Origin of the sequence: Actinoplanes sp. GCM10030250, from assembly GCF_042666575.1 — a bacterium.
GTDB lineage: Bacteria > Actinomycetota > Actinomycetes > Mycobacteriales > Micromonosporaceae > Actinoplanes.
The window spans coordinates 1-112,610 of sequence record NZ_JBHTDO010000025.1; the positions used below are offsets into that span (position 1 = coordinate 1).

Annotated in this window: 99 protein-coding genes, 4 tRNA genes and 2 pseudogenes (1 of these 105 running past the window's edge); 57 read left to right on the forward strand and 48 right to left on the reverse strand. The window is 69.9% G+C overall.

The annotated features are described in order from the left end of the window. Window positions 1-237: pseudogene (locus ACFQV6_RS27905) on the forward strand (cytochrome ubiquinol oxidase subunit I); the annotation flags it as partial. A 292-nt stretch (window positions 238-529) separates the two neighbouring features. After that, window positions 530-1,957 carry an MFS transporter gene (locus tag ACFQV6_RS27910; protein ID WP_378030571.1) on the forward strand — a complete coding sequence of 476 codons (1,428 nt, stop codon included), beginning with the start codon at window positions 530-532 and terminating at the stop codon, window positions 1,955-1,957. Between the two features lie 833 nt (window positions 1,958-2,790). On the opposite strand, the gene ACFQV6_RS27915 is transcribed toward ACFQV6_RS27910, so the two are convergent. Beyond that, complete coding sequence (locus ACFQV6_RS27915; protein WP_378030572.1) at window positions 2,791-3,369, reverse strand: nicotinamidase; 579 nt, start codon at window positions 3,367-3,369, stop codon at window positions 2,791-2,793. A gap of 14 nt (window positions 3,370-3,383) precedes the next feature. Next, entirely contained in the window at window positions 3,384-4,670 is a 1,287-nt protein-coding gene (locus ACFQV6_RS27920; RefSeq protein WP_378030573.1) for a nicotinate phosphoribosyltransferase, read from the reverse strand. Between the two features lie 120 nt (window positions 4,671-4,790). Here ACFQV6_RS27920 and clpS point away from each other — a divergent pair, with 120 nt between their 5' ends. The 5 genes and pseudogenes from clpS (at window position 4,791) to ACFQV6_RS27945 (ending at window position 7,509) form a co-directional block, all read left to right on the forward strand. Further along, window positions 4,791-5,081, forward strand: a complete 291-nt coding sequence (gene clpS, locus ACFQV6_RS27925) for an ATP-dependent Clp protease adapter ClpS (RefSeq protein ID WP_378030574.1) — start codon at window positions 4,791-4,793, stop codon at window positions 5,079-5,081. A 20-nt stretch (window positions 5,082-5,101) separates the two neighbouring features. Continuing rightward, window positions 5,102-5,602, forward strand: a complete 501-nt coding sequence (locus ACFQV6_RS27930; protein WP_378030575.1) for a DUF2017 domain-containing protein — start codon at window positions 5,102-5,104, stop codon at window positions 5,600-5,602. Between the two features lie 59 nt (window positions 5,603-5,661). Next, window positions 5,662-6,158: pseudogene (locus ACFQV6_RS27935) on the forward strand (Mov34/MPN/PAD-1 family protein). A 65-nt stretch (window positions 6,159-6,223) separates the two neighbouring features. Next, window positions 6,224-6,538: a MoaD family protein gene (locus ACFQV6_RS27940; protein WP_378030576.1), complete on the forward strand. Its 315-nt coding sequence runs from the start codon at window positions 6,224-6,226 to the stop codon at window positions 6,536-6,538. A 5-nt stretch (window positions 6,539-6,543) separates the two neighbouring features. Next, window positions 6,544-7,509 (forward strand): PLP-dependent cysteine synthase family protein, encoded by a 966-nt coding sequence (locus ACFQV6_RS27945; RefSeq protein ID WP_378030577.1) that lies wholly within the window; start codon window positions 6,544-6,546, stop codon window positions 7,507-7,509. Between the two features lie 99 nt (window positions 7,510-7,608). On the opposite strand, the gene ACFQV6_RS27950 is transcribed toward ACFQV6_RS27945, so the two are convergent. Next, entirely contained in the window at window positions 7,609-7,995 is a 387-nt protein-coding gene (locus ACFQV6_RS27950) for a hypothetical protein (protein ID WP_378030578.1), read from the reverse strand. 318 nt (window positions 7,996-8,313) lie between these two features. Between ACFQV6_RS27950 and ACFQV6_RS27955 the strand changes: the two genes are divergently transcribed. The 5 genes from ACFQV6_RS27955 to ACFQV6_RS27975 all read left to right on the forward strand — a co-directional run bounded on the left by ACFQV6_RS27955 (window position 8,314) and on the right by ACFQV6_RS27975 (window position 13,055). Then, window positions 8,314-9,060, forward strand: coding sequence for an MBL fold metallo-hydrolase (locus ACFQV6_RS27955; protein WP_378030579.1), 747 nt, complete (start codon window positions 8,314-8,316; stop codon window positions 9,058-9,060). 66 nt (window positions 9,061-9,126) lie between these two features. Then, a complete protein-coding gene (locus ACFQV6_RS27960) occupies window positions 9,127-10,317 on the forward strand; it encodes a glycosyltransferase (protein WP_378030580.1) in 1,191 nt (396 codons plus the stop codon). Between the two features lie 10 nt (window positions 10,318-10,327). Beyond that, window positions 10,328-11,056, forward strand: coding sequence for a ribonuclease PH (gene rph, locus ACFQV6_RS27965; RefSeq protein ID WP_378030581.1), 729 nt, complete (start codon window positions 10,328-10,330; stop codon window positions 11,054-11,056). Beyond that, entirely contained in the window at window positions 11,053-11,667 is a 615-nt protein-coding gene (gene rdgB, locus ACFQV6_RS27970; RefSeq protein ID WP_378030582.1) for an RdgB/HAM1 family non-canonical purine NTP pyrophosphatase, read from the forward strand. The genes rph and rdgB overlap by 4 nt, the downstream gene beginning before the upstream one ends. Before the next feature lie 176 nt (window positions 11,668-11,843). Further along, complete coding sequence (locus tag ACFQV6_RS27975; RefSeq protein WP_378030714.1) at window positions 11,844-13,055, forward strand: ATP-binding protein; 1,212 nt, start codon at window positions 11,844-11,846, stop codon at window positions 13,053-13,055. 76 nt (window positions 13,056-13,131) lie between these two features. Here ACFQV6_RS27975 and hutH read toward each other — a convergent pair whose 3' ends face one another. The 6 genes from hutH to ACFQV6_RS28005 form a co-directional block, all read right to left on the reverse strand. Further along, window positions 13,132-14,667 carry a histidine ammonia-lyase gene (gene hutH / locus ACFQV6_RS27980; RefSeq protein ID WP_378030583.1) on the reverse strand — a complete coding sequence of 512 codons (1,536 nt, stop codon included), beginning with the start codon at window positions 14,665-14,667 and terminating at the stop codon, window positions 13,132-13,134. Next, the gene (hutI, locus tag ACFQV6_RS27985; RefSeq protein ID WP_378030584.1) at window positions 14,664-15,812 is read right to left on the reverse strand and encodes an imidazolonepropionase; all 1,149 of its coding nucleotides are present in this window, start codon (window positions 15,810-15,812) and stop codon (window positions 14,664-14,666) included. Before hutI ends, hutH begins: the two co-directional genes overlap by 4 nt. Further along, window positions 15,809-17,095 (reverse strand): formimidoylglutamate deiminase, encoded by a 1,287-nt coding sequence (locus tag ACFQV6_RS27990; protein ID WP_378030585.1) that lies wholly within the window; start codon window positions 17,093-17,095, stop codon window positions 15,809-15,811. The genes hutI and ACFQV6_RS27990 overlap by 4 nt, the downstream gene beginning before the upstream one ends. Then, window positions 17,092-18,246: an allantoate amidohydrolase gene (locus tag ACFQV6_RS27995; protein WP_378030586.1), complete on the reverse strand. Its 1,155-nt coding sequence runs from the start codon at window positions 18,244-18,246 to the stop codon at window positions 17,092-17,094. Before ACFQV6_RS27995 ends, ACFQV6_RS27990 begins: the two co-directional genes overlap by 4 nt. Continuing rightward, window positions 18,243-19,877 (reverse strand): urocanate hydratase, encoded by a 1,635-nt coding sequence (hutU, locus tag ACFQV6_RS28000; RefSeq protein WP_378030587.1) that lies wholly within the window; start codon window positions 19,875-19,877, stop codon window positions 18,243-18,245. Before hutU ends, ACFQV6_RS27995 begins: the two co-directional genes overlap by 4 nt. 187 nt (window positions 19,878-20,064) lie before the next feature. Beyond that, window positions 20,065-20,910 carry a MurR/RpiR family transcriptional regulator gene (locus ACFQV6_RS28005; RefSeq protein WP_378030588.1) on the reverse strand — a complete coding sequence of 282 codons (846 nt, stop codon included), beginning with the start codon at window positions 20,908-20,910 and terminating at the stop codon, window positions 20,065-20,067. Window positions 20,911-21,907: 997 nt separating this feature from the next. Between ACFQV6_RS28005 and ACFQV6_RS28010 the strand changes: the two genes are divergently transcribed. Together ACFQV6_RS28010 and ACFQV6_RS28015 are read left to right on the forward strand one after the other, a co-directional pair. Further along, window positions 21,908-22,723 carry an MOSC domain-containing protein gene (locus tag ACFQV6_RS28010; protein WP_378030589.1) on the forward strand — a complete coding sequence of 272 codons (816 nt, stop codon included), beginning with the start codon at window positions 21,908-21,910 and terminating at the stop codon, window positions 22,721-22,723. 44 nt (window positions 22,724-22,767) lie between these two features. After that, window positions 22,768-23,712: an expansin EXLX1 family cellulose-binding protein gene (locus ACFQV6_RS28015; protein ID WP_378030590.1), complete on the forward strand. Its 945-nt coding sequence runs from the start codon at window positions 22,768-22,770 to the stop codon at window positions 23,710-23,712. Between the two features lie 72 nt (window positions 23,713-23,784). On the opposite strand, the gene ACFQV6_RS28020 is transcribed toward ACFQV6_RS28015, so the two are convergent. The 3 genes from ACFQV6_RS28020 to ACFQV6_RS28030 form a co-directional block, all read right to left on the reverse strand. After that, window positions 23,785-23,859: transfer RNA gene (locus tag ACFQV6_RS28020), tRNA-Leu, on the reverse strand. A 946-nt stretch (window positions 23,860-24,805) separates the two neighbouring features. Further along, window positions 24,806-25,282, reverse strand: coding sequence for a thioredoxin-dependent thiol peroxidase (gene bcp, locus ACFQV6_RS28025; protein ID WP_378030591.1), 477 nt, complete (start codon window positions 25,280-25,282; stop codon window positions 24,806-24,808). Continuing rightward, on the reverse strand, window positions 25,279-25,728 hold the full coding sequence (locus ACFQV6_RS28030; RefSeq protein WP_378030592.1) for an S-adenosylmethionine decarboxylase family protein: 450 nt from the start codon (window positions 25,726-25,728) through the stop codon (window positions 25,279-25,281). Before ACFQV6_RS28030 ends, bcp begins: the two co-directional genes overlap by 4 nt. Before the next feature lie 221 nt (window positions 25,729-25,949). On the opposite strand from ACFQV6_RS28030, the gene ACFQV6_RS28035 reads away from it, so the two are divergent. Continuing rightward, window positions 25,950-26,306: an Asp23/Gls24 family envelope stress response protein gene (locus ACFQV6_RS28035; protein ID WP_378030593.1), complete on the forward strand. Its 357-nt coding sequence runs from the start codon at window positions 25,950-25,952 to the stop codon at window positions 26,304-26,306. Here the strand turns inward: ACFQV6_RS28035 and ACFQV6_RS28040 are convergent. The 8 genes from ACFQV6_RS28040 to ACFQV6_RS28075 all read right to left on the reverse strand — a co-directional run bounded on the left by ACFQV6_RS28040 (window position 26,293) and on the right by ACFQV6_RS28075 (window position 32,722). Further along, window positions 26,293-26,955 carry a response regulator gene (locus tag ACFQV6_RS28040; RefSeq protein WP_378030594.1) on the reverse strand — a complete coding sequence of 221 codons (663 nt, stop codon included), beginning with the start codon at window positions 26,953-26,955 and terminating at the stop codon, window positions 26,293-26,295. The two genes, ACFQV6_RS28035 and ACFQV6_RS28040, sit on opposite strands and share 14 nt — an antisense overlap. Further along, entirely contained in the window at window positions 26,955-28,127 is a 1,173-nt protein-coding gene (locus tag ACFQV6_RS28045) for a sensor histidine kinase (RefSeq protein ID WP_378030595.1), read from the reverse strand. Before ACFQV6_RS28045 ends, ACFQV6_RS28040 begins: the two co-directional genes overlap by 1 nt. A gap of 38 nt (window positions 28,128-28,165) precedes the next feature. Further along, complete coding sequence (locus tag ACFQV6_RS28050) at window positions 28,166-28,936, reverse strand: ABC transporter permease subunit (protein WP_378030596.1); 771 nt, start codon at window positions 28,934-28,936, stop codon at window positions 28,166-28,168. Further along, a complete protein-coding gene (locus tag ACFQV6_RS28055) occupies window positions 28,933-29,814 on the reverse strand; it encodes an ATP-binding cassette domain-containing protein (protein ID WP_378030597.1) in 882 nt (293 codons plus the stop codon). The genes ACFQV6_RS28050 and ACFQV6_RS28055 overlap by 4 nt, the downstream gene beginning before the upstream one ends. Before the next feature lie 66 nt (window positions 29,815-29,880). Next, entirely contained in the window at window positions 29,881-30,867 is a 987-nt protein-coding gene (locus ACFQV6_RS28060; protein WP_378030598.1) for a hypothetical protein, read from the reverse strand. Continuing rightward, window positions 30,864-31,604, reverse strand: coding sequence for a DsbA family protein (locus ACFQV6_RS28065; protein WP_378030599.1), 741 nt, complete (start codon window positions 31,602-31,604; stop codon window positions 30,864-30,866). The genes ACFQV6_RS28060 and ACFQV6_RS28065 overlap by 4 nt, the downstream gene beginning before the upstream one ends. Beyond that, window positions 31,601-32,080, reverse strand: coding sequence for a MauE/DoxX family redox-associated membrane protein (locus ACFQV6_RS28070; protein WP_378030600.1), 480 nt, complete (start codon window positions 32,078-32,080; stop codon window positions 31,601-31,603). The genes ACFQV6_RS28065 and ACFQV6_RS28070 overlap by 4 nt, the downstream gene beginning before the upstream one ends. Before the next feature lie 93 nt (window positions 32,081-32,173). Further along, window positions 32,174-32,722 carry a sigma-70 family RNA polymerase sigma factor gene (locus ACFQV6_RS28075; RefSeq protein ID WP_378030601.1) on the reverse strand — a complete coding sequence of 183 codons (549 nt, stop codon included), beginning with the start codon at window positions 32,720-32,722 and terminating at the stop codon, window positions 32,174-32,176. A 102-nt stretch (window positions 32,723-32,824) separates the two neighbouring features. On the opposite strand from ACFQV6_RS28075, the gene ACFQV6_RS28080 reads away from it, so the two are divergent. The 7 genes from ACFQV6_RS28080 (at window position 32,825) to ACFQV6_RS28110 (ending at window position 41,541) form a co-directional block, all read left to right on the forward strand. Further along, on the forward strand, window positions 32,825-34,474 hold the full coding sequence (locus ACFQV6_RS28080) for a copper resistance protein CopC (RefSeq protein WP_378030602.1): 1,650 nt from the start codon (window positions 32,825-32,827) through the stop codon (window positions 34,472-34,474). Window positions 34,475-34,614: 140 nt separating this feature from the next. Beyond that, window positions 34,615-37,560, forward strand: coding sequence for a hypothetical protein (locus ACFQV6_RS28085; protein ID WP_378030603.1), 2,946 nt, complete (start codon window positions 34,615-34,617; stop codon window positions 37,558-37,560). Window positions 37,561-37,652: 92 nt separating this feature from the next. After that, entirely contained in the window at window positions 37,653-38,765 is a 1,113-nt protein-coding gene (locus tag ACFQV6_RS28090; protein WP_378030604.1) for a winged helix DNA-binding domain-containing protein, read from the forward strand. A gap of 319 nt (window positions 38,766-39,084) precedes the next feature. Then, complete coding sequence (orn, locus tag ACFQV6_RS28095; RefSeq protein ID WP_378030605.1) at window positions 39,085-39,681, forward strand: oligoribonuclease; 597 nt, start codon at window positions 39,085-39,087, stop codon at window positions 39,679-39,681. Window positions 39,682-39,866: 185 nt separating this feature from the next. Next, window positions 39,867-39,942: transfer RNA gene (locus ACFQV6_RS28100), tRNA-His, on the forward strand. A gap of 311 nt (window positions 39,943-40,253) precedes the next feature. Next, entirely contained in the window at window positions 40,254-40,772 is a 519-nt protein-coding gene (locus tag ACFQV6_RS28105; protein ID WP_378030606.1) for a SigE family RNA polymerase sigma factor, read from the forward strand. Further along, a complete protein-coding gene (locus ACFQV6_RS28110; RefSeq protein WP_378030607.1) occupies window positions 40,765-41,541 on the forward strand; it encodes a hypothetical protein in 777 nt (258 codons plus the stop codon). Before ACFQV6_RS28105 ends, ACFQV6_RS28110 begins: the two co-directional genes overlap by 8 nt. Before the next feature lie 68 nt (window positions 41,542-41,609). Here ACFQV6_RS28110 and ACFQV6_RS28115 read toward each other — a convergent pair whose 3' ends face one another. Beyond that, window positions 41,610-42,062 carry a hypothetical protein gene (locus tag ACFQV6_RS28115; protein WP_378030608.1) on the reverse strand — a complete coding sequence of 151 codons (453 nt, stop codon included), beginning with the start codon at window positions 42,060-42,062 and terminating at the stop codon, window positions 41,610-41,612. 101 nt (window positions 42,063-42,163) lie between these two features. Here ACFQV6_RS28115 and ACFQV6_RS28120 point away from each other — a divergent pair, with 101 nt between their 5' ends. Next, window positions 42,164-43,060 carry a DUF6461 domain-containing protein gene (locus tag ACFQV6_RS28120; RefSeq protein ID WP_378030609.1) on the forward strand — a complete coding sequence of 299 codons (897 nt, stop codon included), beginning with the start codon at window positions 42,164-42,166 and terminating at the stop codon, window positions 43,058-43,060. 140 nt (window positions 43,061-43,200) lie between these two features. Here ACFQV6_RS28120 and ACFQV6_RS28125 read toward each other — a convergent pair whose 3' ends face one another. Both ACFQV6_RS28125 and ACFQV6_RS28130 read right to left on the reverse strand, forming a co-directional pair. Beyond that, a complete protein-coding gene (locus ACFQV6_RS28125; RefSeq protein WP_378030610.1) occupies window positions 43,201-44,385 on the reverse strand; it encodes an Ig-like domain-containing protein in 1,185 nt (394 codons plus the stop codon). A gap of 198 nt (window positions 44,386-44,583) precedes the next feature. After that, a complete protein-coding gene (locus ACFQV6_RS28130; protein WP_378030611.1) occupies window positions 44,584-45,828 on the reverse strand; it encodes an Ig-like domain-containing protein in 1,245 nt (414 codons plus the stop codon). Window positions 45,829-45,966: 138 nt separating this feature from the next. On the opposite strand from ACFQV6_RS28130, the gene ACFQV6_RS28135 reads away from it, so the two are divergent. Continuing rightward, window positions 45,967-46,039, forward strand: a tRNA-Lys gene (locus tag ACFQV6_RS28135). Window positions 46,040-46,127: 88 nt separating this feature from the next. On the opposite strand, the gene ACFQV6_RS28140 is transcribed toward ACFQV6_RS28135, so the two are convergent. Both ACFQV6_RS28140 and ACFQV6_RS28145 read right to left on the reverse strand, forming a co-directional pair. Beyond that, window positions 46,128-46,619, reverse strand: coding sequence for a GNAT family N-acetyltransferase (locus ACFQV6_RS28140; RefSeq protein ID WP_378030612.1), 492 nt, complete (start codon window positions 46,617-46,619; stop codon window positions 46,128-46,130). Window positions 46,620-46,714: 95 nt separating this feature from the next. Beyond that, window positions 46,715-46,984: a hypothetical protein gene (locus tag ACFQV6_RS28145; protein ID WP_378030613.1), complete on the reverse strand. Its 270-nt coding sequence runs from the start codon at window positions 46,982-46,984 to the stop codon at window positions 46,715-46,717. A gap of 354 nt (window positions 46,985-47,338) precedes the next feature. Between ACFQV6_RS28145 and ACFQV6_RS28150 the strand changes: the two genes are divergently transcribed. The 5 genes from ACFQV6_RS28150 (at window position 47,339) to ACFQV6_RS28170 (ending at window position 52,831) form a co-directional block, all read left to right on the forward strand. Beyond that, the gene (locus ACFQV6_RS28150; protein WP_378030614.1) at window positions 47,339-48,358 is read left to right on the forward strand and encodes a helix-turn-helix domain-containing protein; all 1,020 of its coding nucleotides are present in this window, start codon (window positions 47,339-47,341) and stop codon (window positions 48,356-48,358) included. Next, complete coding sequence (locus tag ACFQV6_RS28155) at window positions 48,355-49,506, forward strand: hypothetical protein (protein ID WP_378030615.1); 1,152 nt, start codon at window positions 48,355-48,357, stop codon at window positions 49,504-49,506. Before ACFQV6_RS28150 ends, ACFQV6_RS28155 begins: the two co-directional genes overlap by 4 nt. 169 nt (window positions 49,507-49,675) lie before the next feature. Beyond that, window positions 49,676-51,613, forward strand: coding sequence for an endo-1,4-beta-xylanase (locus ACFQV6_RS28160; protein WP_378030616.1), 1,938 nt, complete (start codon window positions 49,676-49,678; stop codon window positions 51,611-51,613). Window positions 51,614-51,712: 99 nt separating this feature from the next. Continuing rightward, a complete protein-coding gene (locus ACFQV6_RS28165; protein WP_378030617.1) occupies window positions 51,713-52,699 on the forward strand; it encodes an SEC-C metal-binding domain-containing protein in 987 nt (328 codons plus the stop codon). 59 nt (window positions 52,700-52,758) lie between these two features. After that, window positions 52,759-52,831 (forward strand) — tRNA-Lys (locus ACFQV6_RS28170). A gap of 70 nt (window positions 52,832-52,901) precedes the next feature. Here the strand turns inward: ACFQV6_RS28170 and ACFQV6_RS28175 are convergent. Then, entirely contained in the window at window positions 52,902-53,645 is a 744-nt protein-coding gene (locus ACFQV6_RS28175; RefSeq protein ID WP_378030618.1) for a DUF4190 domain-containing protein, read from the reverse strand. 208 nt (window positions 53,646-53,853) lie between these two features. Between ACFQV6_RS28175 and ACFQV6_RS28180 the strand changes: the two genes are divergently transcribed. Then, complete coding sequence (locus tag ACFQV6_RS28180; RefSeq protein WP_378030619.1) at window positions 53,854-54,501, forward strand: NADPH-dependent FMN reductase; 648 nt, start codon at window positions 53,854-53,856, stop codon at window positions 54,499-54,501. Here ACFQV6_RS28180 and ACFQV6_RS28185 read toward each other — a convergent pair. Next, the gene (locus ACFQV6_RS28185) at window positions 54,494-56,014 is read right to left on the reverse strand and encodes a sulfatase (protein WP_378030620.1); all 1,521 of its coding nucleotides are present in this window, start codon (window positions 56,012-56,014) and stop codon (window positions 54,494-54,496) included. The genes ACFQV6_RS28180 and ACFQV6_RS28185 overlap by 8 nt on opposite strands. Window positions 56,015-56,370: 356 nt before the next feature. On the opposite strand from ACFQV6_RS28185, the gene ACFQV6_RS28190 reads away from it, so the two are divergent. The 4 genes from ACFQV6_RS28190 (at window position 56,371) to ACFQV6_RS28205 (ending at window position 59,859) form a co-directional block, all read left to right on the forward strand. Beyond that, window positions 56,371-57,570 carry a cytochrome P450 gene (locus ACFQV6_RS28190; protein WP_378030621.1) on the forward strand — a complete coding sequence of 400 codons (1,200 nt, stop codon included), beginning with the start codon at window positions 56,371-56,373 and terminating at the stop codon, window positions 57,568-57,570. 162 nt (window positions 57,571-57,732) lie between these two features. After that, window positions 57,733-58,167, forward strand: coding sequence for an FIMAH domain-containing protein (locus tag ACFQV6_RS28195; RefSeq protein WP_378030622.1), 435 nt, complete (start codon window positions 57,733-57,735; stop codon window positions 58,165-58,167). Between the two features lie 115 nt (window positions 58,168-58,282). Beyond that, window positions 58,283-59,101, forward strand: a complete 819-nt coding sequence (locus tag ACFQV6_RS28200; protein WP_378030715.1) for a helix-turn-helix transcriptional regulator — start codon at window positions 58,283-58,285, stop codon at window positions 59,099-59,101. Window positions 59,102-59,133: 32 nt separating this feature from the next. Then, window positions 59,134-59,859, forward strand: coding sequence for an SDR family NAD(P)-dependent oxidoreductase (locus ACFQV6_RS28205; protein ID WP_378030623.1), 726 nt, complete (start codon window positions 59,134-59,136; stop codon window positions 59,857-59,859). 16 nt (window positions 59,860-59,875) lie between these two features. Here ACFQV6_RS28205 and ACFQV6_RS28210 read toward each other — a convergent pair whose 3' ends face one another. Then, entirely contained in the window at window positions 59,876-61,063 is a 1,188-nt protein-coding gene (locus ACFQV6_RS28210; protein WP_378030624.1) for a helix-turn-helix domain-containing protein, read from the reverse strand. A gap of 38 nt (window positions 61,064-61,101) precedes the next feature. After that, window positions 61,102-62,934 (reverse strand): diguanylate cyclase domain-containing protein, encoded by a 1,833-nt coding sequence (locus ACFQV6_RS28215; protein WP_378030625.1) that lies wholly within the window; start codon window positions 62,932-62,934, stop codon window positions 61,102-61,104. A gap of 215 nt (window positions 62,935-63,149) precedes the next feature. Here ACFQV6_RS28215 and ACFQV6_RS28220 point away from each other — a divergent pair, with 215 nt between their 5' ends. Further along, the gene (locus ACFQV6_RS28220) at window positions 63,150-63,458 is read left to right on the forward strand and encodes a hypothetical protein (protein ID WP_378030626.1); all 309 of its coding nucleotides are present in this window, start codon (window positions 63,150-63,152) and stop codon (window positions 63,456-63,458) included. 84 nt (window positions 63,459-63,542) lie between these two features. After that, window positions 63,543-64,340 (forward strand): hypothetical protein, encoded by a 798-nt coding sequence (locus ACFQV6_RS28225; RefSeq protein ID WP_378030627.1) that lies wholly within the window; start codon window positions 63,543-63,545, stop codon window positions 64,338-64,340. A 305-nt stretch (window positions 64,341-64,645) separates the two neighbouring features. Here the strand turns inward: ACFQV6_RS28225 and ACFQV6_RS28230 are convergent, their stop codons facing one another. Together ACFQV6_RS28230 and ACFQV6_RS28235 are read right to left on the reverse strand one after the other, a co-directional pair. Then, complete coding sequence (locus ACFQV6_RS28230; protein WP_378030716.1) at window positions 64,646-64,861, reverse strand: DUF397 domain-containing protein; 216 nt, start codon at window positions 64,859-64,861, stop codon at window positions 64,646-64,648. A 40-nt stretch (window positions 64,862-64,901) separates the two neighbouring features. Continuing rightward, entirely contained in the window at window positions 64,902-65,750 is an 849-nt protein-coding gene (locus tag ACFQV6_RS28235) for a helix-turn-helix domain-containing protein (RefSeq protein WP_378030628.1), read from the reverse strand. A gap of 257 nt (window positions 65,751-66,007) precedes the next feature. Here ACFQV6_RS28235 and ACFQV6_RS28240 point away from each other — a divergent pair, with 257 nt between their 5' ends. The 3 genes from ACFQV6_RS28240 to ACFQV6_RS28250 are packed head-to-tail and all read left to right on the forward strand — an operon-like array spanning window position 66,008 to window position 68,875. Continuing rightward, the gene (locus tag ACFQV6_RS28240) at window positions 66,008-66,649 is read left to right on the forward strand and encodes a GPP34 family phosphoprotein (protein WP_378030629.1); all 642 of its coding nucleotides are present in this window, start codon (window positions 66,008-66,010) and stop codon (window positions 66,647-66,649) included. Continuing rightward, entirely contained in the window at window positions 66,646-68,253 is a 1,608-nt protein-coding gene (locus ACFQV6_RS28245; protein WP_378030630.1) for an APC family permease, read from the forward strand. The genes ACFQV6_RS28240 and ACFQV6_RS28245 overlap by 4 nt, the downstream gene beginning before the upstream one ends. A gap of 10 nt (window positions 68,254-68,263) precedes the next feature. After that, window positions 68,264-68,875: a GNAT family N-acetyltransferase gene (locus ACFQV6_RS28250; protein ID WP_378030631.1), complete on the forward strand. Its 612-nt coding sequence runs from the start codon at window positions 68,264-68,266 to the stop codon at window positions 68,873-68,875. A 5-nt stretch (window positions 68,876-68,880) separates the two neighbouring features. On the opposite strand, the gene ACFQV6_RS28255 is transcribed toward ACFQV6_RS28250, so the two are convergent. Next, window positions 68,881-69,435 (reverse strand): hypothetical protein, encoded by a 555-nt coding sequence (locus tag ACFQV6_RS28255; protein ID WP_378030632.1) that lies wholly within the window; start codon window positions 69,433-69,435, stop codon window positions 68,881-68,883. A 702-nt stretch (window positions 69,436-70,137) separates the two neighbouring features. Here ACFQV6_RS28255 and ACFQV6_RS28260 point away from each other — a divergent pair. Further along, window positions 70,138-71,871 (forward strand): cellulase family glycosylhydrolase, encoded by a 1,734-nt coding sequence (locus tag ACFQV6_RS28260; protein WP_378030633.1) that lies wholly within the window; start codon window positions 70,138-70,140, stop codon window positions 71,869-71,871. Between the two features lie 51 nt (window positions 71,872-71,922). Here the strand turns inward: ACFQV6_RS28260 and ACFQV6_RS28265 are convergent, their stop codons facing one another. Next, window positions 71,923-74,772: a glycoside hydrolase family 3 C-terminal domain-containing protein gene (locus ACFQV6_RS28265; RefSeq protein WP_378030634.1), complete on the reverse strand. Its 2,850-nt coding sequence runs from the start codon at window positions 74,770-74,772 to the stop codon at window positions 71,923-71,925. A gap of 365 nt (window positions 74,773-75,137) precedes the next feature. Then, the gene (locus tag ACFQV6_RS28270; RefSeq protein WP_378030635.1) at window positions 75,138-76,340 is read right to left on the reverse strand and encodes an ROK family protein; all 1,203 of its coding nucleotides are present in this window, start codon (window positions 76,338-76,340) and stop codon (window positions 75,138-75,140) included. A 211-nt stretch (window positions 76,341-76,551) separates the two neighbouring features. On the opposite strand from ACFQV6_RS28270, the gene ACFQV6_RS28275 reads away from it, so the two are divergent. Genes ACFQV6_RS28275 through ACFQV6_RS28285 form a run of 3 tightly spaced genes read left to right on the forward strand, consistent with a single transcriptional unit; the run spans window position 76,552 to window position 80,167 of the window. Beyond that, window positions 76,552-78,225: an extracellular solute-binding protein gene (locus ACFQV6_RS28275; RefSeq protein WP_378030636.1), complete on the forward strand. Its 1,674-nt coding sequence runs from the start codon at window positions 76,552-76,554 to the stop codon at window positions 78,223-78,225. Then, complete coding sequence (locus ACFQV6_RS28280) at window positions 78,222-79,235, forward strand: ABC transporter permease (RefSeq protein WP_378030637.1); 1,014 nt, start codon at window positions 78,222-78,224, stop codon at window positions 79,233-79,235. The genes ACFQV6_RS28275 and ACFQV6_RS28280 overlap by 4 nt, the downstream gene beginning before the upstream one ends. Further along, on the forward strand, window positions 79,232-80,167 hold the full coding sequence (locus ACFQV6_RS28285) for a carbohydrate ABC transporter permease (protein ID WP_378030638.1): 936 nt from the start codon (window positions 79,232-79,234) through the stop codon (window positions 80,165-80,167). The genes ACFQV6_RS28280 and ACFQV6_RS28285 overlap by 4 nt, the downstream gene beginning before the upstream one ends. 236 nt (window positions 80,168-80,403) lie before the next feature. Here the strand turns inward: ACFQV6_RS28285 and ACFQV6_RS28290 are convergent, their stop codons facing one another. Continuing rightward, the gene (locus tag ACFQV6_RS28290; protein WP_378030639.1) at window positions 80,404-82,533 is read right to left on the reverse strand and encodes a glycoside hydrolase N-terminal domain-containing protein; all 2,130 of its coding nucleotides are present in this window, start codon (window positions 82,531-82,533) and stop codon (window positions 80,404-80,406) included. Between the two features lie 45 nt (window positions 82,534-82,578). Here ACFQV6_RS28290 and ACFQV6_RS28295 point away from each other — a divergent pair, with 45 nt between their 5' ends. Further along, window positions 82,579-84,537: a beta-galactosidase gene (locus tag ACFQV6_RS28295; protein ID WP_378030640.1), complete on the forward strand. Its 1,959-nt coding sequence runs from the start codon at window positions 82,579-82,581 to the stop codon at window positions 84,535-84,537. On the opposite strand, the gene ftrA is transcribed toward ACFQV6_RS28295, so the two are convergent. Then, window positions 84,534-85,505: a transcriptional regulator FtrA gene (gene ftrA, locus ACFQV6_RS28300; protein WP_378030641.1), complete on the reverse strand. Its 972-nt coding sequence runs from the start codon at window positions 85,503-85,505 to the stop codon at window positions 84,534-84,536. The two genes, ACFQV6_RS28295 and ftrA, sit on opposite strands and share 4 nt — an antisense overlap. A 70-nt stretch (window positions 85,506-85,575) precedes the next feature. Here ftrA and ACFQV6_RS28305 point away from each other — a divergent pair, with 70 nt between their 5' ends. Then, complete coding sequence (locus tag ACFQV6_RS28305; protein ID WP_378030642.1) at window positions 85,576-85,998, forward strand: rhodanese-like domain-containing protein; 423 nt, start codon at window positions 85,576-85,578, stop codon at window positions 85,996-85,998. A 7-nt stretch (window positions 85,999-86,005) separates the two neighbouring features. Here ACFQV6_RS28305 and ACFQV6_RS28310 read toward each other — a convergent pair whose 3' ends face one another. After that, complete coding sequence (locus ACFQV6_RS28310) at window positions 86,006-87,247, reverse strand: FAD-binding protein (RefSeq protein WP_378030643.1); 1,242 nt, start codon at window positions 87,245-87,247, stop codon at window positions 86,006-86,008. A gap of 153 nt (window positions 87,248-87,400) precedes the next feature. Here ACFQV6_RS28310 and ACFQV6_RS28315 point away from each other — a divergent pair, with 153 nt between their 5' ends. The 3 genes from ACFQV6_RS28315 to ACFQV6_RS28325 all read left to right on the forward strand — a co-directional run bounded on the left by ACFQV6_RS28315 (window position 87,401) and on the right by ACFQV6_RS28325 (window position 90,709). Beyond that, a complete protein-coding gene (locus tag ACFQV6_RS28315) occupies window positions 87,401-88,267 on the forward strand; it encodes a response regulator (RefSeq protein WP_378030644.1) in 867 nt (288 codons plus the stop codon). 360 nt (window positions 88,268-88,627) lie between these two features. Further along, window positions 88,628-89,581 carry an MHYT domain-containing protein gene (locus ACFQV6_RS28320; protein WP_378030645.1) on the forward strand — a complete coding sequence of 318 codons (954 nt, stop codon included), beginning with the start codon at window positions 88,628-88,630 and terminating at the stop codon, window positions 89,579-89,581. Between the two features lie 141 nt (window positions 89,582-89,722). Beyond that, window positions 89,723-90,709, forward strand: a complete 987-nt coding sequence (locus tag ACFQV6_RS28325; protein ID WP_378030646.1) for a 3-oxoacyl-ACP synthase III family protein — start codon at window positions 89,723-89,725, stop codon at window positions 90,707-90,709. An 18-nt stretch (window positions 90,710-90,727) separates the two neighbouring features. On the opposite strand, the gene ACFQV6_RS28330 is transcribed toward ACFQV6_RS28325, so the two are convergent. Continuing rightward, window positions 90,728-91,078 (reverse strand): PRC-barrel domain-containing protein, encoded by a 351-nt coding sequence (locus ACFQV6_RS28330; RefSeq protein ID WP_378030647.1) that lies wholly within the window; start codon window positions 91,076-91,078, stop codon window positions 90,728-90,730. Between the two features lie 212 nt (window positions 91,079-91,290). Between ACFQV6_RS28330 and ACFQV6_RS28335 the strand changes: the two genes are divergently transcribed. After that, window positions 91,291-92,115 carry a hypothetical protein gene (locus ACFQV6_RS28335; RefSeq protein WP_378030648.1) on the forward strand — a complete coding sequence of 275 codons (825 nt, stop codon included), beginning with the start codon at window positions 91,291-91,293 and terminating at the stop codon, window positions 92,113-92,115. 108 nt (window positions 92,116-92,223) lie between these two features. Here ACFQV6_RS28335 and ACFQV6_RS28340 read toward each other — a convergent pair whose 3' ends face one another. The 4 genes from ACFQV6_RS28340 to ACFQV6_RS28355 all read right to left on the reverse strand — a co-directional run bounded on the left by ACFQV6_RS28340 (window position 92,224) and on the right by ACFQV6_RS28355 (window position 97,777). Then, entirely contained in the window at window positions 92,224-94,815 is a 2,592-nt protein-coding gene (locus tag ACFQV6_RS28340) for a lipopolysaccharide biosynthesis protein (protein ID WP_378030649.1), read from the reverse strand. Window positions 94,816-94,955: 140 nt separating this feature from the next. Next, a complete protein-coding gene (locus tag ACFQV6_RS28345; RefSeq protein ID WP_378030650.1) occupies window positions 94,956-96,035 on the reverse strand; it encodes a magnesium and cobalt transport protein CorA in 1,080 nt (359 codons plus the stop codon). 24 nt (window positions 96,036-96,059) lie between these two features. Continuing rightward, on the reverse strand, window positions 96,060-96,797 hold the full coding sequence (locus tag ACFQV6_RS28350) for an ABC transporter permease (RefSeq protein WP_378030651.1): 738 nt from the start codon (window positions 96,795-96,797) through the stop codon (window positions 96,060-96,062). Between the two features lie 2 nt (window positions 96,798-96,799). After that, window positions 96,800-97,777 carry an ATP-binding cassette domain-containing protein gene (locus ACFQV6_RS28355; RefSeq protein ID WP_378030717.1) on the reverse strand — a complete coding sequence of 326 codons (978 nt, stop codon included), beginning with the start codon at window positions 97,775-97,777 and terminating at the stop codon, window positions 96,800-96,802. A 65-nt stretch (window positions 97,778-97,842) separates the two neighbouring features. Here ACFQV6_RS28355 and ACFQV6_RS28360 point away from each other — a divergent pair, with 65 nt between their 5' ends. After that, window positions 97,843-98,796 carry a helix-turn-helix transcriptional regulator gene (locus ACFQV6_RS28360; protein ID WP_378030652.1) on the forward strand — a complete coding sequence of 318 codons (954 nt, stop codon included), beginning with the start codon at window positions 97,843-97,845 and terminating at the stop codon, window positions 98,794-98,796. A gap of 153 nt (window positions 98,797-98,949) precedes the next feature. Here ACFQV6_RS28360 and ACFQV6_RS28365 read toward each other — a convergent pair whose 3' ends face one another. Together ACFQV6_RS28365 and ACFQV6_RS28370 are read right to left on the reverse strand one after the other, a co-directional pair. Then, complete coding sequence (locus ACFQV6_RS28365; RefSeq protein ID WP_378030653.1) at window positions 98,950-99,519, reverse strand: GNAT family N-acetyltransferase; 570 nt, start codon at window positions 99,517-99,519, stop codon at window positions 98,950-98,952. Further along, window positions 99,512-100,057 (reverse strand): GNAT family N-acetyltransferase, encoded by a 546-nt coding sequence (locus tag ACFQV6_RS28370; protein ID WP_378030654.1) that lies wholly within the window; start codon window positions 100,055-100,057, stop codon window positions 99,512-99,514. Before ACFQV6_RS28370 ends, ACFQV6_RS28365 begins: the two co-directional genes overlap by 8 nt. 25 nt (window positions 100,058-100,082) lie before the next feature. Here ACFQV6_RS28370 and ACFQV6_RS28375 point away from each other — a divergent pair, with 25 nt between their 5' ends. From ACFQV6_RS28375 to ACFQV6_RS28385, 3 genes are all read left to right on the forward strand, one after another. Then, window positions 100,083-101,501 carry a beta-N-acetylhexosaminidase gene (locus ACFQV6_RS28375; protein WP_378030655.1) on the forward strand — a complete coding sequence of 473 codons (1,419 nt, stop codon included), beginning with the start codon at window positions 100,083-100,085 and terminating at the stop codon, window positions 101,499-101,501. A gap of 368 nt (window positions 101,502-101,869) precedes the next feature. Further along, the gene (locus ACFQV6_RS28380; protein WP_378030656.1) at window positions 101,870-103,993 is read left to right on the forward strand and encodes a M48 family metalloprotease; all 2,124 of its coding nucleotides are present in this window, start codon (window positions 101,870-101,872) and stop codon (window positions 103,991-103,993) included. A gap of 181 nt (window positions 103,994-104,174) precedes the next feature. Next, window positions 104,175-104,672, forward strand: coding sequence for a hypothetical protein (locus ACFQV6_RS28385; RefSeq protein WP_378030657.1), 498 nt, complete (start codon window positions 104,175-104,177; stop codon window positions 104,670-104,672). Window positions 104,673-104,863: 191 nt separating this feature from the next. Here the strand turns inward: ACFQV6_RS28385 and ACFQV6_RS28390 are convergent, their stop codons facing one another. Both ACFQV6_RS28390 and ACFQV6_RS28395 read right to left on the reverse strand, forming a co-directional pair. Continuing rightward, window positions 104,864-105,934, reverse strand: coding sequence for a hypothetical protein (locus tag ACFQV6_RS28390; RefSeq protein WP_378030658.1), 1,071 nt, complete (start codon window positions 105,932-105,934; stop codon window positions 104,864-104,866). An 11-nt stretch (window positions 105,935-105,945) separates the two neighbouring features. After that, window positions 105,946-106,746 (reverse strand): hypothetical protein, encoded by an 801-nt coding sequence (locus ACFQV6_RS28395; protein ID WP_378030659.1) that lies wholly within the window; start codon window positions 106,744-106,746, stop codon window positions 105,946-105,948. 391 nt (window positions 106,747-107,137) lie between these two features. Between ACFQV6_RS28395 and ACFQV6_RS28400 the strand changes: the two genes are divergently transcribed. Genes ACFQV6_RS28400 through ACFQV6_RS28415 form a run of 4 tightly spaced genes read left to right on the forward strand, consistent with a single transcriptional unit; the run spans window position 107,138 to window position 111,374 of the window. Continuing rightward, entirely contained in the window at window positions 107,138-109,996 is a 2,859-nt protein-coding gene (locus ACFQV6_RS28400; RefSeq protein WP_378030660.1) for a nitrate- and nitrite sensing domain-containing protein, read from the forward strand. After that, the gene (locus ACFQV6_RS28405) at window positions 109,993-110,415 is read left to right on the forward strand and encodes a roadblock/LC7 domain-containing protein (RefSeq protein WP_378030718.1); all 423 of its coding nucleotides are present in this window, start codon (window positions 109,993-109,995) and stop codon (window positions 110,413-110,415) included. Before ACFQV6_RS28400 ends, ACFQV6_RS28405 begins: the two co-directional genes overlap by 4 nt. Further along, window positions 110,405-110,794 (forward strand): DUF742 domain-containing protein, encoded by a 390-nt coding sequence (locus tag ACFQV6_RS28410; protein WP_378030661.1) that lies wholly within the window; start codon window positions 110,405-110,407, stop codon window positions 110,792-110,794. Before ACFQV6_RS28405 ends, ACFQV6_RS28410 begins: the two co-directional genes overlap by 11 nt. Continuing rightward, a complete protein-coding gene (locus ACFQV6_RS28415; RefSeq protein WP_378030662.1) occupies window positions 110,775-111,374 on the forward strand; it encodes an ATP/GTP-binding protein in 600 nt (199 codons plus the stop codon). The genes ACFQV6_RS28410 and ACFQV6_RS28415 overlap by 20 nt, the downstream gene beginning before the upstream one ends. Before the next feature lie 19 nt (window positions 111,375-111,393). Here ACFQV6_RS28415 and ACFQV6_RS28420 read toward each other — a convergent pair whose 3' ends face one another. Further along, complete coding sequence (locus ACFQV6_RS28420; protein WP_378030663.1) at window positions 111,394-112,443, reverse strand: LacI family DNA-binding transcriptional regulator; 1,050 nt, start codon at window positions 112,441-112,443, stop codon at window positions 111,394-111,396. Window positions 112,444-112,557: 114 nt separating this feature from the next. Then, window positions 112,558-112,610, reverse strand: the 3' end of a protein-coding gene (locus ACFQV6_RS28425; protein ID WP_378030664.1) for a hypothetical protein. Its footprint extends 139 nt past the window's final position; only the last 53 of its 192 coding nucleotides appear in the window; its start codon lies off the right edge, out of view; the stop codon is at window positions 112,558-112,560.

A 112,610-nucleotide genomic window follows, 5' to 3' on the forward strand; every position in this document is an offset into this window, starting at 1 on the left:
CCGTGGGGCCACGGCAACTCGCTCGAGTGGGCCACGTCCAGCCCGCCCCCGCTCCGCAACTTCGACCGCATGCCCCGGATCCGCTCCGAGCGGCCGGCATTCGACGAGAAGTTCCCGGAGTTGGCGGCCGGCCACTCGCTCGCGGGCCCGCCGGAGGGTGGCGCTCGCCCCCTCAGCGCGGAATCCGACGGCGGTGCGACCTACCAGGAAGACGTCGCGTCTGATCGCGATCGCTGACCGTACTACCTGATCGGCCCGCACTCCTGTGGAGTGCGGGCCGTTTGGTTTTCCTCCTCACCGTGCGGACCGTCTCGTTCTCCTCACCGTGCGGGCCGTCTCGTTTTCCGCACCGTGCGGGCCGTCTCGTTTTCCCTTCACCGTGCGGGCCGTCTCGTTTTCCCTTCACCGTGCGGGCCGTCTCGTTTTCCCTTCACCGTGCGGGGCGTCCGGTTCGCGTTCGGGGTGGTGGAACTCATTCGCTTTATGTCGTACCCCCACGGCAGGATGAGTCGCGGAGGTCAGGATCGACATGTTGCTCACGCCTTACCGCGAAACACTCGCGTTGCCGAAGATTCCCTCGTTGCTGGTGGTCGCCACGCTGGCCCGCATCCCCATCGCGGCCGCGACTGTTGTGCTCACCCTGCACGTGGTCACCGACCTCGGCCGGGGCTATGGCGCCGCCGGTCTGGTCGGCGCCGCGGCGACGATCGGCGGTTCCTTCGGTGCTCCGGTGATGGGCCGCCTCGTCGACCGCCGCGGCCTGCGCCCGGTGCTGGTGCTGACCACCGTCGCCGAGGTCATCTACTGGCTGGTGGCGCAGTCCCTGCCCTATTGGGCCCTGCTCCCGGTCGCCGCGATCGGCGGCTTCCTGGCCCTTCCCGCTTTCTCGGTGGCCCGCCAGTCGATCGCCGCACTGACCCCCGAGTCCCATCGGCTGCCCGCCTTCGCCCTCGACTCGATCACCACCGAGATGTCGTTCATGGCCGGGCCCGCACTCGGTGTGATCATCGCCACCACCGCGGGCACCCGCACCGCCATGGTCGCGCTGGCCGCCGGCATCTTCCTCGCCGGTCTCGGCCTGTGGCTGCTCAACCCGCCGACCCGCGCCGCCCACGAGGCCCCGGTCAGCAGCGGCGAGCGGGTGCCACGAAGCAGCTGGCTCAAGCCCCGCTTCGTCGCCATCCTCGCCGTGACGATGGCCGCCACCCTGGTCCTCTCCGGCACCGACGTCGCCGTGGTCGCCGTGCTGCGCGACTCCGGCCAGGTCGCCTGGACCGGCGCCGTGCTCTCGCTCTGGGCCCTGTTCTCGCTCATCGGCGGCTTCGCCTACGGCACGGTCCGCCGCGGCGTCCCCGCCCTGGCCCTCTTCGCCCCCATGGCCCTGCTCACCATCCCGGTCGGCCTCGGCGGCAACCACTGGTGGCTGCTCGCCCTGCTCCTCATCCCGGCCGGCGCCCTCTGCGCCCCCACCATCACCGCCAGCTCCGACGCCATCAGCCGCATGATCCCCGCCGCAGCCCGCGGCGAAGCCATGGGCCTGCACAACTCAGCCCTGACCGTCGGCGTAGCCCTGGGCGGCCCGATAGCCGGCCTAGCCATCGACACGTTCGGCCCAGCCTGGGGCTTCACCGCCGTCGGCACCGTAGGCCTCCTCGTAGCCCTCCTGGTCCTCCCCGCCGAACTCCGCCGCCGCCGCGACACCCCACCCCTCCCTCCCACTTCCCCGCTCTCTCCCACTTCCCCGCTCTCTCCCACTCCCGCCGCCGCCTCCCTGTCCTCTCCCACTCCCGCCGCCACCTCGCTGTCCGCCGCCGAGCCTTCCCCCTCCGCCGCTGCACCGGTCACCCCACCGGCACCGCCCGCCGCCGACGAGGCGCCGCCCACTGCACCCGCCGACGAGGCGCCGCCCACTGCACCCGCCGACCCGGCTCGCGCGGACGTGCGCCTTCCGTCCTGACCTCCGACGCTCGACGGCCCGGCCCATGCTGGCCAGCCCATCCGGCTGGCTGTCAGTGCCGTCTCGCGCGCTCTGAAGCAGCACCCACAGCCAGCCGGATCTTCGCGGCTGGTCCCCAGTGCTGTGTGCGCAGGGCGGAGGGAGCACTCACGGCCAGCTGGATGCTCGGCTGGTGTTCAGGGGGCCTTTTTGTGGTCCGAGGCACCGCTGACGGCCAGCTGAGTGATTCGGCTGGTGTTCAGGGGGCTTTTTCGCGGCCCGAGGCACCGCTGACGGCCAGCTGAGTGATTCGGCTGGTGCTCAGGGGGCTTTTTCGCGGCCCGAGGCACCGCTGACGGCCAGCTGGGTGGTTGGGCTGGTGCTCAGAGGGGTCGCGGGCCAACAGGGCGACCATGCCGAGCGGTTCGCCGTCGTGGAAGACGCCGAGGGCCAGCTGCCAGTTGGTGGCGCTCCACTCGGACAGGGCGTGCCAGTGGCCGCGGAGCACGAAGCGCGCCCGGTCGGTGGGGGAGACGGAGTTCGAGTCGGGGGGTGCGGATGGTGAGACCGTACGGTGGCCAGAGGTCGACGAGTCGGGACATCCGGTCAGAATTGCAGAAATATCAAGTGCGCGCGGACCCGGCGCCGTGAGACTGATCAGCGCGCAGAGATCGATTCCCGCGCGGTAGGGATGCCCGCGCGGCGCGGCCAATCCCCGCGCGGCGCGATCGATCCCCGCGCGGCGCGATCGGTCCCCGGGCGGCGCGATCGGTCCCCGGGCGGCGCGATCAGTCCCCGGGCGGCGCGATCAGTCCCCGCGCGGGGGGAGGGGCGGTGGCCCGCCAAGGGAGGGATCAGGCGTCGACGACCGGCTCGCCGGTTGTGGTGACTGAGGCGGCGTGGAGTTGTTCGAGGGCGGCGTCCGTTGTTGCCCGGGCCACACCTGCGGTGAGCTCCAGCAGGACCGTTGTGGCGAAGCCGTTCGACGCGGCGTCGAGCGCAGTAGCCCGTACGCAATGGTCTGTCGCTATGCCCACGACCTCGACCTCGGTCACTCCCCGGCCCCGCAACCAGCCGGCGAGGGTTTCGCCTGCCTCGGTGTGGCCCTCGAAGCCGGAGTAGGCGGCCTGATGAGCGCCCTTGTGGAAGATCGCCTCGATGCGGTCGGTGACCAGTTCGGGGTGGAAGTCGGCGCCCGTGGAACCGACCACGCAGTGCGCCGGCCAGGAGTTGACGAAGTCGGGGTGGGCGCTGAAGTGCGCGCCCGGGTCCACGTGATAGTCCTTCGTGGCGACGACGTGGTCCCACCGCTCGCCCGCTTTGTCCAGTACCAGGGAGATGCCCTTGGCGACGGCGGCACCACCGGCGACCGGCAGGGAGCCCCCTTCGCAGAAGTCGTTCTGTACGTCGACGATGATCAGCGCGCGGGTCATGGGAACGGAACCCCTCAGGCGGTGGGAACGATGACGACGGGGATGGCGGGATCGCCCGCGGAGAGCTTGAGCCCCTCCCACGGGATGGAGATCAGGCACTGCCGCAGGTGGTCGCGGGACTCGGCGAGGGTGGGCCCGGCCAGCACCTCGCCGTCGGCCACGTAACCGTGCTGCAGCATGCGGTCGTTGGGCTGGTGGTCGGGGACGCCCTGGGAGTAGATGATCTCCTCGGTGGCGGTGCCGGTGGGCTTGTGCCGGCGGACCGCGGTCTTGCGGCCGCCGACGGTGGCCTTGTTCTCGGAGCGCTTGACGACCGGGCGCCCGTCGACCTCGACCAGCTTGTAGACCAGGCCCGCGGTGGGCGCTCCGGAGCCGGTGACCACGGCGGTGCCGGCGCCGTACATGTCGACGGGCTCGGCGGCGAGGGTGGCGATCGAGTACTCGTCCATGTCGCCGGAGACGATGATCTTGGTTTCGGTGGCGCCGAGGGAGTCGAGCAGCTCCCGGGACTGCTGGGCCAGGACGGACAGGTCGCCGGAGTCGATGCGCACGGCGCGCAGGTCCGGGCCGGCGACGGCGATGGCGTTGCGGATGCCCTGACTGATGTCGTACGTGTCGACGAGCAGGGTGGTGTTCTTGCCGAGCGCGGCCACCTGGGAGCCGAAGGCGGTCGGCTCGTCGTCGTGCAGCAGCGTGAACGCGTGCGCCGACGTGCCGGTGGTCGGAATCCCGAAGGCGCGCCCGGCCGCGAGGTTCGACGTCGAGGCGAAACCGGCCAGGTACGCGGCGCGGGCGGCGGCGACCGCGGCGTGCTCGTGGGTGCGCCGGGAGCCCATCTCGATGATCGGCCGGCCGCGGGCGGCGGTCACCATCCGGGCGGCCGCCGCGGCGATGGCGCTGTCGTGGTTGAGCACCGACAGGATCAGCGTCTCCAGCACCACGCACTCGGCGAACCCGCCGGAGATGGTCAGGATCGGCGACCCGGGGAAGAACAGCTCACCCTCGAGGTAACCCTCGACGTCACCGGTGAAACGGTAGTTGACCAGCCAATTCGCGGTGGTCTCGTCGACCACGCCGGCCGAGCGCAGGTGATCGACCTCGGCCTGCTCGAACCGGAAGTTGCGGATCAGCTCGATCAGGCGGCCGGTGCCGGCGACCACGCCGTAGCGCCGGCCGGTAGGCAGCCTGCGGGTGAAGACCTCGAAGACGCAGCGCCGGTCGGCGGTGCCGTCCTTCAGCGCGGCGCTGATCATGGTCAGCTCGTAGTGGTCCGTCATCAGGGCCGGCGCGATGGTCTCCACAGACCTACCCTATTGCGCCCGGCGCCAAGGTGCGGCCTCCGGCCTGGAGGAAGTGGTCTTGACCTGCGGTTCGGTGCTCCGGTTCACCGGTTCGCCGAAACCGGTGGCACCATGGGGGGCATGGCGTTGCCTCAGGTTGCTCCCGTCGAGACGCCGGAGATCGAGGAAGTACCGGCCGAGGACCGGCCGTGGGTGACCATCGTCTGGGACGACCCGGTCAACCTCATGTCGTATGTGACGTGGGTCTTCCAGAAGCTCTTCGGATACAGCAAGGAAAAAGCCGAACTGCTGATGATGGATGTGCACACCAAAGGCAAAGCGGTGGTCTCCTCCGGTGCCCGCGAGCGCATGGAGATGGACGCCAACCAACTGCACGGATACGGTCTCTGGGCGACTGTGGACCGAGCCTGACTTAGCGGGTGGGGAATAGCATGTTCCGACGCAGCGGCGGCCATTGTGTGGCCACCTTCGCGTACGACGAGGTGCGTGTTCTGCGCAAGGTGGCCGCTGAGGTGGTCGGTTTGCTGACCGACGGCATGGACCACACCGATCCGGTGGTGTCCCGCCTGTTTCCGGACACCTATCCGGATTGCCCGGAGGACTCGGCGGAGTTTCGGCTCTACACCGAGGGCGACCTCATGACCAGCAAGATCGATCAGGCGGGCGCGATCCTCGCGGCCCTGCCCGACGAGGGCGAGGGTGAGGTACGCCTGGACGGTGAGGCCGCCGAGGCCTGGCTCCGGGCGATCAACGACGCCCGCCTCGCGATGGGCACCCGCCTCGACATCCAGGCTGACACCGACCTGGCCGACGAGCTGGACGAGGCGGTTCTCGAGGATCCCGGGTCGAGCCGGGTCTTCCAGCTCTCGGTCTACGCGTATCTGGGGTATCTCCAGGAGTCGCTGCTCAATGCACTGCCCGAGATCAAGTAACCGGCGGTGTGGGCACTGCCACGCCCGGGTAGCGGAAATCTCACGGTAATGTGAACGACGTGCTGACCATCGACCGCACGATCGTCGACGCGATCGTCGCCCACGCCCGCCGGGATCACCCGGACGAGGCCTGCGGCGTCGTCGCCGGCCCGATCGGCAGTGACGTGCCGGCCCGGCACATCCCGATGGACAACGCCGCGCGCTCGATGACCTTCTACGAGTTCGACTCGATGGAGCACCTGAGGGTCTGGCGCGAGATGGACGACCTCGACGAGGAGCCGGTGGTCATCTACCACTCGCACACCGCGACCGAGGCGTATCCGTCCCGGACGGACATCTCGTTCGCCGGCGAGCCGAACGCGCACTACCTGCTCGTCTCGACCCGCGAGCCGGATTCCGACGAGATCCGGTCGTTCCGTATCGTGGACGGTGTGGTGACCGAAGAAGAGGTCAACATCGTGGATGCGACCGTGAAGGCGTGAGTATGAGTGCCGTGCAGTCGTTCATGTTCGGGCAGAGCCCGGCGTCGGTCTTCTACGAGTGTCGCTGCCGCTGAGGCAAGCGACCCGATTCGACCGACCCCAGCCCGTTCAGTACGACGTCTTTAGGAGCATGACAGTCATGGCTATCGAAGTCCGCGTTCCCACCATCCTGCGCAACTACACCGGCGGCTCCAAGGTCGTCGAGGGCGCCGGTGACACCCTCACCGCCCTGATCGACGACCTGGACGGCAAGCACAACGGCCTCAAGGGCCGGCTGATCACCCCCGAGGGTGGCCTGCACCGCTTCGTGAACATCTACGTGAACGACGAGGACGTCCGCTTCCTGGGCGCGCTGGACGCGAAGCTCAAGGACGGCGACTCGATCACGATCCTCCCGGCCGTGGCCGGTGGCGCGCTCGGCTTCGCGGCGGCGGCCGCCCTGCTCGGGGTTTAAGACTCATGGCTCGCTACGAGAGCCTGCTCGACGCGTGCGGGGGCACGCCGCTCGTCGGCCTGCCCCGCCTCTCACCGGCGGTGCCCGAGGGGGCGCCGCCGGTGCGGTTGTGGGCCAAGCTCGAGGACCGGAATCCGACCGGCAGCATCAAGGACCGCGCCGCGCTGTTCATGGTGCGTGAGGCCGAGGAGTCCGGGCATCTGCGTCCCGGTGACACCATCCTGGAGCCGACGAGCGGCAACACCGGTATCGCGCTGGCGATGGTGGCCAAGCTGCGCGGATACCGGCTGGTCTGCGTGATGCCGGAGAACGTCTCGGGCGAGCGCGTCCAGATCCTCCGGATGTACGGCGCGGAGATCATTTTCTCGCCGGCCGCCGGCGGTTCCAACCAGGCGGTGGCGACCGCCAAGCAGATCGCCGCCGAGCATCCCGACTGGAAGATGCTGTTCCAGTACGGCAATCCGGCGAACGCCCGCGCGCACTTCGAGACCACCGGCCCCGAGCTGCTGCACGACCTGCCCACGATCACGCACTTCGTGGCGGGGCTGGGCACCACCGGCACGCTGATGGGTACCGGCCGGTTCCTCAAGGAGAAGGTCGAGGGCATTCAGATCGTCGCGGCCGAGCCGCGTTACGGCGAGCTGGTGTACGGGCTACGCAACATCGACGAGGGCTACGTGCCCGAACTCTACGACGCTTCGGTGCTGGATCGCCGCTTCTCGGTGGGTACGCGGGATGCCGTCCTGCGTACCCGTCAGCTGGTCGAGGTCGAAGGCATCTTCGCCGGCTTCTCCAGCGGCGCGATCCTGCACGCCGCGCTCGCCGTGGCGCACGAGGCGGTCAAGGCCGGCAAGCGCGCCGAGGTCGCGTTCGTGATCGCCGACGGCGGCTGGAAATACCTGTCGACCGGCGCGTACGGCGGCACGCTCAACGACGCCGAAGAAGCCCTCGAAGGCCAGCTCTGGGCCTAGCGCGACTTAATGAGCCGTTTTCAACGGGGCGAGGGCCTCGGCTGCCGGCGCCGGACAACGGCCCGGCAGCTTCGGGCCCGATGTCAGGTTGAAAATTGCTCAATAGGCCAGGGCGACCAGAACCGCGCCGGCCATCGGCGGAGCGGCCGCCAGCATCAGCAGCCAGGGCAGCTTGCGCTGATGTACGGCAAGGAAGGCGGCCGCCGCCGGCGCGACGCTGAGCAGGGTCAGCAATGCCAGCACCGGCAGGTACCAGCCGGGCGCTCCACCGAAGACCGCGACGACGGCATAGAGGCCGACACCGACACCGGTCATGCCGAGCACAGTTCCATAGAGGGCCATGCCGAACATCCGCCGGGCGCTGGGCGCCGGATCGTCGGGTGCCGGGAAGCGGAGCGCCGACGGTTCTTCGGAACTCCACGGCACGATTGACGTGTTTTCCGAGGGCGCTGTTCGGGTAGTGCGGGCCTGTTCGACCGCGGTCACGTCGCCTCCATCAGATGATCTCCGAGGTACTACCCTGTGCAACGCGAACAGGTCACTCGGCGTGACGGCGGAATCGGTGATGACCGAGGTCACGACGGCTGTGATGTGCGTTGTCGATTTAGCGACAAATCGATCAGTTGTTTACGTTGAGCGCTGGTCGGGGCGTACGCTTCGCTGCGTGATTGACTGGTCTGACAAGTCCAGCGCGGACCGGTCCGGCGGGGCGTGGACGACTCGGTGGTGGACGACTTGGTGTTTGTCGACTCGGTGTTGGGCTACCCCGTGTTGTTCGACCCGATGTGAGTCAGAGGGACCCGCATGCGACTAACCGTTCTCGGTTGTGCCGGCAGTTTCCCCGGCCCCGAGTCGGCGTGTTCGGCCTATCTCGTCGAGGCCGAGGGGTACCGGCTCCTGATCGATTTCGGCTCGGGTTCGCTGTCAGCACTTCAGCGTTACTCCGATATGCGCAAGGTCGACGCGATTCTTCTCACTCACCTGCACTGCGACCACATGATGGACGCATGCACCTACGTCGTGGTCCGCCGTTACGACCCGGCCGGCTCGCTGCCGCCGGTGCCGGTCTATGCGCCGCTGGGCGCCGCCGAGCGGATCGCGGCCGCCTACAGCACCGAGGGCGAGCCCGTCGACGACGTCTACACCTTTTACGGGCTTCAGCCGGGTACGTTTCCGATCGGCCCGCTCACCGTCACCGTCGATCGCGTCAACCATCCCGTCGAGACGTACGGGGTGCGCATCGAGCACAACGGCCGCGTCCTGGCGTACTCGTCGGACACCGCGCCGTGCGAGGCCCTGCTGCGGCTGGCGGCGGGCGCGGATCTGTTCCTGTGTGAGGCGAGTTACCTTGATGGGGTGCCCAACCCTCCCGACCTGCACCTGACCGGCGGTGAGGCCGGCGAGGCGGCCACCAAGGCGGACGTGGGGCGGCTCCTGTTGACGCATCTCGTCCCCGCCTGGGCCAGTGAGGCCTCTATTGTGGAGGCGGCCTCTGCCGCGTACGCGGGACCGGTGGAAGTCGTCCGACCCGGCGCCAGATACGATCTCTGAGCCGGTACGGGGGCGGGATCGGCTGAAGCACCGATGCACCACGTGTCGTGATCTTGGAGTTGTTGCATGCGCATCGTTCGCCTCGCCAACTTCGTCACGGTCCACACCGGCGGCTTGCGCACCGCGCTCCGGCAACTCGGCCGTGGTTATCAGCGTGCCGGACACGAGGCGATCCTGGTGATTCCTGGCCGCCGTTACTCCGACAAGGTGACCAAACAGGGCCGTGTCATCACCCTGCCGAGTGCACCGCTACCCCGGACCGGTGGTTACCGCGTCCTGGCCGGCCGGCGCGAGCTGGCCAAGTTGCTGGACAGTCTGGAGCCGGACCGCATCGAGGTCTCCGACCGCACCACGCTGCGCTGGACCGGCACCTGGGCGCGGCAGCGGGGCGTTCGCTCGATGATGGTCTCCCACGAGAGCCTGGCCGGCATGCTCGGTGTCTGGGGCATGCCGAAGCGGGACGCCCTCGCCGACCGGTTCAACCAGCGGACCGCCGAGGCGTTCGACACCATCGTCTGCACCACCTCGTTCGCGGCCGCCGAGTTCCGCCGTCTCGACGTGCCCAATCTGGTCGAGGTCCCGCTCGGCGTCGACCTGGACGTCTTCCACCCGAGCCGGATGGACGTCGGGGTCCGCTCCCGGTACGCCCGCCCCGACGAGATGCTCGTCGTCTACGCCAGCCGGCTCTCCGCGGCGAAACGGCCCGAGCTGGCCGTCGACGCGGTCGCCGCGCTGCGTAACGGCAAGGTGCCGGCGGTCCTGGTGATGGCCGGTGACGGCACCCGGCGTACCTCCCTGGCGTACCGGGCGGCCCGCCTGCCGGTCCGCTTCGCCGGGCACATCGCCGACCGTTCCGCCGTGGCAGCCCTGCTGGCCAGCGCGGACGTGACGCTCTCACCCGGACCGGTCGAGACGTTCGGCCTCGCCGCGCTGGAGTCGCTGGCCTGCGGCACCCCGGTGGTGGTGAACGAGCAGAGTGCCCTGCCGGAGGTGGTCGGTGAGGCCGGTGTGGCGGTTCCGGGCACCGCTGAGGGCTTCGCCGAGGCGGTGACCAGCCTGATGGAGCGGCCGCGCGTCGAGCGGCGTGCCGCGGCCCGGGCCCGCGCCGAGAACTTCGGCTGGCAGCGGTCGGTCCACGGTTTCCTGGCGGCACACGGAGCGTTTCCGGCGCAGGAGGCGGTCGGTCTGCTGCGCCCGGCGGTTCCACGCAGCAGGAGACCCGGGGCGGACGAAGCGGGCGCAACGCGTTACGCATAGGGTTGAGGGCATGGCGCGACCCGACGGCCGGACGGCCGACCAGCTCCGGCCCGTGACCCTGACCCGGCACTGGAGCATCCACCCCGAAGGCTCGGTGCTTGTGGAGTTCGGCAACACCCGCGTGCTCTGCACGGCGAGCGTCACCGAGGGGGTGCCGCGCTGGCGCAAGGGCTCGGGCCTCGGCTGGGTGACCGCTGAGTATGCGATGCTCCCGCGCGCCACCAACACCCGTGGCGACCGGGAGAGTGTCAAGGGCAAGGTCGGCGGGCGTACGCAGGAGATCTCCCGCCTGATCGGCCGGAGCCTGCGAGCCTGCATCGACCTGAAGTCCCTCGGGGAGAACTCGATCGTCCTCGACTGCGACGTGCTCCAGGCCGACGGCGGCACCCGTACCGCTGCCATCACCGGGGCCTATGTCGCGCTGCACGACGCGGTGAGCTGGCTCGCGGCGCGCAAGTCGCTGGCCGGCAAGGTGGAGAAGGTGCTGCACACCTCGATCCAGGCGGTGAGCGTCGGGATCATCGACGGTGAGCCGCGGCTCGATCTGAACTACGACGAGGACGTCACCGCCGAGGTCGACATGAACGTGGTGTGCACCGGCACCGGTGACTTCGTCGAGGTGCAGGGCACCGGGGAGAACGGTGTGTTCCGCCGGGCACAGATGGACGCGATGCTCGACCTCGGGGTGCTGGGGTGCACCGAGCTGGCCGCCGTCCAGCAGAAGGCTCTCGCCTCATGAGCGGCCGGCTCCTGCTGGCCACCGGTAACAAGAAGAAGCTCGCCGAGCTCCAGCGCATCCTGGACGCCGCCCTCGGCGTGCGCCAGGTGGAGCTGGTCGGCCTGGGCGACTTCCCGGGATATCCGGACGTGCCGGAGACCGGCCTGACGTTCGGCGAGAACGCGCTGATCAAGGCCCGGGAGGGCGCTAAACGTACCGGGCTGCCGACGGTGGCCGACGACTCGGGGATCGCGGTGAACGCGCTGAACGGCATGCCGGGCGTGTTCAGTGCCCGCTGGTCCGGCGGGCACGGCGACGACCAGGCGAACCTCGACCTGCTGCTGGCCCAGATCAGCGACGTGAGCGACGAGCAGCGCGGCGGTGCCTTCGTCTGCGCCGCGGCCCTGGTGCTGCCGAACGGCCGGGAGCACCTGGTCGAGGAGCGGCAGGCCGGGCGGCTGCTGCGGTCACGGCGGGGTGCGGGCGGTTTCGGCTACGACCCGATCTTCGTGGGTGAGGGCCAGGAGCGTACGAACGCGGAGCTCAGCCCGGCGGAGAAGGACGCGATCAGCCACCGGGGCAAGGCGTTTCGCGAGCTGGCCAAGGTCATCGCCAAGGAGCTGCCCCGCTGATACCGGGCGCGGCCGCGGATCGAGAGCCGGAGCCCCGCGGATCGAGAGTCAGAGTCTCGCGGATCGGTAGTCGAAGCCTCGCGGATCGGTAGTCCAGGCCTCGCGGATCGGGAGCCGCACCGCGTAGGGTGACTACCGTGCCCGCCTCTCACCTGCTGCCACGACGTGCCGAGAAGATGATCTCGGCCGCGCTGGCGGACACCCGGGTGGTTCTGATCAACGGCGCCCGTCAGTCCGGCAAGAGCACCCTCGTGCGCGTGGTCGCCGGCAACCGGTCGGCGGAGCGCCGCGACCTGGACCGCGAGCAGGACCGGGCCGCCGCTCAGGCCGACCCGACCGGCTTCGTCTCGTTCGGCGACCCGATGGTCATCGACGAGATCCAGCGGGTTCCCGAGCTGCTGCTCGCCATCAAGGTGGCCGTCGACGAGGACCCGCGCCCGGGCCGGTTCCTGCTGACCGGGTCCTCGCGGTTGTTCGGTCTCCGCGGCGCACCGGACGCGCTGCCGGGACGGATGGAGACGGTGGAGCTGTGGCCATTCTCCCAGGGCGAGATCGACGGCACCTCGGACGGTTTCATCGACGCCGTGTTCACCCGGGGCCCGCAGTTGCGGCACGAGTCCACGGTGAGCCGGGCGGACTACGCGGCGCGCATCGTCCGCGGTGGTCTCCCCGAGGCGGTCTCCCGAGCGGACGTGCGGCGCCGCGGCCGGTTCCTCGACGGTTACGTTCAGGGGCTGATCGACCGCGACGCGCAGGAGTTCGCCCGGATCGAGCGGGCGCCCCAGCTGCGTGCGCTGGTGCGGTTGCTGGCGGCGCGCTCCGCGACCCTCATCGCGGCCGGTGCGCTGGAGTCCGAGCTCGGCCTGAGCCGCGCCACCGTCGTGCGTTACCTGCAAGTGCTCGAGGAGATCTTCCTGATCAAAAGGATCCCCGGCTGGTCCCGCAACCTCGGCAGCCGGGTCACCCACGCCCCGAAGCTGGTCTTCGTCGACTCCGGCATCGCCGCGCAGCAGCTCGCCGTCGATCCACATCAGCTTCTGCGGCCGGACCAGCCGTTCGGGCCCCTGCTGGAGGGGTTCGTCATCGCCGAGCTGGCCCGCCAGGCCACCTGGTCGGAGCAGCTCGTCGAGCTTTTCCACTACCGCGACCAGAACAAGGTCGAGGTCGACGTGATCCTGGAGAATCGGCAGCGGCAGGTGGTGGCCATCGAGGTCAAGGCGTCCTCCACGGTCCGGCACGACGACTTCCGCGGCCTGCGGCGGATAGCGGACCGCCTCGGCGACGACCTGATCGCCGGCATCGTCCTCTACACCGGCACCGGCACCCTGCCCTTCGGTGACAAGATGCGAGCAATACCGGTCAGCGCCCTCTGGCAGGCGCAGGCCTGACCCCAGCCCCGGCGATGCCGGTCAGCACCCTCAACCCGCCCGGTGCAGCACCCTCAACCCGCCCGGCGCCGCGGGCTCAACCCAAAACCCCCACCGCGGCCTCGATCTCGCCGAGCAGATCGGGCCCAGGGACCACCGCCCGAGCCTGCTCCAGCACCGGCGCCAGAAACACATCCGGCCCCGGCAGCCCCGCGAACGGCGTCACCGCGGCCACCGCCGCCTGCCCGGCCGGCGACGGCACAAGGGGGGCCCGCAACTGCAGCCCTCGGACAGCCGACAGCAGCTCCACCGCCAGCAGGCTGGTCAGATTGTCCAGAACAGTGCGGAGCTTCTTCGTGGCCGCCCAGCCCATCGACACGTGGTCCTCCTGCATGCCGCTGGTCGGCAGCGAGTCCACCGAGGCCGGCGACGCCAGCCGGCGGTTCTCCGCGACGATCCCGGCCGCCGTGTACTGGGCGATCATCAGCCCCGAGTTCACCCCGGCGTCCGGTGACAGGAACGGCGGCAGCTCGCGGGAGCGGGTCACGTCGAGCAGCCGGTCCACCCGGCGCTCGGCGATCGCGCCCACCTCGGCCGCGGCGATGGCCAGGTAGTCCGCGGCGAAGCCGAGGGGCGCACCGTGGAAGTTGCCCGTCGACTCGACCCGGCCGTCCGGCAGGACCACCGGGTTGTCGACGATCGAGATCAGCTCGCGCCCGGCCACCAGCCGGACGAAGTCGAGGGTGTCGCGGGCCGCGCCGGACACCTGCGGGGCGCAGCGCATCGAGTACGCGTCCTGCACCGCGTGCGCCAGGTCGTCCCGGTGCGAGTCCATGATCGGCGAGTTCTGGAGCAGGCGGTGGATGTTGGCCGCGGAGGCGGCCTGCCCGGGGTGCGGGCGGATGGTGTGCAGCTCCGGCAGGAACGGCCGCTCGGATCCGAGCATCGCCTCGATCGCGCACGCCGCGGTCACGTCGGCCATGGTGAACAGGTGCGCCGCGTCGGCGACGGCCAGCAGCAGCATGCCGAGCATCCCGTCGGTGCCGTTGATCAGCGCCAGGCCCTCCTTGGCGGCCAGCTCCAGCGGCCGGAGGCCGGCACCGTGCAGCGCCTCGGCGGCGGACACCCGGGCACCGTCCTTGCCGAGCACCCACCCCTCGCCGAGCAGCACGATCGCGCAGTGGGCGAGCGGCGCCAGGTCACCGGAGGCGCCCAGCGAGCCGTGCTCCGGCACCCACGGGGTGAGGTCGTTGTTGAGCAGGTCGGCAAGACCCTGGGCGAGCACCGGGCGCACCCCGGAGCGGCCCATCGCCAGCGACCGGACCCGCAGCAGCATCATCGCCCGGACCACCTCACGCGGCATGGGCGCGCCGATGCCGGCGGCGTGCGAGCGGATCAGCGCGTGCTGGAGTTCGGCGCGCCGCTGCGGTGCGATCGAGGTGTTGGCGAGCGCGCCGAAGCCGGTGGAGACGCCGTAGACCGGGCGGCCGGAACTCTCGATGTCGTCGACGATGGCACGGCTGGTGGCCATCGCCTCGACGGCGGCGGGTGCGAGTTCGACGCGGGCGTCGCCGCGGGCGACGGCGACCACGTCGGCGGGGGTGATGCCGGTGGGCTGGACGGTGACGATCATCGGGGGGCTCCGTGCTGCAGGACGTGGCGGATCAGGGGGACACCCGGCCGGTAGGCCAGGTGCAGGTGCGAGGGTGCGTCGAGCACGATCAGGTCGGCGCGGGCGCCGGGGGAGATCCGGCCGAGGTCGGTGCGGCGCAGGGCGGCGGCGCCACCAGCGGTGGCTGCCGTGACAGCTTCGGTCGGGGTCAGACCCATTTCTCGTACGGCGAGCGCGATGCAGAACGGCATGGAGCTCGTGTACGACGAACCGGGGTTGCAGTCGGTCGCCAGCGCCACGGTGGCACCCGCGTCCAGCAGCCGCCGGGCGTCCGGATAGGGCGACCGGGTGGAGAACTCGGCACCGGGGAGCAGCGTGGCCACGGTGTCCGAGCCGGCCAGCGCCTCCACGTCGGCGTCGTCGAGGTGGGTGCAGTGGTCGGCACTCGCCGCACCGAGCTCGACGGCCAGCCGCACTCCGGGCCCCGGTCCGAGCTGGTTGGCGTGCAGGCGCAGGCCCAGGCCGCGTTCCGCACCGGCTTTCAGGATGGCGCGGGCCTGGTCACCGTCGAACGCGCCGCGCTCACAGAAGACATCAACCCATTTCGCGTACGCGGAAACCGCGTCCATCATCTCGCCACGCACCAGGTCGACGTAGTCGTCGGGCCGGTCCTCGAACTCGGCGGGTACCACGTGCGCCCCGAGGAAGGTGGTCTCCTCGGTCAGCTCGCCGGCCACCCGCAGCGACCGGGTCTCGTCGTCGACGGTCAGCCCGTACCCCGACTTGATCTCCAGGGTGGTGGTGCCCTGCCGCAGCGCCTCGCCCGCCAGCCGCCGCGCGTTGCGGCGCAGCTCGTCGTCGCTCGCGGCACGGGTGGCGGTGACCGTGGTACGGATCCCGCCGCCGGTATACGGCTGACCCGCCATCCGCGCACCGAACTCGGCAGCCCGGTCCCCCGCGAAGATCAGGTGCGCGTGGCTGTCCACGAAGCCCGGCAGTACCGCCGCGCCGTCGGCGTCGAGCCGCAGGTCCGCCGCGGGTGCCGCCGAGGCCGCACCGACCCAGACGATCCGGTCGCCGTCGACCACGACCGCGGCGTCCTTCAGGATCTCCGACTCCGGATCGTTGGTGACCAGCTCACCGATGTTCGTGACGACAAGGCTCATGAGATCACCGCTCCGATCGTCTCGGCCAGGGCCCGGGGTACGTCGATGCTCGTGTGCCGGCCGTCCGCCACGATGGTCCGGCCGCCGCTGACCACGTGCGTGATGTCGGCCGTCGTGGCCGCGAAGATCGTCTGGTCGGGCCGGCTGCCGGCGGTCCGTACGCTCGCCAGGCTCACCGCGACCAGGTCGGCGTGCCGGCCGGGCGCGATCTCGCCCGCGTCGTCCCAGCCCAGGGCGCCGTGGTTCGCCGCAGCCGCGAGGAGTCCCGGCACCGCGAAGTGCCCGCGGCTCTCGGCGGCGAGCCGCTCGTTCATCTCCAGCCCGCGCACCTCCTCGAACATGTCGATCACGGCGTGGCTGTCGCTGCCGAGGCTGAGCGGCACCCCGGCGCCGGCCAGCCGGCGGGCCGGTCCGATGCCGTCGGCCAGATCGCGTTCGGTGGTGGGGCAGAGGCAGGCACCCGTCCCGCTGCCGCCGAGCAGTTCGACGTCACCGTCGGTGAGGTGGGTGGCATGCACGACTGTGGTGCCCGGCCCCAGAATCCCGTTGCGGTCGAGCAGTTCGGCGGGTGTGCAGCCGTGCACCGCCCGGCACTGATCGTTCTCGGCCCGCTGCTCGGAGAGGTGGACGTGCAACGGGGCGCGTCCGGTGAGGACGGACAGGGAATCGGCGGGCACTGCCCGTACCGAATGGATTGCGGCACCGGTCCTGGCATGCGGTGCGGCAGCCAGCGCGCCCACCCGCGCGGCCCAGCTCTGCGCGTCGCCGTCACCGAACCGTTCCTGAACGCCCTGCAGGGGCGTGCCGTCGACCTGCGAGGTCAGGTAGAGCGTGTCCAGCAGGGTGATCCGGATACCCGCCTCGGCGGCGGCCTGGATCAGCGCCGCGCCCATCGCGTTCGGGTCGTGGTAACGGGCGCCGCCGGCGGCGTGGTGCAGGTAGTGGAACTCGCCGACACAGGTGATCCCGGCCAGGGCCATCTCGGCGTAGACGGCACGGGCGAGCGCGAGATAGGTGTCCGGTTCGAGGCGGGCGGCGACCGCGTACATCTGCTCCCGCCAGGTCCAGAAGCTGCCCCGCCCACCGTGCGTGCGCCCGCGCAGCGCGCGATGGAAGGCGTGCGAGTGCGCGTTCGCGAGGCCCGGCAGGACCAGGCCGGGCAGGCGCTCGCCCTCGGCTGCCGCACCCGGGGTGACCGCGGTGAACCGGCCGTCGCCCACCTCGATCAGCACATCGCGCTGCACCCGGCCGTCGACCCACGCCTGCTCCGCGAAGAACCTCATGTCAGTTCCTCGAGCACGGTGGCCAGCGCCTCGACGCCGGCCTCGCAGTCGGCGTCGGAGGCGTGCTCGGCGGGGGAGTGCGACACCCCGGTCGGGTTCCGCACGAAGATCATCGCGGTCGGCACGCGGGCGGAGAGCACCCCGGCGTCGTGACCGGCACCGGTCGGCAGGATCGGAGCGCCGCCGAGCAGATCGGCGAGCCGCTTGGCCAGCCCTTCGTCGAAGGCCACCTCGCCGGTCACCGACTCCGGTGTCACGGTCAGCGTGGTGCCGTCCCGGCCGGCCCGCTCGGTCGCCTTCCTCACCAGCGCGTCGACCAGGCGATCCAGGGTGGCGGTGTCCGCGGCGCGGGCGTCCAGCCAGCCGCGGACCAGCGACGGGATGGCGTTCGTGGCGTTCGGCTCGACCTGGACCCGGCCCATCGTCGCGTGCGCGCCGGCGAGCCGGGCCTCCTTGTTGGCGGCGAGGACGGTGAACGCGAAGGTCAGCATCGGGTCGTGCCGGTCGGCCATCCTGGTGGTGCCGGCGTGGTCGCCCACCCCGGCGAAGTCGATCCGCCAGCGGCCGTGCGGCCAGATCGCGCTCGCCACCCCGACCGGTGTCTCCAGCGCGCGGCCCTGCTCGATGTGCAGCTCCACCACCGCCGCCAGGTTGCCGATTCCGGGCACGGCGCCCGCGGGGCGGGCACCGAGAGCCTGACCGAAGGTGATCCCCTCGCGGTCGGTCAGTGCGGCCGCGCGGTCCGGGTCCATCACACCGGTCAGCAGCCTCGACCCCAGGCACGGTACGCCGAACCGGCCGCCCTCCTCCTCGGCGAAGGCCGCGATACCGACCTTCCGGTCCTTACCCACCCGGTCCACGGCGAGGAACGCGCTGACGATCCCGAGCGGTCCGTCATATCCACCTCCGTACGGAACGGAGTCGAAATGCGAACCGGAAAGCACCGTCCCCGGTGCCCACGGTTCGTCCCGCCACGCGAAGAGGTTCCCATTGCCGTCCTCGGTGACCAGCATGTCCCTTCGCGCGGCCTGAGCGCGGAACCAGTCGCGGAGCGTCAGCTCAGGGTGAGTCAATGCGTACCGGAGGTAACCGCCGCCGTCGGTGCGCCCGACCGGCGCGATCTCGGCCCAGAGATCGGTGAAGTCGCTCATCGGCTCATCGGGATCGTCAGGCCGCCGGTGGAGTGCGACTCGTAGCCCGCGTCGACGTGGCGCAGCACGCCCATCGCCGGGTCGTTGGTGAGCACCCGCTCGATCTTCTGCCCGGCCAGTGCGGTGCCGTCGGCCACGCAGACCTGACCGGCGTGGATGCTGCGTCCGATACCGACCCCGCCGCCGTGGTGAATCGACACCCAGCTCGCGCCGGAGGCGGTGTTGACGAGCGCGTTCAGCAGCGGCCAGTCGGCGATCGCGTCGGACCCGTCGAGCATCGCCTCGGTCTCCCGGTAGGGCGAGGCCACCGACCCGGCGTCCAGGTGGTCCCGGCCGATCACGACGGGCGCCTTCAGGTGGCCGCTCGCCACCATCTCGTTGAAGCGGACACCCGCCTTGTCACGCTCGCCGTAGCCGAGCCAGCAGATCCGCGAGGGCAGACCCTGGAAGGCGACCCGCTCCCCGGCCAGCTTGATCCAGCGTGCGAGCGGCTCGTTGTCCGGGAACAGGTCGAGCACCGCGCGGTCGGTGGCGGCGATGTCGGCCGGGTCGCCGGAGAGCGCCGCCCAGCGGAACGGGCCCCTACCCTCGGCGAACAGCGGCCGGATGTAGGCCGGCACGAACCCGGGGAAGTCGAAGGCCCGCTCGTACCCCGCGAGCTTCGCCTCACCGCGGATCGAGTTGCCGTAGTCGAACACCTCGGCACCGGCGTCCTGGAACCCGACCATCGCGGCGACCTGCTTCGCCATGCTCGCGCGGGACCGGTCGGTGAACTCGTCGGGCTTGGTCCGGGCGAGCTCCGGGGCATCGTCGAGCTCCACGCCGACCGGGAGGTAGCTCAACGGGTCGTGCGCGCTGGTCTGATCCGTCACGATGTCGATCTCGACGCCCTTGACCAGCAGTTCCGGGAAGGCGATCGCGGCATTGGCCACCACGCCGACACTAAGCGCTCGCCGCTGGAGTTTTGCCGCGATGGCGATATCCACCGCCTCGTCGAGGCTGTCCGCGACGACGTCGAGGTAACGGGTGTCGACCCGGCGCTGCAGCCGGGTGCGGTCCACGTCGACAACCAGGCAGACCCCACCGTTCATGGTGACCGCCAGCGGCTGCGCCCCGCCCATGCCGCCGCAACCGCCGGTCAGCGTCAGCGTCCCGGCCAGGGTGCCGCCGAACCTCTTCGCGGCGACGGCGGCGAACGTCTCGTAGGTGCCCTGGAGGATGCCCTGGGTGCCGATGTAGATCCAGGAGCCGGCGGTCATCTGGCCGTACATGGTCAGGCCCAGCTGCTCCAGCCGGCGGAACTCCGGCCACGTCGCCCAGTCGCCGACCAGGTTCGAGTTCGCGATCAGCACGCGCGGTGCCCACTCGTGGGTGCGCAGCACACCGACCGGCTTGCCGGACTGGACCAGCAGGGTCTCGTCATCCTTCAGCTCGTCCAGCTCGCGGACGATCGCGTGGAAGGAGCGCCAGTCGCGGGCGGCCCGGCCGGTGCCGCCGTAGACGACGAGATCCTGCGGCCTCTCGGCGACGTCGGGGTCCAGGTTGTTCATCAACATGCGCTTGGCGGCCTCTTGCGGCCAGCCCTTTGCGGTGTACGCGGTACCGCGCGGCGCGCGAATCTCGGACATCATCGTCTCCGCTCTGCGTTTCTCTCTCGTCGTACGCCGGTTCCTGTCAGTCCTGCGCCGTTCCCTGCTTTTCTGGCGGCCTCCGCTGGTTCCGGCGGCTTCCGTCGTTCCTGGCCGGTCTCCGCCGTGTTCCGGCGTTTTTTGGGGGCCTACGCCGTTCTTTAGCGGCCTTCGCCGTTTGCTGGCCGGTCTATGCCAGGAAGATGTGTCGCTGGGCGGCGGTGGCCTCGAACTCCTCCAGCCGGCGCTGCACCGGCTCCGGAACGGCGTCACACATCGCCTGGAGCAGCACCATGGCCATCGCCATCGGGCCGGTGTGCAGGTCGAACACGAGTTGCGTGCCCACGGCGGCGGGCAGCACCACGTCGGCGAACTCGGCAACCGGGCTCACCGCCGAGTCGGTGATCGCCACCACCGCGAGACCGGCCGCCTTCGCCTCCCGTACCACGTCCACGGCCTCCCGTGGATAGCGCGGCAACACGATCGCCAGCATCGCACCGGCGCCGGCCGCGCGGGCCTGATCGAGCCGGTCCAGCAGTCCGGTGCCACCGCTGTCGAGCACCCGCACATCGGGGAGGACCTTAGCGGCGAAGTAGCCGAAGTACGCCGCGAGCGGTGCGGCCGCCCGCAACCCGAGCACGGGAAGGGGCCGGCTGGCGCTGAGCAGGCGAGCTGCCGACCGTACGGCATCCAGATCTTGAAGTTGCTCACCCAGCCGCCGCAGGTGCTCCGTCTCAGCGTGCACCGCACGCTGCATCGCGTTCTGCCCGGCGGGCTCGACGGGCCCGGTCGCGGTGATCGACCGCAGCTCGCGCCGCAGCGCGGGATAACCGGAGTAACCCAGCGCCATGGCGAACCGGGTCACCGACGGCTGGCTCACCCCGGCCAACTCCGCGACCTCGGCGGCGGAAAGATATGCGGCCTTCGCAGCATGTTCCACCAGACTGTGCGCGATCCGCCGCTGGGTGGGGGTGAGGCGCGCACCCTGAAAGAGGTCGAGCACCCGCTCCGCCGTCTTGATCACCTCGGCATTCACAGACGCAGCTTATGCATAAAAACTTTCAGATCGCCAGGGGTTCGCTCTGTCCAACGATCGCGACCTTCAGCCGTGGTTGGCTCGGCTGGCCTGTCACCGGGTCTGTCACCGGGTCCTGCACCTGGTCTGTTACCTGACCTCTCGCCGGGCCTCTCGCCTGACCTCTCGCCGGGCCTCTCACCGGGCCTCTCCGGGCCGCCGCCGGGCGGCCATTGTGGTCAGGTTTCCGCCTGGACGGCTCCGTGATGCGATGCTCAAGCGGATTGTCTAAGTAATTCAGGGTGGCATGATCGACTGCTTACACCTCGGGGCGCAGATGCGAAAGAATTCTTGTATGAGGCAGGCGTCGTTGTTCAGTAGGTCGCAGATTTCGGTGATGCGTGATCGGACCGCTTCTCGCAATTATTCTGCCTCCCGCGACGCATTTCGACGTGAGCACGAGAGGCATCGTGCGTGGGGTTTGCAGCAGCGCCATGCCGCCAAGCTTCGACGCATTGCGCAGAGCGCATCCAAGCCGGCGACTGCGCCCATGCCGCCCGCTGCGCCGGTGGCGTCGCCCGCGTCGCCCGCGTTGCCTGCTTCGCCTGCTTCACCGGTGGCACTGCCCGTGTCACCAGCTTCGCCCACACCGTCTGCCGTGCCGCGACCGCCGACACCTCCACGACGGGCTGCCATCGATGTGGCTCGGAAAGTAATCCGGCGATGGGGTGCGGCTGTCGTAGTTATGCCTGCCGCGATTTACTCGCCGTGGGTATTTACTGAATTCAGGTGGTCGGCGCAGGATCTTGGTCGAGGTTTCACTCGGTGTTTTCGGATATGGGCGGGTCCGCGTGGGTCACCATTCTGTGGTGAAGGTGGAATCTTTCTTGCCGCATCAGTGGCGTCTGGTGAATTGGCGGCGTGGGGGTGTGCGTCGTAGGGGGCGGCGTTGGGTGGGTGGTGGGTAGGCGGGCGAGGAGGCGCATCACCGTTGAGCGCCTTTGCCTAGGGTGGGTGCATGCGGATCACGGCGCTTCACTCGTACCCAGTCAAGGGTTGCCACCGGATCGACCACGACGAAGCGCAAGTGGAACCGTGGGGTCTCGCCGGTGATCGCCGGTGGATGGTGGTCGATGCCGACGGCGTCGGGATCACCCAGCGTGACACGCCCCGCCTCACCCAGTTGACCGCCCGGCCGCGGCCCGGTGGCCTGCAGCTCAGCGCCCCCGGCTTGCCTGACCTGGACCTGGACGAGCCCACTGACGGCACTGAGATATCTGTGCGGGTGTTCCGGAGCAAACCCATGTACCCGGCTCGTGTCGCTGACAGTGAGTGGATGGGTAAGTTCCTGGGCCTTGACGCCCGGCTTGCCTGGCAGCCCGACCCGACCACACGGCCGATTCCCCGGACCGGCCTGCCCGACGACTCGGTCAGCTTCGCCGACGGTTACCCGCTCCTGCTGGCGAACACCGCGTCCCTCGGCGCGGTCAACGACTGGCTCCTCGAAGGAGGCGACGACCCGGTCCCCATGCACCGGTTCCGGCCCAACCTGGTTGTCAGCGGCGCACCCGCCTGGGCCGAGGACGACTGGATCGGGCAGCGCTTGCGCATCGGCGACCTGACCCTGCGCGCCGAGAAACCCTGCGACCGGTGCCGGGTCACCACGATCGACCAGGAGACCGGTGAGGCCGGGCGTCAGCCGCTGCATGTTCTCGGCAAGCATCGGCGATTCGACAAAGGGCTACTTTTCGCCATCAATCTCACCCCGGATCTGGCTCCCGGCGAGACCGGCACCATCCGCGTGGGTGACACCCTGACGGTGGGTTCGTCTTAGCAGAGTCTTAGAGGAGTTGCCCCGGGCACGGCACGACGACCAGGATGCCCCGGGTGAGTGCTCATCGAAGCCCGTTCTCGATCCGTTGGCTCGCCGCCGGCGGCGCCGCGGTCGTCGCCGGTGTCATCGGCGTCGCCCTGCTGCTCCAGGGCGGCGGGTCCGCCTGCGCCGCGCCACCGAGCACCAGCACCAAGACCGGCAAGGCCACCTTCTACGACCTCGCCGGCACCTCCGGGAACTGCTCGTTCGAGGTGCCCGCCGACGACCTCTACGTCGCGCTCGGCCCCAACCAGTACTCCGAGGGCGCCTCCTGCGGCGCGTACCTCGACGTCACCGGCCCCAAGGGCAAGGTCCGCGTCAAGGTCTTCGACTCCTGCCCCGAGTGCGCCCCCGGGCACCTCGACCTGAGCCGCACCGCCTTCAAGAAGATCGGCGCCGAGGTCGACGGCATCATCCCGATCAAGTACAAGCTGGTCAGCAACCCGGGCACGCCCGCACCGATCAGCGTGCGCATCAAAGAGGGCGCCTCGCAGTACTGGTTCGCCGCCCGCATCGACAACCACGCGAACCTGCTGTCGTCGGTCAAGGTCGCCGGCCCCGGCCGCTCCTTCACCGCCGCCCACCGCACCGACTTCAACTACTGGCTGATCGACAGCGGCGCCGGCTCAGGACCATACAAAATCAGGATCACCGATGTGTACGGGAACACGGCAACCCTCAGCGGGATAGACATGAAGCCCGGTTCCGTACAGAAGACAGGCACCCGCATCACCGGCGGCTCAACCACCGTCACCTCCCCGAAGAAGCAGACAAAGCCGGCCGCCTCCCCGTCGGCCTCCGCCTCCGCCAAGAAGAAGGCAACCGCCCCGTCGGCCTCCGCTTCAACCGCGCCTTCGGACTCAAGCGCCGCACCGGTGCTGGAGTCAGCTCCGTCCGCCGCCGAACAGCAGCCCTTGGTCGACCTGGCCGCCGCCCAGCCGACCTGCTGAGCTCCACGCCTCACCGGCGTGCTGAACCTGCTTGGCCGGCGATTCACCGGTCAAGCAGGTTCAGCCGTCGAGTAGGGCCGGCGGGACTCGAACCCGCACTGTCATGGACCTAAACCATGTGCCTGCTGCCAATTGGGCTACGGCCCCTTGGGTGCATAAATGTACACATCCCGTGGACATTCTTGCCGACCAGGCAGCCGTCTGCCTAGCGGAATCCCGGTAGGAGTAGTGGCCTCGTCGTCATAGATGACGTCATCCGGCGCCGAAGGTTCGCGCCGCGCGCCCGCGTAGGTCGAGGTTTGGCTGTGGCAGTTGGGGCACAGTAACCGCAGGTTACGCGGCCGATTGTCTAAGAAGTCCCCGTTGATGTGGTCGACATGCAACACGAGGGGATGGCCGTTCCACACTGTGCCGCAGCCGCATTTCTCACAGTGTTCCGGTAGACCGATACGCAGCAACGCCTGCTTCAACCTCTGGCCCGGTATCCGCCGGGAACCCTCAGGAAGTTGGACGAGCCGCTCTCGCCAGGGCTTGTTCCATACCCCGCGGTGGCCCCGGTTGTGGGCGGACCCGGTGAAGTGGGAGGTGTCTATACCGAGGCGTTTCAGCTGGCGACTGATGTGCGCATGCGAACCGCCGCTCTGTCGGAGGCCCAGCACTCGCAGGACTCCCGCGATGCTCTGAGCTTGCGCTGCCGCGGCGCTGAGGATCTCTGCCGTGTACTTCGCTGTAGTCATGAAGCAACTTTACGCGCGACGCGGCCAGATCGCGTGCACGGCGGCCGCCTTGCGGGTTTGAACCGCATGACGGCCGCCGTGAGCCCGGGTGGCGCCGCGCCGGCCTGGGGAGACGGTGGCGATTGCTCTCCTGATCGGCGTGTTCGGGCCGGAGTTGCGCGTTTAGCCGGACCTTTTCAACCGGTGGAAAGGCCAGGGAGAAGGCCGGAGGGAAGCATCGGCGGACGGCCCGTGGGACAAGCCTGCAGGAGGCCTGCAGCGGGCCCGGTGGCGGGCCGGCAGTAGGCCCGGTGGCGGGCGGCGGGATGCCGGTGGCGGGGCCGGCAGCGAGCCGGTAGGGCGGGCAGGGAGAGCGGTCAGTTCAGGCCGAGGTCGCGGCGGAGTTTGGCGACGTGGCCGGTGGCCTTGACGTTGTAGAGGGCGTGTTCGATCACACCGTTCTCGTCGATGACGAAGGTGGAGCGGATGACGCCGGTGACTGTCTTGCCGTAGAGCTGCTTCTCGCCGAACGCGCCGTAGGCGATCAGCACGCTTTTGTCCTCGTCGCTGACCAGCGGGAAGGTGATGGCGTCGTGCTCGCGGAACTTGGCGAGCTTGGCCGGCTTGTCGGGGGAGATGCCGACGACCTCGTAACCGGCGGCCTTCAGAGAGGCCAGGGAGTCGCGGAAGTCGCAGGCCTGCTTGGTGCAGCCGGGTGTCATGGCAGCCGGGTACGCGTACAGCACGACTTTGCGCCCGCGCAGGTCCTTGAGGGCGAGGTTGTCGCCGGTGTCGGTCGGCAGGGAGAACTCGGGCGCGGCGTCGCCGGCGCTGAGACGCACGTTTTCAGTCATGTGCCCGACGATAGTGCGGCCCGGTGTGTGCTCCAGAGGCGACGGGCGGCGTGGACGTCGCGGGGCCATTCCTCGCCGCGGCGGGTGAGGGTGCGCTCGGTGATTTCGTAGTCGCCGACGAGACGGTGGAACTCGTCGAGGACATCGGCTTCGCGGAACGGTTTGCAGGAGAAGATGTCGGCGAAGATCTCACGCAGGTGCGGGTAGGTGTGGATGGCGGCGTGCGATTCGGCGAGGATCACGACAGCGGATTTGCCGGCTTTCTCGGGCGGGCCGGCCTCGGTGGCGATGAGCGGGCCGGCGATGACGGTCATGCCGATGCGGGTGACCAGGTCCTGCATGAACGTGGTGAGCGCGGTGTCGTCGCCGAGCAGCCGGGTGTCGCTGATGGCGGAGAGCCGGAGCGTCAGTTCGTCGCCGTAGTGGTCGTCGCCCAGCACGATCATGGGGCCTCCTGAAGCAGTTTCCACAACTGAACGTTACCGCTTCGTGACTCTCCATTGTTGTGCCAATTTGGACGGACAGGAATCCGTTTTGTGGTGGAGTCGGAACCATTTATTCCGATTACATCGACGCTTTGAAAAACGTTATCGATGGTGTTGTACGCACGAAGTGCTGTACTCGCGGTACGCTGCCCGGCACAGCTGACGAGAGTGGAGAGCGGGCCATGAGCGAGGCTACGAACGGGAGCACCACTGTCTCCAGCGAGGTGGTGCAGAAGATCGCCGGCGCGGCTGCCCGGGGCGTCCCCGGCGTCGCGGAGCTCGGTGGTGACGTGGCCCGGTTCTTCAACAGCGTGCTCGACAAGGTCGGCCTGGACGAGGTCGGCGACGCCACCCGCGGTGTCTCGGCGAAGGTCACCGGCAGCGACGTGACGGTCGGCGTGGTGCTGGTCCTGGAGGCCGGCCGGGTCGTCGCCGAGGTGACCGCCGAGGTGCAGGCGAAGGTCAAGGAGGCGCTGTCCGGCTACGGCCTCAACGTCCTCGCGGTGAACGTCAACGTCGACGACATCACCGGGGTCTGAACCCGTTCTCGTAGGCGAAGACCACGATCTGGACCCGGTCGCGCAACTCGAGCTTGCTGAGCAACCGGCCGACGTGTGCCTTGACGGTCGCTTCGGACAGGTGCAGCGTGGCGGCGATCTCCGAGTTCGACCGGCCCTCGGCGACGAGGAGCAGCACTTCACGCTCCCGGCCGGTGAGAAGGCCGGCGAGCCGGTCGACGCGGTTGCCGGCGGACGGGCCAGGCAGGTGCGGCAGGACGGTGTCGAGAAGCCGCCGGGTGACCACGGGGGCGACGACGGCGTGCCCACCTGCCACCGCATGGATTGCGCTGATCAGGTCGGCGGGTGGGACGTCCTTGAGCAGAAAGCCACTGGCCCCGGCGCGCAGCGCGGCATAGACGTACTCGTCCAGGTCGAACGTGGTCAGGACCAGGATGCGGGCGGGGCTGCCGGCGGCGACGATCTCACGCGTGGCCTCGATGCCGTCGAGCACCGGCATGCGTACGTCCATCAGCACCACATCCGGCCGCAGTGCCCGGGTCATGGTGACGGCCTGGGCGCCGTTGCCGGCTTCACCGACCACGGTGATGTCCGGCTGCGCCTCCAGAACCAGACGGAACCCGAGCGACAGGAGCGGCTGATCGTCGGCGAGCAGCACCGAGACAGTCATCAGGTGGCTCCGAAATGCAGCCGGGCGTGCACCTGCCAGCCCGGTCCGGTGCGCGGCCCGGCGTCGAGATGCCCGGCGTACGCGCCGGCCCGTTCCAGCATGCCCGCCAGCCCGTGCCGGTCACCGGGTTCCGGGCGGCCCGCCACACGTCCCGCGCCGTCGTCGACCACCGACACATCGGCGCCGTCCGCGGAATAGCGCAGCGCCACCTCGGCTGTCGCGTGCGGTCCGGCGTGCTTGAGGATGTTGGTGAGGGCCTCCTGCACGATGCGGTAGACGGTCAGGCAGGCCGCGGGCCCCCAGTCGCCCGGTGCACCCTCGCGCACCAGGCTGACCCGTACCCCGGCCTCCCGCATCCGCTCCACCAGTGCGTCGATGTCGTCCAGTCCGGGCTGCGGCGCGCGGCCGGCGTCTCCCGTACGGGAGGAGGTGCGCAACAGACCGACCAGCCGGCGCATCTCACTCAGCGCCTGCCGCCCGGTGGCCGAAACCTGGATCATCACGGCGGCGGCGCGCTGCGGCGCGGCCGGCTCGATGGCGGCGGCCCCGTCGGAGAGGGCGACCATCACGGCGAGGTGGTGTGCGACCACGTCGTGCATCTCGCGCGCGATGCGCGCCCGCTCCTCGGCCACCGCGAGGCGGGCGCGCTGATCGCGGTCCTGTTCCAGCCGTCGGGCTCGATCTTCCAACTCTTGGAGGTACGCGGCGCGCGTCCGCTGGTTGACGCCGGTCAGAGCGGCCGCGGTCGTGGCGGCGGCGACCGCGAAGAACGCGCCCCAGGCAGGCCCTTCCGCCGGACGGTTCTCCAGAGCGGGCAGCACACAGAGCGCGGTGGCCGGCCAGACGTACCGGGCCGGGTGGTAGCGGGCCACGGCGTGCAGGGCGACGAGCGACACGAGGAACGCGGCCGGTGACTGGGCGCCAGTCCCCGCGCTGATCCAGAGCAGCGCGATCGTGGCCAGGAACGCCCGTCCCGGTGCACCGCGACGCCAGATCAGCGGTACCGGCACGAGGACGACCGAAGCCCAGTCGAGCGCGTTCGCCGGGGTGACTGTCGCCCCGGTCTGCCCGGTGAGGACGAGACCGCAGAACGCTGCCAGGGCCGCGGCGACCCCGGCGTCCACGACGCGGGGGTGACGCCCGGCCAGGGCCCGGAACTCGCGCAGCCTCACCCGGCCATTGTGGCCGGGTGAGCCGCCACGGTGTGCCCTCACGGATCCCGGCGGCGGACGACGACCGCACCGGCCCCGAGGGCGAGCAGCACCCAGCCGGCTGTCGTCAGGGCCGCCGGACCGGGGCCGAGCATCTGGAACGGGTTGCCGCCCTCCACCGAGTACATGGCCTGAGCGGCGGCGATCGGCACGTAGCGCAGCACGTCGTCGGCGACGGACTGCGGCAGCGCGGGCTGGATCAGCGCCGGCAGCACGAGCATGACCAGCACGTACACGGTGATCGCAGCGGCCGTGTGCCGCAGCAGTGCTCCGAATCCGAGACCGATCAGGGCGAGGGCCACGGGTGCGGCGGCGGCCCCGGGCAGCGCGTGTGCCGGCAGGTCGCCGAACCCGAGCCGCTGCCCGCCGGGGACGAAGAGCATGGCGACCGCGAGTGACGCCGCGCAGACCACCACCATCACCGGGATCGCCGCGGCGGTCAGCGCGAGGGCCTTCGCCCAGAGCACCGGCGTACGGCGGGGGACGGCTGCGAAGGTGGCCCGGATCAGCCCGGAGCCGTACTCGCCGGTGATCAGGAGGATCCCGAAGACGCCCAGGATGATCGAGATGACGTCGACACCCAGAAACGCCTGCGCGACGAGTGTTCCGGCGGACACCTCCGCACCGGGTTGCCTGTAGACGTTCCAGTTGATCACACCGGCGAGGCCCGCCGTGATCAGCGCGGCCACCACGAAGACCACCCAGGTCGAACGCAGGGCGGCCAGCTTGCCCCACTCCGCGTGCACCACACGGGCGAACGAGACCCTCATGACGCCATCAACTCCATGTACGCCTGCTCCAGCGAGGCCCGATGCGGTGTCAGCTCGTGGAGAACCAGCCGGTGCGCAGCGGCCGCCGTGCCGATCTCCGGAGCGTCCCGGCCCCGCACCTCCAGCAGGCCCGGCTCGAGGCTGGTCACCACCGCACCGTCGGCGACCAGGACCTCCCTCAGGCGGGCGGCCTCCGGTGAGCGGACCAGGCACCGGCTCGCACCCACACCGGAGATGAACGCGTCCACAGTGGTATCGGTGAGGAGCCGTCCCGAGCTGAGGATCAGCAGATGGTCCGCGGTCACCGCCATCTCGCTCATCAGGTGACTGGAGACGAGTACCGTACGGCCCTGGGCGGCCAGATCCTTCAGCATCGTCCGGATCCACAGCACGCCGTCCGGGTCGAGCCCGTTTACCGGCTCGTCCAGGATCACCACCGCCGGGTCGCCGAGGAGCGCGGCCGCCACCCCCAGCCGCTGGCTCATGCCGAGCGAGAAGTCGCCCGCCCTGCGTCCCGCCGCCGCCCCGAGCCCGGCCTCGGCCAATACCTCGTCCACCCGTCGTGCTGGAATCCCGTGGGTGCGGGCGAGCCCGAGCAGATGCGCCCGGGCGGACCGTCCCCGGTGCAGCGCACGCCCCTCGAGCAGCGCACCCACCACGCACAGCGGAGCCGGATGCCGCCGGTACGGCCGGCCGTTCACCAGGGCGGTGCCCGAGGTCGGCCGGTCCAGTCCGATCATCATTCGCATGGTGGTCGATTTGCCGGCGCCGTTGGGACCGAGGAAGCCGGTCACCTGCCCGGGCCGCACTGTGAACGACACGTCGTCCACAGCGGTGGTGTCCCCGAAACGTTTTGTCAATCCGTCGACTTCAATCATGCTAGCGACGCTAGGGACGGCTCGATCCGCGGGGGAGCGCCCACGGTCTCGTGTGAATCGGCCGGACTACGACTGCGGTAGGGGTGCGGGCGCCACCGTGACCTCGGCGGCGCGCAGCCGGAGGACCCCGGTGAGGGCCAGCGCCGCGCCGGCACCGATCGCCACCGCCACGGTGGCCCGGGTCATCCCGCCCGGACCCGCGTTCGGCAGCACGGCGGCGGTGAACACGTCGGCGCTGCCGAACCCGGCGAAGGCAGCCAGCACAAAACCGGACAGCGCCAGGTAGAACGGCGGATGCCGGTAGGCGGCCGCGCAGGTGAGCAGGCCGGCCAGGACCACGACCGCGGGGAACGATCCGCCGTCAAGAATGCGCGTCAGCCCGTACCCCAGGGTGGTGATGCCCGCGATCAGCGCGACCGGCACGACCGAGACCGGCCACCGATGAGCCAGAAGGGTGACCGCGATCGCCAGCAGGACCGCACCCGCCCACCAGGCCCATTCCCGCGGTGGCGGCTCGTAGTCGAGGGTGCCCTGGATTTCGAACGTCCGCGTCTGATCACGCAACGGGACCGCCCATTCACTGAGCCGGTGCGCACGGTCCGGTGCGGCCGCGGCCTGCGCCGGCGGACCGGCCTCCCGCCACTGGGTGCGCTGATCGTGCCAGCGCACGGTGGTCTCGGTGGAAACCTGGCGCCAGGCCGGCGCCGCGGTGGGATCGGCGGAGGCCGGCAGCGGCGTGTCACCGCCGAGGGTCTCGTTGAGGTACGCCGCCGGCGAATTGACGTTCTGATAGGTCCCGTCCGGCCGAACCTCGATATACGGCTCACCGGAGTATCCGAGGATCTCGACAGCCCGCCCGGTCCCGTTGCTGAGCTCCAGCCGCGCGCCGCCCTCGACGACCCGCACGCTCAGCCCGTCCGCCGGGGTGCTGACGCCGGTGACCGTGACCCGGTACGCGCTGACGCCGTTCGTGTCGCCGGTGTGCGCGAACGCCGGACCGGCCGGTACGAGGATCGCACCGGCCGCCGCCAGCAGGAGAAGCGGACGCCTCACCCGGCCGCCTGCTGGACCGCCTGGGTGACCAGCTCGGCGGTGGGCAGGGTGTTGTCCGGCCCGGTCACCTGCTTGCCGTTGACGGTGATCGTCGGGGTGCCGCTGAAGCCGCGCTCGGAGAACTTCTCGGTGGCCTGGGTAGCCCATGTCTTGTAGGTACCTTCATTCACCGCGTTCGCGAAAGTGTCGCTGGTCAGGCCGACCGACTTGGCGAGCTCGATGAGCTTGGCGTTGTCGAGGCCGTCGGAGTTCTCGGCCGGCTGGTTGGCGTAGAGCACGTCGTGGTACTCGGTGAACTTGCCCTCCTGCGCGGCGGCGGCCGACGCGGCGGCGGCCCGGGTGGAATATTCGGTGCCGTTGGAGAACCGGTCCAGGATGGCCACCGGGTGGAACCGCAGGGTGATCTTCTGGTCGGCGACGAGCTGCTTCAGCGTCGCGCCGGCCGCCTGCTCGAAGCGGTTGCAGGACGGGCACATGAAGTCCTCGTAGACGTCCACGGTGACCGGTCCGGTGCCGGTGGCGAAGGCGGTGCCCTCGTCGACAGCCACTGTCGGCGTGCTCAGCGTGCCCTTGTCCTCGCCGGTGACCAGGCTGTATCCGACCAGGCCGGCGATGAACAGGACCACGACCACGGCCACCGAGGTCCAGATCGTCACGGTACGGCGACGCTCGGCGGAACGCTGATGCTCGACGACCTGCCGGGCCTTCAAGGTCCGGTCCCGTTTGCCCTTGCTCATCGTTCCCCCATCAGGACGCCGTCGAGTGAGAACCGGGTCCGCGGCCGCCACAGCAGAATTCCGGAGAGTGCCAGGAACCCGAGGTCACGCAGGATGTCCACGCCGTACGCGGTGTCCTTGCCCGCTGCCAGCTCGCCGCCCGAGCTGAAGCAGCCGCAGTCGATCTGCAGCCCCTGGCTCCAGGCCCAGACGATGCCGCCGATGAAGGTCACCATCAGCAGCGCGGAGATCCCGGCGGTCAGCCGCACGGCCAGCCCGGCGAGCAGCAGCAGGCCGAGGGTGATCTCCAGGAACGGCTGGACGGCGCCGACCACCTTGGCGGTGTCGTACGACATCAGCTGGTAGGCGTTGACCGCGCGGGCGGAGGCCGCGAGGTCGCCGACCTTGAGCCCGCCCGCGACCAGCCAGACTGCCGCCAGGCCGAGCCGGGCGGCAGTGGAGATCCACGGCCAGGCCGCCGGTCTCAGGGTTTCCATGGTCACGCCCCGTTAGACGGTTTCCGTCGTGCTCGAGTTCCCGATCATTCTCACCGGATCACAAGAGGGGCGAATAGGGGCGAAAGTCCCGAATCAGCTGGCTTGGGCGCGGGACACCGCGGTGATCAGCTCGTCGCGGGCACGGGCCACGCGGGACCGGATGGTGCCGACCGGGACGCCCTCGACCTCGGCGGCCTCCGCATAGGACAGGCCGAGCACCTGGGTCAGCACGAACGCCGTCCGCCGCTCGTCGCTGAGCCGGTTCAACAGGTCGGCGCTGGTCAGCCGGTGTGCCGGGTCGGGTGCGGGCAGATCGGTGACGGCCTGCGCGGCGAGCCGGGCGTCGAGGCGGCGGCGGCGCACCACCGCGCGGAGGTGGTCGGCGCAGGTGCGGCGGGCGATGCCGAGCAGCCACGTCCGTACGCTCGAACGGCCGGCGAAACTGTCGAGCACCCGGAAGGCCCGCAGGAAGGTCTCCTGGGTGAGGTCGTCCGCGGAGCCCGGGTCGATCAGGGCGGCGGTGAAACGCCACACCTCAGCCTGGGTGGCGCGGACGAACGCGGCCTGCGCGACCGGGTCGCCCTTGCGGGCGGCGAGGGCCAGCGCGGTGGTCTCGTCGGTCTCGTGCTCACCTTCGGTCACGGGCCAGATGGTACGCGCATCGGCGCCACGGGTCTCCATCTGGAACCATGGCAGAGCTTCGGGCGACTAACCGTCCACAACCGGGAACGGAGTGCGTGTGGCATGACTTACCGACGCCGGGTACTTGTCGTACTGGCTGGGCTGCTGCTCGGGCTCTTCGGGACGCTGCTGGCGGCCGCGCCGGCCAGCGCGCACGCCGCCCTGGTGGGCAGCGATCCCGGCAACGGCACGATCGTGCCGGACGCCCCGAACAAGGTGACCCTCACGTTCAGCGAGTCGGTCCAGCTGCTGTCCGGCAAGATCCGGGTGCTCGCGCCGGACGGTTCCCGCGCCGACCAGGGTGAGCCGGTGGCGGCGGGCACGCAGGTGACCATCCCGCTGCGTTCCGGCAGCGGCCGTGGGACCTACCTGGTCAGCTACCGGGTGATCTCCGCGGACAGCCACCCGGTGGCGGGCACGATCAGCTTCTCGGTGGGCGCGGCGTCGACGCCGCCTTCGGCGGACGAGCAGGACGTGCAGGTCGATCCGGTGGTCCGCGCGCTCATTCCGGTCGCCAAATATCTGGGGTACGCGGGACTGGTACTTCTTGTCGGACCTGTGCTGGTCCTCGCGCTGCTGTGGCCGCACCGGCTGAACCGCCGGGGGCCGGGACGGCTGATCTGGACCGGTATCGGCCTGGTGGCCGGCAGCACCCTGCTCGGGTTGTGGCTCCAGGCGCCGTACACGCTCGGCACCAGCCTGTTCGACGTCGGTGCCGGCGACCTGCGCGACGTGCTCGGCAGCACGTTCGGCGCGGTGATGCTGGTCCGGCTCGGCGTGGTGGTCGCCGCCGCGTTCCTGCTGCGCCCGCTGCTGGTCGGCCCGGCCGGCGGCGAGTCGAAGCTCGACCTGGCCCTGCTCGGTGTGCTCGGCGTCGCCGCCCTGGCCACCTGGCCGCTCACCGGGCACCCGACGGCCTCGCCGGTGGCGGGCGTGTCGGTGGTCGTGGACGCGCTGCACCTGGCGGCCATGGCGGTGTGGCTCGGCGGCCTGGTGATGCTCTTCGCCTTCCTGCTACCCCAGGCCAACGGCCGCGAACTGGGCGCGATCCTGCCGATCTGGTCACGCTGGGCCGCCACGGCGGTCGGCGCGCTGATCTTCGCCGGGGTGGTCCAGGCGCTGATCGAGGTGGCGTCACTGGACGGGCTGATCAACAGCACCTACGGGCGGCTGATCCTGGTCAAGGTGGGGCTGGCCGCGGTGGTGCTGGGTATCGCCTGGTTCTCCCGCAAGCTGGTCAAGTCCCGGGCCGCCGAGGACTCGCCGGGCCCGCTGCGCCGGATCGTCCTGGCCGAGCTCGCGATCACCGCGGTGGTGCTGGGTGTCACCTCGGCGCTGGTGCAGATCCCGCCGCCACGGACCGCCGAGGCCGCCGAGGTCGGTGCCACCAGCACGACGGTCACCCAGATGCTGACCGCCGACAAGATGTCGCTGCAGGTGGACATCTTCCCGGCCACCGTCGGCAACAACTCCATTCATCTGTACGCCTACACGCCGGACAACAAGCCGCTGCCGGTTGTCGAGTGGAAGGCCACCGCGGCACTGACCTCGAAGGGCATCGAGCCGATCGAGGTTCCGCTGCTGCGGATCACCGACTTCCACGCCATCGGTGACATCGCGCTGCCGGCCGCCGGCGAGTGGACTTTCAAGTTCACCGCACGGACGAGCGATATCGACCAATCGACACTGACCATGACGGCGACCATCAACTGACCTCCCGCCCGAACGGCCCGGCCCACCGTGGGCCGGGCCGTTGCCATATCTATTGGAGGTCGCCGTGCCTGTTTGACCACTTTGGGGTTATTTGACTCGGTATGGTCCGCGCAGTACGGCCCGGGAAGGGGGAGAGACAGATGCGGGTGTTCCGCACGATCCTCGGCATGCTGTTACTGACCATCGGACTACCCGCGCTGCTGGCCGGCGGCGGACTGTGGGCCCTGATGCAACATCGGGACCCCGGCGGCGCGTTCAGCGGCGAGCTGCGCGACGTCACCGTGCCCGGGTACGCCCTCGTGGTCCCGGACATCGACCGCCTGCTGCGCGACGACGCCCCGTTCGCCCGCATCGGCACCACCCGGCTCGGGCTCGCCGCAGCCACCCCGGCCGGCCCGGCCTTCGTCGGGCTCGCACCCACCGCTGACGTCCAGCGCTACCTGGCCGGTGTCCCGCACAGCCGGGTCAGCGCCGTCGACATGGGCACCGGCGCCCTGCCGATCAGCGCCGGCAAGGTCCCCGGGCGGATCGCACCGTCCGGGCCGCCCGCCCGCCAGCCGTTCTGGACCATCCGCGGTGAGAACGGGCAGCTCAGCTGGACGCCCGGCAAGCTCACCGGCGGCCCCTACAGCCTGGTCGTGATGAACCAGGCCGCCCGGCCGATCAACCGGCTGGCCGCGATCGCCGAGGTGTGGCCGAGCTGGCTCAACTCCAGCACCTGGGGCCTGCTGACCCTCGGCACCCTGCTCGTGATGGCCAGCGTCATCATCCTGGGCTGGCCCGGCCGCCGCCGCGAGGTCGTCTACGTCGTCGAACCCAGCCAGGTCCCCGACCTGATGCAGGCCATCGGCGCTCCGCTGCCCCTCTCCGGAACCACCCTCCCGCCGAGCGGTCGCGGGAGTTGGGGCGGGGGCGGGGCGCACCGCCCGCGTACGCTCGCCGACTCCCGTCCCAGCCGTCCACCCGCGCTGCCACAGTTCTCCTGGCCCCCGAACCGCCCCGAACCCGCCGGGTCCGCGGCCTCGGGTTCCGGTTCCGGTTCCGGTTCCGCCCTGGCTCTCGCACCTGCGCCGGCACCGGTGCTCGATCCGGGCCACTCGCTCCCGGCCGGCGCGCACACTCCCGCACCGGGCAAACCGTTGAACCTGCTCAGCGAGACCCCCGCCCTCGCTGCCTCCCGGCCTGGTCCGCGGTCTGCCTCACTGCCCGGCCTGCTGCCTGACTCGGCGCCTGGCCCGCTGTCCGCCTCAGTTCCTGGCCCGCTGTCCGCTTCATCGCCCGGCTCAGTGCCCGGCTCAGTGCCCGGCCGTCGCATGGAGCGCCGCCGTGACGCCGCACCCACTGACCTGCCTGAGTTCCGCGCCACGGCGGTCGGCGCCTGGGTTGCGGCCACCGCCCCGGAACGGGCCCGGCTGACCGAGGCCCGCGCCGCGGCCCGCCTCGCGGAGGCCGCCCGCAAGTCGGCGGCCGGCAAGACCCCTCCTGGGGGGACCACGCCTGTTCAGGGTGGGGCACGCGACGGGGCGCCTGCGGAGACGCCGGTCGTGACTGCGCGCAAGCACGTCGCGGGCGAGCAACGCACTGGAAAGACGGCCGACCGCATCGCCTCACCTGAGCGTGTTGCTTCGCCTGAGCGTGTTGCTTCGCCGGTCCCGGAGAAGCCTTTGAGCGCTCCGCATGTGGTCCTGAGCACCGGGCCGGCGGCTACCGACTGGACCGCGACCGGGCTGACCCGCCTAGGCGGTGCGAGCCGGCCGAAACCGCACCAGCCCGCAGCGGAGACCACCTCGACCCCGGCAGTGCCTACCCAGACAGACAATTCGGCAGATTCGGAAGGTGCGGAGATGGTGAGTTCATCCGCTGTGAAGTCCGGTCAAGCGAAGTCCCTCGATGCATCGCCGATCGCCGAGATTCCCGCGCCTGCTACCGAGGAGCCCGAGTCCGGCTCGGGCGACTCCGGCTCCGGCTCGGGCGACTCCGGCTCCGGCTCGGGCGACACCGGCTCCGGGAAGCCGGAGACTCCGAAGCCCCCGATCGTCCCGATCCCCAGCCGCCCGGCCGGCAAGGACGAACCTGAGAACCGGACGTCAATGCACGCCATCGAATCGGGCCGCCCTCCCGCCGGCAACCCACTGCCGCAAACGGCCTCCCAGCCGGCGCAGGGCTCGCCGGTGACCGGCACCGCCCAGGCCACGATCGACGGGCCCGCCGAGAAGCAGCCGGACCAGCCTGAGCGGGCATCAATGCACGCCGTCGAACTCGACGGCCCGGCAAAGGTCCCCGCAGTCCCGACTCAAAGCAGCCCGACTGCCGCTGAGGCGCCGGCGAACGCTAAGAAGCCCAGGCCCGGACGATCGGACAACCCGCTGTCCCGTGCGCAGAGCCGGGCGAGCGGCAAGGCCATCCCCGCCGCACCCGCCCGCCAGCAGGGCGTCACCCGGCGGGCCCCAGCAGCCTGGATCAAAGCCGCCGAAACGGTGGCAGCCCGCGCGGCGCAGGCGACCGACGAGAAGGCAATCACCGACAAGGCACCCGCCGAGAATGCACCCCGACCGGCAGAAAAGCTCGCCGCCCCGAGCTCGGCCCCGAAGCCTCCCACCGCGGCCCCGAAGGCCCCCGCTGCTGACCCGAAGCCTGCCGCTGCTGGCCCGAAGCCTGCCGCTGCTGACCCGAAGCCTCCCGCTGCGGTCCGGCAGGCCGACGCCTCACCTACCCGGCCCACCCGCCCGACGGAGCCGACTCCCCAGGTCCCGCCCCGCCGCGTGCGGACAACCGCCGAAGCCTCCGCCAAGACGACCCCGCGACCCGCCGCAGCCAAGCCCCAGCCCACCGCAGCCCCGACCAAGACACCGCCCGCCAAGCCCGCCAGCAAGGTGACAGTGTCTCCGCCGGTGGACGCGGTGACCGGGGAGCCGCGGATCCGAACCACCGCGGCGGGCGGCGTACGACCCAGCTCGCGGATCCTCAGCTACCGCGAGGAGGCGGCGGAACTCCTGGGTGGCAGCAACGAGCGGCGTCGCCGGCGTACCGTCTCGGGCCGTCCCGCCGACCGTGACCAGGGCGCGGAGGATCCGCAGGGCAGCTGAGAACTCGACACCGAACGGGCCGCCCGATGGGCGGCCCGTTCGCGTCAGATCAGCGGCCAGGATCTGGCCGCTATTCGGCTTACGGTCGTGGCATGAGAGTCCTCACGACCCGCGAGCTCAACCGGACCTACCTCCACCGGCAGCTGCTCGCCACTCGCGAACCCCGCCGCGCGAGCGACATCGTCGAACACCTTGTGGCGTTGCAGGGCCAGGAGTCCGACTCGCCCTATCTGAGCCTGTGGGCGCGGTCGGCCGGCTTCCGGATCGAGGACCTGACCGAGCTGCTCGAGAACCGCGAGGTGATCCGCAGCGCACTCCTGCGCGGCACCCAGCATCTGAGCGCGGGTGTGGACTTTCCCTGGCTGCGGCCCACCCTGCAGCCCGCTCTGGACCGGCTCTCCGGCCGGGGTGGCATCCTGGCCGGCCTCGACACGGAGAAGTTCACCGAGATCGCCCGGGAAGCGCTGGCGGACGGCCCGACGACCAGACCGGAGTTGGCGAGGCGGCTCGTCGAGCGGTTCCCGGGTACCGATGTGAAGGCGCTCTCGTACGTCGTACACCTGCGGTTGCCGTTGCTGCACCCACCACCCGCCGGAGTCTGGCGGCACCGAGGGCGAGTGCGCTGCGTGCTCGCCGAAGATTGGCTGGGCCGGCCGCTGGCTGCCGGGCCGAGCCCGGAGACGCTGGTCATGCGCTATCTGGCAGCGTTCGGACCGGCGTCCGCGAAAGACCTTCAGGTCTGGTCGGGCCTCACCCGCCTGGGTGGGTTGCTCACCGAGATGCGGTCGCGGCTGCGGGTCTATCGCGACGAGAACGGCATCGATCTGTACGACGTCCCGCACGCGCCCCTGGACGACCCCGACAGTCCCGCACCCGTGGTCTTCCTGCCCGAGTTCGACAACGCGGTCCTCGGGCACGCGGACCGCGCCCGGATCATCCACCCGGGTGACCGGGCGATCGTCATGCCGGGGTGGTCGATCGTGCGTCCGACAGTACTGGTCGACGGCTTCGTGAGCGCCGTCTGGGCATTGCATGGCACAACGCTGAGCATCGCCCCGCTCCGTCCCTTGGCGCCCGCCGACGTCGCCGCGGTGGAGGAGGAGGCCGCGCGGCTGCTGGCTTTCGTAGCGCCGGACGCCGGGGCCCCCGACGTCCGGTGGGCGGAGGTCAAGGATCTGGCGATCGACCGCTCCTGGCGCCCGTGAATCTCGCCGCCGGCCATCACGAGCCACATCGTGTGCGCCGCTTGGGGCATCTCGCCCGCTGGGCGCCGCGCTCGGCTGGAGCGGCGCAACAGGCTGGGCGGGACGGCGCGGAGTGTGGAAGGGCCCCCCACGCTGCCGACATGGAGGGCCCTTTACCGGGGGGAACGGAGTAACCGAAAGGGGGCTTCGTCCGTTAAGTACGACTTTACCCCGCAACCGGCCAACTGGGAAGTCCGAGCAACAAAGGGGACAAACAGCGCGAAGGAGTGCAGCGATCGGCCGTAGGCGTCAAACGATGGTGCCGCTCCGGGCGTAGGCTGTGCCCGTGGCGGATCTTCTGGTGTGGATCGACTGTGAGATGACCGGTCTCGACCTGGGCAAGGACAAGCTCATCGAGGTCGCGGCGCTGGTCACCGATCCTGAACTCAACGTGCTCGGCGAAGGCGTCGACCTGGTCATCGCGGCTGACGACGCGGCGCTGGACGCGATGCCGCCGGTGGTTCGCGACATGCACGCCAAGTCGGGGCTGACCGACGAGGTGCGCCGCTCCGTGATCACCATGGCGGAGGCGGAGGAGCAGGTCCTGGCGTACATCCGGGAGTTCGTGCCGAACCCGCGCACCGCCCCGCTGTGCGGCAACTCGATCGCCACCGACCGTGGCTTCCTGGCCCGGGACATGCCGGCGCTCGACGCCCACCTGCACTACCGGATGATCGACGTCTCGTCGATCAAGGAGCTCTGCCGCCGGTGGTACCCGCGGGTGTACTTCGGCCAGCCGGCCAAGGGCCTGTCCCACCGCGCGCTCGCCGACATCCGGGAGAGCATCCGCGAACTGGAGTACTACCGCCGCACCGTCTTCGTCCCGCAACCGGGCCCGGACGTCGAAGCCGCCAAGGCCGTCGCCGCCGAGCTCTAGGCCACCTGGCTGGAGGCCGCCGAGTTGGACGCCGCCGAGTCGGAGGCCGCCGTAGGTCGCGGAGTCGAGGCGCCAAGGCCGTCGGGTTGGCGGCCATCTGCGCCGCGCCGGTAACCCGCTCGACGGCCCCGCGGTGGGTGTGGCTATGATTGTCCGGCACGGCGGGGATGGTTCCCGTGGGCATGGTGGTCGTAGCTCAGCTGGTAGAGCACCGGGTTGTGGTCCCGGGGGTCGCGGGTTCAAGTCCCGTCGGTCACCCCATGCGAAATGGCAAAGGCTCGGTCTGCGGACCGGGCCTTTTCGCTGCGCCGGACAGCTGAGCCGGACAGCACCGGACAGCCGCGCCGGACAGCACCGGACAGCCGCGCCGGACGGGCTCTGGGAGCGCTCCTCACGATCACAGGAAAATTTGTCGTGGGAGCGCGCAACCTTTTGGCGCCGCCGGACCACTGGGGAGTGGATCAACCTTCGTCCCCGGGAGACCCTGATGCTCGCCAAGCGCATCGTCGTGCCGATTGCGGTGCTGACGCCCGGCTCTGCGGCCACGGTGGCCGGCGGTCAGGAACGGTCCCTTGTCCGGCCTTGAAACCGAGTACGCATTCCGGCGCTTCTTCGACGATCACCACGCCGACCTGTCCCGGCTCGCCTACCTGGTCACCGGCGATTCGCAGGTCGCCGACGACCTGGCGGCCGACGCGTTCGTGGAGGTGTGGCGGCACTGGGAACGGGTCCAGGCGGCGCAGAGCCCGGTCGCGTACGCTCGCGGCATCGTGACCAACCTGGCCCGTCAGTGGATCAAGCGGCAGAGCCGGGAGCGCGCGGGCCTGCTGCGTCTGGGCCTGCTGCGCCGCGACCGCAGCGAGAGCGACACCCCCGCGATCCTGGACGTGCGCGCCGCATTGCAGCGACTTCCGCAGCGGCGCCGGGAGTGCGTCATTCTCCGGTACGCCTTCGACGTGCCGGAACGGGACGTGGCCACGATCCTGGGGATCTCGGTCGGCGCGGTGAAGAGCCACACCTCGCGGGGCGCCGCCCAGTTGAGCGAGTACCTGCAAGGGATGCCGCTGATGACGGGAGGCCACCATGGCTGAGCACCAGCCCGATCTGGGCCCGGTGCTGCGCCGGGAGGCCGAGCGGCACGCACCCGACCGGGACGCCATGCTGGCCCGGATCACGCGGCGGCGTACCGAGCCGCGCAGCCGGTGGGCGTTCACCGCGCTGCGCCCGGTCGCCGCGGCGGCCTCCGTGGTGGCGACCCTCGTCGTGGGTTTCGCCGGGATCAAGCTGGCCGGCGGCTGGACGGGCGACCGGGACACGCCCGCCGCCACCCAGAGCAGCGTTCCGGTGGCGCCCACCAGCGCAACCCCGGCTCCCGAGCCCTCAGCTTCCGCGTCCCCGTCCCGCAGGGCCAGCCGCCCCGAGAAGCCCGGCGGTACGGGCTCGACCGCCGCCACGCCGAGTTTCCGCCCGGCGGACGGCTTCCTCAGCTCGGAAGCCGTCGTCGACGGCCACTCGAACACCACCTGGGCCCAGGGCAACCTGACCCTGAACACCACGAAGGAGATCACCGCGCTGGACCTGGTGATCAGCGTGGTGCGCACGGAGGGTGTCAAGGACGCCGGCCGGTGGAGCACGGTGCCGGCCGAGATGATGACGGTCACGCTGGTCGAGGAGAAGGACGCCCTGCTCTACCGCTTCACCCTGAACCAGGGACGCACGCTGGCACCGGGCGACTACGTCTTCGCGGTGCAGTACCTGCACGCCGCCGGCGATCGCAATCCCGGCGCGGACACGTACGGCGCGATCGCCTCGGCCGGCGCCGAGAAAGCCGAGATCACCGGCGCCTTCTCAACCGGCTAGCCACACCGCGAAGACCGAGATCCGTCGGCCGGCTGGTCACACTGCGGGTTCGCGGTGGATCGGCCTGGTCAGCGAATCGACTCGAGACCGCTGTCGCCACAGACCTCGGACATCTCGACGGCGGCGGCGCTGACCGCGGCGACGGCGTCCGGCTCGTCGGCTGATCCGCGGGCGGCAACCGCCTTCGTGTAGGCCTCGGCCAGTGCGGTGGCCGCGTCGGTGACCGGGGCGTCGGCGGTGGCGCTGGTGTCGCGGATCCGGTCCACCACTCCGTCGTCCAGCAGGGTCGCGTCGCGAAGGGCCGCCGCCACCTCCCGGCAGGTGATCAGGCCGGGCGGATCGTCGATCTGTGCCGCGTCGCTGCTGGTGGTCGGTGCCGCGCTGCCGCTCGGACTCGCTACGGCGCCTGGTGCGGGCTCCGGGGCACCATTCCCGGCGCCACCTCCGACACCGCCACCGCCGCCGGAACAGCCACCGGCCAGAAACACCATCACCACCGCAAAGTGGACGATTCTTGGCATACCGGCAGGCTACGGTCGTCCCGTACATCGGCGTGCCGGAATCCGATCCTGCCCCGAACCGGACGCTGACAGGAATCACCGTCGTGCGGCATGATCGCCGGATGGTTGCGAGCGCCGAGAACTACGCCTGGTTCACCGAGCAGTGCGCCGAGCTGGCGGACGCCTACCGCCTCACCCTCGTGCGCGGCCGCACACCCGCCGAGGTGATCGAGCTGCTCGGCGGGACCGAGCCGATCCCGGTCACCGGCCTCCAGCGCCTACCCGGCCTCACCGGCGAGGCGCGGGCGGAGCGGCCAGAGGCGTCGGGCGGTGTCGTCCGCGGCGGGTTCGCCGGTGCGGCCGAGTTCGGCGACTGGACGCTGATCGTGGAGCCGGCCGGAGCCCCAGACTCCGGCGACCAGGTCGTCCGCGACCAGGTCGTCCGCGACCAGGCCGTCCGCGAGCTGTCGCGGGGGACGGAGCTGGTCTCGCACTCCGATGACGAACACTCCGACGCACGGTTCGTCTGGGCGCGGGACGGTGAGGTGCTCCTGGATTTCGACCCGTCCGGGGGGAACACCCGGCGGGGGAGTGACCCGGACCGGCTCGTCGGGATCCTGGAACGGCTCGGCTTCGACCCGAGCGGGGAGGACTCCGAGGCCACGGACGCGGCGTGGAGCCACGACAGCAGGTACCGGGAACGGGCGCTGGCGTTGGCGGAGGAGCTTTCCGGCGTACACCTGACTTTGGAAGCCCTGGAAACCGCGACCTTTTTCTGCGCCGCCCTGCCCGGCCCCGCAGCTCTTGAGCTGGTCGGGTCCGGCCCGGCGCCGATTCCCGCGCCGCGTGCCGCGCCGGAGCGGCGCGGGTCGCGGGCGGAGTCGTGGGACGACGAGTACGAGATCGACGACGTGGACGACAACGGTGAGGACGGCGACGCCGAGGGTGACGAGGAGGAGCGTGACTGGCCCCGCCTGATGGCGGCCTCGGCCCGGCGGATCGGCAAGATCTTCCGCTGACGTCAAGCCGGCGGGAAGCAGGGCGGCGCGCGGGAAGCAGGGCGGGAAGCTGGTGGGAAACGGGCGGGGAGCGGGTGGAAGGCCGGGAATGAGAGCGGGCCCGGTCGGAGGACCGGGCCCGCGTCATGCCGGGGTTGTCGCTAGTGCAGGGCGCTGCCCTTCTTGTACTCCGCCCAGCTCATGTTCCAGTCGGTCCAGCCGTTGCCGTTCTTCAGCTTCTCCTCGGTCCCGGAGACCGTGATCACGTCGCCCATCATCGTGCGGTCGAAGAGCCACTTGCCCATCGCCTCGGAGACGTTGACGCAGCCGTGTGAGACGTTCGTGCGGCCCTGGACGCCCTCGGACCACGGGGCGGCGTGGATGTACTGGCCGCTCCAGGTGATCCGCTGGGCGAAGTCGATGTCGGTGCGGTAGCCCTCTTCGGGGCCCAGCTCGTCCATCGTGTCGAAGACGGTGTGTTCCTTCTTCTCGATGACGACCATGGTGCCGCTCGAGGACGGGGTCTTCGCCTTGCCGAGGCTCACCGGGATGGTCTTGATGACCTTGCCGTCCTGCTTGACCGTCATCTTCTTGGTCTTGTTGGAGACGGTCATGATCAGGGAGCGGCCGACGTTGAGGTCGACGGTCAGGTCGGACCGGCCATACCACCCGTCGCCCATCTTCACGCCCTTGAGCTGGACCTTGTAGAAGATCTTGGAGCCGGCTTTCCAGTACACCTTGGGCCGGTAGTGCACCTCGGTGGAGCTGGTCCAGTGCCAGACGCCCTCCTGGGCCGGAGTGGCGGTCACCACCATCTTGCGCTCGACCTCGGCCCGGTACTTCTCCGGGATCTCGCGGCCGAACTTCATGATCAGCGGCATGCCCACGCCGACCTTCTGCGAGTCACCGAGGAAGCTGGTCACCCGCACCAGGTTCTTCGGCTTCTTCATGGTGGTGAAGGAGCTGGTGGTGGTGTTGTTCTTGCCCTCGGCCGCGGGGGTGTCGACGGTCACCGTGTATTTGGTGCCCCAGTCCATCGACTCGGCCGGGCGCCACACGTTCTCGTCCTGGTCGACGGTGCCCTTGACCTCGTCGCCCTTGGCGTCGGTCACCTTGACCGTGGTGTTGTCCGGGTCCTCGCTGCTGTATTTCACCTCGGACCAGGCCTCGACCTCGGTGGCCTCCTGCGCGGGAGAGGTCACCGCGACGGTGCTCAGCGTCGGCTCCGGCGATGGGGACTCCGATGTGACGGTCTCGTTTCCGCCACCCTGCCACGACGGTGCGTCGTCGCCACCACCGCTGCACGCGGTGGTCAGCAGCAGGGTTCCGGCCACCAGCGCGGCCATAGCCGCACGCCAGCGGCGGCGCGGTCTTGACCGACTTCCATCCATCTCCATGGTCCCCTCACGGCGTCCGTTCTCTCCGGCCGCCCAAGTGTGCTCCAAAAACATCAGTTGACCAATCCCGGGTTCGTGCCGCGACGGGCACTGTCCCATCGATGTACCCCGTACGGGGTGCCGGCCACTCATGGCGGGCGACCGGCGTCAGCCCAGTCCCTCGGGTGCCTTCAGAGCGCTGCCCTCGGCGAACTTTTCCCAGCTCACGTCCCATGGCGTCCAACCGTTGCCGTACTCCAGCTTGTCGCCCGTGCCCTTCACCGTGACCGGGTCACCGACGAGGGTCTTGTCGAACAGCCAGCGTGCGTTGGAGGGGGAGACATTGACACATCCGTGCGACACGTTGCGGCGACCTTGATCACCTGTCGACCACGGAGCCGAGTGAATGTACTGCCCGCTCCAGGTCAGTCGCTGTGCGTACTGGATCTCGGTGCGGTAGCCGTCCGCGCCGTCGGTGTCGGTGGTGTCGAAGACAGTCTCCGCCATCTTCTGCATGACCACCATCGTTCCGCTCGACGACGGGGTGCTCTTCTTGCCCAGGCTCACCGGCATCGTCTTGACCGTCTTGCCGTCCTGCACGACTGTCATCTTCTTCGAGCCGTTGTCGACCTTCATCTCGAAACTACGCCCGATCTTGGAGGTCGCCGACCGGTCCCGGTCGCCGTAGATGTTCTTACCGGTGGGCAGGCCACCGACGGCGATGCGGACCTTCAGCGTGGTGCCGGGCTTCCAGAATTCCGGGGCGCGGTAGTAGGCCTGGGTGCCGCTCGCCGTCCACGACCAGACGCCCGGCTGCGCCGGCTCGGTCTCCACGAACATCCGCTTCTGCACCTCGGCCCGGTCGGCCTTCTTGATGCCCGGGTTGAACTCGACCACCACCGGCATCGCGACGCCGTAGGTGTTGCCGTCGAACAGGTAGAGACCCGTCCCGGTGCGGCGGCCCGGCTCACCCATCGTGGTGAAGGAGGTCGTCTGAGTCGTCGAGGCACCGCCCTGTCCGGTGGCGACGACAGTTGCCTCGTACGTCTGCTTGGTCTTCAAGGGTTTGCTCGGCACCCAGCTGGACCCGTCCTCGCGCATCTCGCCCGAGACGGCCTTGCCCTTGGCGTCCTTGAGCGTGACGGAGGTGACCTCGCCGCCGCTCACCTTGACGCCGATCTCGGAACTGACCGGCACGTTCTTCTTGTCCTTGGCCGGCGTGATCGTCAGCGACACCGGGCTCGCCACCGTGGTGCTCTCCGGCACCGGCGCGCCCGAGGCACTGCCGGACGCGGCGGGTTCGGCGGCGGCCGGCTCGGTGAAGGTCGGTTTCGGATCGTCGCCACACGCGGCGAGGGGGGCGATCAGGGCGAGTGCCATGATCGCCGCCAGTGAGCGGCGAAGGTGAACCATCGGTGGGGCCCCGTTCTGGAGTTCTCAGCGCAGACATACTGACTCATGGACGCAAGTTGCGGGTCCCCCTTGAGGTGGGAAGTGGTCGATTTCAAGGATCTCCGGAGGGCGTGCTACCGTTTTGACGTTGCATGGCCAGCGTCGCTAGCTCAACTGGCAGAGCAGCGGACTCTTAATCCGCGGGTTGTAGGTTCAAGTCCTACGCGACGCACTTCTTCTCCACACGAAGCCCCGACGAGCGACACCGTCGGGGCTTCTCTCATGCGTCCATGACGAAGCTCATAGGTCCTTGACGAAGCTCATAGGTCCTTGACGAAGATCAGGCACTCGTCCGGTGTGATCCGCACGGTGCCGTCGGCGTCCCGGTGCTCGCGGAAGGTCTTGAGGCGGCCGTGCGGCCACTCCCGGAAACCGGCGCCGTCGTACAGGCGTACCGCGATGGTGTTCTCCAGGTCGACGCCCACCGCGACCCGGCGATGGCCCCGCTCCCGCAGCGCCGCCTCGGCGGCGCCGATCAGGAAGGTGGCCAGGCCGGTCCGGCGCCGATGCAGGACGACGGCCAGCCGGTGCAGCATCGGTGTCTCGCCGAGGTGTTCGATGATCTCGGGCTCGTCCGGGCACCCGGTGGACACGAACATGGCCGCGGCCGGCCGGTGGTTGATCTCCGCTAGGAGGATGCGGCCCGGCAGTTCGAAGCGCCTGCGATAGACGCCGCCGAGGAACGGGCCGAAGACGTGGTCCAGCAGGATGAGATCCGCGGGACCCGCCGCTGTGATGGTGATGTCCCGCACGGTGTCATCGTGCCCTTTCGTGGCGATGCCGTCACTCCGGGACCGGCGCCGGTGCCGATCCCGGAGTGAGCTGATCCGACCCCGAAGTGACCTGATCAGGCACGGGCTGACATCGCCACCGAGGCGATCAGCATGATCAGGATCATCGAGACGAGAAGGATGCTGCCGACCGCCGCGGTGGCGGCCCGGATGACCTCGCGGAATGGGCCGAGGGCGGTGCTGAGCAGCCGGATCGCGAGCGCGGTGAGGACCAGTGCCATCAGCAGGATCGCGACCAGGCCGCCTGAGGTGTCGGTTTCGGCCGCGGACAGGGTCGCCGGAACGGCTGACTTCGAAAGGGCCGCGCTGAGAGTTACCGTGAGCATGGTGTCTTCCCTTCGGCCTGCACGTGATGAACTGCGCGGGTGGGGCCTGACGGGGATGGAACCTGCAACGTCCTCGGTGGCCGCCGGGGACGTTGTTGCTTCTGCGGTGGGTGCCGGCGCGGCGCGGTGGGCGATCGTGCGGACGGGGCCATGTGACCTCCTCGACCATCTCCTTAACCTTGGTTAAGTCGTCGGATTGTCTTCAGGCTAAACTTCAGTTTTGACTGAAGCAACGACTTGGTGACGGCACCGCGGTGCGCACTCGTGAACTCATGTTCATTCATCTAGGGTGTGCGGCGTGCGGAAATCGGCCCGTGGTTCAGTGCTTGCTGAACCTCGCTGAAGGGCGGCGTGATGGCTAACCCCGGAGCTGAAGTGCTGGCGCGACGGCTGCGTGAGCTGCGCGGGAGCCTCAAGCAGCAGGTGCTCGCCAAGGCGCTGGGGGTGAGCGTGCCGCTGGTCTCCTCGTGGGAGCACGGCAAGGCGGTGCCACCTGTCGACCGGCTCGAGGGTTACGCGCGCTTCTTCGCGGGGGACGGTGACCCGCAGGCGGAGCTGGACGAGGCCGGGCTTCAGCGTTTCCAGGATCTGCGGGCTGAACTGCTGCACCTGCGCCCCTCCTTCGGCGACGCGCCCGGCGATCTCGGGACCCGGGCGCCGCAGGAGGGTCTGTGGCATTTCGTGGACCGGGCGCCGATCACCATCGTCTGCGCCGCCCTGCCCAAGAGCCTGCGCGCGGACGCGCAATACACGTCTCCGGAAAGTCCGGATTACATAGAGTTGTATACTTATGCCGACCTTGATGCCCTGATGGAGCTGTACGGCCATCTGGTCGCCGCGAATCCCGGCGTCACGGTCACCCGGAAACTGGCCGATCAACTCACACCGAACGATCTCACCAATCACCTCGTACTTCTCGGTGGAGTCGACTGGAACCCGATGACCGGGGACGTGATCAGTGCGCTGGAGGTCCCCGTGAGCCAGGAGCGCCGGGAGGAGGATCCCGATGTCGGCGCCTTCCGCGTGCTCGAGGGCGGCCGGGAGCTGGTCTTCCGTTCGGTGCTGGAGGACGCGGATCCGCACGCGCGGCTGATCCAGGACGTCGCCCTGTTCCTGCGCGGCCCGAACCCGTTCAACCAGAAGCGCACGGTCACCATCTGCAACGGCAACTACGGGCGTGGCACGCTCGCCGCGGTGCGTACGCTGACCGATCCCCGTTTCCGCGACCGCAACCGGGTCTACGTCGAGTCGCAGTTCGGTGCCGGAGCGACGTTCAGCATCCTGGCCAGGGTCAACATCGTGCAGGGCATGATGATCACTCCGGACTGGACGCACGAGGACACCGTCCTGCACGAGTGGTCGCGGACGGCATGACCGCTCCGGCTGCCACGCGGTACCTCGTCGAGTCCACCCTGCTGGCGGCCCGCAAGGTCGGTCACCGTTTCTCGCACGGCCACCTGCTGGTGCACGGGGAGCCGGCCGGGCCTGGTGAGGTGCCCGCCATCGTGGTGCCGACCATCCGCAACCCGGCCGCGATCCGGGACGCCCTGCTGCTCGGCAAGGAGCTGGGCCGCCCGGTCGTGGCGCTGTGCAGCCGCTGGTCTTCACCGCAGACGGTCCGCAAGGAAGCCGAGATGATCGGCGCCCACGTCATCGCGGTCGAGGTCACCGACCGTTCCGCCCTGCCGTCGTTCGCCTGCGACAGCCTGGTCCGCGACGCCGCCATGATCGGACTCGACCGGCCCAACGACGTCAGCCGCAAACGCAACCTCGGTATCGCCGCGGCCCGGATGCTCGGCTGGCACGGCGTGGTCTTCCTCGACGACGACATCACCGACCTGCAACCGGACGCGATCCGTACCGCCGCCGGCCTGCTCGACAGCCACAACGTCGCCGCGCTGCGCAACGTCGGCTACCCGGACAACTCCGTGGTCTGCCACGCCCGCCGCGAGGTCGGTCTCACCCAGGACACGTTCGTGGGCGGCGGCGCCATGGCGGTACGCGTCACGCCGCAGACCTCTTTCTTCCCCACCATCTACAACGAGGACTGGTTCTTCCTCGTCGGGCGCCGCCGGATCGAGCGGGTAGCGGTCTGCGGCAAGGTGAGCCAGCGGGAGTACGACCCGTACCTGTCCCCGGCGCGCGCCCGCTCCGAGGAGTTCGGCGACGTCCTGGCCGAGGGGCTGTTCGCGCTCTCGGCGGAGGACCGGCCGCTGCTGGCCGCCACCGAGGAGTACTGGCGGGACTTCCTGGCCGACCGGCGAGAGATGATCGATCAGATCCTGGAGCGGCTGGCGAAGCGCCCCGCCGACGATCGGCGGCGGCGGATGACGCAGACCCTGATCGGGGCGAAGGGCCGCTGCATGGTGATCGATCCGGCGTTCTGCGTGCGGTACCTGGCGGCCTGGCGTGAGGACCTCGAAGTGTGGCGGAAGTTCCTCGCCGGTCTGCCCCGCCACCGCGACGCCGCCGAGGCTTTCGTCGCGCTGGGGCTGAAAGTTTACGAGCACCGTCCCCGATAATTTCGGCCTGACTTCCCTTGAAAGCATTCAGCGGTGCAGCTCAGCCCGCTTTCGAAAGTTTCGGAAATTTATCGGTAGTCAACCGTTGACGCGGGCGTATCACCTCTCAACAATGAGACAGCGACGGTCGTCGATTCACCGCTCTTTCTCGTCGAAAAGGTGATCCCCCATGCCCAGAAACAGAGTGCTGTTCGCCGGGGTGGCGGCTGTCCTCGCCGCCACCGGCGCGGTGCTGCTCGCCCCAGCAGCAGAGGCAGCCACCACCCTCGGTGCTGCCGCCGCGCAGAGCGGCCGCTACTTCGGCACCGCCATCAGCGCCGGGAAGCTGTCCGACGCGGCCTACACGTCCATCGCCGGCCGCGAGTTCGACATGGTCACCGCCGAGAACGAGATGAAGCTCGACGCCACCGAGCCGAACCAGAACCAGTTCAACTACACCAACGGTGACCGGGTGGCCAACTGGGCGACGAGCAACGGCAAGCGCCTGCGCGGGCACACCCTGGCCTGGCACTCCCAGCAGCCGGGCTGGATGCAGAGCATGAGCGGGACGTCGCTGCGCAACGCCATGCTCAACCACGTCACCCAGGTCGCCACCCATTACCGGGGCAAGATCTACGCCTGGGACGTGGTGAACGAGGCGTTCTCCGACAACGGCGACGGCTCGCGCCGCGACTCCAACCTGCAGCGGACCGGCAACGACTGGATCGAGGCGGCGTTCCGGGCCGCGCGGACGGCTGATTCCGGCGCGAAGCTCTGCTACAACGACTACAACATCGACAACTGGAGCCACGCCAAGACGCAGGCCGTCTACAACATGGTGCGTGACTTCAAGTCGCGGCAGGTGCCGATCGACTGCGTGGGTCTGCAGGCGCACTTCAACAGCGGCAACCCGGTACCCGCCAACTTCTCCACGACGGTTGCCGGCTTCGCCGCGCTCGGTGTCGACGTGCAGATCACCGAGCTCGACATTCAGGGCTCCGGCACCGACCAGGCGAACAAGTTCCGGACCGTGGTCGACGCCTGCCTGGCGGTGGCCCGCTGCACCGGGATCACCGTCTGGGGCGTCCGCGACAGCGACTCCTGGCGGGCGAGCGACACGCCGCTGCTCTTCGACGGCAGCGGCAACAAGAAGGCCGCCTACACCGCGACGCTGGACGCCCTCAACGCCGCCGGCCCGTCGAACCCGACCACCGGGCCGACGACGCCCGCCACGGACTGCCGCAACGGATACGTCGGGCTCACCTACGACGACGGCCCGAATCCGGGCAACACCACCAACCTGCTCAACGCGCTGCGCTCCAACGGCCTGCGCGCCACGATGTTCAACACCGGGCAGAACGCGGCCGCCAACCCGGCACTGGTCCAGGCGCAGGTCACGGCCGGCATGTGGGTGGCCAACCACAGCGACACCCACCCGCACATGCTGACGCTGAGCAGCGCACAGATGAGCTCGGAGCTGTCGCGGACGCAGAGTGCGATCCAGGCCGGCGGCGGCGGCACTCCGGTGCTCTTCCGGCCGCCGTACGGTGAAACGAACGCCACCCTCGAGTCGGCCGCCTCCGCCCTCGGCATGCGGACGATCGTCTGGGACGTCGACTCGCAGGACTGGAACGGTGCCACCACGGCTCAGATCGTGCAGCGGGCCGGCACCCTGACCAACGGCCAGATCATCCTGATGCACGACCAGTACGCGACGACCGTCGGCGCCATCCCGCAGATCGCGTCCGACCTGCGTACCCGTGGCCTCTGCGCCGGCATGATCTCGCCCTCGACCGGTCGCGCGGTGGCACCGGGCGGTACGACGCCCACGACCGGGCCCACCACGCCGCCGCCGTCCGGCGGCTGCACGGCCACCTACTCCGAGGGGCAGAAGTGGAGTGACCGGTTCAACGGCCAGGTAGCGGTCACCGGCAGCTCCAGCTGGACGGTGACGGTCACCGTGCGGTCGCCGCAGAAGATCATCAACACCTGGAACGCCGCGGTCTCCTGGGACTCCAGCGGCAACGTGATGACCGCCCGCCCGAACGGCAGCGGCAACACCTTCGGATTCACCATCCAGCACGGCGGCAACTGGGCCTGGCCCACGCTGACGTGCGGCGCAGCCTGATTCCCGTTCCCCACACCGCCGCGGGCGTGGACCCCACCACGCCCGCGGCGGGCTGCCCGGACCGTCGGGGGAGATCACCGGGCCAGGGTGGGGTGACGCGTGCCGTCGGACGAACTGCTCACCGGGGACGACCTGGACGCCATGGGACACGAGGCGCTTCAGGCCGAGGACCCGTCCGCCCAGATAGCGGCCCTCGTCGAGGCGGTCGACCGCGAACAGCTAGCGGATCCCGCCGACGCGGGTTACGCCCTGACCCTCGCCGCCGAGACCAACGAGCGGCAGGGTGACCTGACCGGCGCTCTCGCCCTGATCGATCGGGCCGTCGAGGTCTCCGGGCCGGGGGCGGACAGCTTCCCCCGGTCGTACCGCGGTCTCATACTTCATCGCCTCGGGCGCGAGGACGAGGCGATGGCACAGTTCAGCGCCGTGCGGCCGCGTCTGGTCCGGGATGCCGACGCCGCGTCGTCGCTGTCCGAGGCGATGGAGGAGTGCGGCAGTTCGTCGATCGCCGAGCAGTGGCTGACGGCGGCGCTGGAGACCCTGCTGGATCGCGCCGGAGAACCGGACGACCATGGCCTCCGGGTGCTCCACGCGCTGCTGCGGGCCCGCCGGCGTATTCGGCACGAGCTCGGCCTGCCGCCGGACGAGATGGACGAGACCGCCGACCGGATGCGGCTCGTCCAGAACGGTCTCGACCCGGATGAGCCGGACGGGCCGATCGGGCCGGACGGGCCGGCCCCGCTGTTCTGGTCGCGGGAGGAGTTCGACCGGGTGATGCTGCGCTGGCCGGCTCTCGCCGAGGTGTACGGCCGGACCTGGGACGAGCACCGCGCCTCGATCGAGAAAACCCTGACCGAGGCCGAGGGAGGGTGGTGGGCGCTGTCGCAGGGCACCGCGGAGGGACTGGCCGCCTACGCTGCCCGGCGCGGCGCCGATCCGGCCGATCCGGCGACCCGGGTCGGCTACGAGAACCAGCAGAAGAGCATGCCTTCCGGCATGCCCTGGCCGCCCGCGCGTAACGGGCCGTGCTGGTGCCGTTCCGGGTCGAAGTACAAGAAGTGTTGCTTGCCACGATCCCGCGCGTGACCCCCCTGTCCTGGTGAGAAGGGTCCGGCCGGTGTGCTAACGTTCTGCCTCGTTGCAAGGCGCTGCTAGCTCAACTGGCAGAGCAGCGGACTCTTAATCCGCGGGTTGTAGGTTCAAGTCCTACGCGGCGCACAGCACGAGAAAGCCCCGTCCGGTCACCGGGCGGGGCTTCTTGCTGTGCGGCACTTCGAACGCTGGGAGATCAGACGCTGGAGAAGATCGCGCCCATGCTGCCGAGGCCACCCATCACGGCGATCAGGATCGCCGGGCCGATGAAGATGTAGCCGAGGACGAGACCCGCGACAGCCATGCCCTGACCGGACTTCTCGCCGCGCTTGGTCTCGGCGAGTCCGATGTGGCCGAAGATCACCGCGAGCAGCGACGGGATGCCCCAGGCGCAGATGAACAGCAGCAGGCCGACGATGCCGAGCACCATCGAGGCGACCGCCCAGCCCGACGTGGGCGGGCCGAGCCGGCCGACGACAACGGGCTGGTACATCGGCGGTGCGGGGTATCCGGCCTGCGGCGGGTATCCGGCCGGCGACTGCGGGTAACCGGCGGGCGACTGCGGGTAGCCGGTGGCCGGGGGGCCCGAGTAGGGCTGCGGCGGGAAGGGCGCGGACGGCGGCGCACTGTCGGGAGCCGGGTAGGGCTGGCCGTAGGGCGAGTCCGGCGCCTTGTAGGCCTGGCCGAAGGGCGCGGCGGGCGGTGCGCTGTCCGGAGCCGGGTAGGGCGCCTGACCATACGGCCCGTACGGCTGGGCGGGCGGCGCACTGTTCGGAGCCTGGTACGGCGGCTGCGGCGGGAAAGGCGCGGTCGGTGGGGCGCTGTCGGGTGCGGCGCTGTCAGGTGCGGCGTACGGAGACGGCTGCTGCTGAGCGTCGTACTCCGGCTGCCCGAAGGGCTGCGTCGGATCGTACGGCGGCTGGTTGGGCGGCTGTGACATCGTGCTCCGAGTTCCTGCTCAGGAGGGCGGAACTGGACGGTCCCACCCGTATAGACCGTTCGCTCATGCTGCCGCCCCGAACTCGGCGTGGCTATACACCGCAACCCATTTGGTACGAAAGTCGAAGCGGACGACCCGGTCGGCGGTAACCCGATCGGGGCGGCACCGGACCGGCCCGCAGGCAGCCGCCGGGCCTATCCTCGGCGGCATGACGCGCGTCCTGCTGATCTCGGGTAGCACCCGTGACGGAGCCCTGCACACCGCCGCGCTCCGGACAGCCGCCCGCTATGCCCCACCGGGAATCACCACCACGCTCTTCGACGGACTACGGCACCTGCCGGCGTTCATACCCGGGGACCCGGAGAATCCGGAGGCCGTCGCCGCGCTGCGGCAGCAGGTCGTCCAGGCGGACGCGCTGTTGTTCTGCACTCCGGAGTATGCCGGTTCGCTGCCCGGCAGTCTGAAGAACCTGCTCGACTGGCTGGTCGACGGCGGTGAACTGACCGGCAAACCGGCCGCCTGGCTCTCCGTGGTGGGGCCCGAGCGCGACGACGGCGCCCGGGTGTCGCTCGAGTCGGTGCTCGAGCACGGCGGCGCCCGCCTGCTGCGTCCCGCCTGCATCCGGATCCCGCTGGAGATGAGCGCCGTGGACGGCGACGGCCTGGTCACCGACGACCGGCTGCACGTGGCGCTGCAGGACATGGTGCAGGCCCTGATCCGCGGCCTGGCAGGTGCCGAACCGCGGCCGCAGCCCTCCTGGCAGGCGCACTCCAGCGTCTACCCGGTGATCCAGCGGCAGAGTTCGCCCACCTTCCGGAGCGGGGCGCCCCGGTCGTGGCCGAGCGATTTCAGCTGATGCCGCGTCCGGCCGCGGCGCAGGCGTCCGCCCCGGCGCACTTGGTCAGCGCGATCAGGGCGGCGTCCAGCTCGGCGAGCCGGGCGGGTGCGAGGGTACGGGCCAGATTGCGCAGCTGAAGCGGATCGTCCCTGCGGTCGTAGTACTCCCGTGACCCGTCCACGTACCGCACGTAGGTGTACCGCGCTGTCCGCAGCGCGTCGTACGCGGGCGGAATGTTCAGGCTGTCCCGCTGGTAGTCGGGATCCGCCGGATCGGTGGCGGGATCGCGGTGCTCGATCAGCGAGGCGGTACGCCACTGCGCCGGGTTCCCACCCTCGAGCAGCGGCTTGATGCTGCGGCCGTCCGCCTCGGCCGGCGGTTGCGCCCCGGCCAGGTCGGCGAAGGTGGGGCGCAGGTCGATGTTCTCCACGGGCGCACCGACGGTACGACCGGCGCGGATCCCCGGGCCGGCCACCACCAGCGGCACGTTGATGTCGGTGTCGAACGCGGTCTGCTTGCCGGACGGCAGCCGGTACTCGCCCATGTGGTAGCCGTTGTCGGAGCTGAAGATCACGACGGTGCGGTCGGCGACACCGGCCTTGGAGAGGGTGGCCCGCAGCGATCCGAGCATGCGGTCGATCGACTGGATCGACTGGACCCGCTTACGGAACTCCACGTCCAGCCGGGCCTGCTGGGACAGCGTGAGGATCGGGACACGCTTGAGCCACGGCGGAGCCTCCACCGGCAGCTTGTTCCAGGCACCGTTGCGGGGAGCCTTCAGTCCCGGGAACGCGTTCGCGTCCTGCGGCGCCGGTGTGTACGGGCTGTGCGGCGCGTACGTCGACACCTCCACCATGAACGGGGCTCCGGCCGCCGCCGAGGTCGTGATGAACGCGGACGCCTTCGCCGAGATCACGTCGGTGAGGTAGTCCTGCGGCGCCGAGCCGTACTTGCGGACCACGTTGTTCTCGTTGAGCAGGTAGTCGAAGTTGTTGTAGGCGTTGCCGCCGGCCACCCACATGTCCCAGCCCGGCGGCACGTACGGCGTACCGATGCCCTGCGGTTTCTTGGCGTGGTACTCGTTCAGATATTTGCCGAGGAACGCGGTCCGGTACCCGGCGGCCTGCAGGTCGGTGGCGAAGGTCGAGTTCTCCTCGCCCCGGCTGTGGAAGAGCTGGAACCCGCCGTCCGACCCGTGGTTCTTGAAGATCCCGGTGTTGTGCGGGAACTGTCCTTTGAGGATCGAGGCACGCGAGGGACAGCACAGTGAGTCGGTCACCGTGTAGTTGGTGAACGTGGTGCCCTCCCGCTGAAGCGCCTGCACGTTCGGCATGTACCGCACGAGGTTCTCGGACAGATCGTCGGTGAGGACGAACACGATGTTGGGCGGCTTCGGCGCCGACTCGGTACGCGCGGGTGACGCCGCCGCCACCGGGGCCCCGCCCTTGTTCTGCGGCCCGCACGCGGCTGTGGCCAGGAGTGACACGAGTGCGAGAACGAGACCGGCGGTGCGGCTGTGGCGAGAGGTCATGGTGCGGCGGCTGCTCCGTCGGAAAGAAGAGGCGTCGGAAAAGAAGAGGGTGACTCCAGGAGGGTAGTCGGCGAGCTTACCGGCCCTTGAGGTGATCTTTAAGAATGCCTCAACGACGCCCGCGAAACGGCAAAAGGGGCGGATAGTTCCGGCATGACGAGCATCGCCATGATCGCCTGCGCGGAGCCGCGGCCCCGCCGGCGCCGCCTTGTACCGCGCCGCCCGCGCCTGCCGCTGCGGCCGCCCCGCTCACCGCGGCGAGCGGGTGTCACGCGCCCGCGCTGAAGCGGGCGGGGCCACACCTCATTCCATCGACAGGTATCGTCGGAAGCCGGTTACGCCGGCTCGGAGGTGCGATGACCCAGGACGCGCATGTGGACTTCACCGATCCCGCCTTTCAGGCGGATCCCCACCCGGTTTACGCGCAGTGGCGCCGCACCGGCCCGGTCCGCCGCACCCGGCTGCCCAGTGGCCTGACCGCCTGGGTGGTCACCCGGTACGAGGACGCCCGGCGCGCGCTGGCCGACCCCCGGCTCTCCAAGCAGGCCGCGTTCTCGGTCGGCTCCTCGCAGGTGGTGAACCAGCCGGCGAGCCCGGCGTCGGTGCTCTCCCGGCACATGCTGGCCGTCGACCCGCCGGATCACACCCGGCTGCGCCGCCTGGTGTCGGCGGCCTTCACGGCCCGCCGCATCGAGAGCCTGCGCCCGCGGATCGCGGAGATCACCCGGGACCTGCTCGACGCCGTCGAGGGACGCGAGCGGGTGGACCTGATCGACGCGTTCGCCTTCCCGCTGCCGATCCAGGTCATCTGTGAGCTGCTCGGCGTTCCGGCCGAGGACCGCGACGCGTTCCGTGCCTGGTCCAACGTGATCGTCGCCGGGTCGCAGTCCGGTGACCGGCTGGAGCCGGCGATCCGGGAGATGGTCGGCTACATCCTGGCCCAGATCGCCGAGCGCCGCGCCCGCCCCGGCGACGACCTGCTCTCCGGCCTGATCCAGGTGCGTGACGAGGAGGACCGGCTCACCGAGGCGGAGCTGTCGTCGATGGTGTTCCTGCTGCTCATCGCCGGCCACGAGACCACTGTCAACCTGATCGGCAACGGTGCCTACCTCCTGCTGCGCGAGCGCGAGCAGTGGGAGCGCCTGCGCGGCGATCTCACCCTGCTGCCCACCGCGATCGAGGAGTTCCTCCGGTACGAGGGACCGGTCGAGACCTCCACCTTCCGCGTCGCCACCGAGGACCTGGAGATCGGCGGTGTCACCGTGTCCGCCGGCGATCCGGTGGTGATCGTCCTGCTCTCCGCCAACCGGGACGACGACCGTTTCCCGGACGCCGCCGAGCTGCGCCTCGACCGGGCGCAGAACCCGCACCTGGCGTTCGGCCACGGCATCCACTACTGCCTGGGCGCCCCGCTGGCCCGGCTGGAGGCGCAGATCGCCTTCACCGCCCTGCTCGCCCGCCACCCCGGCCTGCGCCTGGCCGTCCCCGCGGAGGACATGCGATGGCGCCCGGGTCTGCTGTTGCGTGGCCTCGAAGAGCTTCCGGTCCTGCTCTGAGCGCTGGCATGATGTCGGCCGTGCCCCCTAGCGAAGATCCACTCCGGGAGATCACGGCGGAGCTGCCGGTGGTGGAGCCGCGCGGGGTCTACCGGGCCGCGAACCACCGTCGCACGGCCGTCGTGGCGGCGGCCGTCGCCCGGCCTGCTCGTGCTGGCGCTCGTGGTGTGGCTGCTTCCCGGCGAGGATCCGCCGGTCGCGGCACCGGTGCCGGTTGTCAGTGCGTCAGCCGTTCCGGAGGAGGCCCCGGCGGAGGCACCCACCCCGGAGCCGTCGCAGACCCCGGCCGAGACGACACCACCACCTCCGCCGGCCCGGCCCGCCGACCTGGTGGCCGGGCTGATGACCGTCGTCACCGCGCTGGAGCAGCGCGGCGAACTCGACGACGGCGACGCCAAGTCCCTCAACCGCCGCTTGGAGCAACTGGCGGAACGGCTCGACCGCGACCCGGACGAGGCGGCCGGCAAGCTCGAGGATTTCGCCGAGAAACTGGCCGACCTGCGCGAGGACGACGACATCAGCCAGGCCGGCTTCGACGCCCTTGCCGCCGGGGCCACCCAGCTCACCGCCCTGATCCCGGCCGAGCGCGACGACTGAGCCGCATCCAGGGACTCTTTGTCCGGGGATGAGCTCGGCCTTCATCCCGGCCGCCCGGCGCGCCAAGCTTGTCCCAGCGGCAAGGCAAGGCGAGGCGGGAGGGAGGATGGGAACGATGGACCGGGCACAACTGTCGGACTTCCTCCGCACCCGCCGCGAGGCGATGCAGCCGGAGGACGTCGGGCTGCCGAGAGGGCCGCGCCGGCGTACCGGTGGGCTGCGCCGCGAGGAGGTGGCGGCGCTCGCCGGGATGTCCGCCGACTACTACGGCCGGATCGAGCAGCAGCGCGGCCCGGCACCGTCCGAGCAGATGCTCGCCGCTCTGGCCCGGGCCCTGCATCTGGGTCTGGAGGAGCGGGATCACCTGTTCCGCCTGGGCGGGCACCCGACACCGCAGCGGGTGCTGCGCGACGACCACATCAGCCCCGGCATCATGCGGATCCTCGACCGGCTCGAGGACACCCCGGCAATGATCATCTCCCGGTACGGGGAGACGCTGCTGCAGACCCGGATGGCGGTGGCGCTCGTCGGTGACGAGACGTCGTACACCGGCCTGGCCCGCAGCGCCTGGTACCGCTGGTTCACCGATCCGCATGCCCGGCGCCTCTATCCCGAGGAGCACCACCCGAAGCACGGGCGGATCTTCGCCGCCCAGCTCCGCAAGACGTACACGGCTGTCCCGCAGGGTCGCGCCGGTGAGCTCGTCGACGCCCTGCTCGCCGCGAGCGAGGAGTTCGCCGCGATCTGGGCGGAGCACGAGGTGGGCCTGACGCACACCGACCGCAAGACGCTGCTGCACGCCGAGCTCGGCGCCCTGGACCTGTACTGCCAGAACCTGCTCGACCCCGACCAACTCCAGACACTGCTGGTCTTCACCGCGGTGCCCGGCTCGGCGAGCTACGAAAAGCTCCAGCTGCTCGCCGCCGTCTCCTAGAAAAACCCCGAATCCCGAAGGAAGGCACCACCATGTCCAAAATCGCCCTGATCACCGGTGGCAACCGCGGACTCGGCCGGGCCACCGCGCTCGCGCTGATCGATGCCGGCGTCGAGGTGATCTACACCTACCGCGGCGACCCCGGCGAGAAGATCGACGCGGTGGCACTGCCGCTCGTCGTCGGCGACCTCGACTCCTACGACGCGTTCGTCACCGAGTTGCGGCGGGTGCTCGCCGACCGCTTCGGCCGTACCGACTTCGACTTCTTGGTCAACAACGCGGGCGTCGGCCGGGCCGGCTCGATCGCGGAAACCCCGGTCGAGGCGTTCGACGAGATGCTCGACGTGCACTGGCGCGGCATGTTCTTCCTGACGCAGAGGCTGCTGCCGCTGATCGCCGACGGCGGCCGGATCGTCAACCTCTCCACCGGCCTGGCCCGCTTCACCGGCGAGGGTGTCTACGCTGCCTACGCCGCGATGAAGGGCGCCGTCGAGGTGTTCACCCGCTACCTGGCGAAGGAGGTCGGCCCGCGCGGCATCACCGCGAACGTGGTCGCGCCGGGACCGGCCGCCACCGAGTTCGGCGGCGGTTCGCTCCGCGACAACGAGCAGGTCCGGGCGCACATCGGCAGCGTCACCGCGCTGGGCCGGGTGGCCGAGCCGGCCGAGATCGCCGGCGTGATCACGGCACTGCTCGGCGACGGCACCGGATGGATCACCGGCCAGCGCATCGAGGCCTCCGGCGGCATGCTGCTCTGACGTGATCCGGCCGGCCTCAGCGTTCCGGTTTCAGGAGGCCGGCCGACCGCGCCCACGTCCGCAGCGCCCACCACCAGCGCATCGTCTCCAGCACGGTGAGCTGCGCGTCGTCCTCCCCGAACCCGGTGAGCTCCCGCAACCGGCGCAGCCGATATCGCACCGTGTTCGGGTGCAGGTGCAACGACTCCGCGGTCCGGTCCAGCCGCTGTCCCCGGTCCAGATAGGACAGCGCGGTGCACACCAGGTCGCGATGGAACTCGTCGCCCGGATCCAGTGCCGCCAGCAGGCCGTCGCGCAGGAAACCGGCGAGCATCGGCTGACCGTCCAGCGCACTCTCGCCGGCAAGATCGATCACGCTGTGCAGACCCGTTGCGCCGCGTTCGCGAGCTGCGAGCAACGCGGTCTGAGCGAGGCGGTGCGCCTCAACAGCTTGATGCAGGGGTACGACAGGAGTGGTCACGATCAACGCCGGCGCCGGCCCGCCGAAACCGGGCAGTCGCGGAGTCACGCCGCTCAACCGTCCGCCGACCGGTGCCAGCACACCGCCGCACCTGGCGAACGCCTGCTCCAGCTCGCGTACCCGGCCCGGATCGGCGGCGTCGGAGACAGCGCAGTGATACCGGCCCTCGGCGGAGAGCCCGAACTGCCCGAAGTCCTCGCCGCTGCTCTCCTCACCCAGGAGAAGGTGGCGCAGCAACCGGATGCGGGCCGCGCGACGATCGGTGTTCAGGTGCCGCTCGGCCGCCCGGTACCCGTCCAGGACGTGCCGTTCGAGGGCGTTGCCGTACCGGTCGAGGCGCAGCAGGCCGTGCAGCATCACGTCGTCGGGCAGCCCGGCGGTCCGCCCCCGGCTGATCGCGATCTCCAGGATCCGGCTGCGCCCGGCGTGCGCGCCGGAGAGCAGGGCCGCCACCGGTACGCCCAGCGCCGCACCCTCCGCGCCGAACCGCATCGCCTCGCTGAAGTCGCCGTCGCCGGGTTCGCCCGAGCCCAGGAACTCCCGGCAGCCCGCCTGGATCAGTGCGGCGACGTGCCTGCGGCTCTCCTCCCGCGGCAGCCGGGCGGCCTCCGGCGACTGCGCCCGGGCCGCGGCGACCACGTCGTCGACCAGCCGCACGTCCGTGGCCAGCCCGTGGACCAGCGCCGCGAGCGCAGAGGAGGTGATCGTCGCCGCTCGCGGGGTCGCGTCCGCCCCGAGTTCCATTGTTACCGCAAGGTAACAGGACTCGGCATCGATGGGAATCACGTCGAGGCGGGCTCGGCGGCTTCCTGGCGTCGTGCCTTGCGCTGGTTCTTGCGCCGGTACATCGCGGTGTCGGCCTCCCGCAGCAGGCCGTCACCGTCACCGGGCTCACCGGCGGCGACACCGATGCTGGCGCCCACCGCCAGCCACAGGTCCGCGATCAGCATCGGCTCGGACAGCATCACGCCGATGTGCTCGGCCAGCTCGGAGGCAGCCACCACGTCGGTGCCGGGCAGCAGTACGGCGAACTCGTCGCCACCCAGCCGCGCGACCATCTCGCCCGATCCCAGCAGCCCGCTGAGCCGTCCGGCGACCGTCCTGAGCACCTCGTCACCGGTGTGGTGCCCGTGCTGGTCGTTGATCTCCTTGAAGCCGTCGAGGTCGATCAGCAGCATGCTGACCTCGGCGTCCTCCTGGGCCAGGCGCCGGTGCAGCAGCACCCGGTTGGCCAGGCCGGTGAGCGCGTCGTGGGTGGCCTGCCGCTGGAGCTCGTCGTGCAGGGCACGGGCCTCGGTGGCGTCGCGGGCGTTGAGCACCAGGCCGCCGACTCTCGGGTTGTGCCGCAGGTCGGTGATGACGATGTCGAGCCACCGGTACGAGCCGTCGGCGTGCCGCCACCGCAGCTGGGTGCTGATGCCCCGGCCCGGGTTCGCGCGCAGCTTCGCGGTGAGCACCTCCAGCTCGTGGGTGTCGTCCAGGTGCGTACGTTCGATCAACGAGGTGTCGAGCAGCTCCGATGCCGGCAGCCCGAGCACCCGCTCGGCCGCCGGGCTCGCGTAATTGATCACGCCGGTGCCGTCGACCACCAGCGTCAGGTCGGAGGTGTGCTGCACGAGCGCGCGGAACCGGTCCTTCTGCTCGTCCAGCTCGCCGAGCAGCCGCTCGTTGTCGCGCAGTGCCGCGACCTGCCGGCCCAGCACCAGCGCGGTGATCGCGGCGGCGCCGATCGCGACACCCCAGACCCGCAGGTCGATCCGGCCGTCCCGGAGCGAGACCACGAGCAGCAGCTGGGTGGCGATCACCGCCAGGTACGGCATCCGGCTCGACCGCGGCCCGGGTTCCCCGCTCTGCCGCTCGGCCAGGCGGGGCTGCTGGATCTGCTGAAGGCGCAGCGCGAAGGCCAGCAGCACGCAGGGCAGCAGCTGGACCACGAACATCACCCCGGGCCCCGGGTCGCCGAACAGCCCGGTGGCCAGCGGTGCGGCCAGCGCGGTTCCGGCCACACCGAGGCTGCCGGTCACACCGGCGCTGCGGGTGAACGGCGCGGTACCGCTGAGGATCAGCTTGAGTACGCCGAACGTGATGAGCAGCATGACCGACGCGGTGGCGGCGGCGCCCCACCGGTCGGCGGCCTGCCGGCCGCTCAGCTCGCCGGCCAGCAGGAAGTACCAGAGGAAGACCGTGACGCCGGTGAGCACCGTTGCGGCGTCGAACCAGAGCCGCAGACGCTGCCGGCCGGCGCCGCCGAGCGGATGCCGCAGGGTCGCCACGACCACGGTGGCCATGCCGGCGATCACGAAGCCGGTCTGCACCAGGCTCGTCCCGGTGGTGCCGGGCCGGGCGATCAGCAGGGCGGTCTGATACGAGTCGCCGATCGCGCAGGCGACGCAGCCGACCATCACCACCCGCCAGAACCGGCGCCCGGCGACGGTCGTGCGGGGGTGGGTGACGAGCCGCCAGGCGAGGTAGACGTCCAGGATGTCGACGCCGGCCTGGATGACCCAGGACGTGATCGAGCCGCCCGGGCCGACCAGGAACCACGGCACGATCAGCAGGCACAGTGCCACGAGTGCCAGCAGAACCGGATCTTTCGCCCCGGTTGGCATTCGCATGAGCGCTCCCGTCTGGCCGCACCGGATGGCCTCCGGTCGAATCTGCCCATCGGCGGGTCCGCCGCGGAAGTGAGCGATCCGGTAGGGAGAGCGTGGACCGCCGGGCCTTCGGCATGGCCGAGAGCCGCGAGGATCATCCGATTCGCGTACGCGAGTTGATCCTGCACCGGTGTGGCGTAGCGCGTGTTTTGGGAGCTTATGGGTAGTTTTAGAGCGTGACAACGACCGCCAGCCGCAGCAGCGCGCTCCGGTCGTTGCCCGTTCTCCTGGCGCTCCTGTTCGCCTTCTTCGCGGCACCGGTCTCATCTGTGCAGCCTGCCGCGCCCGCCGGATCCAGTGCCTCCCACGCCGCCGCGATGCATCGGGCGGCCCCGGTCGAGGCCTCCGGCACGTCCGTCCGTACCCCGGCTCCTGAACCTGTGGCCTCAGCCACCGGCCGGCCGGTCCCGGACGCGGTGCGCGCCCTCCGCGCGCAGCTCACCGCCCGCGTCTCCGCCTCCCGCGCACCTCCCGCCAGCGCCTGACCCATCAGGGCAGCGCCACGCGCTGTCCCGGGTCGACGTGTGCCCGGACAGTTGCGAACCCACCAGAATGCGGATGAATCTTCCATGAACATGCTTGCCGAAATGCTGCTCACCGAACCCGCGCTGCCCGCGATCTGGGTCGTTCTGATGCTGCTCACCCTGCCCGCCCTGGTGGTCCTGGCCAGCCCGGACGGTGTCAACGACCCGCGGCGTGCGCTCGTCGACTCGATCACCCTCCTGCGCCGGCGTGAGGAGCGACGGGAAGCCGTGCGGCGGCAGCGCCGGGACGAGGCGGCGCAGGTGGTGCGCTATGCCGAGGAGGTCCGGGTCGCGGCCGACCAGGCGGGATGCGCGGCGCAGCGGTGGCAGGACCACTGGGAGGCCGCCGCTCAGCGCGTCGACGCGGCCTGGCGATCCTGGCAGGAGGCCGACGCGCGCTGGGCTCGCAGTCGGGTCACGGCGGCCTTCGGCACGCCTTTCACGGCACAGACCACCGCGGAGTACGCAGACCGTGAGCGCTTCCTGCACCGAATGGTCGGTGAAGCCGCTGCTCGTGGGGAGTTGCCCGCCGACGCGCTGTCCGACGCGCTGAGCGGCGGGGGCGGCTGGGACGCACGGCTGCACCCGGTCGAGCAGGAGCTGGCCGTTCACCGGGCGAGTGCCGCTCACCTGGAGCGGCTGCACCGGGAGGCGGTGGCTGCCGAGGGGGTGGCCTGGCACGACGTACAGCTGGCCCGTCGCAGCCGGGACAGCCTGTACCGCGAGGCTGCGGAGGCGCGGGGCCGGGCGGCCGCGGTGCGAAACCTGCTCCCGGCCGGGTCCGGTGCCGCCGCGGCCGGTGTTCGCCGAGTGATCGCTACCGGTCACGTGATGGTCGGCTGAGAGTCACCGACACGGCCGTGGGAGGCCGCCGCCGGTATTCGTCGGCACACGTCGCCGGTAGGGGCCGGCGTGAGCGCGGTGAACCGTCGCCGGCGTTGCTGGGCGTGCGTGTGTGATCACGCGCTGGTGGTGTTCGTGGCCGATCCTCATCATGTGGCCGAGAGCCCTGCCGCGCGATGACGGCAGGGCCTCTGCCGGTGCTACGACGTCCCGGACAGGGGCGTCGTAGCACCCTCGAGTCGCACATCGCGGAAGTTCCGATTGTTTTTCAGCACTTCCATCGGTGCGCGGCTATCGGTAGGCTCCTACGAAACGATGTCGAATTCGCCGTCCTTGGCTGAGTCCACGAAAGCGGTCCACTCCGCCTGCGTGAACATGAGAGCTGGGCCCGTCCGGTTTTTGCTGTCACGGACGGCGATTCCCTTGTCGAGGATGGCAACCTCGACGCAGTTGCTACCGCCGCTGCCGTTACTGCGACTGCCCTTTTTCCAGACGGCACCGTCGAGTTGGTGCGCGAACAAATCGAGCACCTCCCTTCGATATGAGATTGTCTCGGGAGTGCTACGCGACGAGCAGACTCTCGATCATCTTTATCGTAGTCCGATGGTCGAGCGCCTTCGCACTCAATCGCTCGAACTCCTCTCGGTACCGGGCAACCTCATTTGGTTGCTCTTCGTAGTAGTCTCCCGCAACGCCTTCGAGGTAGACAACATCCAAATGGGTGGTCTCCCTGAACTCCAAAAGGGCTGCTGAGCCGCTGAGGAACAGATGTTCACCGGCGCTGAAGGGCATGATCTGCAGCGTTACATTCGGTAATCTAGCTACGTCGATCAGGCGATCGAGTTGTTCCTTCATGACGGTCTCTCCGCCGACGACGCGGCGGACGACTGACTCGTCCATGATTGCGGAAAGCTCCAGTGGCCGATCCCCGCCCAGCCGGCTCTGCCTGGTCAGGCGCAGGGAGACCCGCCTGTCGATGTGATGCTCAGGATCGGTCGGGCGACCGGTCTTGATCAGTGCCCGCATGTACGCCTCGGTCTGCAGCAGCCCCGGGACGACGACCGGTTCCCAGGCGCGCATGGACGACGCCGCCGCCTCCAGGCCGACGAAGTTGCCGGGGCGCAGGATGTCGCGGTAATCGGTCCACCAGGTGCGCTCGCGCGACAGCCGCGCCAGCTCCACGAGCGCCTCGCGATATCCCTGGTCACGCACGTTGTAGAGGGTGAGCAGGTCGCGCACGTCGCGCGGGGTCACCGCGACCCGGGCAGTCTCGATCCGCGTCACCTTGGCGGCGTGCCACTCGAAATGCCGGGACACGTCCTGCTGGGTGAGGCCGGCCGCCTCACGGCATCGTTTGAGCTCCGCACCCAGCCGGCGGCGTCGGAGCGTCGGACCCTCGATATCGGACACCTGGACTCCCTATGGTCCTGATGAAGTCGATATTACGACCGGCTAGCGGTGATCCCGTAGTCCCCATTCATGATCGCTTTCTTCATGATCGGAAATGGCGGGGAAGGCACTGCGGGGCCTGAATAAGAAGTCTAGTACTTCTTGTATTGACCTTGATGTTGGGTACATGATGCTGCAGACATCGAGTTCTGTCTTGTTTCCAACATTTGGAAAAATGATCATTGGAACTTGCGTCGTGTCTAAGGGGCGTGGGCGGAGTGTTGGCTGACCAGTATTACCTGATCGCACACGAGGACCGCACCGGCCGGTCCCGGTTGCACCCTCGTGCGACCGGCTTGGGACTGGCCGCCGCATTACTGGCCGAGCTGGTCCTCGAGGGCCGTATCGGCATCGACGACGGAGAGCTCTTCATAATCGATCAGCGCCCGCCTCGGGACGCACTCGAGCACGACATCCTCGACCTGCTCTGTGCCCAGCAACAACATCGCGACGTGCACACCTGGCTCGCTTTCCTGTCACAGGATGCCGCATTACGAGTGGCCGAGCGGCTGATGCGCGTCGGCGCCGTCGAGCTGGTCACCAAGCGCCGCATGCTCGGCACCACGCAGACCCTCTACATGCCCAACTCGGCACGCCAGCGCAACGCCGCGGCCTGGGCCTCCACCCGCGTCGCCAACATGCTGGTGCGGGGGATGGAGCTGAACGTCACCGACCGCATGCTCGTCGGCCTGGTGGTCGCCACCGGCCTCACCCGCCACGTCATGTACGGCTTCGAGATGTACCCGCACATCTACCACGCTCTGCCCAGCATGATCGCCTCCCTGCCGGACGATCTGCGCGAGCTGGTCGAGTGCACCGAGTCCGCGGTGGGCTCCGCTCTCGCCGTCGGTCGGCGGTGAGTCCGGTCGGCCGCCACCAACGTCGCCGCGACAATGTCGATCAGTGGGCCGAGCGGGTGCTCCTCGAGCGCCGGCGGGCCGCCGAGCCCGACCTCATCTCGCGTGCGCTGGCCAGCAACCGTCTCGGTGTCTCGTCGGTCGTCTTCTTCGGTGTCGCCGGTGCGGCGCCGCTGACCGTGGTCATCGGCGGTATCTCCACCGTCTACGCCGTCATCGGCCAGACCGCCGCCCCGATCGTCTACCTCGTTGTCGCCGCGATCCTGTCGATCTTCACCGTCGGATTCGTGGCGATGAGCCGGCACATCGTCAACTCAGGAGCCTTCTACTCGTACATCACGCATGGTTTTGGTCGTCAGCTCGGTGTGGCAGCGGCGTTCGTGGCGCTGCCCGCCTACGCGATGATGCAGATCGGCCTGTTCGGGCTCTTCGGGGTGGTCGCCTCGGGTGTGCTGGAGGCGTTCGGCGTGACCGCGTCCTGGGTGATCTGCGCGCTCGTCGCGTGGGCCCTGGTGGCGGTGCTCGGCATGCTCTGGGTGGACCTCAGCGGCAAGGTGCTCGGCGTGCTGCTCGCCGCCGAGGTCGCCGTGGTCCTGATCTACGACTTCATCATGGTGGCCAACCCGGCCGGCGGCTCGATCAGCTTCGCGACGCTCGAACCGGTCCAGCTGCTCACCCCCGAGGTGGCGGCCATGATGGTGCTGGCCATCGCCGGGTTCGTCGGTTTCGAGGCCACAGTGGTCCTCTCCGAGGAGGCCAAGGACCCGCGCCGGACAGTCGCACGGGCCACCCACCTCTCGGTCATCCTGGCCGGCCTGCTCCTCGGCCTCTCTGCCTGGGCGATGTCCGTCAGCACCGGCCCCGACCGGATCGTCGCGGTGGCCAAGGAGGAGAAGACGGACCTGGTCTTCACCCTGGTCAGTCCCCATGTGCCGGAGATCCTGATCAGCATCGGCTACCTGCTCTTCATGACCAGTATCTTCGCCGCCCTGCTCGCCTTCCACGCCGCCGTCGCGCGCTACCAGTTCGCGCTCGGCCGCGAGGGCGTGCTGCCCAGGATCTGGGGCTACACGCACCCGCGGACCGGCGCACCCGTGACCGGCTCCATCGCGCAGAGCGTCCTGTCCCTGGCGGTGATCCTGCTCTACGCGGTCATCGACCAGGACCCGCTGGTGTACCTGTTCGCCTGGCTCACCACGATCGGCGGCCTCGGCGTCCTGATTCTCATGTGGAGCGCCTCCGCCGCGGTGGTCGCGTTCTTCCTCCGCAACCCCGGCCGGGAGAACGTGTGGCGCTCGATGGTCGCGCCGATCATCGCGTTCTTCCTGCTCAGCGTCGTCCTCGACGCCACGATCATCGGTCTCGGCGACATCCTTCAGGTTCCGGAGGGATCAGCGTTCAGGTGGGTCTTCCCGGTCGGCTACCTGATCTGCGCCCTACTCGGAGCCGTCTGGGCCCTCATCATGCGGCGCACCCGGCCGCAGGCGTACGCCCTGATCGGGCGAGGTGGCGACGGACGGGCCATTCTCGACGTCGCGATGATCAACCGCCCGCACTCGCACGCCGCCGTGACAGTCAACAACCCCATGCAGCAGTCGATCAGGTAGGGACAGGTCAATGACGTACGCCATTCAGGAGCTGGTCGTCAGGCATGTGTCGCCGCTCGACACCGCGGAGATCACCGAGCTGGTGGCCGACGCGATGTGGGACGGGCCGGTGGCGCGATGGCTGCACCCGGATCCGATGTCGCGGCGACGCAACGCGCCCCGGTATTTCGAGATCTTCGTCGAGCACGCGGTGCAGTACGGAGAGGTCTACGGAACAGCCGACGAGACCGGGCGGATGGCAGGCGTCGCGCTCTGGTTCCCCCTGACCTCGATGATCCCGCCGCCGTTCGACTACGACCGCCGGATCAAGGAAGCCGCCGAGGGTGCGGTGGACAGGGTCCAGCAGCTGGATGCCGCGCTGGACGCTACCCATCCGCTGGAACCCCACCACTACCTGGCTTTCCTGGCCGTGCGCCCGAGCCGGCAGAACCGCGGACTCGGGGCCGCGCTGCTCGAGCGTCACCACGCCAGGCTCGACCGTGCCGGGATCCCCGCCTACCTCGAGGCGAACCACCCGCGTAACCGCGACCTTTACCTGCGGCACGGATATCAGGTCCGGTCCGTGATCGACCTACCCGACGGGCCGCCGCTCTGGGCGATGTGGAGGGCGCCTATGGTCTGACCGTCTCAGGCAGCTTCCGGGAACTCGTAGGACCAGAACTGCTCCTCGTCCATTCGCTCGGCGCGCATCACGCCGCCGGCGAACCGGCGGAGGATCCGCTCGGTGGCCCGGCCCATGTTGCGCTTCATGTCGTTGTGACGGCAGAAGTCGAGGGCGATGATGCCGTTCTGGCTCGACGCGGTGTTGTACATCGCCTCCATCAGATCGAGCAGTGCCCGGGAGGAGCGAGAATCGCGATCGACCGCGACGAAACCCGCGTACCAGATGCGGTGCTGCCGGTAGAGCTCCGGCCAGCGGCGTTCGAAGTACTCGGGGGAGACGAGCGGCATCGCGAAGAGGTCGTTGCTGAACGTGGCGAGCCCGCAGAGGTCTCCCTCGTCGTTGTAACAGAGGTACTTCTCGATCCGCTGGTCCAGCATGACCTCGTCGAACTCCGACTGGTACATGAGGTGGCGTTGTACAGCTAGGGAGCGCATCTCTCCGAGTGCTCGCTCGTAGAGCTCCCATGCGGCCTTGTGCATCTCGTCGTCGGTGATCTTGTCGAGGACTTTGACAAGCATGGCTGCCCTCCCCGCGGGCGCTCGGCAAAGCTGCCCGCTTCAGCGTACTCAGTGGATCGATGACAGTTGACCATCAGAGTACGAAGAGCAATAGGTCCACGACAATGCGTGTTCGCCAATTGGATGTGCCAATTCCAGTTTGGAGGGAGCCATACGTACAAAACCCCCTTGCAACTTGCAAAGTTGCAGCTTAGAGGCCGGAGAGTACCCGTCCGAGTCTCCGTCGGCAATTCGAGGCGAGCCTGCTGGAATCGGTTTATGGAAAGCGCAGTATTCCGTGAGTCAGCCTTCCTGCAGAATGCACCGAGTACTGGCCTTTGTGCTATGGACATCGTGCGTTCGCCTATCGGAATTACGGCGCGAGCTCACCCTTCGACGACGCGACGGGGCACTGTGCCGGCCAGGCACCGCGGGCCATCCCAGCGAGATCAGCATCCCCTGCTCGCCCGGATGGCCCGTCGCCACGCCCACCCTGTTGCCGCGAGATCACGGTGCGGTGCAACGCGGCACGGTGTGCGGGCGTCGCCGGCGGTGGTTGGCGCGCGGCAGCGTCAACGTGTGCGGCTACCCGTGCTGGGCTGACCGGTCGGGGCGGGACATTGATTGACATAGTTTGACCTCCAAACATAATCTGCCGAGATCAGAGCGGGAGCGCTCCCATATCTTGCCCTCCCGCATCCACGCGTCCTCGTCAGGAGCGTCATGTCGCGTCAACTCGGCAGGTGGCGAAGCGTCGGCCTCGTCCTCGCCCTGATCACCGGAATCGGCCTCACCAGCGCCGGCGGAGCACCGGCCGCCGCCCGCGAAACGGTGCACGCCGGAGCACAGGCCGCCGCCGCTCGGGAAGCCGGGCGGAGCCCCGCGCAGGCGGCCGCCGCCATGCAGCCCGGCTGGAATCTCGGCAACACGTTCGACTCGACCGGGGACGACGAGACGTCGTGGGGCAACCCGCGTGTCACCCCCGAACTGCTCGACGGCATCCGCGCCCAGGGCTACAAGAGCATCCGCATCCCGGTCACCTGGGGACAGCACCAGGGCCCGGCGCCGGACTACACGATCGACCCGGCATACCTGAACCGGGTCAGGGAGGTCGTCGGCTGGGCACTCGACGACGGCTTCTACGTGATGCTCAACATCCACCACGACTCATGGCAGTGGATCAACACCATGCCGGCCGAGCACGACACCGTGCTGGCCCGCTACAACGCGATCTGGACGCAGGTGGCCGGCGCGTTCCGGGACGCCTCGCCGCGGCTGGTCCTGGAGAGCGTCAACGAGCCGCAGTTCACCGGCGGTGACCCGGCCGCCCTGCTCGCCGAGCTGAACACGTCCTTCCACCGGATCGTGCGCGGCACCGGCGGCGGCAACACCAAGCGCCTGCTCGTGCTGCCCACCCTGCACACCTCGTCCGACCAGGTGCATCTGGACGCGCTCACCGCCACCTTCGCGGCGCTCGGCGATCCGAACCTGATCGCGACTGTGCACTACTACGGGTACTGGCCGTTCAGCGTCAACGTCGCCGGTGGCTACCGCTTCGACGCGACCGCGCAGCAGGATGTCCTGGACACCTTCGCGCGGGTGCACGCCGCCTTCGTCGCCAAGGGCATCCCGGTGATCATCGGCGAGTACGGCCTGCTCGGCTTCGACAGGCACACCGGCACCATCGAACAGGGTGAGAAGCTCAAGTTCTTCGAGCTGTTCGGTGCGCAGGCCCGGGCACGCGGGATCACCACCATGCTGTGGGACAACGGGCAGCACTTCGACCGTGCCGCGCTGGTCTGGCGGGACACCGAGCTCTTCGGGCAGATCAGCTCGAGCTGGCGGACCCGCTCCGGCACCGCCTCCAGCGACCTCGTCTTCGTGCGCCGGTCCGCACCGGTCACCGCGCAGACGATCACCCTGAACCTCAACGGCACCGGCTTCACCCACGTCCGCCTCGGCAGCACCACGCTGCGCCGCGGACCCGACTACACCGTCTCCGGCGATCAACTCACGCTCACTGCCGGGTTGCTCACCCGACTGACCCAGAAGCAGGGGTACGGCGTGAGCACCTCGCTGTCCCTGCGGTTCTCTCGCGGGGTTCCCTGGCGTCTCGACGTCGTCAGCTACGACACCCCGGCGCTCTCCGCGGTCACCGGCACCACCGCGGCGTACGCGATCCCGACCGCCTTCAACGGCGACCGTCTCGCCACGATGACGGCCACCTACGCCGACGGCAGCAACGCCGGACCGCACAACTGGACCCCGTACAAGGAGTTCGACAGGGCGTTCACCCCGGACCAGGCGGCCGGGGTCATCAGGCTGACGCCGGAGTTCTTCGCCGAGGTCACCGACGGGGCGCCGGTCACGCTGAAGTTCTACTTCTGGAGCGGCGCGATCCTGACGTACCAGGTCACCCGTACCGGAACCGAGGTCACCGGCACGCTCGCCGGCTGACAACGGCCCCTCCGATGCCGGCGACCTCACGGGGTCGCCGGCATCGGCGCGTCAGGACTCGAAGGAGATGCTGGCGGCGGTGATGTCGGCGGCGTCGTAGAGGACGAACACGGCGTGGATGCCGGAGGCCTCTGAGATCGGGACGACGACCTCGGCCACTTCCTCGCGACCGGTGATCACCGGGACGGAAACGGTGGCGAGGGCCGGACCGGCGTACGGATCGTCGAGTCGCAGCGTGATCGAGCCGCCCTCGGCGCGGGCCGCCACGGTGGCACGGACCCGGGTGAGGCCGGTGCCGAGATCGACGTCGTCGAAGACTGTCCAGGCGCCGGGGGAGAGGCTGCGGAGCCCTTCGCCGGAGTCGTCCGCGACGGGGACGGTAGCCGTGGCGTCGTACCCGTCGTTGTCGATCAGGCGCAGACCGGAGCGGGGACAGCGGGCCGGAATCCGCTCACCGTGCACCCGCAGCGTCGCGGTCGCCGCCCAGTCCGTGCTGGAACTGCCCACCGCGATGGTGTGTCCCGCCTCCTCGACCACCCAGCGGGACCTGGTGACGTCCCAGAAGGCCAGGTCGTCGACGGAGAGCTCAAGGTGCACCGTGGTGCGTTCGCCGGGTGCCAGCCGGACGCGGTGGTAACCGCGCAACCGGCGGACGGGTTGCTTGACCCGGGATCGTTGCTGCCGGGTGTAGAGCTGCACCACCTCGTCGCCCGTACGGTCGCCGACGTTGACGACGTCGACGGAGACGGTCACCGTGTCGCCGGGGACCGCGCCGGTCGTGCTCAGGCGCAGGTTCTCGTAGCCGAACCTGGTGTAGCTCAGGCCGTGCCCGAAACCGAAGACCGGGGTGCCGCGGTAGTAGAGGTAGGTGGCGTCCGACGCGACGATGTCGTAGTCGAGCAGGTCGGGCAGGTCGCCGGCGTCCGCGTACCAGGTCTGGGTGAGGCGGCCGGTGGGTGCGGTGGGTGTGCCCGCCGGGTCGCTGCCGAAGAGGATGTCGGCCAGGGCGCCGCCGTGTTCCTGTCCGCCGTGCGAGGACCAGACCAGCGCGGGAAGGTTGTCCCGGGCCCAGCCCAGCGCGTACGGGTAGCTGCTGGTCAGCACCAGTACGGTACGCGGGTTCGCCGCCGCCACCGCCCGCATCAGGTCGTCCTGGGTTCCCGGCAGGGCCAGGTCACGGCGGTCCTCGGTCTCCCGGCCGGCCACCAGCGGATGGTTGCCGAGGGCGAGCAGCACCACGTCCGCCTCGGCGGCCACGGCTGCGGCCGCGGCGACCCCGTCGACGAGTAAGTCCACAGTGAACACGGTGGCGTCGCCGGCGGCCGCGGCCGAGGTGCGGACCAGGCCGTCGGTGTCCGCGGCGAGGTAACGGCCGCTCTGCACGTGACGCAGCAGCACCCCGTCCTCGACCGGCTCGAACTGGAACGTCTCGCGGACCTCCCAGCCGTTCGGGCCGGGACGGTCGGTGACCAGCAGGTGCGACTCGGGGCCGAGCCCGTCCGCGCCGACGTGACCGCCGGTGGCGACCGCGCGCAGCGAGAACGTCTCCTGTCCCCAGTCCAGCACGTCGAAGAGAGCAGCGTCGCCGGCGATGTCGTTCGCCCGTACCGAAAGAGGGTTTGAAGGGTCCGCGGTGAGCAGGCCGGACGCGCAGCGCAAGGCCACGCGGTCCACGCCCTCGTGGTGCAGCACCGAGCCGGCGCCGATCCGCTCAGCGATACCGTCCCGCAGGGTCGTGCGGTAGGGCGGAGTGCCGCTGTACCAGTCGTCGAAGACCGCGTCAGCTAGCGGACCGATCACCGCGACCCGGCTGTCCTCGGCCAGCGGCAGGATGCCGTCGTTGCTGAGCAGGACGATTGCCGCACGGGCGGCCTCCCTGGTCAGGGCACGGTGCTCAGCGCAGTCGATCACCTCGGGGCCGATCTCCCGGTAGGGATCCTCCTCGGGGTTGAACTCGCCCAGCCGGACCCGGACCGCCAGGATGTGCCGCACAGCGGCGTCCACGTCGGACTCGCTGAGCAGGCCGGTCGCCACCGCCTCGGTGAGGCGTTCGAGGGTGGCCTCCTGGTCCTCGGTGAGGCAGTCGACGCCGGCCCGGATCGCGGCGGCGAACCCGGCCACGTGATCGTCGTGCCAGTGCTGGTCACCGGCGATGTTGTGCACCGCCCAGGCGTCACCGACGACCATCACGTCGTCCTCGGTCCACGACCGCAGCGTCTCGTTGATCAGCGGGCTGAGGTGCGCGGGCCGGCCGTTGACCAGGTTGTACGACGCCATCACGGCGACCGCGGCACCCTCGGCGAGGGCCGTGCGGAAGGCGGGGAGCTCGTACTCGTGCAGCACCCGCGGCGGCATGTCGCTGGAGGTCAGGCAGCGGTCGGTCTCGTTGTTGTACGCCAGGAAGTGCTTGAGGGTCGGCGCGGTGCGCAGCCAGAGCGGGTGGTCACCGCGCAGGCCGGACGCGTACGCCGTGCTCAGGACGCCGGTCAGCCACGGGTCCTCGGCGAAGCCCTCCTCGTTGCGGCCCCACCGCGGGTCGCGGAGCAGGTTCACCACCGGGGCCCAGACGTTGAGCCCGACGTTGTCGGGGTCGCGGTGGTGCATGGCGCGTACCTCGGTGCCGACCGCGGTGCCGACACGCCGGAGCAGGTCCGGGTCCCAGGTGCTGGCCAGCCCGATCGCCTGGGGGAAAGCGCTTGCTGTGCCGAGCCAGGCGACGCCGTGCAGAGCTTCTGTTCCGGTCCGGAAGCCCGCGACGCCCAGCCGGGGGACCGGTGCCTGCTTCTGGTGGAGCAGAGCGATCTTCTCCGCCAGGCTGAGCCGGCCCAGAAGGTCGGAGACCCGCGTGGCGAGCTTCTGCTGCGGGTCGCGAAAGACGATGCGAGTGGGGGATTCGGTCACAACGTGGTCCTTCGGGCCGAGCACGGTGTTGTCGGCGCGCCCCTTCGATCCGGTGCGAATCGAAGTTGTCGAAGCGCTTCGACAACCGAGCGAGTGAAGCTTCCGCGAGGGGTTTCGCGAATGTTTCGTTCGGAGTTCTTCGAGGCTCGCACCCCTGTTGCGTCCAGGTCAAGGCGCGACGGCGATGTTCGGCCATCGATTGTTACTTGCCTATCCGTCGATTCCTAGGTTCGCGCGGCGCCGGGCTCGGCCTGCGTGGGCTGGGCCCGGCTTGGGTGGGCTGGGTCTCAGCGTTCGATTCCCGGGTTCGCGTGGCGCCGGGCTCGGCCTGCGTGGGCTGGGCCAGGGCCTGCGCGGGCTGGGTTTCAGCGGTGTGCGGGTTCGGGGAGATCGCCGGTGTCGACGCGGTCCAGGTGGGCGACGGCGCCGCCCAGTGCCGCGGCATGCAGGCCCAGTGTGGACGCGATGAGGCGGGCGCCGCCCGCCTCGGGTGCCAGGGTGTGCCGTGCCAGCTCGGCCTCCGCTGCCGGGACCAGCCACTGTGCGAGGGCGGCATAGTGGTCGCCGAGCGCGATGATCTCCGGGTTCACCAGGTTCGCGAGCAGGGCCAGGCCCTGGCCGAGGTGGCAGCCGGTGTCGCTCAGGGCGGCGAGGGTCGCCGCGTCGCCGGCCCGGGCCTGCACAACCACCTGCTCGACGGCCGGGGTGAGGTCGGCGAGCGCCTCCGGGTCGACATCCGGCAGGGCGCGGCGGACCAGCTGCTCGACCCCGGCGAGATCTTCCAGGGTGGGTGAGCCGGCCGGGCCGAGGGTGAAGCGCCCGATCTGCCCGGTGAATCCGTGCGCGCCGTGCAGGGGGCGACCGTCCACCACGAGGCCCGCCTCGATGCCGGCGGCTCCCGTGACGAAGGTGAGGTTGGTGCCGGCGGGGTAACCGCCGTGCCGCTGCTCGGCGACCGCGGCGAGACCCGCGTGGTTGGCCACCGCGACGCTCAGTCCGGGTTGGCGCAGCGAGCCGGAGAGCATCCCGCGCAGGTCCACGCCGGACCAGCCGAGCTGCGGTGAGAGGCGAACCGTGCTGCCGTCGGCGACCAGCCCGGGGACGGCGACGGTCAGGCCCAGCACATGTCTGCCCCGCTGACGGACCCGGGAGGCGGCGCGCTGCGCGAGGGCGGCTATCGCGCTGACACCGCGGCCCGCCTGGTCTGCCTTCTCGAAGGCGCGGTGCCACAGCAGCAGCTGCTCGCCGGCGTAGTCGACGGCCAGGGCCGTGAGCCGGTCGGCGGAGACCTGGAGCCCGATCGCCGCATAGGCCGAGCCGTCAAGGGCTAGCACAGTCGACGGGCGCCCGATCCGGTTGCTGCTCAGGCCGGTCTCCCGCAGCAGCCGCTGATCGATGAGATCGCTGGTCAGGCTGGAGACGGTGGCCTTGTTGAGCCCGGTCGTCGCGGCGATCGAGGCTCGCGAGCTGGGCCCGTTGGCGCGCAGGTGGCGCAGGACCACGGCGAGGTTCGTGGCTCTCACGTCGGTGAAGTCGGCCGGTTGAGGATCGGCCCGCGTGGTCTTCACATCAAGCTCCGCTCTCGGCCGCCCCGCCGGCTGTCCGCATCGTCATCTTGCCGCATCACCGTGGTTGGTCATCTCCTGAGTTTCGGTGCTGCTCCGATGGGTGCGCTCCCAAATGGTTCTTGTCGGGGTTCACCGCGTCGGTTAGCTTGTGCTCGATGTACTTAGTTTAGACGCTAGCCAAACTATTCCCATAACGGAAGGGTGGTGCGCCGTGCGGAACCCGCTGGAAGGCGCGTCGACGAACAGGCGGAACTTCCTGGGGCTGGTCGGCCTCGGTGCGGCCTCGGTGGCCGGCGGAGGTCTGCTCACCGGATGCAGCAAGGAGCCTGGCGCCAAGGGCTCGGCGACCACCGCCGAGCAGGCGGCCGGTGTCGTCCCCAACTTCAAGGACTCCACCCTCGTTCAGCCCGATGTCAAGGGCGTACGGCCGATGGCGGACGGCTACGTGAAGTACCCGACGACGCTCGCCGACGCGGTCACTGACAAGGCGATCACCAGCGGCAAGCCCATCACCGCGACCACGCCGTGGTGGGGTCCGGCGCCGCCTACCGCCAACAAGTTCGTCGAGGCGGTCACCGCCGACATGGGCGGCACGATCAACTTCAGCATCCAGGACGGCACCACCTACGGCGACAAGCTCAACACCATGCTGGGTGCCCGTGACGTACCCGACCTGACCTGCATCCCCGGCTGGGAGATCAACAAGCTGGCCCGGTTCTCCGAGGGTGTGCACGTGCTCTTCGAGGACCTGACGCCGTACCTGGCCGGCGACAAGATCAGCGCCTATCCGCTGCTCTCCGGCATCGACACCAAGGCGTGGCAGGACTCGGTGTGGGGCGGCAAGCTGATGGGTGTCCCGTTCCCCACGGACGCCCCGTTCCCCACCGCCCTCTTCTACCGCAAGGACGTCGCCGACCAGCGCGGCATCGCGGCGCCGACCACCCTGGACGAGCTCTACGACTTCGGCAAGAAGATGACCAACGAGGGCAAGGGCGAGTGGGCCTTCGGCGACATCTTCCAGGAGGTCCTCCAGATCTGCGGCAACACCGGATCGCAGAACGGGTGGGCCAAGGGCGCCGACGGCAAGGTCTACCACCGGTACGAGACCCCGGAGTACCAGCGCGCCGTCGAGTTCATGGCCAAGATCTACTCGGAGAAGCTGATCCACCCCGAGCTGGCCAGCAGCAAGGGCGGTGACGTCAAGACGCTCTTCAAGGGCGGCAAGATCTTCATGTTCGCCGACGGTGGCGGCGCCTGGAAGGAAGTCCAGCGCCCGGCGGTCGCGATCACACCCGCCTTCAACATGCAGGCCGTCAAGGTCTTCGGTGCGGACGCCGGCAAGCCGCCGGTGCGCTGGGCCAGCACGCCGTCGATCATGTGGACCTTCATCAAGAAGGGTCTGGGCCAGGAGCGTACGCAGGAGCTGCTCCGAGTCCTCAACTACACCGCGGCACCGTTCGGCACCAAGGAGTGGGAGCTGCAGAACTACGGCGTCGAGGGCACCCACTTCAAGCGGGACGGCAGCGGCGCGCCGGTCACCAACGACCTGTACGTCAAGGAGTTCGCGAACCAGTTCATCTTCCTCGGTGGCCGCCCGCCGGTCATCGTCGGTGGCCCGGACATCCCGAACTACGCCAGCGACTTCGTGAACTGGGGCAATGACGCCACCCAGTACATCGAGAAGAACCCGTGGGAGGGCATCAAGGTGGAGGTGCCGACCCAGCAGGCGGCGATCCAGCAGCCCACCGACGACAAGATCACGGACATCCAGCGCGGCCGGCGTCCGCTCTCCGACCTGCCGAAGGTCGTCGACGAGTGGAAGGCGGGCGGCGGCGACGCGGCTCGTGACTTCTACGCCAAGGTTCTGGCCGACAACGGCCGATGAGCGCTCCCCCGATCGTGGAGACCGGGGCCGGCACCGAGCCGGCCCCGCGCCCCACCGCGAAATCGTCGTCCCCACGGCAGCAGCTCACCTTCGGCGCCCGGCTGCGCCGCGACTGGCCGCTGATGCTGATGTGCGTCCCGGCGATGCTGTTGCTGCTGGTGTTCCACTACATCCCGGCCCTCGGCAACGTCATCGCGTTCCAGGACTACAACCCGTTCGCCGGCGACGGCCCGCTCGAGGCGTTCCTCTACAGCGAGTGGATCGGGTTCGGCAACTTCGAGTACCTGTTCAAGAACCCGGCGTTCTGGGACTCGGTCGTCACCACGCTGTCGATCACCGCTTTCCAGCTGGTGTTCTACTTCCCGATCCCGATCCTGCTGGCGATCCTGCTCAACAGCATCCTGTCGCCGCGCCTCCGCTCGCTCGTGCAGAGCGTCGTCTACCTGCCGCACTTCTTCAGCTGGGTGCTGGTGGTCTCGCTCTTCCAGATGATGCTCGGCGGTGCCGGCTTGATCGCACAGACCGCGCGCGAGGGCGGCTTCACCGCACCCGACTTCATGACCAACCCGGACACGTTCATCTTCCTGATCACCTCGCAGGCGATCTGGAAGGACGCCGGCTGGGGCATGATCGTCTTTCTGGCGGCTCTCGCGGCCATCGACCCGAGCCTGTACGAGGCTTCGGCCGCGGACGGCGCCGGCCGATGGCGGCGCATGTGGCACATCACGCTGCCCGGCCTGCGCCCGGTCATCGTGCTGCTGCTGATCCTGCGTCTCGGTGACGCGCTCAACGTCGGGTTCGAGCAGTTCATCCTGCAACGCGAGGCGGTCGGCCGGGAAGCGGCCGAAGTGCTCGACACGTACGTCTACTACCAGGGCATCGCGGTCCAGCAATGGGGCGTCGGTGCGGCCGCCGGCCTGTTCAAGGCCGTGGTCGGGCTCCTGCTCATCGTGGGCGCCAACAAGATCGCGCACCGGTTCGGCGAGCAAGGGATCTATTCGAAGTCATGAGCACCTCGACGTCAGTGAAACCGCGCCGCCCGTCCCTGCGACCGGTGTGGGAGGAGAAGCCCACCCTGCTCGGGCAGTTCGGCAAGGGCACGATCCTCACCTTCGTGGTGCTGGCCGTGCTCGTACCGCTCTGGGTCGTCCTGATCACCAGCCTCTCCTCCGAGAAGGTCATCAACGAGGCCGGCGGCTACGTCTTCCTCCCGCGCGAGATCGACCCCGCCGCGTACGTGGTGATCTTCTCGGGCGGCCAGGTCACCGATGCGATCCTGGTCAGTACGTTCGTCGCGCTGGTGGGCACGGCCCTCAGCCTGGTGGTCACCGTGCTGGCCGCCTACGGACTGTCCCGGCCCGGCACGCTCGGGCACCGGCCGATCCTCTTCTACTTCCTGCTCACGTTCCTGATCTACCCCGGCATGATCCCGAGCTACCTGGTGGTCACCGGCCTCGGCCTGAAGGACAACCTGCTCGCCCTGATCCTGCCGACCGCCATCAGCGCGTTCAACCTGGTGGTGCTGCGGGCGTTCTTCATGAGCATCCCCGGCGAACTCTTCGACAGTGCCCGCATCGACGGCGCCGGCGAGTTCCGCATCCTCACCCGCATCGTGCTGCCGCTCTCCCGGGCGGTGACCGCGGTGGTCGGCCTGTTCTACGCGGTCGGCTACTGGAACGCCTTCTTCAACGCGATCCTCTACATCGACCGCAACGACCTGCAACCCGTCCAGCGGGTCCTCCAGCAGTTCATCCTCGCCGGTCAGTCGCCCGCCTCGTCGGGGGCCGCGGTCTACATCCCCGGCCTGGGCAACTCGACGCCACCCAGCCTGGCGATCAAAATGGCAGTGGTCGTCGTGACGATCGTGCCGGCCCTGATCGTCTACCCCTTCATCCAGCGCCACTTCACCAAGGGCGTCATCATCGGCGCCGTCAAGGGCTGACCCCGCCATTCCCGTGCCAACGCGCGTCCGCTCACCTCCGCCACGCTCCGCGGCGTTCCGCGGCGTTCCGCCGTGTTCGCCGTGCTCTGCCGCGATCTTGTGGAGTTGGCCGAGGGCGGTGAACCGGTAGTTCACAAGATCTCAGTCCGGCGCGTCGCGTCGCTGAGCGGTGCCCCGCCACCGGCCGCGCTCTGCCGCGATCTTGTGGAGTTGGCCGAGGCCGGTGAACCGGAAGTTCACAAGATCGCGGTGGGGAGACTGAAGGTCAAGGTGCCGGGCTGGTCGGCGGAGAGGTGAAGGACCCGACGGTCGAGAGCGTGCCCCACCTCCACAGTCCGATCGCACGGGGACGTCAGGGTCGCGTGCAACCCGGCCGGGGACCAGCTGAGGTCGACGGTGACCGGGCCTCGAGCGACCAGGCCCCGAACGCTTCCGCTGGGCCAGGCGGCGGGCAGGGCGGGGAGCAGGTCGAACCGGGCGACCCCGTCCTCGCCGATGTCGCGGCTGCGCAGAAGCATGGCGACGATCAGGGCGGGAAAACCCCCTGCCAAATCCACGTTGAACATGTGATCGCGGTTGTGGGTGGGCACCAGGTTGGGGCGCCAGTAGGCGTCAGCGATCCGGACCAATGCGGCATACGCCTCTTCCCCGAGCCCGAGATGAGCTGCCGCGACGCCGAGGAGCGCCAGCCCGTACCCCATCTCGTCGGACGCCTCGCTCAACCACCACCGCAGCCGGGATCGCACCGCCTTGACCGCCGCGGCGTGCAACGCCGGATCCGCCTCGACGATGGCATCCCCGGCGTAGAAGAACGGATAGAAGTGGCTGCAGTGCCGATGCGCGTGGTTCTCCGGAAACCGCGGGTCGAGCCATTCGGCCAACTCGCCCTCGTCGGTGATGCGGTAGGGCGGCAGGGCCGCGAGCAACGCACTCCACCGCGGATCGCTCCCGTCGTGTCGGACCAGCGCACGCAGCACGTCGCGCACAGCCTGCACGTCCAGCGTCGCGTCCACACAGGCCTGAGCCCCGAGACCGCCGGGGTCGTTCTCCGGGGAGTAGGACGGACTGAACCGCGCGCGTCCGCCCTCGAATTCCGCGAAGGCGAGATGAAACTCGGCCACCTCACGTAGATAGGGCAGCGCGCGCGATCGCAGGAAATCGGCATCGCCCGTGTACTGCCAGTGGTCCAGATAGAGGCGTCCCAGCCAGGCGGCGCCCGCGGTCCAGAACGTGAGACACCAGATCGGGCCGAAGTGGTTCTGCCTGCCGTGGTTGCCGAGGTGGGCGGGCGCCAGCAGGCCCGGCATCCCGTAGAGGCGTGAGGCGTTGGAGCGGAAGTCGGCGCGGAGGGTGTCGAGGAGGTCGAAGAGCGGTGGCATCAGCTCGGGCGTACCGGTCGAATGCACGGCGAGCAGGGCGGCCTGGAGGTTGCCGTCGATGGTCCACCCGCTGCGCCACGGCGGGGAGTAGGTGCCGCTCCACACCCCCTGCAGCGTCGGCGGCCGCGTGCCGGTGCTGCTGATGATCGCGTACCGGCCGGCGTCGAAGAGGGTCTGCTCGCGCCGGCCGCCGAGGTCGATCGCGACCCTGCCGAAGAGGTCACTGTGTGCGGCGGCGTGCGCTTCGAGCAGTTCGTCGAAGCCGCCGGCCGGCAGTTCGGCCAGGGCCTGGGCGGGTGAGCGCAGGCCGGGTGCGGCGCGGGCCACGATCAAGACCGAGGCGGGGGTACGGGACAAGCGCACCGCCACCGCATAGCCGTCGAGGGCACCTTTCCACGGCACGTCGAACCGAGCGGTCAGAACGACGTCGTCACCGGACCGGGCGACGCTGAAGTCGATCGGACGTTCGGGGGTGCCGTCGACGGGCCCGACCGTCAGGGTGCCGCCGGTGCCGGTGACGCGCACGATCAGGGCGTCCGCGGTGCGGGAAACGAAGGCGTCGCACGTCACCCCGGACCACTGCTGGCGGACGACGCCGGTGGTGAAGTCGGTACCGCGGACGTAGCCGTCGCCGGGGGAGTCGGGCGTGAAGGTGAGGGTGGCGGCACCGATCAGCGGATCGATCCAGCGCGTTTCCGCGTACCCCTGATCTTCCTGAACAGCGATGTCGCAGACGGCCTGCGCCGCCTCGGTGAAGCGTGCGGTGGCGAGAAGCTCGCGAATGCCCGGCAGGGCCGCGGCGGTCGCCGGCGCCGGCAGCGGTTCGGTGACCGGCTGGAAGAGGTCCTCGTGGGCGAGCGTGAACCGCAGCGCGGACGGTGTCCCGTAGCAGAGCGCGCCCTGCCTGCCGTTGCCGCTGATCAGCGCGCGTTCCCAGTCCTCGGTGGCTTCGGCGTCCTGGAACGACGGATTGACATGGCTCTGCACCGCTCATACTTTGTTTAGAGTTCAAACTAAAGTCAAGGCGGTGCGATGCTCTTCTTCGGCGGCGACTACAACCCTGAGCAGTGGCCGGAGGAGGTGCGGGACGAGGACGTCGTCCTGATGCGCCAGGCCGGCGTCACCATCGCCACCGTCGGGGTGTTCGCCTGGTCGAACCTGGAGCCCGAGCCGGGGCGTTACGACTTCGGCTGGCTCGACCGCGTCCTGGACCGCCTGCACGACGGCGGCATCAGGGTCGCGCTCGCCACCCCGACCGCCTCGCCGCCGCCGTGGTTCACCCTCGCCCACCCGGAGGCGATGCCGGTCGGTGCCGACGGGGTCCGGCTGACACACGGGAGCCGTGACACCTACTGCGTGTCGGCACCCGCCTATCGGGAGGCCGCCCGCACCATCGCCGCAAAGCTCGCGGAACGCTACGCCCGTCATCCGGCGCTGGCGATGTGGCACGTGCACAACGAGTACGGGACGGACTGCCGCTGCGACACGACAGCCTCGGCCTTCCGGCTCTGGCTGGAGAAGAAGCACGGTGACCTGGACACTCTGAACGAGGCGTGGACCACGGCGTTCTGGAGCCAGCGATATTCGGACTGGGCGCAGATCATGCCGCCGCGCGCCACGCAGTACCTGCCGAACCCGGCGCAGGTGCTGGACTTCCGCCGGTTCCTCTCCGACGAGTTCCTCAGCGGCTACCTCGACCAGCGTGACGTGCTGCGTGCCGCGAACCCGGACGTGCCGATCACCACGAACTTCGTGCAGGGCGGCTGGGTGAGCGTCGACCACGCGCGCTGGGCCGCGGAGGTGGATCTGGTCGCTGTCGACCACTACCCGGACGACGCCGGCGCCGGTGCCGAGGAGGAGACCGCGTTCGCCGGTGACCTGGCCCGCGGCTGGGGCGGCGGGTCGTGGCTGCTGATGGAGACCGCGCCGAACCTGATCTACACGCGGGCGCGGATGCACGCCAAGGAGCCGGGGCGACTCACCCGGCACAGCCTCGGTTACGTGGCCAGGGGCTCGGCCGGGGCGATGTACTTCCAGTGGCGGCAGCCGCGCGGCGGTGCGGAGCTGTTCCACTCCGCGCTGGTTCCCCATGCGGGGCCGGACAGTCCGGTCTTCCGGGAGGCGGTGGGCTTGGGCCGTACCCTCAAAAGCCTCGCACCTCAGGTCGCCGGCGCCGCACCGCCCGCCGCCCAGATCGCGCTGACCTGGGACGCTCCCTCCTGGTGGGCGTTGCAGGCCGGCGGACTGCCGGCCGCCGACCTCGACTATCCCGGCGCGGTGCGCCAGGCACACCGGGCGCTGTTCCGCTCGAAGCTGCAGACCGATTTTGTCTTCCCCGGTGTCTCCACCGATCTCGGGAACTACCGGATGATCGTCGTTCCGCACCTGTACCTCGTCTCGGATGAGGCAGCCGCGGCGTTCCGCGACTACGTCGCCGCCGGCGGTCACCTGGTGGTCGGCTATCTGAGCGGGATCGCCGAGCCGGACACCCGCATCCGCCTCGGCGGATATCCCGGCGCCTTCCGCGAGATCCTCGGGGTACGCGTGGTCGAGTGGCACCCGCGGCCTCCCGGCACCGAGTTCGCGCTGAGCGACGGCTCGCTGGCCGGCCGCTGGCAGGAGCGGGTCGAGACGGCCGGAGCGTCCACTGTCGCCAGTTACGCGGACGGCGTTCTGGCGGGCGCGCCGGCCATCACCCGCCATCGATGCGGTGCGGGTTCGGCCTGGTATCTCTCGACGGCCCTGACCGACGATTCCCTGGCCCGGCTGCTGGCCTCGATCGCCGCGGAGGCGGGCGTGGAACCGGTGCTGCCCGGCGTGCCGTCCCCGGTGGAGGTGGTCCGGCGCGGTCCGCTGCTCTTCCTGTTCAACCACGGGATCGCGACGGCCGCGGTGCCCCTGCCCGGCCCTGGCGTCAACGCGGTGACCGGAAGGGATCTCGGCAGCGTCGCAACGGTCCAGGGTGGAGGCTTCCTGGTGGTCCGCGTCTAGCCGGCTGTCTGGAAGGCTTTACGGTAGGCCGACGGTGACGTGCGCATCGTCTGGCCGAAATGGTGCCGAAAGGTGACAGCCGTCTCGAAGCCGACAGCGCTCGCGATCGCCTCGATCGGTGTCCGGGTCGTCTCCAGCAGGGCCAGGCTGGCGTGCACCCGGCGGTCGATCAGCCAGCGGATCGGTGTGGTCCCGGTGGCCCGCGCGAAATGCCGCAGGTAGGTGCGGGCCGACATGTGCGCCCGCCGGGCCAGCACGTCGACCGTGATCGGCTCGGTCAGGTTGCCGAGGGCCCAGTCCATGCTGCGGGCCACCCGGGCGTCCTCGGGATCGGCGGCGACCGGCGCCTCGACGAACTGCGCCTGGCCGCCGTCGCGGTGCGGCTGCATGACCAGGCGGCGGGCGACCGCGTTGGCGATCGACGGCCCGTGGTCGAGCCGGACCACGTGCAGGCAGAGATCCAGGCCGGCGGCGCTTCCGGCGCTGGTCAGGATGTCGTCGTCGATGTAGAGCACGTCGGCGTCGACCTCGACCGCCGGGTGGCGGCGGCGCAGGGCGTCCGCGTAACGCCAGTGGGTGGTGGCCCGGCGGCCGTCCAGCAGTCCCGCCCCGGCCAGGGCGAACGCTCCCGAGCAGATCGACATGATCCGCGCGCCGCGCTGACGGGCCCGGCGCAGTGCGGCGACGAGCGCGGGCGAGGGGTCGCTCTCGATGTCCGGTACGCCGGGAACGATCAGGGTGTCGGCAGCCGCGAACGTGTCGAGTCCGCGGCCGGTGTGCAGGGTGGCCCCGCCGACGATGCGGATCGGCCCGGGAGTCTCGGCGCAGATGGTCAACTCGTACCACGGGACGCCGAACTCGGGCCGGGGCAGGCCGAACACCTCGGTCACGATGCCGGTCTCGAAGACCGACATCCCGTCGAAGGCCAGGACCGCGACGGTCGGCCCACGTTTCCCGGGAGTCAGCATGGCGGAATCTTAGCGGTCAGCGTCCTCTACGCCACTGGGCCGCGCCTTCTCCCGGCGGCACGATCAGCGCATGACTTCCGCGGTTGCCTTCTTCGAAGCCCTTCTCCAGTTCCAGACCGACGTCAGCGACGTGCACGCCGACCTGGAAGCCGGCACGCCCGGCGTGGTGGTCGTGGACTCCCGCAATGCCGAGTCGTGGCGGCAGGGCCACCTGCCGCACGCCGTGCACCTGCCGACCCGGGAGATCGCCGCACGCGCCGCCGAGGTGGTCCCGCCGGGCAGCACGGTGGTGACGTACTGCTGGGGGCCCGGGTGCAACGGCGCGACCAGGGCGGCTCTGGAGTTCGCCCGGCTCGGTCACCCGGTCAAGGAGATGATCGGCGGGTACGAGTACTGGGTGCGCGAGGGCTTCCCGGTCCGCGACGAGCACGGCGTCAGCTCCCGGCCGGTCGACAGTCTTACGGCCCCGATCGGCGCGGCCTGCGGCTGCTGACGGATCCTCAGCCCAGGATCTCCGCCAGCCACGGGTTGCGGAACGTGCCGGCCGGGTCGAAGCGCTCCACCAGCGCGGTGAAGTCGTCGAAGCGCGGGTAGAGGTCGCGCAGCGTGGCCGGTGCGGCCGTGAAGATCTTGCCCCAGTGCGGCCGGGCGTCGAGCGGGGCGAGGGCCTTCTCCAGGTCGGCGACCACGGGCAGCACGGCCTCGGTGTCGGCGATCCAGGTGAAGTGCAGGGCCAGGCTGTCACGCCCGTGGTTCGGGCTCAGCCACAGGTCGTCGGCGGCGATCGTACGGATCTCGCAGACCTGCAGGACCGCCGCGACACGGTCCCGCATCGAGTTCACCGCCTCGATCGCGGCCCGGGCGTGCTCGCGGGACACGTGCCACTCGGACTGGAGCTCCTCGCCGCTGCTCGGGGTGAACTCCATCCGGAAGTGCGGGAGCCGGGCGTGCCACGGGCCGGGCACGCCGCCCTGCTCGGTGCAGTTCGTCCCGGGCATGCCGGGCACCGGGTGGCGGGGGCCGTCGGCGGGACGGGCGCCGTGCCAGTCGCCGGCCGGCATCGGGTCGTGCCGCTTCAGCCAGACCATGTCGATGTCGGGACTGGTCCAGCGGGTGAAGAGGCTGACGCTGTACCCGTACTCGAGGATCTCGTCGAGGTGCCCGTCCAGGGCGGATACGGGCAGGTTGTCGTAGACGTACTGCCGGAGCTCGAAGGCGGGCACGACGTCGAGGGTGAGGGCGGTGACCACACCGAGGGCGCCGAGGCCCACCACGGCGCCGGCCAGGTCGGCGCTGCTCCGGTCCAGGGTGACCAGCTCGCCGTCGGCGCGGACGATCTCCAGCCCGGAGACCGCGGTGGCCAGGTTCGGGTTGCGCACCCCGGAGCCGTGCGTGGCGGTGGCGGCCGCGCCCACCACCGAGATGTGCGGCAGCGAGGCCATGTTGTGCACGGCGAGGCCCTCGTCGGCCAGCCGGGCGGCGAGCTCGCCGTAGCGGATGCCGCCGTCGACGCGCACCGAGGACCGGTCCGGGGAGACCTCGACGGAGCGGGGCAGATCGGCGAGCGAGAGCAGCGCGCCGTCGGTGTCGGCGAGCCGGTTGAACGAGTGACCGCTGCCGAGCACCCGCAGCTGGTCGGCCGCGGCGACGATCTCGCGCACCTCGTCGACGGAGCGGGGGCGATGCAGCAACTCCGTGCTGAAGACGATGTTCCCGGCCCAGTTCGTCAGTCGTTCCGGCATAACTCTCCCAGGTCGCACGAGCGTTCCACTCCCACCCTACGGCGGACGGGGCAAGGCCTGGAAAAGTCCGAGTATTTCCTGTTCACGGGGTTTTCGGCGGATGGCGGGGTTAAGGTCGTCCTCGACCGGCAGACCGGACGAGGAGGGCGCGAGATGGCGTCGATCGTGGTCGCGGAAGACGACACTGACATCGCCGAGTTGCTCGCCACGGTGCTGAGCAACGAGGGGCACACTGTTCGTACCGCCCCGACCGGGCCGGCCGCTCTCGCGGCGATCGTGGAGATCGGGCCGGACCTGGTGATCCTCGACCACCACATGCCCGGCATGAGCGGCCTCGATGTGGCGGGCAAGCTGCGCTCCGAGGGTGCCACCGCGAACATTCCGGTGATCATGCTGTCGGCCGCCGCGCCGGCTGCCGCGCGGGGCCTCGTCGACGTGACCATCTCCAAGCCGGTACGCCCGAGGCACCTCGTCGAAGCGGCCGCCGAACTGCTCGCCGCCCGCAAGTCGGGCGAGGCGCCGGGGCACGACGCGACGACCCAGCTCGTCGACGTGGAGCGGCTGCTCGCCGTCTCCGACTACCTCAGCCGGCCGGCACACGGCGCCGGCCTGAACGCCTTCGCGGAGGAGCTGACCCGGCTGACCGGTGTGCCGATGGCGGCGATCACCCTGGTTCTCAACGACAGCGTGGCGGTGGCCGGCTCGTACGGGCTGCCCCGCTGGGTGACCGAGGCCGGTGGGGTGCCCGTCGAGTGGTCGCCGGACACCATCGTGGTGGCCGAGGACGTGCCGGTGCTGATCAGCGACAGCCTGGCCGACGGTGAATACGCGAACACGCCGCTCTTCTCGATCAGCGGGGTGCGGTCCTACGCGAGTGTGCCGCTCAACTCCGCCGAGGGGCACGTGGTCGGCACCCTGTGCGTCATGGACGACAAGGCCGGCTCGTGCACCGAGGACACCGTTCAGGTCCTGCACTCCCAGCGGGCACAGGCGTTGAGTCTGCTGTCCCGGGCCGGCTGATCTGATCCTTCCGGGCGGTGCGGGCCGGCTGATCTGATCCTTCTGGGGGCGGCGCGCGTAGGCGTACGCGAAAGGGTTGAAGCCCGCGGCGAAAAGCCCGGAGTAACCGATAGTTATATTAGTTCCCGGTGTTTATGGCTGCCGGTCGATTTGTCACTGTCTGATCACTGAGCGACGCATCCGGCCGTTTATGTGGGTAAACGTAGATCTATTCTGGCCGCTCGGTGCCATAAAATCGCCCACAGATCCAAATCGAGATCAGCTGCACGTTCTCTCGTAACGAAAGCTGCGTCACAATCAGTCACGCCCATGGCTATGGCGGGGCAGGATGCAGCCCGGCGGAACCGCAAGCGAGAGGAAATGCGCGAAATGGCGGAGATCCATCACTTCGAGTACGGATGGGTGACCCCGACCGTCAGCTACGTCCTGTCGGTGCTCGGCTCCCTTCTCGGCCTGACCAGTGCGGTCCGGCTGAGGTCGTCCAAGTCCAGCGGCGAGCGCACCTGGTGGCTGATCCTCGCCGCGGTCGCCATCGGCGCGACCGGCATCTGGAGCATGCACTTCGTCGCGATGATGGGCTTCCGGGTCGAGGGCACCCCCATCCGGTACGACATCGGCCTGACGATCGCCAGCGCGGTCATCGCGTTCGTGGCTGTCGGCGTGGGCCTGGCCATCGCCCTGCTCGGTTCGGCGGGACCACGCATCCGCATCCTGATCGGCGGCGTGCTCGCCGGCCTCGGCGTGGCGGCGATGCACTACACCGGCATGGCCGCGATGGAGCTGCACGGCGAGATCCAGTACTCCGGCCGTGAGGTCGCGCTCTCCATCGCGATCGCGGTGGTCGCCGCGACGGTCGCCCTCTGGCTCACCCTCGTCGTCACCAAGCCGATCGTGATCTTCGGTGCGGCGCTGGTCATGGGCATCGCGGTCAACGGCATGCACTTCACCGGCATGGCCGCGATGTCGGTGCTCTCCGAGACCTCGTTCGGCTCGGTCGCCGGCGCGACCGCCAGCGGTCTGCTCGTCCCGGTCGGCGGCGCGGTGGTCTTCGCCGTCCTCGGCATGGTGTACGCGCTGATGGCCGCACCCACCGAGGAGGACCGGGTGGCCGCCGCCTATCTGGCGTCCCGCCTGGAGTCGCGTACGGAGCCTGGTCCGGGGCCGCAAACGCAGCCCGGCCAGCTGTGGGGTCAGCGTCCTCAGGGGCAGCCACAGGGCCAGCAGCACGGTCAGCAGCAGGGCCAGCCGGGCCAGGGGCCGGGGCGTTCGACGCTCGGTGGCGGCTCCTGGACGTACCGAGATCGTTCAAATTAGACGAAAGCCGGTTATCCGGCCTAGTTACTCCTACCGGACGTCCTCCTTTTCTCGTCCGAACCGGCAGTGGATCTACCCGCACGGCGTCTGACCTGGTGGTTAGGGTTTTGACGGCTTGAATTCCGAGCAGGGGAGAGACAAGTGGCGGTCGGCATTCTGGGGACTGGTTCGTACCTCCCGGCGAAGGTCGTGACCAATGTGGACCTTCGGGAGCTCGTGCCGGACGCGGACCCCGAGTGGGTCTCCCGCAAGACCCTGATCGAGGCGCGCCGGTTCGCCGCCCCGCACGAGGCGGCGTCCGATCTCGCCGCGAACGCCGCCCGCGCGGCCCTGGAACGCGCGGGCGTCACGGCGGCGGAGATCGATTACGTGATCGTCTCCACCTCGACCGGCGACTCACCGCAGCCGCCCACGTCGAACCTGGTCCAGTACGCCATCGGCGCCGACCGGGCCGCGTGCTTCGACGTCAACGCGGTCTGCGCCGGGTTCGTCTTCGCGCTCAACGTGGCGAACGGTCTGGTTGCCGCGAACCCGGGCGCGCTGGTCCTGGTCATCGCCTCGGACGTCTACTCGCGGATCCTCGACTTCGGCGACCGTCGCACGGCGGTCCTCTTCGGGGACGGCGCCGGTGCCGCGGTGGTCGGCGCGGTGCCCGAGGGGTACGGGATCGTCGACATCGACCTCGCCTCCCGGGGCGACGCGAACGACCTGATCTACGTGAAGGGCGGCGGGAGCCGGCTGCCGGCCTCCGCCGAGACGGTGGCCGGCGGCGATCACTACTTCCGGATGAACGGCCGTGGCGTCCGGGATTTCGTCGCCACCGCGGTGCCGCCGGCCCTCGACGCCCTGCTGCGGCGCTCCAACCTCAAGGCGGAGGACGTCGACCACTTCGTCCCGCACCAGGCCAACGGCATCATGCTGCAGGAGCTGGTGGAGGCGGCGGGCTTCCAGAACGCGCACACCCACCTGACGCTGCCCTGGTACGGCAACGTGGGCAGCGCCTCGCTCCCGGTCACCCTGGACGAGGCGGCCCGCAACGGGTCACTGCGCGACGGTGAGCTGGTCATGCTCGCCGGGTTCGGCGGGGGCATGTCGATGGGCGCTTGCCTGCTGCGCTGGGGTCACTGACTCCCGCGCCGCTGAGCTCTACTTGGGCTGAATCAGCCAGTCCCAGGCCTTCTTCAGCGCCGGGGTGTGGCTCTCGGACAGTTCGGCCGCCGCCTCGGCGCTCGGCGTCGCCAGGCGGTCGGCCGGCTCGCTGACGATCACGCCGTGCTCGAAGAGCCCGTCGATCTGGTCGCTGCCGGCGAACCGGTGGCCCTCGCTCGTGGTGATCAGCAGGCCGTGGAAGATGTGCTCGCGCTCGTCGGAGAGCACGTGCTCGACCTTGCCGACCGGGTCGCCGGAGCGGTCGTACACGGCCGTGCCGTCCGCAAGGACCAGGAACGACACCGGGGCACCGAGGTCTTCGGGTGCGGTTTCGCTGTTCTGTGTCATGCCCGCCGATTTACCCGGGTCCGGTCCTGTTCAGTCGGCCGACCCTCAACATCATCTTTTCGGTTGAGCCGTTCTAAACATTTTGTACAGAAATGTGTTTTCCGGTCGAAACGCCGCTAGAAACACTGAGATATGCGGTGAATTCCCATAGTGTCCGTTTTGTCAGCGGCAAGCCCCCGCCGCGGACATCATCAGCACTGGAGGGATTCCTAATGCAGAAGAGTCGGCGAATCGGAGCGCTCGTCGCCATGGCCACGGCCGCGGCCGGCATCGGTGCGGTGACGGCGGCGGCTCCGGCCTCAGCGATCGTTCGCGGACCTCAGCCGGTCTCCAGCTGGCTCCAGAAGGTTCCGGCGGGCACCAGCAGCTGGGTCAACATCCACTGGCGTACCGACCGGCGGATCTGTGACGTCGCGGTGCGCGTCCGGGGCGACCGGGTCAAGGTCGACCACCTGGGCTTCCGCAGGTCCGGCACGCTGTCGCGCGGCAACACGCTGCGGCCGGGCCGCACCGACTTCACCCGGGTCCGGGTCACGCCGTTCCAGCAGACCACCGGTGTGGCGAAGCTCTGGGCGACCATCTCGTACGACGAGTGCGGCTTCAAGTCCCGCACGCAGACGCGCACCGCGATGCTCTCGCTGCCGGTGCAGCGCAAGTTCTTCCCGGGTGGCAACGGCGGTCCGGGCGGCCCCGGGCACGGCCACCCGGGCGGTCCGGGGCCGGGCGGCCCGGGCGGGGGCCACGGTCCCGGGGGCGGCCCTGGCCACAACAACCCCGGCAAGCCCGGTGGCCAGGGCCAGCCCGGTAAGCCGAACAACCCGGGGCCGAACAACCCCGGCCCGAACAACCCGGGCCCGAACAACCCCGGGCCGAACAACCCTGGGCCGAACAACCCCGGCCCCAACAACCCTGGGCCGAACAACCCGGGTCCGAACAACCCGGGTCCGAACAACCCGGGCCCGAACAACCCCGGCCCGAACAACCCCGGGCCCAACAACCCGGGTCCGAACCACCCGGGCGGTCCTCGCGGTAACTAGCATCTGAGCACTGAAAATGTGACGCGCGGCCAGCCGCGCGTCACATTTTTGGTCTTTCCAAAATCATTTCCTCACGACGCGCATGATCAATTGCGCCGGCTGATCACTTCATCGGTACGCCATGATCAGACCCGCCGGATCCGAGCACACCAGGTCGAGAGCCCGGGCGACCACCATCGGGTCGTAGGTGCTCGCGTGGAACGTGGCCTCCAGGTGCAGCACCCCGTTCATCTCGCTGGTGGTCAGCGTGATGCCCTCCGGCCCGTTCAGCGTCGGGACGCTCTGGTTCACCCGCCCCGCCGGCCCGACCCCCCAGGGCAGGTCGCCCAGGACATCGTGCCGTCCCTGGTTGCTGAACGTCAGCCTCGGCTGCGGCTCCATCGCCACCTCCACCGGGTACGGGTCCGGCATGCCGGGCGCCCCGGTCAGCAGGATCTTGCCCTCCCGCAGCAGCATCATGGTCAGGATCCGGCCGGTGGCCAGCTCCGCCTTGAGCGTCTGATGGATGGCGACCGGGTCGGTCAGGCTCGCCGGCGCCAGGAACGGTCCCTGGCAGAAGTTGCTGTCGATGCTGACGTTTTTCTCCAGGTACCGGCGGCCGTCGGCGAGGAAGGTCCCGCCGCGCAGGTCCGGCTGGAACCCGAGTTCGCGCAGGGCCGCGGTGAACGCCGCGAACGTGATCGCCGAGGTGGTGACGCCCGGCGCGTACTGATCGCGCCAGGTGCGCATCTCGCCGAGCACCCGAGCGGACCGGGCCGTACGAACGGTCAGGTTCGCCTGCCAGGGACGGGTCGGCGCGTCCTCGGTGTGCGGCGGCCGGGCGAAGCTGAGTCCCTGCTTCCACCGGTCCGGGTGCAGGCCGAACTGCTTCCACCACGCCTTCACCAGTGCCGTACGGTGCCGCTTCGCCGGGGCGATCCGAGCGGCCCGGCCCTCGTAGGCGGCCTGGACCAGCTCGTGCACCAGCGTGTTCACGGGGCCGGCGTCGCCGTACGCGTGCGAGACCTTCATCGCGAAGTAGCCGCCGCCGACGAGGATCCGCACCGGGTGGTGTGCCCGTGGCTCGGCCTGGAGGTGGCGGGTCATCGCGTCGAAGTCCACGGGACCGTGGCCGAGATCGGTCACCGCCTCGTAGACGTACCCGGAGAACGAGGCCGCGTCCATGTGCTGCCAGTTGGCGCCGGAGCGGTCCAGCCGGGAGACGGCACGGTGGGTCGGGTCGGCGGTGTGCAGACCGATCAGCGCGTTGCGCACCCGCTCGGCGGTGACCCCGGTGAGCGGGCCGACCGTGCGGATGTACTCCAGCGGCAGCCATGCGCGCTCGCGCAAGGTCAGGCTGGTGGTGGACATCACTTCAACTCCCTCTGCTACCGCGGACAAGTCTTTGACGGGGGCGAAGACGACCTTCAGCACCGTCGGGCCGACAAGCACCATCTCGATCGCCATCACGATGACGACCGCGGTGACCAGCCCGTTCAAGCCGTTCTGCTCCCCGCCGTACCAGGCGGCCAGCAACTCGGCGACGCCGGCGAAGACCGAGAAGATCCCCGCGCCGCGCAGCCGGTTGTTGACCCGCGAGATGGCCAGGAAGAAGTGGTGGAAGACGAACGGCACGTAGGTCAGCGCCAGGATGGCGAGCGCGTCACCGGCGGTCGCCGCGTACTCGGCGCCGAAGACCGACATGATCGGCTCGGCGAGGAAGAACACCACGAGCGACGCGGGGAAACCGACGGCGAAGCAGATCAGCAGGCCGACCCGTACCTTCGAGCGCAGTGCCGTCCTGTCGCCGGCGGTCACCGCGAAGAGCGTCAGCGCCACGTTGCCCGGCACCATGGCCAGGAACGACAGGACCATGAACGCCGTGTAGAAGGCGGCGTTCGCCTCGGCCGACAGCACCGCGGTCACGACCAGCGGCAGCGCGGCTCGGGGAAGGTAGGTCGCCAGGTTGAGCAGGTTGTGGTCGAAGGTCGCCCGGCCGCGGCCGCGCAGCTGCCGTACGCCGGGCCGCAGCGAGTCGATCATGCCGCGGCGGCGCAGTGCCCGGAACAGGATCGCGGTGGACGTGACGATGCCCGCCACCCAGGTCAGCAGCAGCTCGCCGCCGGTCAGGGTGCCCGGCAGCACGGCCACCAGGCCGAGCAGCACCAGCTTGATCACCGAGAACCAGGCGTTGCGCATCAGCTGCAGCGGGCCCTGCAGGAGGCCGACCATGGCCTCGTCCAGCACCAGCGTCATGGCGTTCAGCGCGATGCCCGCGACCAGCAGCACTGTCGCGGCGTTGCCGCCGAGCGCGTCCTTCAGGCCCGGCACCCACAGGTGCGCCACTGCCACGTAGGCGAGGCCGCCGACGGTGGCCGCGGTACCGGCGGTCAGGATGCAGGTGGAGATCAGGTCCCACCGGCCCCGGGCGATCGCCGGAAGTTCGGAGATCAGCATGGTGCCCATGCCGAACATGCCGATGGTGCCGATCAGAGTCATCGCCGAGACCGCGGCGGAGGCCTGACCGACAGCTTCCAGCGGTGCCACGTGGGCCGCGACCCACCAGTACGCGAACCCGAAGAGCGACGTGATGAGCGTCGTGGCCATCAGCGAGCCGGCGTTCAGGAAGAGGTCGACGTGCCCCTTCAACGCGGAGAGGATGCCTCGCTCACCCGTCCGCCCCGGCCGGGCGTGCTGTGGCGCGGCGTCGGTTGCCGTCATTGCGTCAGTCCCCCAAAGATCGACCCACTCAGCAAGTTAGTAACTCGCTGTGTTTATCGCTAGGGCGGGATGCCTGGCTTTGACCTCCGTATAGTCGGGAAGATGGGCCGATCGGCCGAGCTTGAAATCACACTGAGTTATTAGAGCCAGCCCGACCGCTTGAGCTTGTGATGGACGCCTCCGCCGATGACCGCCATCGAGGCGATCGCGGCGGCGAAACCGTACGGCGAGTCCAGCCCCGGCATCTCCGCGAAGTTCATCCCGAAGATCCCGGCGATCACCGTCGGCACCGCGGCGATCGCGGCCCACGCGGCGATCTTGCGCATGTCGTGGTTCTGGTCCACCGAGACCTGTGCCAGCCGCGCCTGGAGGATCGAGTTCAGCAGGTCGTCGAAGCCGGCGACCCGGTCCACCGCCCGCGCCAGCCGGCCCTGCACGTCCACCAGATAGGGCACCAGCTCGCTCGGCACCCCGCTCATCCCGAGCAGCCGCGACAGCGGGCCGGCCAGCGGCAGCACCGCCCGCTTGAACTCGACCATCTCGCGTTTGAGCTGGTAGATGTGGGCGAACTCGGACGTGCGGGAGGTCGCGAAGGTCTCCTCCTCGATCCGCTCCAGATCCCGCTCCACGTGTTCGGCGACGTCCAGGTAGCTGTCCACCATCCGGCTGCCCACCGCGTACGCCACCGACCACGGCCCCTGCCGCAGCACCTCCGGGCGCTCCTCCAGCTCGCGGCGTACCGCCCAGAGCGGACCGACCGGCCCGTGCCGCACGGTGATCGCGAACCAGGGCCCGATCAGCACCGTGACGTCGCCGGTCTCGACCACCTCGGAGGTCGCCGTGAGCTTGTCGTGCTCGACGTAGCGCGCGGTACGCAGCACCAGCCGGGTCACCTCGCCGAGCGTCTCCACCCCGGGCCGGTGCCCGCCGGAGACCGCCTGGTTGACGAGCAGTTCGTGCAGTTCGAACACCCGCGCCACCGCGCTCATCGTCGCCAGGTCCGGTTCGTGCAGGCCGAGCCAGACGAACGCGCCGCGGCGCCGGGCGAGCCGGGCCGCCTCAGGGTAGGGAAGCTGCCCGGATCCGCCGCGGCGGGCACCGGCGACGTAGACGGCGCAGTCCACGACCGCGTCCGGATTGCCGCGCCGCTGCGCCGGGAGGGGACCGGCCGGCCGCTGGAGGTTCTCCAGCAGCCGGCTGAACGTTCGACGACCGAGCATTCGAGAAAGGTAGCGGCTCGGCGATCAGTCCGAGCGCTGCATGGCCCGTACGCCGACTAACAATCCGAGCGCCGCCATGCCGGCCGCCGCCACCAGGCCTTCGACCGTGCCGCGGGAGAACACGTCACCGGCGAAGAGGGCGCGTTCGGCGTTCACCACGTACGTCATGGGGTTGAACTGAGAGAGAGCCCGCAGCCAGCCCGGACCGTTGTCGATCGGCAGCAGCACCCCGGCGAGCAGCAGGAGCGGAAAGAGCAGCGTCTGCTGCACGGTCCAGAACAGCCACTCCCGGTTTTTCGAGGCAAGGGCGAGGGTGTACGACAGCGCGCCGAGCCCGATGCAGAAGCCGGCCAGGATCAGCACGCCGAGCAGCGCGCCGCCGAGGTGCAGCTCGAAGCCGAACGGGATGCAGACGGCGACGATCAGGGCGGCCTGGGCGATCATCGGCACGATCTCCTTGAGCGCCCGCCCGATGAGCAGGGCCGGCCGCCGCAGCGGGGTGACGAGCATCCGCTCGTGTGATCCGGTCTGGATCTCGAAGAGCAGGTTGGAGCCGGTCATCGAGGAGCCGAAGAGGCAGGACATCACGATGATGCCCGGGACGAACCACTGCAGGGACTCCTCGCCGGGCAGCAGCGGCGCGAACAGGGCAAGGAAGAAGAGCGGCTGGACCATCGAGAAGATCACCGAGAACGGGTCCCGGACCAGCGGGCGCAATTCCCGGCTGAAGACGACTCGGGTGTCGGTGACAAGCGTGGTCATGATCAGGCCTCCACGAGCTCGGGCTGGGCGCCGGCTTCCTCAGCGGTGCCGCCCTCGCGAAGGCTGCGGCCGGTGAGCTTCAGGAAGACGTCGTCGAGGGTGGGCCGGGTGACCTCGATCGCGGCGGCGGTGAGCCCGGCCGAACGCAGGTCCTCCAGCAGTTTCGGGGCGAGGCGCGGGCCGTCCTCCGCGGTCACCCGCACCTCGAGGCCGAGGCGATCGGCGTCGAGGCGATCGACGTCCAGAACGCGGGCGGCGGCGACGGCGTCGTGCTCCGTGGGAAAGCCGAGGATCACCCGGTCACCGACGTGGATCGCCTTGAGCCGCTGCGGGGTGTCGTCCGCGATGATCCGGCCGTGGTCGATGACGATCACCCGCTCGGCCATCGAGTCCGCCTCGTCCAGGTAGTGCGTGGTGAGCACGATCGTGGTCTCCCGCTCGGCGCGCAGCCCCAGGATGTGCTCCTGGAGGTTGGCCCTGTTCTGCGGATCGAGGCCGGTGGAGGGCTCGTCGAGGAAGAGCAGTTCGGGGGAGTGGATCAACCCCATCGCGATGTCGAGGCGGCGGCGCTGGCCGCCGGAGAGGGTGGAGACGGTACGGTCGGCGACCTCGCCCAGCCCGAGGGAGCCGACCAGCTCGTCCGCTCGCGATCGGGCCGCGCGGACTCGCATCCCGTACGCCCGGCCCTGACTGATCAGCTCGTCGCGACCACGCTGGCTGTGGCCCGCGCCGTTGCCCTGTCCGATGTAGCCGATCCGCAGCCGCACCTCACGCTGCTGCCGGACCACGTCGAAGCCGGCGACCCGGGCACTGCCGGAGCTGGGCGGGATCAGCGTGGTGAGCATCCGCAGCGTCGTCGACTTGCCGGCGCCGTTCGGGCCGAGCAGTGCCACGAGCTCGCCCCGCTCCACCGTCAGGTCGAGGCCGTCGACCGCCCGGACCTCCTTGAACTGCTTCGTCAGCCCTGTCGTCTCAATCATCATGCTGCCAACGCTAGGGTGAGAAGCGGCCACTTTCTGACCGCAAATTGATGGAGCCTGAAGTCATGGCGAACACGAGTGCTCGGATGCTGCGGCTCCTCTCGCTGCTGCAGACCCATCGCTACTGGCCCGGCTCCGAACTCGCCGACCGGCTGGAGGTCAGCCCCCGCACGCTGCGCCGCGACGTCGACCGGCTGCGCGATCTGGGTTACCCGGTGGATGCCGCACGCGGTGTCGCCGGCGGCTATCAGCTCCAGGCCGGCGCGGCGATGCCGCCGCTTCTGCTCGACGACGAGGAGGCGGTCGCCATCGCGGTCGGGCTGCGCAGCTCCGCCGCCGGCGCCGTGGCCGGTTTCGAGGAGACTTCGGTACGGGCACTCGCGAAGGTCATCCAGTTGCTCCCGCCGCGGTTGCGCCGCCGCATCGACGCCCTGCAGGCGGTCACCGCCCCCGGCGTGTTCGGCGGCGGCCCGACCCTCGACGCGGTGACGCTGACCACGATCGCGATGGCCTGCCGGGGTGAGGAGCGGCTGCGCTTCACCTACACCCCGCGCGAGGGCGAAACGATGCGCCGCTTCGTGGAGCCGCACCGGCTGGTCTCGCTGGGCCGTCGCTGGTACCTGGTGGCCTGGGACCTCGATCGCGGCGACTGGCGCAGCTTCCGGGTCGACCGCCTTGTCGAACCCGAGCTGACCGGCGCCCGTTTCCGCCCCCGCGAACTGCCGGGCGAGGACCCGGTCGCCTGGCTGCGCTCCCGGCTCGCGGCCATCCCCAGCCGTTACGACGTCTCGGTGCTCATCGAGGCTTCCGCGGAGGCGATCCAGGCGACCGTGGGCCATTGGGCCACTGTGGAGTCACTGCCGGACGGCATGAGCCGCATGCGGATGAACATCGACGACCTGGGATGGCCGGTGATGGTGCTGGGCGTGATGGCCGCTCCCTTCACCGTGGAGTCACCCCCTGAGCTGCGTGAACGCCTGCGGGCGACGGCCGAGGTGCTGGCCCGCGGGGCAGCCTGACCTTTATGGACAGACCTATATGGACGGACCGGCGCCCCCGTGGCGCCGGTCCGCAGGAATAAAGGTATCGACCGGGTGCGACACTTTTCCGTCACGTTTAAGCCGACGCTTATATAAACTTTTCTGAATCTGGGATGGGGTGGAGTGGGGTGGTCAGATCGGGCGGCGCAGGAGCAGGGACCAGTAGTCCTCGGCGTCAGTCGTCCCGTACGCCTTGCGCCTGCTCTGCCGGACGAAGCCGCGTGCCTCGTAGAACGGCAGGCCCAGTTTGTTGCCCTCCAGTGCGGCCACCCACATCTCGGTGGCGCCCAGCTCGCGGAGTTGCTCGGTGACCCGGTCGAGCAGGAGGGTGCCGAGGCCGCGGCCGCGTTCGCCTGGTTCGAGGTAGAGCATGAAGAGCTCCCCCGAGCCGGGCGAGGTGATGCCACCCGCGGCGACACCGACGACCCGGCTCTGCTCCTCGATCACCTGGCTTTGCTCCTCGATCACCTGGCTTTGCTCCTCGACCACCTGGCTTTGCTCCTCGACCACCTGGTAGCCGAGCCAGTCCGGCGGGGCCGGGGCGATCGCCTTCGCGACGCGGTCCGGCTGGTAGAACTCGGCGAGCATGCGGTCCAGGTAATCGCTGCTCACCAGACCGGTGTAGGTCGCGGGATAGGCCCGCTCGCAGATGTCGCAGATCGCCGCGACATCCGCGTCGCGGGCCGCGCGTACCTCAGCCATGCGCGAAGGATAGGGCCCTTTGCCGGATATGGTCGTCGTGCCACTCGGAGCCGACCAGGAACCGTTTCACCCCGACGATCTCGAAGCCGTGCTTGGCGTAGAACTTCGCCGCCCGCACGTTCTGCTGGTTCACGCCGAGCCAGCAGGTCTCGGCGCTGGTCGCCGCCGCCGCGTCCAGGGTCTCGGCCATCAGCGCGCTCGCGAGCCCGCTTCCGTGCCGGTCCTGGGACAGATAGAACTTGCTCAGCTCGATCGTTGTCTTCTCGTCCACCACGGCGGCCACGTCCGGGTCGGCGATCGGCCCGCGGATCAGCATCGAATATCCGGCCGGCTGATCGTCTGCGGACACGATCACGATGATCCGATCCGGGTCGGCGAGGTAGCGGCCGAAGCTCTCGACGGACAGGTGCGTGCTGATGAACGCGTCGATGTCCGCCTGCGCCGTGCCGGGCGGGCAGGCCAGGCCGAAGGTGCGGGCGGCGAGGTCGTGCAGTGACTGCTCATCGCCGAGGACGCCGTGACGCGTGGTGATCGTCATGAGGATTCAGTTTAGAGTGTTGAGAGTGCGCGCCCAGAAGAAGCAGCTCAGCGATGTGATTCCGCTGCCGGCCTCGGTGCGGCCAGCCCCGGCCGCGACCTTCACGATCATTTCCGGTACGACAGTGAGCGCGGCCGCCGAAGCCGCTGCTGTCGCCGGCCACCTGGCCTCCGCGCTGGGTCTCGAGGTCGCGGCGGGCGGTGACATCCGCCTGGTCGTCGACGGCTCCCTCGAGCCGGAGGGCTATCGGCTCGAGATCACCTCGTCAGCGGTCACGCTGGCCGGCGGAACGCCACAGGGGCTGTTCTGGGGCGTGCAGACGCTCCTCCAGCTCGGCGGCCCCGAGCTGCCGGGCGGGGTGATCGAGGACGCGCCGCGCTATCCGTACCGTGGCGCGATGCTGGACCTGGCCCGCCACTTCTTCAGCGTCCAGGAGGTGCGGGCGCACATCGATCTGCTGGTCCAGTTCAAGATCAATCACCTGCACCTGCACCTCACCGACGACCAGGGCTGGCGGCTGGAGATCCCCGGGTGGCCGCGGCTCACCGAGGTCAGCGGCGGTGCGGGCACCGGCGTCGACGGCACCGGCCCCGGTTTCCTCACCCTCGCCGAGTACGCCGACCTGAACGCCTACGCCGCCGAGCGCTTCGTCACGATCGTCCCCGAGATCGACATGCCGGGACATGTGAACGCGGCGCAGCTCGCCTACCCGGAGCTGACCGCTGACGGGCAGCCGGTCTCCCAGCGCACCGACGCCGAGGTCGGCTACAGCTCGCTGGTAGCGGGCAAGGAGGAGACGTACGCGTTCGTCGAAGACGTGATCAAGACCGTCTGCGACGTGACGCCCGGCCCCTACCTGCACATCGGCGGCGACGAGTGCCTCTCCACGCCTTCCGAGGACTACCGCACCTTCCTCGCCCGGGTGCTCCCGCTCCCCGGCAAATACGGCAAGCGGGCGATCGGCTGGCATGAGATCGCCGCCGCCGACCTCCCCGAGACCGCGGTCGTGCACTACTGGCGCCCCGAGGCCGACGAGCCCAACGTCACCCGGGCAGCGGCCGCCGGACGGCAGATCATCATGTCGCCCGCCGACCGCACCTACCTGGACATGAAGTACGACGCGGAAACCCACCTCGGCCTCGACTGGGCCGGCCTCCTCGGCGTACGGCAGTCCTACGACTGGGACCCGGCCGACCGGCTGCCCGGCGTCGGTGAGGAGGCCCTGCTCGGCGTCGAGGCGCCGCTCTGGTCGGAGACGCTGCGCACGCTCGCGGACGTGCAGTACCTCACGCTTCCCCGCCTGCCCGCCGTCGCCGAGGTGGGCTGGTCACCGCGGGGCAGCCGGGACTGGGACTCGTTCCGCACCCGGCTCGCCGCCTTCGGCCCCCGCTGGGACGCGGCCGGCATCGCCTACCACCGCTCCACCGAGATCGACTGGCCCTGATCCCTCCCTCCCCGTAACCAAGCCCAGCCCCGCCGCCCGCAGGTGCTGAACCGGCTGGCTCTCAGGGGTGTCTTTGCGGCCGCGAGACACCTCTGGGGCCCAGCTGAGTGAGTCAGCTGGCTGTCAGGGGTGTCTTTGCGGCCGCGAGGCGCCTCTCAGGTCCAGCTGAGTGAGTCAGCTGGCTGTCAGGGGTGTCTTTGCGGCCGCGAGGCGCCTCTCAGGTCCAGCTGGGTGCGTAATCCGTTGGAGCGATGGCGGCTGTCTGATCGAGGTCGGCCATGAGGCCGTATATCTCCGTGCACGGGTGCGAAACGGCCGCGTGCGAATTCGGGCCCTAGGGTGGGGTCGATGGTGCGGGAGGTACGGCTTTGAGCAACGGTGCACGAGCGGCGAGGAGATCTGTCGCCGCACTGGCCGGATTCCTGGTCGTCGCGGGGCTGCAGCTGGCAGTGGTGCTGGCGATCCTGTGGGCGGTGTTGTGGCTGCTCCCGAGCGCCTTCGCGCTCCGGGTCGGCGTGCCGTTGAGCATCGCCACCGTCGGTGCGCTCGGCTATGCGACCTGGCGCGCGCTGCACACGCGGCTGCGGATCCCGGCCGGGGTGGCGGTGACACGCGCCGACGCTCCGAAGCTGTGGGAGCTGGTCGACAAAGCGTCCGAGGCAGCGGGGGTGAGCGCGCCGGACGGTGTGACAGTGGTTGCCGACGCGACGGCGGTGCTCGGGGAACGCACCCGGGCACTGGGGTTCGTCGGCGGTCGCCGCGACCTCTATCTCGGCCTTCCACTGCTGATGGTCTGGGACCCGGACCGGCTGCGAGCCGTGGTCACGCACGAGCTGGCGCACTCGTCGCCGCGGCTGAGCCGGTGGGCGCCGCTGGCGTACCGGGGACGGGTGGCGGTGGGCCGGGTGGTGCCACGGATCTCCCGGAGAAATCCGGCGGGTGTGGTGCTGCGCGCCTACGCGGGTTACTACCGGCGGGTCGACGCTCCGTTCAGCCGGGCGCAGGAGCTGGCCGCGGACCGGATCGCGGGCGAGCACGCCGGGGTGAAGCCGGCCGTGGCGGCTCTGCGGGACCTGCCCGCTCTGGCCGGTATGCAGCAGCTTTTCCACGCGGAGTACCTGGGGCCGGGATGGCAGGCGGGATACGTCCCGGACGACGTGTTCGGCGGGTTGTTGCGGGTATTCGCCGCGCGGGCCGCGGATCTGACGCGGCTTCGGGGGCAGGAGCCGGAGCCGTCCGGGCCGTGGGACACGCACCCGCCGATGGCGGAGCGGTTGGCGGCGCTGGCTGCTTCATCTGAACCCATTGCTTCCCCCGCTGCTCCTGACCCGGCCGCCTCCCCGGCATCCTCGGTCGCCTCCGCTTCCTCGGCAGCCGCCTCCGCTTCCTCGGCAGCCGCCTCCGCTTCCTCGGCAGCCGCCTCCGCTTCCCCGGCAGCCTCAGCCGTCACCGAGGAGCAGGCTTCGCGTGACCCCTCTGGGGCGGAAGAGTCCAAAGAGGAAGCTGAGCTTCCTGAGGCGCCGGTCGAGGAGCTGGTGCCGCACCTGCCAAAACTGGGGCTGGCGTTGCAGGAGGTGGCGTTCCCGACCGGTGCGCGCACAGTCGTCGGCTGGGATCAGTGCCTCAGCGTGGCGCGTACGTCGGAGATGGAACGGGAGGCCGAGGCCGCGCTCGCCACCCTCTCGCGGGCGGCCGGAACTCCGGTGACCGGGCCCGCGCAGGTTCTCGACCTGGTGGCGGACGGGCGGCTGCGTACGGCGGCCGGCACGCTCTTCCCGCAGGGCACACCGGAGGAGACGACGACACGGATCGTCGAACTGCTGGGGCTGATGATCGCTCTGGCGGCCCTGCGCAGTGGTGTCGTCCGGTGGCGGCACAGCTGGACGGGTGCGGCAGAGGTGGTCGGCGAGGACGGCGCGTACCTGAACCTCGCCGAACTGGCAGCGGCTGCCGCGGATCCGGTGACGGTGGGGGAGGTTCGGGCGTACCTCGACAAGATCGGTGTTGATCTGGCCGCGCCGGCCGGCGGAGGTGGGCCGGCCCGGGCGCGGGTGCTCGGCGGTCTGGTCAATCTGTCGGCCGACGGCGAGCGGACCGACCTGCTGATCACCGATCTGGGGTTGTACCTGGTGCCGGGGCTGCCACGAGGACGGACTCCCGAGGCGAAACGGCGGCTGACCCGGGCCGCGGCGGAGGGTGTTCCGGCCTCAGTGGTGCCGGGGGAGGCCGCGCCGGAGGGGAACGCCACCCCGGAGGGGAAAGGCGCCCCGGAGAGGGAGGCTGCGTCTTCCGGCAATTCGGACATTGGGCGGTTCGTGGCATTTGCTGATGTCGCTGCGGTGACCACCCTGCCGGGGCGCCGTCGCGGCTGGGTGCTGGGCCTCCGAAGTGGCGGCAACCTCACCCTGCGACCCGCCCTGGACGCCGACGAACTGCCTGGTGGCTGGTCCGCCTGGGGCGATGCGGTGGCTTTCCTCGCCGGTACTCGCTGAACCGGTCGAAGGCTCCTCCCGTACCTCGAAGCGACAGAGTCTCATCCACGACGGATGAGCAACCATTACGTCACTTTGGGTCACAATTAGCTCAGCGATTGTTCGCTTCAGTCATGCCTTAATTGGGTAGCAGGGAGCCGGCAGAGGCGCGACGATCGTCTTGGAAGCGGGGGAGGCGTCCATGGAACGGGGTCCGCTGGCGCTTTTCGGAGCCATCATCGCGATCGGTGTCGGGCCGGCCCTGTGGCTGGGTGCTCAACTCGGTGCTGTCGATCTGGCTCCGAACGAGCGGCCGTCCACCGTCGGAGAGCAGTTTCCCGACAACGACACGGGAACCGTCGATTTCGGCGGGGCGGGTGCCGGAGAGCCTCCGGCCGAGGCCGACCCGGTCACGCGCTACACGGTCCCGCCGATCAAGGTCGGCCAGGCGCGCCCGGAAGCCGACCCGATCGCCGATCCGTCCGCGGACACCAGCCCCTCGTCCTCGTCCTCACCCTCGTCCAGCGCCTCAGGCTCCCCGTCCGCCTCACCGTCGGCTGAGCCGTCCAGCAGCGAGACGTCCACGCCGCCCACCGAGTCCACGAAGCCGGCCGACGATCCCGAGCCCTCGCACTCCTCCCCTCCCGGCGGCACCGGCGCCGGCGAGGAGGAACCCGCACCGGTCCAAGCGGAGAACTGAGCAGGCAGAGAACTGAGCAGGCGGAGAACTGAGCAGGCGGAGAACTGAGCAGGCGGAGAACTGAGCAGGCAGAGAACTGAGCAGGCAGAGAACTGAGACACGAGAAAGGGAGGAGAGCCCAGGCTCTCCTCCCTTTTTCGTCCGTCTGACCAAGCGAATCGCCTGGCCGAGGAATCCGTCTGACCAAGCGATCAGAGCCCGAGCAGACGGTCCAGGATGTCGCGGTAACTGCGCAGCTCCACCCGCAGCGCCTCGGTGTCGTCGGTGCCCTTGGCGAGCGAGCCGCGCTGGTCGCGGAGCGCCCTGGTGAGCTTGTCGACCGCCTCATCCACCAGGCCGGCGGCCTCGGCGGTGGCGCCCTTCGGGTCGTCGACGAAGCGGAGCTGCACGTCACGCCAGCGTTCGCGGAGCGCGTCGGTGTCGGCGGTGGGGAAGAACGGTGCCGGGCCGGAGATGGTGGGCGTCTCCGCGACGGGCTTCACGTCGTTCGAGGCGGGCTTGACCTCATCCGCGGCGTAGGCGGCCGCGATGTCCGAGCCGCTCTCGTCCCGGTCGTTGATGCCATCCCCGTCCCGGTCGTTCACCGAATCCGTGTCCGTCACCAGATGCTTGTCCGCCACCTCGTCCTTGTCCTTAACACCGTCGCCGTCGCCGTCGCCGTCGCCGTCGCCGTCCACGTCCACGTCCGTGACGGTGTCGTCGTGCTTGTCCTTCACCCCGTCGCCGTCCTTGTCGTTCGCCGTCCGGAGTTCCTGGGTGAGCTGCGGGTCGTCGAACGTGCCCCGGTCCTCGAGGGCGAGATCGACCGGTGAGTCGTCCCCGTCGCGGCGGGTCTCGTCGTGCTGCGGCGTCCCGCTCCACGCGACCTCGTCATCCGCATCGCGCGGACGATCAGTTCCGGTCACGCCGGCAGTCGAGCGGTCGCCCAGCGGGACCGTCCGGTCGTCGGCCACCCCAGAGGCGGCGTCGGTGGTGCGGTCGGTGGCGGACGGGCCGGCGTCAGTGGAGGGACCGGCGGTGGCCGACGCGGCAACCGCACCGCCCACAGTGGAGGCGCCGAACGCCGTCGGCTGCGGCGCGGGATCGACCACCGCCCGGTCCGTGCCGTCGGCCGGTCCGTGCTGCCACGGCGAGCCGGCGCGCTGCTGCGGCACCGCCACCGGGTCGGACTGCACGTGATCCGGTCCGTCGGCGTCCTCGGTGCGGACGTCGGGGTCCCGCTCGTCGGCGTTGTCCTTGGCCTCGTTCGAGAAGAAGCGCATCGTGGAACTCCTCAGCGGCTGGTGGCGTCGGGCCGGGAGCGGGCGACGCCGGAATCGGTGGCGGTGTCCTCAGTGTCGGTCACCGTACGGCCGGGCGCATCGGTCGTGGTCTCGTCCTCGGGCGCCGATCGCTGAGCCGGCGTACGCGATGCCGGCGACGAGGTGGCTGCGGAGGAGTCCGCCGGAGACGTGGCAGGGGGAGAAGCGGGGGCGGCGGGAGAAACGGGCGAAGCGGGGGAAGCCGGGCCACGGGTGGCCGACGTCGTACCGGTGCGCCCCACCGGATCCTCACCGAGCAGGTCGGCGAAGAGCGCCCGGTAGTGAACTAGCGCCTGCCGCTGATCCTCGGTCCCGGCCTCGTTGTCCTTGCTGCGCCGGCTGATGTCGTGGGCGGAGCGGTAGTGCTCCAGGGTGGCGGCGTGCTCCACGGAGAGGTTGGCGAGCCGCTCGTCGTAGTCGCCGGTCGGGTAACCCCGCTCGGCGATCAGCTTGGTGACCAGTTCGTCGGCGGTCTCGACCGCCTCCTTGGGGTCGTCCACGAAACGGATCTGGACCTCTTCCCAGGCGGCCGCGTACTTCGCACGGGACTCCGGCGACAGGGGCTTGAGTTCGAGTTGCGCGTGCCGCTTGGTGCGCTCGAGCAGCTCCTTCTCCGCGTCCGAGCGGCTGCCGGCGTCGGCGACCACCCGGTCGTACTCGGGGCCGAAGGTCTGCTGAAGCTTGCGGCGCCGCGCGGCCCGGACACCGAGGACGATCGCTGCCAGGACGAGAAGAACAACAACGATCAGGACGATGGTGACGGCAGGGGACATCAGGTTCCTCCTTCTTCCTCTGGAGGTATTCCCAACTGGTACCGGCCACCAATCCCGTTCCGGGGTAGAACGTTCCCCGACGGGACAACAGGGCGTGAAGAGCGCCGCCAGGTGGGCAGATGCACGTGCGTCTGTGTTTGCCGATGCACAGAATGCCCCGGGGCGCTGTCGCATCACCGACGATCTAGCAAAAAGATCGCATGCCAATCTGCCAGCAGAAACGGTATGGATGCCCAGCATCTGATACAGCGCGGAACTAGCTGAGACGGACGTCATTACGTATTCTTCCGGAGCGCATCTGTCAGGCGTGACGGCCGTCCCATTCTGATCGCCCCGTCACGCCTGGTGAGGCGTTGATCGTTTCCTACCGAACCCCCTCGGGCGGAGCCTGATGAGAAGCCGCAACTGGTCCATCCGTTCGAAGATCATCGCGATGGTCGCCGTGCCGCTCTCGGCACTGCTCGCGCTCTGGATCTTCGCCACTGTGGTGACTTCGGGTCCGGCCCTCACCCTGCTCTCCGCGCGCGACGCCGTGCACCGTCTCGGCGACCCGGGACTGCAACTGATCATGCAATTGCAGCGGGAACGGCATTTCGCCGCGGCCTACATCGCCGCGCGCCGTTCGACATTGGACGATCTGAACAAGCAGCGTGCGGCCACCGACGAGGCCGTGAGCGGCTTCCGGTCGGCGGCCGGCACCACCGACATGAACGAGTCGGTCCGCGCCGACGTCGCCGCGCTGGAGTCGCACCTGAGCGAGCTGGCCACGGTCCGTTCCCGGATCGACGTCCGGGACATGGACGTGCTGTCGCAGATCAAGTACTTCAACGACGCGATCGACGCCGGGTTCGACGTCTCCCGTACCGCTGCTGTCTTCTTCCACGAGCGTGTCGACAAAGAGGTCCGCGGCGTGATCAGCGCCTTCCGCGGCCAGGAGTACCTGAGCCGTGCCGACGCGCTGATGGCCGGTGCCGCGGCGGCCGGGCGGATCGACGCGGTCTCCCGCGCGAACCTCGTGGAGTACCTCAGCACCTCGCGATATCTGCTGGGCGCGGGCGTCGCCGACATGCCGGTACCGGTGCAGGGCGATTTCGCCAAGCTGCTGATGAGCACGACCTTCCTCGAGCTCACCCACATGCAGAACATCCTGATCGGTGACAACTACGTCGGCGGTCCGACACCGATCTCGGGCTCGCAGTGGCAGCCCGTTTATGACAAGGCGACGCAGGATCTGACCGCTTTCGAGCTGCGAGCCGTCGAGCAGATCGCCCAGGACGCCACCCCGCTCGCGATCAGCGTGTTGCTCCGGCTCGCCGTCGCCGGCCTGCTCGGCCTGGTCGCCCTGGTGCTCTCGATCATGGTCTCGGTGCGATTCGGCCGCTCGATCGTCGGCCGCCTCGTGCGGCTGCGCCGCGAGGCTCTGGAGATGGCCACCGATCGCCTGCCCTCGGTGGTCGGGCGGCTGCAGCGCGGCGAGGCCGTCGACGTCGAGGCCGAGACACCCCCGCTGGAGTACGGCGGCGACGAGATCGGCCAGCTCGGACGGGCGTTCAACAACGTCAGGCGTACGGCGGTGCAGTCAGCCGTCGACGAGGCGAACGTCCGGCGCGGCATCAACGAGGTGTTCCTCAACATCGCCCGGCGCAGCCAGACGCTGTTGCACCGTCAGCTCTCCCTGCTGGACAGGATGGAGCGGCGGGAGACCGAGCCGCAGGAGCTGGAGGACCTGTACCGGGTCGACCACCTCGCCACCCGGATGCGGCGGCACGCCGAGGACCTGGTGATCCTCGCCGGTGCCGCACCCGGCCGCGGCTGGCGCAACCCGGTCCCGGTGATCGACGTGATCCGTGGCGCGATCAGTGAGGTGGAGGACTACAAGCGGGTCGACATCCGCTCGGTGACCTCGTCCGCCCTGGTCGGCCGATCGGTCGGTGACGTGATCCACCTGCTCGCCGAGCTGATCGAGAACGCCGCGTCGTTCTCCCCGCCGCACACCCGGGTCCAGGTGGTCGGCCAGGTGCTGCCGAACGGCTACGCGATCGAGATCGAGGACCGTGGCCTGGGCATGAGCCCGGAGCAGATCGAGGAGTCGAACCGCCGCCTCGCCGAGCCACCCGAGTTCGACCCCACCGACAGCGCTCGGCTGGGCCTGTTCGTGGTGGCGCAGCTCGCGAACCGGCACGGCATCCGCGTCTCGCTGCGCGTGTCCGGGTACGGCGGGGTGACCGCGATCGTGCTGGTCCCCGGCGACCTGGTGACCGTCGGTCCCGGCCCGGCTGCCCCGGCCGGCTCCGGTGGCGGTTCCGGTGCCAAGGAGAGCGCCTGGGGTACCGATGACCCGGATCCCCGCTCGCTGGCGGGCATGCAGTGGCAGGGCGTCGAGGAGCTGCAACAGCTCACCGTCGCCGGGCGGCTTCCCGGTAGCGAGACCCAGCCCGCGGCCATACCCCAGCAACGTGTCGACAGCGACAGCAGCGGCCCGGCGCCGAGTGCCGTCGCGGCCGAGCTGAGCGCCGAGGGCCTGGTGCAGCGCCGCCGGACCCGCCGCAACAGCGAGCCGCAGGTTGCCGACGTCACCGCACTGTCGAACGGAGCCCCCCACGGGGCCGGTTCGAACGGGGCCGGTTCGAACGGGGCCTCCAACGGCGCCGCGAACGGCGCCACGCTCGAGCGCTCCGGTGTGCTGGCCCCGCTCGACGAGATGCCGATGGCCCCACGATCGGTGCCGCGCAACTCGGCGCCGGCCGCCCCCGCTCCGGTGGCGCCGGTCTCGGCCGCCCCGGCGTTCGGCGCCACCGAGCCGCTTGCCGGAGACGGCGCGGACGAGGACACCGCCGCCCTGGAGAACCTGCCCAAGCGGGTCCGGCAGGCGAACCTGGCACCGCAGCTGCGCAAGCCGGTCGTGCAACCGGAGTCCACCGCTCCGGAGCGCAGCCCCGAGCAGGTCCGCACCCTGATGAGTGCGTTGCAACTCGGCACCACCCGCGGCCGGATCGACGCGTCCCGCGTCACCCCGCCCGCTGATCAGGCACCGGCTGGACCGGTACCGGTGACACCGGAGACTCCGGGCAGTGAACCCGCCGCGGAGCCGGACGCCACGGCGTTCGACGAGGCGGCTACCGTCACCTTCCCGGCCCTCGTCGATGTCGCGGCGGCACGGGAGAAAGCAGTTTCCGGGACCGATGCGGGCGCGTCTGGCGACCGCGCCGCGGGCACCGGAGAGAACCTCAGGCTGGAGAAGGACGCATAGTGGCAACGACGAAGCAGAGCGCGAACCTCACCTGGCTCCTCGACGACCTCGTCGAACGCGTGCCAACCGCGCAGCAGGCGGTGGTCCTCTCCGCCGACGGGCTGATGCTCGGCTGCTCCGCGGCGATGAACCGGGAGGATGCCGAGCACCTCTCGGCCATGGCGGCCGGTTTCCAGAGCCTGGCCAAGGGCGCGAGCCGGCACTTCCGGGCGGGGCAGGTCCGGCAGACCGTTGTCGAGATGGAGGAGGCCTTCCTCTTCGTCACGGCCGCGGGGCAGGGCGCCTGCCTGGCCGTGCTGGCCTCGGCCGACGCCGACCTGGGCCTGATCGCGTACGAGATGGCGATGCTTGTCACTCGGGTGGGACAGATCATGAGCGCTCCGGAGCGGTCGGTGCTCACGCCGTCCGATGCTCTCTGAGCAGCCGCGTGTGACCCCAAACGACTGGATGGACCACGATGCGGGACCGGTGGTCCGTCCCTACGCGATGACCCAGGGCCGGGTCGCGCCCTCAGACGGTGACTTCGACCTGGTCGCCTTCGTGGTGGCCACCGTCCCGGACATGCCGCAAGGCCCGCAGTTGCAACCCGAGCACCACGCCATCGTGGCTGCCGCCTGGGAGCCGATCTCCGTGGTTGAATTGGCGTCCCAGCTGGACCTGTCGATCGGCGTGGTCCGTGTGCTCCTCGGTGATCTACGTTCAGCGGGACTGATCTCGCTGTACGAACCTCCGGCGGCCTCGCAGCCGCACGACGTCGACGTACTCAAGGCGGTTGTCAATGGACTCCGTGCGCTCTGACCGCCACGGCGGCTCGTCGCGCATTCCGGTCGCCCTCAAGATTCTCATTGCGGGTGGCTTCGGCGCGGGCAAGACCACCATGGTCGGATCGGTCAGTGAGATCCGGCCACTGCAGACCGAGGAGGTGCTCACCGGTGCCGAGGGCGCTGATGACGTCTCCGGTGTCGAGGGCAAGACCACCACGACGGTGACCATGGACTTCGGCCGGATCACCATCACCGAGGACCTTCAGCTGTATCTGTTCGGGACCCCCGGCCAGGACCGCTTCTGGTTCCTCTGGGACGAGCTGTCGCAGGGCGCTCTCGGTGCCGTGGTGCTCGCCGACACGCGCCGGCTGGCCGACTGTTTCCCGTCGATAGACTATTTCGAGCAGCGTGGTACGCCGTTCGTGGTCGCGGTGAACTGCTTCGACACCGAGCACCGCTTCGCTCCGGACGCGGTGGGCCGTGCGCTCGACCTCGACCCGGGTGTGCCGGTCGTCCTCTTCGACGCGCGTGACCAGGTCGCCGCCCGCAACGTGCTGATCGAGCTGGTGGAGTATGTGGCACGCCGCCAGCTGACCTCCGCGGGCCGGCGCTGACCGAGCCGGCTGCCGGGGATCAGGCCGGCGCGGGCCCGGTGCTGCCGCGCACCATGAGCGTCGCCGGCAGCACGATGTGCGGCACCGGGCCGGTCTCGCCGGTCCGGGCGCGCCGGATGGCCTCGGTGAGGGCGGCCGCGGCCACCCGGCCCTTCTCCTCCACGTCCTGACGAACCGTCGTCAGTGGTGGCTGTAGCTGCGTCGCGAGTGGACCGTCGTCGAACCCGATGACCGACAGATCGCCGGGCACTGTCAGCCCCAGGTCGTCGGCGGCCTGTAGCACCCCGACCGCCGTCGTGTCGGAGAAGCACAGCACGGCGGTGGGCCGGTCCGCCGCCGACAGCATCAGGCGCGCGTCCCCGCGTACGGCATCGGTTTGATCCAAAGGGTGACGGATGACGACCGGCTCGACCCCCGCGGGCTTCAGCGCGTCGAGCCAGCCCAGCAGCCGCAGCCGGGAGGCGTGGCCCTCCACCAGCGCCGACGGGTCCGCGATGAAACCGCGCTGCCCGTGGTGGCCGCTCATCACGATGGCGATGTGACGGTGGCCAAGATCGATCAGGTGCTGGGCAGCCGCCCGGGCGCCCTCCCGGTCGGCGATGTTGACGGTCGGCACGTCGTCGGTGAACTCCTGGTCGACGAAGACCATCGGTAGCCGGCGGCGCCGCAGCCAGGACACCGCCGTCGACGTGGGGTCGCAGGCGTAGACGAGCGCGCCGTCGATCGCCACGTCCCGGGCGGGGATCAGATCCTCCGAGGTCGACGAGGTGAGCAGCGTGATGGCCAGGCCGGTGGGCGCCAGCTCGTCGGCGATCGCGCCGAGGAAGCCACCGGCCACCAGGTCGGTGAACGCATATCGCAGGGAGTCGGTGAGCAGGATGCCGACGGCGCCGGTGGTGCCCTTGGCCAGGGCGCGGGCGGTCGGGTCGGGCCCCGGGTAACCGAGGTCCTGCGCGGCGGTGAGGATGCGCTCGCGCAGGGCGGGGGAGAGCTGGTCGGGGCGGGAGAACGCGTTCGACACCGTCATCCGGCTCACACCGACCCGATCGGCGATGGTCTGCAACGTCACCCTCGGCACCCGGTCACCGCTCCTCTCCGCTGCCCACACGGTAGCGCCGGTGGCCGGGACCACCTTTCACCGGACGGTGGCGGCGGGTGGTCCCGGCCCGGGAACGAGCGAAGATCAAACCGGGTGGTGCCCGGCGGGTGCGATGGCGGCGGCTGCTCGGTAGAGCG

What these genes read in the sequence shown, in the direction of transcription:
- ACFQV6_RS28115 (WP_378030608.1), bottom strand. Translation starts at nt 42,062, where the DNA reads ATGCCAAGAATCGTCCACTTTGCGGTGGTGATGGTGTTTCTGGCCGGT.
- ACFQV6_RS28400 (WP_378030660.1), top strand. Translation starts at nt 107,138, where the DNA reads ATGAGAAGCCGCAACTGGTCCATCCGTTCGAAGATCATCGCGATGGTC.
- ACFQV6_RS27945 (WP_378030577.1), top strand. Translation starts at nt 6,544, where the DNA reads ATGGCTCGCTACGAGAGCCTGCTCGACGCGTGCGGGGGCACGCCGCTC.
- ACFQV6_RS28180 (WP_378030619.1), top strand. Translation starts at nt 53,854, where the DNA reads ATGACGCGCGTCCTGCTGATCTCGGGTAGCACCCGTGACGGAGCCCTG.
- ACFQV6_RS28085 (WP_378030603.1), top strand. Translation starts at nt 34,615, where the DNA reads ATGCGGGTGTTCCGCACGATCCTCGGCATGCTGTTACTGACCATCGGA.
- ACFQV6_RS28260 (WP_378030633.1), top strand. Translation starts at nt 70,138, where the DNA reads ATGTCGCGTCAACTCGGCAGGTGGCGAAGCGTCGGCCTCGTCCTCGCC.
- ACFQV6_RS28150 (WP_378030614.1), top strand. Translation starts at nt 47,339, where the DNA reads ATGGCTAACCCCGGAGCTGAAGTGCTGGCGCGACGGCTGCGTGAGCTG.
- ACFQV6_RS28160 (WP_378030616.1), top strand. Translation starts at nt 49,676, where the DNA reads ATGCCCAGAAACAGAGTGCTGTTCGCCGGGGTGGCGGCTGTCCTCGCC.
- ACFQV6_RS28385 (WP_378030657.1), top strand. Translation starts at nt 104,175, where the DNA reads ATGGAACGGGGTCCGCTGGCGCTTTTCGGAGCCATCATCGCGATCGGT.
- ACFQV6_RS27940 (WP_378030576.1), top strand. Translation starts at nt 6,224, where the DNA reads ATGGCTATCGAAGTCCGCGTTCCCACCATCCTGCGCAACTACACCGGC.
- ACFQV6_RS28360 (WP_378030652.1), top strand. Translation starts at nt 97,843, where the DNA reads ATGGCGAACACGAGTGCTCGGATGCTGCGGCTCCTCTCGCTGCTGCAG.
- ACFQV6_RS28345 (WP_378030650.1), bottom strand. Translation starts at nt 96,035, where the DNA reads ATGCTCGGTCGTCGAACGTTCAGCCGGCTGCTGGAGAACCTCCAGCGG.
- ACFQV6_RS28175 (WP_378030618.1), bottom strand. Translation starts at nt 53,645, where the DNA reads ATGTCACAGCCGCCCAACCAGCCGCCGTACGATCCGACGCAGCCCTTC.
- ACFQV6_RS28320 (WP_378030645.1), top strand. Translation starts at nt 88,628, where the DNA reads ATGCGCGAAATGGCGGAGATCCATCACTTCGAGTACGGATGGGTGACC.
- ACFQV6_RS28255 (WP_378030632.1), bottom strand. Translation starts at nt 69,435, where the DNA reads ATGCTTGTCAAAGTCCTCGACAAGATCACCGACGACGAGATGCACAAG.
- ACFQV6_RS28035 (WP_378030593.1), top strand. Translation starts at nt 25,950, where the DNA reads ATGAGCGAGGCTACGAACGGGAGCACCACTGTCTCCAGCGAGGTGGTG.
- ACFQV6_RS27975 (WP_378030714.1), top strand. Translation starts at nt 11,844, where the DNA reads ATGATCTCGGCCGCGCTGGCGGACACCCGGGTGGTTCTGATCAACGGC.
- ACFQV6_RS28155 (WP_378030615.1), top strand. Translation starts at nt 48,355, where the DNA reads ATGACCGCTCCGGCTGCCACGCGGTACCTCGTCGAGTCCACCCTGCTG.
- clpS (WP_378030574.1), top strand. Translation starts at nt 4,791, where the DNA reads ATGGCGTTGCCTCAGGTTGCTCCCGTCGAGACGCCGGAGATCGAGGAA.
- ACFQV6_RS28210 (WP_378030624.1), bottom strand. Translation starts at nt 61,063, where the DNA reads ATGGAACTCGGGGCGGACGCGACCCCGCGAGCGGCGACGATCACCTCC.
- ACFQV6_RS28080 (WP_378030602.1), top strand. Translation starts at nt 32,825, where the DNA reads ATGACTTACCGACGCCGGGTACTTGTCGTACTGGCTGGGCTGCTGCTC.
- ACFQV6_RS28200 (WP_378030715.1), top strand. Translation starts at nt 58,283, where the DNA reads ATGGACCGGGCACAACTGTCGGACTTCCTCCGCACCCGCCGCGAGGCG.
- ACFQV6_RS27910 (WP_378030571.1), top strand. Translation starts at nt 530, where the DNA reads ATGTTGCTCACGCCTTACCGCGAAACACTCGCGTTGCCGAAGATTCCC.
- ACFQV6_RS28410 (WP_378030661.1), top strand. Translation starts at nt 110,405, where the DNA reads ATGCTCTCTGAGCAGCCGCGTGTGACCCCAAACGACTGGATGGACCAC.
- ACFQV6_RS28365 (WP_378030653.1), bottom strand. Translation starts at nt 99,519, where the DNA reads ATGGCTGAGGTACGCGCGGCCCGCGACGCGGATGTCGCGGCGATCTGC.
- ACFQV6_RS28055 (WP_378030597.1), bottom strand. Translation starts at nt 29,814, where the DNA reads ATGATTGAAGTCGACGGATTGACAAAACGTTTCGGGGACACCACCGCT.
- ACFQV6_RS28395 (WP_378030659.1), bottom strand. Translation starts at nt 106,746, where the DNA reads ATGTCCCCTGCCGTCACCATCGTCCTGATCGTTGTTGTTCTTCTCGTC.
- ACFQV6_RS28010 (WP_378030589.1), top strand. Translation starts at nt 21,908, where the DNA reads ATGCGGATCACGGCGCTTCACTCGTACCCAGTCAAGGGTTGCCACCGG.
- hutH (WP_378030583.1), bottom strand. Translation starts at nt 14,667, where the DNA reads ATGATCGTCACCGTCCAGCCCACCGGCATCACCCCCGCCGACGTGGTC.
- ACFQV6_RS28090 (WP_378030604.1), top strand. Translation starts at nt 37,653, where the DNA reads ATGAGAGTCCTCACGACCCGCGAGCTCAACCGGACCTACCTCCACCGG.
- ACFQV6_RS28040 (WP_378030594.1), bottom strand. Translation starts at nt 26,955, where the DNA reads ATGACTGTCTCGGTGCTGCTCGCCGACGATCAGCCGCTCCTGTCGCTC.
- ACFQV6_RS28110 (WP_378030607.1), top strand. Translation starts at nt 40,765, where the DNA reads ATGGCTGAGCACCAGCCCGATCTGGGCCCGGTGCTGCGCCGGGAGGCC.
- ACFQV6_RS28285 (WP_378030638.1), top strand. Translation starts at nt 79,232, where the DNA reads ATGAGCACCTCGACGTCAGTGAAACCGCGCCGCCCGTCCCTGCGACCG.
- ACFQV6_RS28190 (WP_378030621.1), top strand. Translation starts at nt 56,371, where the DNA reads ATGACCCAGGACGCGCATGTGGACTTCACCGATCCCGCCTTTCAGGCG.
- ACFQV6_RS28185 (WP_378030620.1), bottom strand. Translation starts at nt 56,014, where the DNA reads ATGACCTCTCGCCACAGCCGCACCGCCGGTCTCGTTCTCGCACTCGTG.
- ACFQV6_RS28350 (WP_378030651.1), bottom strand. Translation starts at nt 96,797, where the DNA reads ATGACCACGCTTGTCACCGACACCCGAGTCGTCTTCAGCCGGGAATTG.
- ACFQV6_RS28335 (WP_378030648.1), top strand. Translation starts at nt 91,291, where the DNA reads ATGCAGAAGAGTCGGCGAATCGGAGCGCTCGTCGCCATGGCCACGGCC.
- ACFQV6_RS27915 (WP_378030572.1), bottom strand. Translation starts at nt 3,369, where the DNA reads ATGACCCGCGCGCTGATCATCGTCGACGTACAGAACGACTTCTGCGAA.
- ACFQV6_RS27930 (WP_378030575.1), top strand. Translation starts at nt 5,102, where the DNA reads ATGTTCCGACGCAGCGGCGGCCATTGTGTGGCCACCTTCGCGTACGAC.
- ACFQV6_RS28310 (WP_378030643.1), bottom strand. Translation starts at nt 87,247, where the DNA reads ATGCCGGAACGACTGACGAACTGGGCCGGGAACATCGTCTTCAGCACG.
- ACFQV6_RS28125 (WP_378030610.1), bottom strand. Translation starts at nt 44,385, where the DNA reads ATGGCCGCGCTGGTGGCCGGAACCCTGCTGCTGACCACCGCGTGCAGC.
- ACFQV6_RS28390 (WP_378030658.1), bottom strand. Translation starts at nt 105,934, where the DNA reads ATGCGCTTCTTCTCGAACGAGGCCAAGGACAACGCCGACGAGCGGGAC.
- ACFQV6_RS28415 (WP_378030662.1), top strand. Translation starts at nt 110,775, where the DNA reads ATGGACTCCGTGCGCTCTGACCGCCACGGCGGCTCGTCGCGCATTCCG.
- ACFQV6_RS27990 (WP_378030585.1), bottom strand. Translation starts at nt 17,095, where the DNA reads ATGAGGTTCTTCGCGGAGCAGGCGTGGGTCGACGGCCGGGTGCAGCGC.
- ftrA (WP_378030641.1), bottom strand. Translation starts at nt 85,505, where the DNA reads ATGCTGACTCCCGGGAAACGTGGGCCGACCGTCGCGGTCCTGGCCTTC.
- ACFQV6_RS28330 (WP_378030647.1), bottom strand. Translation starts at nt 91,078, where the DNA reads ATGACACAGAACAGCGAAACCGCACCCGAAGACCTCGGTGCCCCGGTG.
- ACFQV6_RS28030 (WP_378030592.1), bottom strand. Translation starts at nt 25,728, where the DNA reads ATGATCGTGCTGGGCGACGACCACTACGGCGACGAACTGACGCTCCGG.
- ACFQV6_RS27960 (WP_378030580.1), top strand. Translation starts at nt 9,127, where the DNA reads ATGCGCATCGTTCGCCTCGCCAACTTCGTCACGGTCCACACCGGCGGC.
- ACFQV6_RS28315 (WP_378030644.1), top strand. Translation starts at nt 87,401, where the DNA reads ATGGCGTCGATCGTGGTCGCGGAAGACGACACTGACATCGCCGAGTTG.
- ACFQV6_RS28295 (WP_378030640.1), top strand. Translation starts at nt 82,579, where the DNA reads ATGCTCTTCTTCGGCGGCGACTACAACCCTGAGCAGTGGCCGGAGGAG.
- ACFQV6_RS28370 (WP_378030654.1), bottom strand. Translation starts at nt 100,057, where the DNA reads ATGACGATCACCACGCGTCACGGCGTCCTCGGCGATGAGCAGTCACTG.
- hutI (WP_378030584.1), bottom strand. Translation starts at nt 15,812, where the DNA reads ATGAGCCTTGTCGTCACGAACATCGGTGAGCTGGTCACCAACGATCCG.
- ACFQV6_RS27955 (WP_378030579.1), top strand. Translation starts at nt 8,314, where the DNA reads ATGCGACTAACCGTTCTCGGTTGTGCCGGCAGTTTCCCCGGCCCCGAG.
- ACFQV6_RS28355 (WP_378030717.1), bottom strand. Translation starts at nt 97,777, where the DNA reads ATGATTGAGACGACAGGGCTGACGAAGCAGTTCAAGGAGGTCCGGGCG.
- ACFQV6_RS28130 (WP_378030611.1), bottom strand. Translation starts at nt 45,828, where the DNA reads ATGGTTCACCTTCGCCGCTCACTGGCGGCGATCATGGCACTCGCCCTG.
- ACFQV6_RS28205 (WP_378030623.1), top strand. Translation starts at nt 59,134, where the DNA reads ATGTCCAAAATCGCCCTGATCACCGGTGGCAACCGCGGACTCGGCCGG.
- ACFQV6_RS28305 (WP_378030642.1), top strand. Translation starts at nt 85,576, where the DNA reads ATGACTTCCGCGGTTGCCTTCTTCGAAGCCCTTCTCCAGTTCCAGACC.
- ACFQV6_RS28215 (WP_378030625.1), bottom strand. Translation starts at nt 62,934, where the DNA reads ATGCGAATGCCAACCGGGGCGAAAGATCCGGTTCTGCTGGCACTCGTG.
- hutU (WP_378030587.1), bottom strand. Translation starts at nt 19,877, where the DNA reads ATGATGTCCGAGATTCGCGCGCCGCGCGGTACCGCGTACACCGCAAAG.
- ACFQV6_RS28225 (WP_378030627.1), top strand. Translation starts at nt 63,543, where the DNA reads ATGAACATGCTTGCCGAAATGCTGCTCACCGAACCCGCGCTGCCCGCG.
- rph (WP_378030581.1), top strand. Translation starts at nt 10,328, where the DNA reads ATGGCGCGACCCGACGGCCGGACGGCCGACCAGCTCCGGCCCGTGACC.
- ACFQV6_RS27995 (WP_378030586.1), bottom strand. Translation starts at nt 18,246, where the DNA reads ATGAGCGACTTCACCGATCTCTGGGCCGAGATCGCGCCGGTCGGGCGC.
- ACFQV6_RS28145 (WP_378030613.1), bottom strand. Translation starts at nt 46,984, where the DNA reads ATGCTCACGGTAACTCTCAGCGCGGCCCTTTCGAAGTCAGCCGTTCCG.
- ACFQV6_RS28065 (WP_378030599.1), bottom strand. Translation starts at nt 31,604, where the DNA reads ATGAGCAAGGGCAAACGGGACCGGACCTTGAAGGCCCGGCAGGTCGTC.
- bcp (WP_378030591.1), bottom strand. Translation starts at nt 25,282, where the DNA reads ATGACTGAAAACGTGCGTCTCAGCGCCGGCGACGCCGCGCCCGAGTTC.
- ACFQV6_RS28120 (WP_378030609.1), top strand. Translation starts at nt 42,164, where the DNA reads ATGGTTGCGAGCGCCGAGAACTACGCCTGGTTCACCGAGCAGTGCGCC.
- ACFQV6_RS28015 (WP_378030590.1), top strand. Translation starts at nt 22,768, where the DNA reads ATGCCCCGGGTGAGTGCTCATCGAAGCCCGTTCTCGATCCGTTGGCTC.
- ACFQV6_RS28250 (WP_378030631.1), top strand. Translation starts at nt 68,264, where the DNA reads ATGACGTACGCCATTCAGGAGCTGGTCGTCAGGCATGTGTCGCCGCTC.
- ACFQV6_RS28280 (WP_378030637.1), top strand. Translation starts at nt 78,222, where the DNA reads ATGAGCGCTCCCCCGATCGTGGAGACCGGGGCCGGCACCGAGCCGGCC.
- rdgB (WP_378030582.1), top strand. Translation starts at nt 11,053, where the DNA reads ATGAGCGGCCGGCTCCTGCTGGCCACCGGTAACAAGAAGAAGCTCGCC.
- ACFQV6_RS28070 (WP_378030600.1), bottom strand. Translation starts at nt 32,080, where the DNA reads ATGGAAACCCTGAGACCGGCGGCCTGGCCGTGGATCTCCACTGCCGCC.
- ACFQV6_RS28050 (WP_378030596.1), bottom strand. Translation starts at nt 28,936, where the DNA reads ATGAGGGTCTCGTTCGCCCGTGTGGTGCACGCGGAGTGGGGCAAGCTG.
- ACFQV6_RS28340 (WP_378030649.1), bottom strand. Translation starts at nt 94,815, where the DNA reads ATGACGGCAACCGACGCCGCGCCACAGCACGCCCGGCCGGGGCGGACG.